The sequence below is a fragment of the Xanthomonas sp. CFBP 8443 genome (assembly GCF_025666195.1).
Lineage (GTDB): Bacteria > Pseudomonadota > Gammaproteobacteria > Xanthomonadales > Xanthomonadaceae > Xanthomonas_A.
This window is the reverse complement of record NZ_CP102592.1, coordinates 1,373,848-1,485,285: the sequence shown is the minus strand read 5'-3', so window position 1 is coordinate 1,485,285 and position 111,438 is coordinate 1,373,848. Positions and strand designations below refer to the sequence as shown.

General features: G+C 69.2%; 106 protein-coding genes, 6 tRNA genes and 1 other RNA gene (2 of these 113 cut by a window edge). 34 read left to right on the top strand and 79 right to left on the bottom strand.

The annotated features are described in order from the left end of the window. On the top strand, positions 1-1,525 hold the 3' portion of the coding sequence (locus tag NUG20_RS06440) for a glycoside hydrolase family 15 protein (protein WP_263398403.1). 290 nt of this gene lie to the left of the window's left edge; 1,525 of the gene's 1,815 nt are visible here — the last part of the coding sequence; its start codon lies beyond the left edge, outside the window; the stop codon is at positions 1,523-1,525. 144 nt (positions 1,526-1,669) lie between these two features. On the opposite strand, the gene NUG20_RS06435 is transcribed toward NUG20_RS06440, so the two are convergent. Beyond that, positions 1,670-2,053, bottom strand: coding sequence for a hypothetical protein (locus tag NUG20_RS06435; protein ID WP_263397556.1), 384 nt, complete (start codon positions 2,051-2,053; stop codon positions 1,670-1,672). 208 nt (positions 2,054-2,261) lie between these two features. Between NUG20_RS06435 and NUG20_RS06430 the strand changes: the two genes are divergently transcribed. The 5 genes from NUG20_RS06430 (at position 2,262) to NUG20_RS06410 (ending at position 6,561) form a co-directional block, all read left to right on the top strand. Continuing rightward, a complete protein-coding gene (locus NUG20_RS06430; protein WP_263397555.1) occupies positions 2,262-3,365 on the top strand; it encodes a sensor histidine kinase in 1,104 nt (367 codons plus the stop codon). Then, positions 3,362-4,129 carry a LytR/AlgR family response regulator transcription factor gene (locus NUG20_RS06425; RefSeq protein WP_263397554.1) on the top strand — a complete coding sequence of 256 codons (768 nt, stop codon included), beginning with the start codon at positions 3,362-3,364 and terminating at the stop codon, positions 4,127-4,129. The genes NUG20_RS06430 and NUG20_RS06425 overlap by 4 nt, the downstream gene beginning before the upstream one ends. A 187-nt stretch (positions 4,130-4,316) precedes the next feature. Continuing rightward, positions 4,317-4,739: a hypothetical protein gene (locus tag NUG20_RS06420; RefSeq protein ID WP_263397553.1), complete on the top strand. Its 423-nt coding sequence runs from the start codon at positions 4,317-4,319 to the stop codon at positions 4,737-4,739. Positions 4,740-4,766: 27 nt separating this feature from the next. After that, positions 4,767-5,765: an XVIPCD domain-containing protein gene (locus NUG20_RS06415; protein WP_263397552.1), complete on the top strand. Its 999-nt coding sequence runs from the start codon at positions 4,767-4,769 to the stop codon at positions 5,763-5,765. Positions 5,766-6,090: 325 nt separating this feature from the next. Further along, complete coding sequence (locus NUG20_RS06410; protein ID WP_263397551.1) at positions 6,091-6,561, top strand: GNAT family N-acetyltransferase; 471 nt, start codon at positions 6,091-6,093, stop codon at positions 6,559-6,561. A gap of 97 nt (positions 6,562-6,658) precedes the next feature. On the opposite strand, the gene NUG20_RS06405 is transcribed toward NUG20_RS06410, so the two are convergent. The 3 genes from NUG20_RS06405 to NUG20_RS06395 form a co-directional block, all read right to left on the bottom strand. Beyond that, positions 6,659-6,865, bottom strand: coding sequence for a hypothetical protein (locus NUG20_RS06405; protein WP_263397550.1), 207 nt, complete (start codon positions 6,863-6,865; stop codon positions 6,659-6,661). 180 nt (positions 6,866-7,045) lie between these two features. After that, positions 7,046-8,254, bottom strand: a complete 1,209-nt coding sequence (locus NUG20_RS06400) for a hypothetical protein (RefSeq protein WP_263397549.1) — start codon at positions 8,252-8,254, stop codon at positions 7,046-7,048. 85 nt (positions 8,255-8,339) lie between these two features. Continuing rightward, positions 8,340-8,636, bottom strand: coding sequence for an XAC0095 family protein (locus NUG20_RS06395; RefSeq protein ID WP_263397548.1), 297 nt, complete (start codon positions 8,634-8,636; stop codon positions 8,340-8,342). Between the two features lie 307 nt (positions 8,637-8,943). Between NUG20_RS06395 and NUG20_RS06390 the strand changes: the two genes are divergently transcribed. Together NUG20_RS06390 and NUG20_RS06385 are read left to right on the top strand one after the other, a co-directional pair. Next, positions 8,944-9,675 (top strand): hypothetical protein, encoded by a 732-nt coding sequence (locus NUG20_RS06390; protein ID WP_263397547.1) that lies wholly within the window; start codon positions 8,944-8,946, stop codon positions 9,673-9,675. Between the two features lie 63 nt (positions 9,676-9,738). Further along, positions 9,739-10,797 carry a DUF2075 domain-containing protein gene (locus tag NUG20_RS06385; protein WP_263397546.1) on the top strand — a complete coding sequence of 353 codons (1,059 nt, stop codon included), beginning with the start codon at positions 9,739-9,741 and terminating at the stop codon, positions 10,795-10,797. 282 nt (positions 10,798-11,079) lie between these two features. Here the strand turns inward: NUG20_RS06385 and NUG20_RS21840 are convergent, their stop codons facing one another. The 11 genes from NUG20_RS21840 to hflK all read right to left on the bottom strand — a co-directional run bounded on the left by NUG20_RS21840 (position 11,080) and on the right by hflK (position 23,357). Beyond that, complete coding sequence (locus NUG20_RS21840) at positions 11,080-11,244, bottom strand: hypothetical protein (protein WP_317852745.1); 165 nt, start codon at positions 11,242-11,244, stop codon at positions 11,080-11,082. Further along, the gene (locus NUG20_RS06380) at positions 11,169-12,752 is read right to left on the bottom strand and encodes an XVIPCD domain-containing protein (protein ID WP_317852734.1); all 1,584 of its coding nucleotides are present in this window, start codon (positions 12,750-12,752) and stop codon (positions 11,169-11,171) included. Before NUG20_RS06380 ends, NUG20_RS21840 begins: the two co-directional genes overlap by 76 nt. 32 nt (positions 12,753-12,784) lie before the next feature. Next, positions 12,785-13,666, bottom strand: a complete 882-nt coding sequence (locus NUG20_RS06375) for a hypothetical protein (RefSeq protein ID WP_263398402.1) — start codon at positions 13,664-13,666, stop codon at positions 12,785-12,787. Between the two features lie 446 nt (positions 13,667-14,112). Further along, the gene (locus NUG20_RS06370; protein WP_263397545.1) at positions 14,113-15,345 is read right to left on the bottom strand and encodes a DUF1444 domain-containing protein; all 1,233 of its coding nucleotides are present in this window, start codon (positions 15,343-15,345) and stop codon (positions 14,113-14,115) included. 251 nt (positions 15,346-15,596) lie between these two features. Continuing rightward, positions 15,597-17,816: a tetratricopeptide repeat-containing diguanylate cyclase gene (locus NUG20_RS06365; RefSeq protein WP_263397544.1), complete on the bottom strand. Its 2,220-nt coding sequence runs from the start codon at positions 17,814-17,816 to the stop codon at positions 15,597-15,599. 660 nt (positions 17,817-18,476) lie between these two features. Beyond that, positions 18,477-18,776 carry a type II toxin-antitoxin system RelE/ParE family toxin gene (locus tag NUG20_RS06360; protein WP_263397543.1) on the bottom strand — a complete coding sequence of 100 codons (300 nt, stop codon included), beginning with the start codon at positions 18,774-18,776 and terminating at the stop codon, positions 18,477-18,479. Between the two features lies 1 nt (position 18,777). Further along, a complete protein-coding gene (locus NUG20_RS06355; RefSeq protein WP_263397542.1) occupies positions 18,778-19,062 on the bottom strand; it encodes a type II toxin -antitoxin system TacA 1-like antitoxin in 285 nt (94 codons plus the stop codon). A 254-nt stretch (positions 19,063-19,316) separates the two neighbouring features. Continuing rightward, entirely contained in the window at positions 19,317-20,609 is a 1,293-nt protein-coding gene (locus NUG20_RS06350) for an adenylosuccinate synthase (RefSeq protein ID WP_263397541.1), read from the bottom strand. Between the two features lie 254 nt (positions 20,610-20,863). Next, entirely contained in the window at positions 20,864-21,049 is a 186-nt protein-coding gene (locus NUG20_RS06345; protein WP_263397540.1) for a DUF2065 domain-containing protein, read from the bottom strand. Positions 21,050-21,348: 299 nt separating this feature from the next. Continuing rightward, entirely contained in the window at positions 21,349-22,212 is an 864-nt protein-coding gene (locus NUG20_RS06340) for a protease modulator HflC (protein ID WP_263397539.1), read from the bottom strand. Then, entirely contained in the window at positions 22,209-23,357 is a 1,149-nt protein-coding gene (gene hflK, locus NUG20_RS06335) for an FtsH protease activity modulator HflK (protein WP_263397538.1), read from the bottom strand. The genes NUG20_RS06340 and hflK overlap by 4 nt, the downstream gene beginning before the upstream one ends. 144 nt (positions 23,358-23,501) lie before the next feature. Between hflK and NUG20_RS06330 the strand changes: the two genes are divergently transcribed. Beyond that, entirely contained in the window at positions 23,502-24,506 is a 1,005-nt protein-coding gene (locus NUG20_RS06330; protein WP_263397537.1) for an acrylyl-CoA reductase family protein, read from the top strand. 81 nt (positions 24,507-24,587) lie between these two features. After that, positions 24,588-24,971 carry a twitching motility response regulator PilH gene (gene pilH, locus NUG20_RS06325; RefSeq protein WP_263397536.1) on the top strand — a complete coding sequence of 128 codons (384 nt, stop codon included), beginning with the start codon at positions 24,588-24,590 and terminating at the stop codon, positions 24,969-24,971. A gap of 210 nt (positions 24,972-25,181) precedes the next feature. On the opposite strand, the gene NUG20_RS06320 is transcribed toward pilH, so the two are convergent. After that, a complete protein-coding gene (locus tag NUG20_RS06320; protein WP_263397535.1) occupies positions 25,182-26,066 on the bottom strand; it encodes a DnaJ C-terminal domain-containing protein in 885 nt (294 codons plus the stop codon). Positions 26,067-26,203: 137 nt separating this feature from the next. Then, positions 26,204-26,671 carry an Hsp20/alpha crystallin family protein gene (locus tag NUG20_RS06315; protein WP_160946351.1) on the bottom strand — a complete coding sequence of 156 codons (468 nt, stop codon included), beginning with the start codon at positions 26,669-26,671 and terminating at the stop codon, positions 26,204-26,206. Between the two features lie 176 nt (positions 26,672-26,847). On the opposite strand from NUG20_RS06315, the gene NUG20_RS06310 reads away from it, so the two are divergent. Next, positions 26,848-27,330 carry a peroxiredoxin gene (locus tag NUG20_RS06310; RefSeq protein ID WP_263397534.1) on the top strand — a complete coding sequence of 161 codons (483 nt, stop codon included), beginning with the start codon at positions 26,848-26,850 and terminating at the stop codon, positions 27,328-27,330. A gap of 35 nt (positions 27,331-27,365) precedes the next feature. Next, entirely contained in the window at positions 27,366-27,941 is a 576-nt protein-coding gene (locus NUG20_RS06305; protein WP_263397533.1) for a ferritin-like domain-containing protein, read from the top strand. A 695-nt stretch (positions 27,942-28,636) separates the two neighbouring features. Here NUG20_RS06305 and pbpC read toward each other — a convergent pair. The 7 genes from pbpC to NUG20_RS06270 all read right to left on the bottom strand — a co-directional run bounded on the left by pbpC (position 28,637) and on the right by NUG20_RS06270 (position 43,533). Continuing rightward, positions 28,637-31,039, bottom strand: coding sequence for a penicillin-binding protein 1C (gene pbpC, locus NUG20_RS06300; RefSeq protein WP_263397532.1), 2,403 nt, complete (start codon positions 31,037-31,039; stop codon positions 28,637-28,639). A gap of 21 nt (positions 31,040-31,060) precedes the next feature. Then, the gene (locus NUG20_RS06295; protein WP_263397531.1) at positions 31,061-31,864 is read right to left on the bottom strand and encodes a DeoR/GlpR family DNA-binding transcription regulator; all 804 of its coding nucleotides are present in this window, start codon (positions 31,862-31,864) and stop codon (positions 31,061-31,063) included. Continuing rightward, entirely contained in the window at positions 31,861-32,517 is a 657-nt protein-coding gene (locus NUG20_RS06290) for an HAD family hydrolase (protein ID WP_263397530.1), read from the bottom strand. The genes NUG20_RS06295 and NUG20_RS06290 overlap by 4 nt, the downstream gene beginning before the upstream one ends. Before the next feature lie 23 nt (positions 32,518-32,540). After that, positions 32,541-33,707, bottom strand: a complete 1,167-nt coding sequence (locus tag NUG20_RS06285; protein WP_263397529.1) for an MFS transporter — start codon at positions 33,705-33,707, stop codon at positions 32,541-32,543. Positions 33,708-34,254: 547 nt separating this feature from the next. Next, positions 34,255-39,192: an alpha-2-macroglobulin family protein gene (locus NUG20_RS06280; protein WP_263397528.1), complete on the bottom strand. Its 4,938-nt coding sequence runs from the start codon at positions 39,190-39,192 to the stop codon at positions 34,255-34,257. Positions 39,193-39,939: 747 nt separating this feature from the next. Then, positions 39,940-40,971: a nucleoside hydrolase gene (locus tag NUG20_RS06275; RefSeq protein ID WP_263397527.1), complete on the bottom strand. Its 1,032-nt coding sequence runs from the start codon at positions 40,969-40,971 to the stop codon at positions 39,940-39,942. Positions 40,972-41,313: 342 nt separating this feature from the next. Continuing rightward, complete coding sequence (locus tag NUG20_RS06270) at positions 41,314-43,533, bottom strand: TonB-dependent receptor (RefSeq protein WP_263397526.1); 2,220 nt, start codon at positions 43,531-43,533, stop codon at positions 41,314-41,316. Between the two features lie 565 nt (positions 43,534-44,098). Between NUG20_RS06270 and NUG20_RS06265 the strand changes: the two genes are divergently transcribed. Next, positions 44,099-45,022 (top strand): IS110 family transposase, encoded by a 924-nt coding sequence (locus tag NUG20_RS06265; RefSeq protein ID WP_263395115.1) that lies wholly within the window; start codon positions 44,099-44,101, stop codon positions 45,020-45,022. Between the two features lie 66 nt (positions 45,023-45,088). Here NUG20_RS06265 and prpF read toward each other — a convergent pair whose 3' ends face one another. The 8 genes from prpF to prpB all read right to left on the bottom strand — a co-directional run bounded on the left by prpF (position 45,089) and on the right by prpB (position 53,410). After that, positions 45,089-46,279 (bottom strand): 2-methylaconitate cis-trans isomerase PrpF, encoded by a 1,191-nt coding sequence (prpF, locus tag NUG20_RS06260; RefSeq protein WP_263397525.1) that lies wholly within the window; start codon positions 46,277-46,279, stop codon positions 45,089-45,091. Positions 46,280-46,322: 43 nt separating this feature from the next. After that, positions 46,323-46,880 carry a 2'-5' RNA ligase family protein gene (locus NUG20_RS06255; RefSeq protein WP_263397524.1) on the bottom strand — a complete coding sequence of 186 codons (558 nt, stop codon included), beginning with the start codon at positions 46,878-46,880 and terminating at the stop codon, positions 46,323-46,325. A 3-nt stretch (positions 46,881-46,883) separates the two neighbouring features. Further along, positions 46,884-47,345 carry an SRPBCC family protein gene (locus NUG20_RS06250; protein ID WP_263397523.1) on the bottom strand — a complete coding sequence of 154 codons (462 nt, stop codon included), beginning with the start codon at positions 47,343-47,345 and terminating at the stop codon, positions 46,884-46,886. A gap of 126 nt (positions 47,346-47,471) precedes the next feature. Next, a complete protein-coding gene (locus NUG20_RS06245) occupies positions 47,472-47,726 on the bottom strand; it encodes a ribbon-helix-helix domain-containing protein (RefSeq protein WP_263397522.1) in 255 nt (84 codons plus the stop codon). Positions 47,727-47,815: 89 nt separating this feature from the next. Then, on the bottom strand, positions 47,816-50,428 hold the full coding sequence (gene acnD / locus NUG20_RS06240) for a Fe/S-dependent 2-methylisocitrate dehydratase AcnD (RefSeq protein WP_263397521.1): 2,613 nt from the start codon (positions 50,426-50,428) through the stop codon (positions 47,816-47,818). Positions 50,429-50,678: 250 nt separating this feature from the next. Further along, positions 50,679-51,845 (bottom strand): bifunctional 2-methylcitrate synthase/citrate synthase, encoded by a 1,167-nt coding sequence (gene prpC, locus NUG20_RS06235; protein WP_263397520.1) that lies wholly within the window; start codon positions 51,843-51,845, stop codon positions 50,679-50,681. A gap of 43 nt (positions 51,846-51,888) precedes the next feature. Next, entirely contained in the window at positions 51,889-52,491 is a 603-nt protein-coding gene (locus tag NUG20_RS06230; protein ID WP_263397519.1) for a DUF1003 domain-containing protein, read from the bottom strand. Positions 52,492-52,522: 31 nt separating this feature from the next. Then, positions 52,523-53,410: a methylisocitrate lyase gene (gene prpB / locus NUG20_RS06225; protein ID WP_263397518.1), complete on the bottom strand. Its 888-nt coding sequence runs from the start codon at positions 53,408-53,410 to the stop codon at positions 52,523-52,525. Positions 53,411-53,528: 118 nt separating this feature from the next. Between prpB and NUG20_RS06220 the strand changes: the two genes are divergently transcribed. The 7 genes from NUG20_RS06220 to NUG20_RS06190 all read left to right on the top strand — a co-directional run bounded on the left by NUG20_RS06220 (position 53,529) and on the right by NUG20_RS06190 (position 61,603). Then, entirely contained in the window at positions 53,529-54,764 is a 1,236-nt protein-coding gene (locus tag NUG20_RS06220) for a citrate synthase family protein (RefSeq protein WP_263397517.1), read from the top strand. A gap of 65 nt (positions 54,765-54,829) precedes the next feature. Further along, positions 54,830-55,171: a type II toxin-antitoxin system RelE/ParE family toxin gene (locus tag NUG20_RS06215; protein ID WP_263397516.1), complete on the top strand. Its 342-nt coding sequence runs from the start codon at positions 54,830-54,832 to the stop codon at positions 55,169-55,171. Then, on the top strand, positions 55,168-55,524 hold the full coding sequence (locus tag NUG20_RS06210) for a type II toxin-antitoxin system RelB family anti-toxin (protein WP_263397515.1): 357 nt from the start codon (positions 55,168-55,170) through the stop codon (positions 55,522-55,524). The genes NUG20_RS06215 and NUG20_RS06210 overlap by 4 nt, the downstream gene beginning before the upstream one ends. 185 nt (positions 55,525-55,709) lie before the next feature. After that, on the top strand, positions 55,710-56,318 hold the full coding sequence (gene lexA, locus NUG20_RS06205) for a transcriptional repressor LexA (RefSeq protein ID WP_263397514.1): 609 nt from the start codon (positions 55,710-55,712) through the stop codon (positions 56,316-56,318). Further along, the gene (gene imuA, locus NUG20_RS06200) at positions 56,318-56,953 is read left to right on the top strand and encodes a translesion DNA synthesis-associated protein ImuA (protein WP_263397513.1); all 636 of its coding nucleotides are present in this window, start codon (positions 56,318-56,320) and stop codon (positions 56,951-56,953) included. Before lexA ends, imuA begins: the two co-directional genes overlap by 1 nt. A gap of 10 nt (positions 56,954-56,963) precedes the next feature. Beyond that, entirely contained in the window at positions 56,964-58,409 is a 1,446-nt protein-coding gene (locus tag NUG20_RS06195; protein WP_263397512.1) for a Y-family DNA polymerase, read from the top strand. Further along, positions 58,406-61,603 carry an error-prone DNA polymerase gene (locus NUG20_RS06190; RefSeq protein WP_263397511.1) on the top strand — a complete coding sequence of 1,066 codons (3,198 nt, stop codon included), beginning with the start codon at positions 58,406-58,408 and terminating at the stop codon, positions 61,601-61,603. The genes NUG20_RS06195 and NUG20_RS06190 overlap by 4 nt, the downstream gene beginning before the upstream one ends. A 51-nt stretch (positions 61,604-61,654) precedes the next feature. Here the strand turns inward: NUG20_RS06190 and NUG20_RS06185 are convergent, their stop codons facing one another. Next, entirely contained in the window at positions 61,655-61,945 is a 291-nt protein-coding gene (locus NUG20_RS06185) for a hypothetical protein (RefSeq protein ID WP_263397510.1), read from the bottom strand. 748 nt (positions 61,946-62,693) lie between these two features. After that, positions 62,694-63,305: an SH3 domain-containing protein gene (locus NUG20_RS06180; RefSeq protein ID WP_263397509.1), complete on the bottom strand. Its 612-nt coding sequence runs from the start codon at positions 63,303-63,305 to the stop codon at positions 62,694-62,696. Between NUG20_RS06180 and NUG20_RS06175 the strand changes: the two genes are divergently transcribed. After that, positions 63,295-63,492 (top strand): hypothetical protein, encoded by a 198-nt coding sequence (locus NUG20_RS06175; RefSeq protein ID WP_263397508.1) that lies wholly within the window; start codon positions 63,295-63,297, stop codon positions 63,490-63,492. The genes NUG20_RS06180 and NUG20_RS06175 overlap by 11 nt on opposite strands. A 44-nt stretch (positions 63,493-63,536) precedes the next feature. On the opposite strand, the gene NUG20_RS06170 is transcribed toward NUG20_RS06175, so the two are convergent. After that, the gene (locus NUG20_RS06170) at positions 63,537-63,980 is read right to left on the bottom strand and encodes a nuclear transport factor 2 family protein (RefSeq protein WP_263397507.1); all 444 of its coding nucleotides are present in this window, start codon (positions 63,978-63,980) and stop codon (positions 63,537-63,539) included. Positions 63,981-64,102: 122 nt separating this feature from the next. Here NUG20_RS06170 and NUG20_RS06165 point away from each other — a divergent pair, with 122 nt between their 5' ends. Next, on the top strand, positions 64,103-64,825 hold the full coding sequence (locus NUG20_RS06165; protein WP_263397506.1) for an ArsR/SmtB family transcription factor: 723 nt from the start codon (positions 64,103-64,105) through the stop codon (positions 64,823-64,825). A gap of 132 nt (positions 64,826-64,957) precedes the next feature. On the opposite strand, the gene NUG20_RS06160 is transcribed toward NUG20_RS06165, so the two are convergent. From NUG20_RS06160 to NUG20_RS06075, 18 genes are all read right to left on the bottom strand, one after another. Further along, complete coding sequence (locus NUG20_RS06160; protein WP_263397505.1) at positions 64,958-65,722, bottom strand: DNA-formamidopyrimidine glycosylase family protein; 765 nt, start codon at positions 65,720-65,722, stop codon at positions 64,958-64,960. A gap of 454 nt (positions 65,723-66,176) precedes the next feature. Continuing rightward, positions 66,177-67,304 (bottom strand): serine hydrolase domain-containing protein, encoded by a 1,128-nt coding sequence (locus NUG20_RS06155; RefSeq protein ID WP_263397504.1) that lies wholly within the window; start codon positions 67,302-67,304, stop codon positions 66,177-66,179. A gap of 188 nt (positions 67,305-67,492) precedes the next feature. Then, positions 67,493-67,672 (bottom strand): hypothetical protein, encoded by a 180-nt coding sequence (locus NUG20_RS06150; RefSeq protein ID WP_263397503.1) that lies wholly within the window; start codon positions 67,670-67,672, stop codon positions 67,493-67,495. After that, positions 67,665-68,075: a type II toxin-antitoxin system RelB family anti-toxin gene (locus tag NUG20_RS06145; protein WP_263397502.1), complete on the bottom strand. Its 411-nt coding sequence runs from the start codon at positions 68,073-68,075 to the stop codon at positions 67,665-67,667. Before NUG20_RS06145 ends, NUG20_RS06150 begins: the two co-directional genes overlap by 8 nt. Positions 68,076-68,314: 239 nt before the next feature. Next, positions 68,315-68,389: transfer RNA gene (locus NUG20_RS06140), tRNA-Val, on the bottom strand. A 76-nt stretch (positions 68,390-68,465) separates the two neighbouring features. Further along, positions 68,466-68,819, bottom strand: coding sequence for a PilZ domain-containing protein (locus NUG20_RS06135; protein ID WP_003468813.1), 354 nt, complete (start codon positions 68,817-68,819; stop codon positions 68,466-68,468). Continuing rightward, positions 68,816-69,778 (bottom strand): DNA polymerase III subunit delta', encoded by a 963-nt coding sequence (locus tag NUG20_RS06130; protein ID WP_263397501.1) that lies wholly within the window; start codon positions 69,776-69,778, stop codon positions 68,816-68,818. The genes NUG20_RS06135 and NUG20_RS06130 overlap by 4 nt, the downstream gene beginning before the upstream one ends. Then, the gene (tmk, locus tag NUG20_RS06125; RefSeq protein WP_263397500.1) at positions 69,775-70,443 is read right to left on the bottom strand and encodes a dTMP kinase; all 669 of its coding nucleotides are present in this window, start codon (positions 70,441-70,443) and stop codon (positions 69,775-69,777) included. The genes NUG20_RS06130 and tmk overlap by 4 nt, the downstream gene beginning before the upstream one ends. Continuing rightward, entirely contained in the window at positions 70,440-71,498 is a 1,059-nt protein-coding gene (gene mltG, locus NUG20_RS06120) for an endolytic transglycosylase MltG (protein ID WP_263397499.1), read from the bottom strand. Before mltG ends, tmk begins: the two co-directional genes overlap by 4 nt. Positions 71,499-71,573: 75 nt before the next feature. After that, on the bottom strand, positions 71,574-72,923 hold the full coding sequence (locus NUG20_RS06115) for an aminodeoxychorismate synthase component I (protein WP_263397498.1): 1,350 nt from the start codon (positions 72,921-72,923) through the stop codon (positions 71,574-71,576). Between the two features lie 226 nt (positions 72,924-73,149). Next, positions 73,150-74,385 carry a beta-ketoacyl-ACP synthase II gene (fabF, locus tag NUG20_RS06110; RefSeq protein ID WP_263397497.1) on the bottom strand — a complete coding sequence of 412 codons (1,236 nt, stop codon included), beginning with the start codon at positions 74,383-74,385 and terminating at the stop codon, positions 73,150-73,152. A 129-nt stretch (positions 74,386-74,514) separates the two neighbouring features. Beyond that, complete coding sequence (gene acpP / locus NUG20_RS06105) at positions 74,515-74,754, bottom strand: acyl carrier protein (RefSeq protein ID WP_046981398.1); 240 nt, start codon at positions 74,752-74,754, stop codon at positions 74,515-74,517. 153 nt (positions 74,755-74,907) lie between these two features. After that, positions 74,908-75,651 carry a 3-oxoacyl-ACP reductase FabG gene (fabG, locus tag NUG20_RS06100; RefSeq protein ID WP_263397496.1) on the bottom strand — a complete coding sequence of 248 codons (744 nt, stop codon included), beginning with the start codon at positions 75,649-75,651 and terminating at the stop codon, positions 74,908-74,910. Between the two features lie 88 nt (positions 75,652-75,739). Next, positions 75,740-76,684 carry an ACP S-malonyltransferase gene (gene fabD / locus NUG20_RS06095; RefSeq protein ID WP_263397495.1) on the bottom strand — a complete coding sequence of 315 codons (945 nt, stop codon included), beginning with the start codon at positions 76,682-76,684 and terminating at the stop codon, positions 75,740-75,742. A 242-nt stretch (positions 76,685-76,926) separates the two neighbouring features. Then, on the bottom strand, positions 76,927-77,586 hold the full coding sequence (locus NUG20_RS06090; RefSeq protein ID WP_317852744.1) for a glutathione S-transferase family protein: 660 nt from the start codon (positions 77,584-77,586) through the stop codon (positions 76,927-76,929). A 388-nt stretch (positions 77,587-77,974) separates the two neighbouring features. Then, positions 77,975-78,958: a beta-ketoacyl-ACP synthase III gene (locus tag NUG20_RS06085; RefSeq protein ID WP_263397493.1), complete on the bottom strand. Its 984-nt coding sequence runs from the start codon at positions 78,956-78,958 to the stop codon at positions 77,975-77,977. Positions 78,959-79,054: 96 nt separating this feature from the next. Then, positions 79,055-79,249: a 50S ribosomal protein L32 gene (rpmF, locus tag NUG20_RS06080; protein WP_003468798.1), complete on the bottom strand. Its 195-nt coding sequence runs from the start codon at positions 79,247-79,249 to the stop codon at positions 79,055-79,057. Positions 79,250-79,351: 102 nt separating this feature from the next. After that, positions 79,352-79,861, bottom strand: coding sequence for a YceD family protein (locus tag NUG20_RS06075; RefSeq protein WP_145701821.1), 510 nt, complete (start codon positions 79,859-79,861; stop codon positions 79,352-79,354). 158 nt (positions 79,862-80,019) lie between these two features. Here NUG20_RS06075 and NUG20_RS06070 point away from each other — a divergent pair, with 158 nt between their 5' ends. Continuing rightward, the gene (locus tag NUG20_RS06070) at positions 80,020-80,592 is read left to right on the top strand and encodes a Maf family nucleotide pyrophosphatase (RefSeq protein ID WP_263397492.1); all 573 of its coding nucleotides are present in this window, start codon (positions 80,020-80,022) and stop codon (positions 80,590-80,592) included. A gap of 15 nt (positions 80,593-80,607) precedes the next feature. Here NUG20_RS06070 and NUG20_RS06065 read toward each other — a convergent pair whose 3' ends face one another. The 3 genes from NUG20_RS06065 to NUG20_RS06055 are packed head-to-tail and all read right to left on the bottom strand — an operon-like array spanning position 80,608 to position 85,358. Then, complete coding sequence (locus NUG20_RS06065; RefSeq protein WP_263397491.1) at positions 80,608-82,470, bottom strand: glycosyltransferase 87 family protein; 1,863 nt, start codon at positions 82,468-82,470, stop codon at positions 80,608-80,610. Next, positions 82,467-83,459 carry a glycosyltransferase family 2 protein gene (locus NUG20_RS06060; RefSeq protein ID WP_263397490.1) on the bottom strand — a complete coding sequence of 331 codons (993 nt, stop codon included), beginning with the start codon at positions 83,457-83,459 and terminating at the stop codon, positions 82,467-82,469. The genes NUG20_RS06065 and NUG20_RS06060 overlap by 4 nt, the downstream gene beginning before the upstream one ends. A 51-nt stretch (positions 83,460-83,510) precedes the next feature. After that, positions 83,511-85,358: a glycosyltransferase family 39 protein gene (locus NUG20_RS06055; protein ID WP_263397489.1), complete on the bottom strand. Its 1,848-nt coding sequence runs from the start codon at positions 85,356-85,358 to the stop codon at positions 83,511-83,513. Between the two features lie 37 nt (positions 85,359-85,395). Between NUG20_RS06055 and NUG20_RS06050 the strand changes: the two genes are divergently transcribed. The 4 genes from NUG20_RS06050 to NUG20_RS06035 are packed head-to-tail and all read left to right on the top strand — an operon-like array spanning position 85,396 to position 89,780. Beyond that, entirely contained in the window at positions 85,396-86,349 is a 954-nt protein-coding gene (locus NUG20_RS06050; protein ID WP_263397488.1) for an AAA family ATPase, read from the top strand. A gap of 5 nt (positions 86,350-86,354) precedes the next feature. After that, positions 86,355-87,311, top strand: a complete 957-nt coding sequence (locus tag NUG20_RS06045) for a DUF58 domain-containing protein (protein WP_263397487.1) — start codon at positions 86,355-86,357, stop codon at positions 87,309-87,311. Then, entirely contained in the window at positions 87,304-89,253 is a 1,950-nt protein-coding gene (locus NUG20_RS06040) for a transglutaminase TgpA family protein (protein ID WP_263397486.1), read from the top strand. Before NUG20_RS06045 ends, NUG20_RS06040 begins: the two co-directional genes overlap by 8 nt. Next, positions 89,250-89,780 (top strand): Slp family lipoprotein, encoded by a 531-nt coding sequence (locus NUG20_RS06035; RefSeq protein ID WP_263397485.1) that lies wholly within the window; start codon positions 89,250-89,252, stop codon positions 89,778-89,780. The genes NUG20_RS06040 and NUG20_RS06035 overlap by 4 nt, the downstream gene beginning before the upstream one ends. Before the next feature lie 120 nt (positions 89,781-89,900). On the opposite strand, the gene NUG20_RS06030 is transcribed toward NUG20_RS06035, so the two are convergent. The 5 genes from NUG20_RS06030 to dnaX all read right to left on the bottom strand — a co-directional run bounded on the left by NUG20_RS06030 (position 89,901) and on the right by dnaX (position 93,401). After that, the gene (locus tag NUG20_RS06030) at positions 89,901-90,248 is read right to left on the bottom strand and encodes a histidine triad nucleotide-binding protein (protein WP_263397484.1); all 348 of its coding nucleotides are present in this window, start codon (positions 90,246-90,248) and stop codon (positions 89,901-89,903) included. Positions 90,249-90,330: 82 nt separating this feature from the next. Beyond that, positions 90,331-90,945, bottom strand: coding sequence for a recombination mediator RecR (gene recR / locus NUG20_RS06025; RefSeq protein WP_263397483.1), 615 nt, complete (start codon positions 90,943-90,945; stop codon positions 90,331-90,333). After that, the gene (locus tag NUG20_RS06020) at positions 90,942-91,217 is read right to left on the bottom strand and encodes a hypothetical protein (protein WP_263397482.1); all 276 of its coding nucleotides are present in this window, start codon (positions 91,215-91,217) and stop codon (positions 90,942-90,944) included. Before NUG20_RS06020 ends, recR begins: the two co-directional genes overlap by 4 nt. Before the next feature lies 1 nt (position 91,218). After that, positions 91,219-91,539 (bottom strand): YbaB/EbfC family nucleoid-associated protein, encoded by a 321-nt coding sequence (locus NUG20_RS06015; protein WP_263110614.1) that lies wholly within the window; start codon positions 91,537-91,539, stop codon positions 91,219-91,221. A 5-nt stretch (positions 91,540-91,544) separates the two neighbouring features. Further along, positions 91,545-93,401 carry a DNA polymerase III subunit gamma/tau gene (gene dnaX, locus NUG20_RS06010; RefSeq protein WP_263397481.1) on the bottom strand — a complete coding sequence of 619 codons (1,857 nt, stop codon included), beginning with the start codon at positions 93,399-93,401 and terminating at the stop codon, positions 91,545-91,547. Between the two features lie 238 nt (positions 93,402-93,639). Here dnaX and NUG20_RS06005 point away from each other — a divergent pair. Beyond that, a tRNA-Ser gene (locus tag NUG20_RS06005) sits at positions 93,640-93,732 on the top strand. A 100-nt stretch (positions 93,733-93,832) separates the two neighbouring features. Further along, positions 93,833-93,929, top strand: an RNA gene (gene ffs / locus NUG20_RS06000) — signal recognition particle sRNA small type. Between the two features lie 789 nt (positions 93,930-94,718). On the opposite strand, the gene NUG20_RS05995 is transcribed toward ffs, so the two are convergent. The 7 genes from NUG20_RS05995 to NUG20_RS05965 are packed head-to-tail and all read right to left on the bottom strand — an operon-like array spanning position 94,719 to position 98,873. Beyond that, positions 94,719-95,147, bottom strand: coding sequence for a molybdenum cofactor biosynthesis protein MoaE (locus NUG20_RS05995; protein ID WP_263397480.1), 429 nt, complete (start codon positions 95,145-95,147; stop codon positions 94,719-94,721). 3 nt (positions 95,148-95,150) lie between these two features. Next, on the bottom strand, positions 95,151-95,396 hold the full coding sequence (locus tag NUG20_RS05990; protein WP_263397479.1) for a MoaD/ThiS family protein: 246 nt from the start codon (positions 95,394-95,396) through the stop codon (positions 95,151-95,153). Beyond that, positions 95,393-95,908 carry a cyclic pyranopterin monophosphate synthase MoaC gene (moaC, locus tag NUG20_RS05985; RefSeq protein ID WP_263397478.1) on the bottom strand — a complete coding sequence of 172 codons (516 nt, stop codon included), beginning with the start codon at positions 95,906-95,908 and terminating at the stop codon, positions 95,393-95,395. Before moaC ends, NUG20_RS05990 begins: the two co-directional genes overlap by 4 nt. Before the next feature lie 31 nt (positions 95,909-95,939). Further along, a complete protein-coding gene (locus NUG20_RS05980) occupies positions 95,940-96,317 on the bottom strand; it encodes a nuclear transport factor 2 family protein (protein ID WP_263397477.1) in 378 nt (125 codons plus the stop codon). 5 nt (positions 96,318-96,322) lie between these two features. Continuing rightward, a complete protein-coding gene (gene moaA / locus NUG20_RS05975) occupies positions 96,323-97,363 on the bottom strand; it encodes a GTP 3',8-cyclase MoaA (RefSeq protein ID WP_263397476.1) in 1,041 nt (346 codons plus the stop codon). Continuing rightward, a complete protein-coding gene (locus tag NUG20_RS05970; RefSeq protein ID WP_263397475.1) occupies positions 97,360-98,124 on the bottom strand; it encodes an MBL fold metallo-hydrolase in 765 nt (254 codons plus the stop codon). The genes moaA and NUG20_RS05970 overlap by 4 nt, the downstream gene beginning before the upstream one ends. After that, the gene (locus NUG20_RS05965; RefSeq protein WP_263397474.1) at positions 98,124-98,873 is read right to left on the bottom strand and encodes a 3-deoxy-D-manno-octulosonic acid kinase; all 750 of its coding nucleotides are present in this window, start codon (positions 98,871-98,873) and stop codon (positions 98,124-98,126) included. The genes NUG20_RS05970 and NUG20_RS05965 overlap by 1 nt, the downstream gene beginning before the upstream one ends. A gap of 20 nt (positions 98,874-98,893) precedes the next feature. Between NUG20_RS05965 and NUG20_RS05960 the strand changes: the two genes are divergently transcribed. Next, positions 98,894-99,943, top strand: a complete 1,050-nt coding sequence (locus tag NUG20_RS05960) for a glycosyltransferase family 9 protein (protein ID WP_263397473.1) — start codon at positions 98,894-98,896, stop codon at positions 99,941-99,943. A 197-nt stretch (positions 99,944-100,140) separates the two neighbouring features. Further along, positions 100,141-100,398 carry a DUF2798 domain-containing protein gene (locus NUG20_RS05955; RefSeq protein ID WP_263397472.1) on the top strand — a complete coding sequence of 86 codons (258 nt, stop codon included), beginning with the start codon at positions 100,141-100,143 and terminating at the stop codon, positions 100,396-100,398. 62 nt (positions 100,399-100,460) lie between these two features. Here NUG20_RS05955 and NUG20_RS05950 read toward each other — a convergent pair whose 3' ends face one another. After that, positions 100,461-100,865, bottom strand: a complete 405-nt coding sequence (locus NUG20_RS05950) for a DUF6165 family protein (protein ID WP_263397471.1) — start codon at positions 100,863-100,865, stop codon at positions 100,461-100,463. A 118-nt stretch (positions 100,866-100,983) separates the two neighbouring features. Next, positions 100,984-101,074, bottom strand: a tRNA-Ser gene (locus NUG20_RS05945). 195 nt (positions 101,075-101,269) lie between these two features. Between NUG20_RS05945 and NUG20_RS05940 the strand changes: the two genes are divergently transcribed. Next, complete coding sequence (locus NUG20_RS05940; protein WP_263397470.1) at positions 101,270-101,974, top strand: PP2C family protein-serine/threonine phosphatase; 705 nt, start codon at positions 101,270-101,272, stop codon at positions 101,972-101,974. Between the two features lie 167 nt (positions 101,975-102,141). On the opposite strand, the gene dnaQ is transcribed toward NUG20_RS05940, so the two are convergent. Genes dnaQ through NUG20_RS05925 form a run of 3 tightly spaced genes read right to left on the bottom strand, consistent with a single transcriptional unit; the run spans position 102,142 to position 104,045 of the window. Then, positions 102,142-102,882 carry a DNA polymerase III subunit epsilon gene (dnaQ, locus tag NUG20_RS05935; protein WP_263397469.1) on the bottom strand — a complete coding sequence of 247 codons (741 nt, stop codon included), beginning with the start codon at positions 102,880-102,882 and terminating at the stop codon, positions 102,142-102,144. 32 nt (positions 102,883-102,914) lie between these two features. Beyond that, positions 102,915-103,373 carry a ribonuclease HI gene (rnhA, locus tag NUG20_RS05930; protein WP_053841401.1) on the bottom strand — a complete coding sequence of 153 codons (459 nt, stop codon included), beginning with the start codon at positions 103,371-103,373 and terminating at the stop codon, positions 102,915-102,917. Positions 103,374-103,385: 12 nt separating this feature from the next. After that, positions 103,386-104,045: a class I SAM-dependent methyltransferase gene (locus tag NUG20_RS05925; RefSeq protein WP_263397468.1), complete on the bottom strand. Its 660-nt coding sequence runs from the start codon at positions 104,043-104,045 to the stop codon at positions 103,386-103,388. A 12-nt stretch (positions 104,046-104,057) separates the two neighbouring features. Between NUG20_RS05925 and gloB the strand changes: the two genes are divergently transcribed. Then, complete coding sequence (gloB, locus tag NUG20_RS05920; RefSeq protein WP_263397467.1) at positions 104,058-104,825, top strand: hydroxyacylglutathione hydrolase; 768 nt, start codon at positions 104,058-104,060, stop codon at positions 104,823-104,825. Continuing rightward, entirely contained in the window at positions 104,822-106,042 is a 1,221-nt protein-coding gene (locus NUG20_RS05915) for a lytic transglycosylase domain-containing protein (protein ID WP_263397466.1), read from the top strand. Before gloB ends, NUG20_RS05915 begins: the two co-directional genes overlap by 4 nt. Before the next feature lie 824 nt (positions 106,043-106,866). Here the strand turns inward: NUG20_RS05915 and NUG20_RS05910 are convergent. From NUG20_RS05910 to lon, 6 genes are all read right to left on the bottom strand, one after another. After that, entirely contained in the window at positions 106,867-108,858 is a 1,992-nt protein-coding gene (locus NUG20_RS05910; RefSeq protein ID WP_263397465.1) for a peptidyl-prolyl cis-trans isomerase, read from the bottom strand. Positions 108,859-109,037: 179 nt separating this feature from the next. Then, positions 109,038-109,114: transfer RNA gene (locus NUG20_RS05905), tRNA-Asp, on the bottom strand. 116 nt (positions 109,115-109,230) lie between these two features. Continuing rightward, positions 109,231-109,307 (bottom strand) — tRNA-Asp (locus NUG20_RS05900). A 27-nt stretch (positions 109,308-109,334) separates the two neighbouring features. Further along, positions 109,335-109,409: transfer RNA gene (locus NUG20_RS05895), tRNA-Val, on the bottom strand. A gap of 11 nt (positions 109,410-109,420) precedes the next feature. Beyond that, positions 109,421-109,693, bottom strand: coding sequence for an HU family DNA-binding protein (locus NUG20_RS05890; protein WP_009607753.1), 273 nt, complete (start codon positions 109,691-109,693; stop codon positions 109,421-109,423). Between the two features lie 228 nt (positions 109,694-109,921). Beyond that, positions 109,922-111,438, bottom strand: the 3' portion of a protein-coding gene (gene lon, locus NUG20_RS05885) for an endopeptidase La (RefSeq protein WP_263397464.1). It continues 955 nt past the right edge of the window; only the last 1,517 of its 2,472 coding nucleotides appear in the window; its start codon lies beyond the right edge, outside the window; it ends in the stop codon at positions 109,922-109,924.

The window sequence follows — 111,438 nt, the reverse complement described above, 5'->3', positions numbered from 1 at the left end:
GCGCCTGACCGAGTCGCTCAACAGCGGCGAGGCCGGCCGCCTGCCGTGGTCGGAGCTGGCACGGCGGCTGGAAGGCCTGGACGGCGAAGTGGAGTTCGAGATCTGCTTCCGGCCCGGCACCCGCGCCGGCACGTCCACACCGTGGATGAGCGACACGCCCAACGGCCGCGTGTTCCACATCGGCCCGGTGATGGCGCTGCTGCGCCATTCGCAGGCGCTCACCGTTTTCGACTACGACGACCGCGGCGTACACGCCCGGCTGCGCCTGCACGCCGGGCAGCGCGAGCTGCTCGCGGTGCTCGCCACGCAGGACGAAGCGCTGCCGGTGCCGCCATTGGAGGACATCGATGAACGCATCGAGCGCAGCGACCGGGAATGGCGCGAGTGGACCGGCAACCTGCACTACGACGGCAACTACCCGCAGGCGGTGCTGCGCTCGGCGCTGGCGTTGAAGTTCCTGTGGTATTCGCCCACCGGCGCCATCGCCGCCGCGGCCACCACCTCGCTGCCCGAGGGCATCGGCGGCAACGGCAACTGGGACTACCGCTACGCCTGGGTACGCGATGCCGCCTACACCACCAAGGCGTTCCTGCGCGTGGGCGCCCTGCCCGACGCCAAGGCCGCGTTCGCCTGGCTGCTCGGCACCATCGCCAAGCACCGGCCCTGGATCCGTCCCTGCTACACCCTGCATGGCGACCTGGTCCCGGACGAGCGGGAGATCGACATCGCCGGCTACCGCCACACGCGCCCGGTGCGCGTGGGCAACACCGCCACCGACCAGCTGCAGCTATGCCTGTACGGCGACGTGTTCGAGATGACCGCGCGCTTCGTCGACCACGGCCACATCCTCGACCCGCACACCGCGCAACAGCTGTTCGAACTCGGCAACGAATGCGCCGAGGCGTGGATGCGCAAGGACGCCGGATTCTGGGAACTGGAGGACGCGCAGCACTACACCATGTCCAAGGTCGAGTGCTGGATGGCGCTGCGCCGCGCCAGCGAACTGGCCGAAGCCGGCCACCTGTCCAAGGCCATGCTGCCGCGCTGGCAGCGCGAACAGGCGCGCATCCTCGACTGGATCGACGCGCACTGCTGGTCCGAGGACAAGCAGGCCTACACCCTGTACGCCGGCAGCGACGCGCTCGACGCCGGGCTGATGCTGGCCTCGCGCTTTGGCCTGGGCGAGGTGCGCCGCGAGCGCATGCTCGCCACCCGCGAGGCGATCCGACGCGAACTCGGCGGCGGCGGCGAAGCGCGCACCCTGCTGCACCGCTACAGCGGCATGCAGGAGCGCGAAGGCGCGTTCATCGCCTGCAGCTTCTGGATGGTGGAAGCCTACGGCCTGCTCGACGAACGCGACGAAGCCAGACGCCTGTTCGAGCATCTGCTCGACACCGTCGGCAACGACGTCGGCCTGCTGCCGGAACTGGTCGACCCGCACAGCGGCGCCGCGCTCGGCAACATGCCGCAGGGCCTGAGCCACCTGGCGCTGATCCACGCCGCCCTCGCGGTGGGCGGCGAATAGCAGCGACATCGCTTCGGCGCCTAGCGCACCGCCCCTGTAGGAGCGACTTCAGTCGCGACAGACACTCACAACAACACGTGCCGCACCCGCCAGCCCGTAACTCACCAACGCAGCTCCCGCAACGCCGCACAACCCCGAAAAGAACTACTTCCCCATCGACACCGCAAACCGCATCGAAGCATCCACCTCCCTGCGCGGCAACGCCCGGATCCGCACCAGCACGTTGCGGCACACGTCCAGGTCGCGATACACCAGCGTGCGCCCGTCGCTGAACCCGAAGCGCACGTCGTAGCGGCAGCCCGCGCCGGCGATGCCGATGGTGGCCGAGTCGCCGCCGCCGCGCAGCGGGTCGGCGTCGATGGCGCGGAACGTCGCGCTGCCGGCATCGGCGACCGCCACCGCGGTCACGCTGTCGTGCGCGCGGTTGACCAGGGTCAGGTAATGCTGGCGGCTTTCGCCCTGCGCATGGGCGGTGGCCGCGGCGGCGAGCAGCACACTGGCGAGGCAGGTGGTACGGAAGGGATGCATGGCGACGTCTCCGGCAGGAAGGGATGCCGCCTCGTGCGCCTGGCGCAGCGGGAGCGGTGCGCCTATCTGGCGCGCCTGCCATGGCCGCCGCCCAGCGATCCGGGACGAATCGTCGTGCCGGCGTGACCAATCGTCGCCATTGGCCGCCGCGCTTCTCAGCGCACGCGGGCGCGCTTAGGATCGGCGCATCCCGTCCGAGCGTCGCCCGATGAACATCCGCCTGGGTTCCACGGAAATCGGCCTGATCCGATACCTGAGCTTGTGGACGGCCGTGGTCGTGGCCTTCGCCGTGCAAGGCTATCTGTACGACGTGTTCAACAGCGGCGACCATCGCTGGGCGATCGGCGACTACCTGCGCTGGTCGATGACCCAGTGGTACACCTGGGCGGCGCTGGCGCCGCTGGTGTTCCGGCTGGGGCAGCGCTTCCCGATCCCCACCCCGTTGCAGCTGCGCGCGCTGGGCCCGCAATGCGCCGCCAGCGTCGGCGTCACCGCGCTGGCGATGATCATCGGCGCCTTCTTCTCGCAAGGGCCGTTCTCCGAGCAGCTCGGGCAGTTCATCAGCAAGCACTTCGCCATCGGCCTGCTGACCTACTGGGGCCTGCTGGCGATCCAGCAGGCGCTGCACTACCGCAGCGAGAGCGACCGCCGCGAACTGGAAGCCGGACGCCTGGCCACGCAACTGGCGCAGTCGCGGCTGCAGGCGCTGAAGACCCAGCTGCAGCCGCACTTCCTGTTCAACACGCTGCACGCCATCGTGACCCTGCTCGAAGAGGACGCCGCCTCGGCCGAGGACATGCTGCTGCGCCTGAGCGAACTGCTGCGCGCGCTGCTGGAGGAATTCGACGGCCAGGAAATCACCCTGCGCCACGAACTCACCCTGCTCGACCTGTACCTGGGCATTCAGCGCAAGCGCTTCGGCGACCGCCTGACCACGCGCCTGTACATCGACCCGGCCACCCTGGACTGCGCGGTGCCGAGCCTGCTGCTGCAGCCGATCGTGGAGAACGCGATCCAGCACGGCATCGGCCGCCACGCCGGCGCCGACCAGGTGGAGATCGAGAGCCGGCACGAGGACGGCCAGCTGCGCATCGAGGTGCGCAACCGCAACAGCACGCTCGGCGACAGCAGCGACGCCGCCGGCCACGGCATCGGCCTGTCGAACACCCGGCTGCGGCTGAAGGAACTGTACGGCGACGCCGCCGAGATCCGCCTGGACATGATCTGGCCGCAAGGCGTGGTGTGCCGCATCCGCATGCCGTTCCGCGAACTGGAGGACGCCGCAGACGCGCCGGAGCACGTGCCCGCATGACCATCACCGCGCTGGTCATCGACGACGAACCCATCGCCCGCCACGCCGTCGTGCGCCTGTTGCGCGAACACGCCGACATCGCCCTGCTCGGCGAATGCGGCGACGGCGCCGCGGCGGTGGCGGCGATCCGCGAACACTCGCCGGACCTGGTGTTCCTCGACATCCAGATGCCGGAAATGACCGGCATGGACGTGGTCACGCAGATCGGCGCCGAGCGCATGCCCGCCACCGTGTTCGTCACCGCCTACGAGCAATACGCGGTGCGCGCCTTCGAAGCCAACGCGCTGGACTACCTGGTCAAGCCGTTCAGCCGCGAGCGCTTCGCCGCCACCCTGCAGCGCGCCAAGGCGCGGCTGGGCGGCACCGGCAGCAATCCCGCGCAGCTCCTGCAGGCGCTGGATGCCCTGCGCCAGCGCGATGCCTACCTGCAACGCATCGCCGTGCGCGTGGACGAACACGTGGTGTTCGTCGCCGTCGACGACATCGTCTGGATCAAGGCCAACCGCAACACCGTGCAACTGCATGTGGCCGGCGCCGTACACGAACTGCGCGAGACCATGGCCGCCCTCGCCGCGCGCCTGGACCCGCGCCATTTCGCCCGCGTGCACCGCTCGGCGATCATCAACGTGCGCCGGGTCAAGGCCATCCACCCCTGGTTCAACGGCCACCACGTGGTGACCATGGACAACGGCCAGCAACTGCGCATGAGCCGCTATCAGCACGAGGTGTTCCTGCGCCTGGTGACCAACGGCGGCGGCGAATAGGCGGGCGCGGCGGCAGCCCGCGCAGATCGCATCCATGTTCCGCGCCAGGCTCTAACGCGGCGCCCGGCACCGGCCCGCTTGCGGCCCAGGCACCGAATCGACAGGCGCAGCCGGCGCAATTACAGTGGGCCTCTCGCCTCGCCGCAGCCGCAGTGCGACCTGCCAGGCCGCATACCAGGAGAAGCACATGAAGCCGTGGCTCGTCGCCGCCCAGATCGCAGGCCTGTTGTTCGCCGCAGGCGCATGCAGCATGTCCGCCGCCGCGAAGAAGACCCCGATGGCCTCCGACGTCCTGGTCGTGCCCGCCGACCTGCCGACCCAGCGCCTGTTCGACTGCGCCGAGACCAGCATTGCCAAGCTGTCCGAGACCAGCAGCTCCTGGCCCAAGGTCACGCGCAAGGACGACGCCAAGGGCGTGCTGGAATCGGGCAACTTCGAAGAAGCCAACCGCAGCGGCTTCCGCATGCGCATCGAGCGCCCGCAAGGCGCCAGCCAGGCCAGGATCGCCCTCAAGGGCGCCGGCGCCTACTTCGTCGACCTGGGCGTGGAGCAGGCGATGAAGGACCTCAAGGCCTCGCTGGACAGCTGCGTGGCCGCGCAACCACACTAGCCCCGATCACCAAGGAAGGAGAACCGCATGCCCGATTATTCGATTGAAGCAAGATCGCTCGGCGTTGCCGGCGTCGCCGGTCACGACTACTGGGTGCTGCGCGACGAGCACGGCACCGCCCTGGCCGAACTGCACGGCCTGGCCACCGACCGCCAGACCGGCGAAGCCATCCCCATCGGCACCGACGAGAGCAAGCACTCGCTGCGCGCCTGGCACTACCCGCACGACGCCGGCTATGCCAACGCCATCGGCGCAAAGCCCGACAGCACCAGCTACATCCAGGAAGGCCAGCCGGCACGCACCGTCGCCACCGGCGACAAGGAGCAGATCCTGGCGCGCTGGAACACCGCGGTCAGCGCCGTGCCCGAACTCAATGCGCAGGACCTGAACTACCCCAACTACGGCTTCAAGGTGTTCGGCGAGACCGTCAACAGCAACTCCGCCTACCGCACCTTCGGCGAACTGATGGACGTACCGGTCAACGACTTCCCCGGCCGCATCGAACCGGGCATCGGTAACCGCATGCTGTCGCAGGAACGCACCGAGGAACTGCGCTATCGCGAGCAACCGGACCAGGACCGGCAACGTGCGCCCGCACCCGCCGACCCGACGCGCCCGGAGCCCCAGGACCAGGCCATGCTGCAGCAGATCCGCGGCAAGGTCGAAGGCCTGAACGGCCCCGGCCAGCTGGACCCGGCCGACAACGACCGCGTCAGCGCCAGCCTGTACGCGCTGGCCAAGCAGCACAATTTCGGCAGCGTCGACCAAATCGCCCTCAGCCAGCAGACCAAGACTGCCGCGGCCGGCGAGAACATCTTCATCGTGCAAGGCGCCGCCGGCGACCCGGCCAAGCTGCGCGCGCACATGCCCACCGCCGAAGCGGCGCAGACCCCGGTCGAGCAATCGTTCGACAAGGCGCAAGCGCAGCAGCCCGACCCGCCAGTGCACGAGCGCGAACACCAGCAGGCACAGAACCAGGTGCAGGCACAGGAAGCACAGCAGCGGCCGATGGTGCAGGCGCTGTAGCCTCGCGCTGGCGACCGCGCTTGCGCCGCCCTGCGCGCGCGAGGCGCGAAGTGCGGTAATGCGGAATGCCGCCAGCATCCGCGCATGGCCGGCGCCACTGCGGCGCCGGCTTGGCCGCCGGCCTGATCGCCCCGCGCCAACGGCCCGTGATACCGTTGGCGCGTCCATCAGGAGAAGGCCTTTGTCCACCGTCATCGCAGCTCGGACCACACCGGTCGCGACGGTGGGGACACGGCGCCGCTAGCGGCCCTCCGCGGCTTCGTCCGCATCCCCGCGTCTCGACCCGCCTGCCCGCCAGGGCACCGACGCAACGTCGAGAAACACCATGATCATCGAAGCAACCCCAAGCGACTTCGCCGCGCTGCTGCGCGCGTGCGCGCCACGCCACTACCACCTCGTCCCCGACAGCCCCATCGCCGAACCCGAAGTCCTGCGCATGCTGAGCGACCTCGCCCACGCCATCGGCCAACGCTTCGCCCCAGCGGCCTGGCTCATCGTCGAACACGACGAAGTGATCGGCCTGTGCTCCGTTACCCGCGTACCCGCGCAGGGCAGCGTGGACATCGGCTACGGCATCGTCGCCGCCCGCCGGGGCAAGGGCGCCGCCACGCGCGCGGTCGCCGCCGTCGCGCAGTGGGCACGCCACGACCCGCGCGTGCACCGGCTCACCGCCGACACCGCCGTGGATAACCACGCCTCGCAGCGCGTACTGGAGCGCAACGGCTTCCGCCGCAGCGGCGAGCGCGTGGACCCGGAAGACGGGCCGCTGCTGTGCTGGGAACTGGACGTGCGCTAGCGCGGCACGTCGCTCGCCGGGAGCGCGCGTGGCGTTCCCTGCGAGCGATCGCTTCAGCGTGGCCTGCCGACCATCGGCGTTCGCTGCTGGCCGCGCATCAGCCGCCCGCCAAGCCACCACCCGCACGGCCCGGCAGCGCACCCTCGTCGTCCACCGCATCGGGGTTTTCCAGGTCGCCCACCTCGCGGTCGATGCCCGCCTGCGGATCCGGCCGCGGCGGCGCCTGCCGCGGATCGGCCGGCGCGGTATCGGAGCCCTTGCCACCGGGCGTGCCATGCGGCGCATTCTCGTCGTGCTTGCTCATGCCGAACCCTCCTCATGGATGGCCCGAGCCTACGACCCGGGCCGTGAAGGGGACTGCTGCGTGGCGTCATAGCGAAGAGGGCGTGCAATGCGGCACGCAAGCGCGATGGCCAGCGCCCCGCTTAGTCGCGCACACCGCCGCTTTCCTACGAGCACCTACGCAGCGCAGCGGCCATGCGCTTCATTTGCCAGGTTGCGCCGCCGCAGCGGCATCCCTCTTCTTCGGGGCTTCCACCCTGCTCCAGCTCAGCACCTGGCTCGCCGGAATCAGGAAGCGCGGCTTGTGTTCATCGCCGAGTCCACCGGGCGGGGCCACATAGAAGTCCGAACCCAACCGCGTCAACACGTCCACCGACCGCAACACATACACGTTCGACGCCGGCTGCGCCCGGTCGCACTGCGCCGCCGGCCACGCCGCCTTGACGATCTGGCAGCCCTGCTCCGTCACCTGCAGCTGCACGCCGGGCAGCATGCCGATGCCGAGCTTGCGCACGGTGACGTCCACTGTACCCAGCAGCGCGCCGCTGTATGCCAAAACCATCAGCACCGCGGCACCTAGAACGCGGAAGCGTTTGGAAAATGGCACTCGATGCGTCGCATACACAAGCCAATGAAAGAACACGACGATGAAGACTACAACTGCAAGATAAAACCAGTCTGACCCTTTAGTCGGAGGTGCCACATAGCCCACGGCAAATGCAGCGAGCGGCCAGAATGCCAAGTACACCAGCAGCATCAACGAGAGAGTGCCGCGAGGCCTACGTAGTACGGGCCAGTACCGCCGCACTCGATCCACGTCCCAGACTACAGTCAGTAGCGCCAGAGCGAGCGCACCAAGGCCAAACCCGGCAATAACTCCATAGGCCGCGAACCGAACGAATCCCCAGTGCTCGCAAAGCAGCAAAAATGCATAGTACATAGCGCTAAGCAGAGCCGCTCCCGCGAACAGCCATAGGCTACCGAACACGCGTTCCCTCCGCCGACCCAATGCAAGCTGCGTGCGGCGGTAGTAAGACTTCAACCCTCTACGCGGGGCATCGTCCTGTCTCGGCCGCAACGGGACAACCAGTAGATGCTGATCGACCAGTAGCCCCATCACCCACGCCGGCAATGCAAGCACCGCCAGGAAGGCAATCAAGGCGATTCCACCGAACAGCGCCACCGCGCTCAGCACCACGCCAAGATCGCCCAGCGACAGCGACGGCACGTAGCCGATGCGCAGGAAGTGCGCCAGCACCATGCCGCCGCCCCAACACGGCACCAGCCATTTCAGGTCCACCCCGAACGTCTGCCGCAACATGCGCCACAGCGGCACGGCCGGCGCGTTGCGCTTCTCCGGCCGCTCGCCGACCTCGCCGCCGCTTACTACGTCCCCCTTACTCTGCTGCATCATGGCTCCTTAGCGTCTGACGCCTCGCTCCCTGGCCGGCGAGCATAATGGCGCCGCTGCACCCGCGATCACGTTGCCGGCGAAGTCACGACGCCTCCATACCGTTGCCATCCCTCTGCGCTCGACTCCAATACTGGCGTCGCGCCGGCCACGACACCTCCCGCAGCACCAAGTCCACCTGTTCCGCGAGCAGTTCCATGCATATCGCCAGCTCGCCCGCACGCACCTTCGGTGCTGCTTCGCGCCCTTCGTCCACAGTGCGTGGCTGCGCCAGTCGCGCTAGGAACCGCATGTGATCGCGCAACTGCTGCAGGCGGTACTGCGCTTCTTCTGGCAGGTAATAGCCAGGATCCAAATCAGGATGACGGGCGGCCTCGGTCATAGCATCTCTCGCCAAACGGCATGAAGATCCACCCGTTCTCGGAGGTGGTAGCCCGCTGTACGAGGAGTTCCTAGGCTCCGTGTAGTAGTCCTGCTATCGCTGGCGCGACGCGTCAAGTCGGATCATCAATTGGGTCTTGCATGCTGCAAGCGATGATTAGCATGCGTCAGTTTTGTATACGAATTACTCCAAAGCACCCTCAGTATTGCGAACCGATGGCACGCGCCAATGTAAAGACTTGTCAGCCACTGCGCATCGGTTCAAAGTTCGAGCGAGCAACGGAAGGCATTCAGGGGGAACGCCGAGCGTGATCGTTTATCAGTCGACCCGTACCGCGTTCCTGCAAGACTCGGAACAGCAGGCAATCGAGGAAATCATCTCCACCGCCTTCCTCAAGAAGACAGGCCGATACGCACCGGAGAGCGAGTTCCGCGCCTGGCGGCATTCGCTTACCCAGATGGCCGACGTCCTCAGCGACGACAGCCTGCCTGCGGACATGGGCGTCGGCATCGAGTTCGGCATCCCGCAGACCGCCAAGCGCATCGACTTCATCCTGAGCGGGCTTGGCGAGGCCGAAGAACCACGGGCGATCATCGTCGAACTCAAACAATGGTCCACGTCCGCCGTCACCGACAAGGACGGCATCGTCAGGGCGCAACGCGGCGGACCGACCGAGACCGAAGGCCCGCACCCGTCCTACCAAGCCTGGTCGTATGCGGCCCTGCTGCAGGGCTTCAACGAGGCGGTGCACGAAGGCGGCGTCCAGCTACAGCCTTGCGCCTACCTGCACAACCACTTCCGCGACGGTACCATCGACGATCCGCGCTACACCGCCTACACCGACAAGGCGCCGCTGTTCCTGCGCGGGATAGAGGAAAAGCGAAAGCTGCGCGATTTCATCCGCCAGCACGTGCGCAAAGGCGACAACGGCGAATTGCTCTACAAGATCGAGAACGGCCGTATCCGCCCTTCCAAGATGCTCGCCGACAGCGTGGTCGGCATGCTCAAGGGCAACCAGGAATTCGTGCTGATCGACTAACAGAAGCTGGTCTACGAAACCTGTCTGGCGCGCGCCGCGCAGGCCAGCGCCGAACGCAAGCAAGTGGTGATCGTCAAAGGCGGCCCGGGCACTGGCAAATCAGTGGTGGCGGTGAACCTGCTGGTCGAGCTGACCAAGCGCGGCACCACCACCAAGTACGTCTCCAAGAACGCGGCGCCGCGTGCCGTATACGCGCAGAAGCTGGCCGGGCACATCCGCAAGGTCGAGATCGGCAACCTGTTCTCCGGCTCGGGCAACTTCCACCAGACCGAGCCGAACGTGTTCGGCACCCTGGTGGTGGACGAGGCCCACCGCCTCAACGAGAAAAGCGGCCTGTACAGCAACCTCGGCCAGAATCAGGTGATGGAGCTGATCCGCAGCGCCCACTGCACCGTCTTCTTCGTCGACGACGACCAGATCGTCACCCTCTCCGACATCGGCCACACCGGAGAGCTACGTCACTGGGTCGCACAGCTCGGTGCCGAAGTGACCGAGCTGGAACTGGCCTCGCAGTTCCGCTGCGCCGGTTCGGATGGCTATATGGCCTGGCTGGACAATTTCCTCGGCATCCGCGAGACCGCCAACACCGATTTCGACCGCGACGCCTTCGACTTCCGCATCATCGACTCGCCGGTGGAACTGCACGACCTGATCCGCGAGAAGAACAAGCTCAACAACAAGTCCCGTGTGGTGGCTGGCTATTGCTGGGACTGGAAGAGCAAGAACAATCCGGATGCCTGGGACATCGAGATTCCGGAACACGACTATCGCGCGCAGTGGAACCTGGGAAGCGACGGCAGCTTGTGGGCCGTCGCCGAGAACTCCGTCGAGCAGGTCGGATGCATCCACACCTGCCAGGGGCTGGAACTGGACTATGTAGGGGTGATCATCGGGCCGGACTTGGCCTGGCGTGAGGGCCAGTTGCTCACTGATCCAAGCCAACGTTCAAAGCAGGATCGCTCTATCCGAGGATACAAATCGCAGTCCAAATACAATCCAGAGGTTCAAGACCGTGTGGATCGGATCATCCGGAATACGTACAAGACCTTGATGAGCCGAGGCATGAGGGGCTGTTATGTCTATATCAGCGACCTGGGATCTAGAGCCGCAATGCAAAAGTGACTGTTGCCTCGACATAGCCGCCCGATCCAGCGGGCCTTGTCGCGGGACGCCAACGCGCGGGCGACGAACGCCTCCTGCTGCTCACGCGGCAACATCTCGCCAAGCACGGACTGCACCGCGAAGCTGGTGGCAGCGTTGTCTTCCTGCGACACGGCCTCGGGCACTTCGCACACCGCGGGACCAGGCATGCGCCGGGGAGGGGAAATAGACATCATGGCGCTCGCCTGCATCGGCAGACAGAGCAGTGCGCCTCGGGCTCACCGAAGCCAACCCTGCGGCACATCAGCCCATCCCTCGCTGCCTGGTCCCCTCCTGCTGCGCCAGCGCTTGTTCCTGCGCCTGGCTCTGGACCTGCGCCATCGACTGTGTTTCTAGCACTTGTAACCGTGCCAGCGATTGCTCCACAGGTGTATTGACCGCAACGTCCGTAGGCATGCCGGCACGCAGGTGCGCCGGGTTGCTCGGCTCGCCCTGCACGACGAACACGGTGGCGCCGCCGCAGCACGCGGCGTTTGGTTGCTCAGCAGCACATGATCGATGCGCTCCAGTCCATGTTCCTTCGCCAACAGCGCGAGGCTGGCACTCATGCTCGCGCTGTGTTCGTCGCTGCTCCTGCCTATGCTGGCGTCCAACTGCCCCACCCGGGTGTTCGCCTGGGCGTACAGAGGGTGCGGCTCTGCCTGCTGCGCGGGCTCGATTTCTGCCCGGCGCTGCCCGCCGTGCGGTGGCTCTGCCGGCCGGCCTTCGGGGCGATGATGTTCCTGCGGCGCTCGCCCGTCCTGCCGGGCTGGTCCTGGCCTGGCGTCTTCCTGCTGCTGTCCTTGGTCCCGCTGCTGCTCTCGCACCGGCCCGGGCGTGGTGCTGGTCAGGACGTATTGCCAACGGGTCTGCGCTGGATTGCCCTGCACCGCGTTGATGAAGCCTTGGTATTCCGTAGGATGAATCGTTTGGCAGCCTGCGGAATCGGTACTGCCACTGGAGCCCCGGTGGATCTTGAAGGTGTCGTTGAGGTCCTGCACTCCGTTGACGTCGGTCTGGTTGAACCAGCCATCCGCGTTGGTATCGCGCTGGACTGCACCGTGGCCGGCGGCAACCGCCGCCTGGCTGGGCCGCAGGGCGTTATCCATGGTGCCTGGTCGAGTCGGATTCGGATGCTGTCCCATCTGCATCTCGATGGTGCCATCGCTCAACCGCCCCAGATCCCGGATGCCGTCCGCGTTGACGTCGTCGCCTTCGATCTTCCTTGGTCTTGCGATGCTTTCGTAGCCAGGGGAAGGAGCGAACGTTCGATTCTCCACGCCACCTTCGGCACGGGGCCGATGCCCGGTATTGCCGGCATGGTGGTCGTACTGCGCCGTCGGCTCCGTATTTGCCTTCTCGGCGCCCTGCACATGGCGCGTGCCATCGGCGTCCTTCCACAATACGACTAGACGATCGTTGTAGACCCCGGTGCCGGCCTGCGCCTCGTTGACATTGGGTGTGGCGGGGTCATCGTCGCGGATCGTTGCGGAATGCTGCCGATCTTCCATTGCGGCAAGCGTCGAATTTTCCTGACGCAGGCCCAGCACGACCCGTTCGTTGGCACGTGACAATGCATCGTGCGCGGCATCGTTGCCCCTCACCTGCACGATGCTGGCGTAGACATCGTAGGTTTGCGCATCGCTCAACGTGGCTATCTGGGTTTGCGCAGGAAAGCGTGGCTGCGCGGTTGCCGCAGTCTGCAGGCGCTGCAGCGCCGCCGTGGCGGCAGGATCGGCGGCCCCGTGCAAGTGGGTCGCAATGCTGGCGCTCGCGCCCACGCCCACGTAGCGGTCCAGCGCGTCCTGCACGGCCTCGGGCTGGTTTTGCCGTCGCTCTTCCAACAGTGCCAAGGCTTCTGCCGAACGGTTGGCATTGAACAATGTGGTGATCCGATCTGCGCTGGGCCGGATATCGAGGTCGTTGGATCTGGCCATTGCGATGCTCCTTGCGGAATGGTGCGTGTTGGTTACTTGGCGACGAAGCGATCCTCAGCGTCATCCGGATAATCCGAGCACTCTGGTTCGCCCGAAAGTACCTGGCGGCATGGCCACTGCGATCTGGTGACGCGATCGACACGTTCGAAGCGCTCGCCAGTCCATCGCACGAAGCCGAAGTGGGCATAGCCCCCCGCCCTGCGGGGATCGTCCGCTGCCAGTGGTTGGTCGGGATCGAACTCCATCAGCCAGCGCATCGTCGCTGCATAAGGCAATTTGTCGTCGAACAGGAACAATTCGCTGCCGCCATGGCTCTGCTGACGTGCGCGATCTTCGGCGCTTAACTGCGGATCGCGCGGCAGCACTTCCACACTGACATCGTGCGCCATGCCGTCGGCACCGAGACGATAGGCCTTGCGCCCCTTGCCCGCGCGGCAGTCCATGCTTGCCCCGCTCGCGTCGCATTTCACTGGCCAAACCAGGTACACCGTCTTTTGCGGATCGGGGCTTTCGAAGGAGCGGACGGTTACGACTCCGGCAACCAGTGTGAAATCTGGACGATGGCCCAGCCCCGGTGCAGCCAGGTAGATCGCACTGCGCAAGTCCGCCAGGCGCGTGTCAGGACTTTCGGCAAGCGCATCGTGAGGAATGGCCAACAACGCGCGTGCCATATGCTCGGGTGCGGGGCCGCGACAATAGGCATCTTGCAGGATCTGCGCGGGCGAAGCGCCATGCGATTGGTCGCGATCCACGCACACCGCTCCCAGTTCTCGCTCCACCTTGAAGGGGACCCAGGGACGCGGCGCGGCCGATTGCACCTTCGGAAAACCGGCGGTGTGGTCCGCATCGCTTGCCGCTGTAGCACTGGGCGGCGTGGCGCGAGGCTCGACCTGTCCCTGAGCGCGCTGCTGCATGCACCCGAGCGTAGCCAGAGACAGCATCCATGCCAGCGTCGTGCGAATTTTGAAACTCTTCACACCGCCCCTCCATTTCAAGTAAAAAATCGGTCGTTCGATCCTAGTGCTCGAGATCCGGCACCGACTGCGATCCAATCTACCACCAGCCGCCGACCGCTCTATTTTGCACTTACAGCCCCCCACCCGCACGCACCTCCCAGCCCGCCGCATACCCACAATGGGCACGTTGCTGCCCAATTTAGGTACTGCAAGGCTGGTGGCGATCAGGTCGCGGGTCTTTCAAGCAGCCCTGATCGCGCGTAGTGCGGAATGGCGCTTGGTGACGGACCCTCACCACCCAACCCCTCTCCCGGGGGGAGAGGGGCTTATGCGTGCCGGGCTTTCCTTCTCGTGCGCCTTCCGTCTGTGGGCTTGGCGGACCGCTTGCGATGCGGCTGCGACGCCTAGGCCGGCGTCAACTGCCGCAGCTGCGCCTCGCTTGGAAAGCTGCGCACACGAAAGCGCGGCGGGTAGAAGCCAGGTTCCGGCTCCATCAGGTCGCCAACCACGGCCACGGCCTTGTCCCAGTCCACGAACACCATGTCCGCGTCCTCGCCTTCCTTCGGCGAAACGAAGGCGATGCGCTCGGCCTGGGGCAGCGAGGTGTCCACGCCCTGGGTCCACGTGGCCAGCGAGAATTGATGCCCGCTGCCGTCGTTCTCTTCGAACACGCGGTAGGAGGCGACGAAGACGTCCTCCTGGTTCGCTTCGTGGATCTTTTCCAGGAATTCCTTCTGCATGGAATAGGTGGAGGCATCCATCAACCGCCGCAGGTCGCCCTGGCGGCGCCGGTGCTCGGGCTGCGGCAATGCGAAGGGGACGATGCGGCGGTCGTCGTCGTAGGCGAATGCCAGCGAGGAGATGCAGCGGCCGTTCGCGGCCGCTTCCAGGCTCAGTTCCAGCATGCCGGCCATCGCCGTTTCGTCGCGGTCGCCCACCACCAACAGGCAATCGCGCGTGGGCAGCATGAACACCGGCCGCCCCTTCACCGGGACGCGTTGCAGCACGTCGGGCAGCAAGGCGCGGCTGGTGTCGTAGGCGTCCTGCCAGGCGCCGCGGAAGACGCCTGCGGCGACCTCCACGAAGCGGTCCGGCGTGGCGTCGCGCAGGTTGTCGCGGGCGATGGCCAGGCCTTCCTCGAAGGTGATCCCCCACGCGTCTTCCGGCCCCTGGGTCAGGGTCGAGGTCGATTCGGGGCGGTCGATCGCCAGCAGTTCGACGCAGTCCTCCGCCACCTCGCGGCAGACGACCGTGAAGGGCGCCTCCCAGCCGTGCTGGCGGACATGGTCCAGGCGCATTTCCTCGAACATGCCGCGGTGGCGAATCACCGGCATCAGCGTCGGCCGCACCTGCTCGAAGGTCTTGGTTTCGTTTTCCTCGTTGTGCCCTTCCACGAACGCCGCGACATAGCTGCGCAGCACTTCCACCCGGCCTTGGCGATCGGCCTTGGTATACGCGTGATAGGCGTTGTGCAGGTTGATGATGCGCCCGCGCTGGTCGGCAAGGCGGAACTCGTCCGGCCTGTAGGTCAGTTCGTCTGGATAGCCCTGCGCGCGCAGCGCATCCCCGAACAGCTTGGCGAACGCATCCGGACTCGGCTTGCGATTGAACAGCTTGTCGAACAGTGCTGCGAACATCAGCGGTCTTCCTTGTCGAGGGGCGTCATGCGGACGCCGCGCGGAACGCTATCACAGCTTTGGAGGTGGCCCGAGGCGGGGCTTGGGTCACGTCGCGCTGGCGGCCTGCGTCGCGGGTACGCGAGGCGTCATCGCCCAGGACCAAGGGTCGCGTGCGCGATAGGCCAGCCGGCCGCCCCTATGGCGCCCTGGCGCATGGACCGATACATGCCGGCACGGCGCGCTCGGCCGCGGCGTCGCGCGCGGCGATGCTAGTCGTCGGTGCGCTCGGTGGCCGCGGCCGGCTGCTCCACCGCCCCGCCGCTCTGCAGCAGCAGGCCCTGCGCCTGCAGCATCTCGAGCGGCAGGTCCGGGCCGGCCTCGGCCAACGCCGGGGCCGCATCGCTCAGGGTGAGCGCCACCCAACGGTCTCGGCCGCCGTGCTTGGCGCGGTACAGGGCGGCATCGGCGATGCGCAGGCTCAGCGACCAGTCGCCACCGGGCTGCGCGGGGAACAGGCTCACGCCCATCGACACGGTGAGCGCGACGGTGCCGGTGGGCCGTACCAGCGGCTCGGCATGCAGGCGTTCGCGCAGGCGCCGGAACAGCACCGGCGCATCGGCCAGGGTGCCGCCCGGGCAGATCCACAGGAACTCCTCGCCGCCCCAGCGGGCGATGACGTCGGAGCCGCGCGCGCACTCGCGCAGGATGTCGCTCAGGTGCATCAGCGCATGGTCGCCACCTTCGTGGCCGTGCAGGTCGTTGACGCGCTTGAAGTGGTCGATGTCCAGCACTGCGACCAGCAGCGGCTCGCGCTCCTGCGCCGGCGCCGGGGTGTCGCGCGCCTGCAGCCAGCCGGTGACGTAGCGGCGGTTGCGCAGGCCGGTCAGTGCGTCCTCTTCGCTCTGGCGGCGGATCACTGCGGTGAGCTGCTCCAGTTCGCGGTGCTGGGCCTGGATCTCGTCGTTCTTGCGCGCCAGTTCGGCGTTGATGCGCCGGCGCGCACGCGCCTCGCGCACCTTCCAGGCGACGAACGCGACCAGCGCCAATACAGCGGCGAGCAGGCCGTAGACCATCGCCCGCTGGCGCTGCTCGCGCGCCTGCAGTTGCGCATAGGCGGCCTGTTCGGCGGCGCGCGCGCGGCCGACCGCGGCCAGCTCGGTGTTCTTGCGCGCCAGGTCCACCGCCGATTCGAGTTCGGCGATGCGGGTCTTGGATTCGACGTTCACCGCCTCGTCGTTGACCGTCTTGTACTCGCGCATCAGCGCCAGCGCCTCGCGGGTGCGGCCGAGCGCGTCGAGGTTGTCGATCATGCGCGGATACAGTTCCAGGCGCCGCGGCACGTTGTCCGATTGCGCGAACAGGGCGCGCGAGCGTTCGAACTCGGTGGCGGCCGCCTCGCGCTGCCCGAGATCGACCAGCGTCAGGCCGATGTTGGAATAGACGATGGCGGCCTCGCCGTAGTCGCCGTGCTCGCCGTTGCTGCCGGCGTCGATCAGTGCGGCGGCCTCGCGCAGCAGCGGCAGCGCCTCGCGCGGGCGGTGCAGGCGGCGCAGCACGTTGGCCAGGTTGTTCAGTGGACCGCTGAGCGAAGCGTCGCCCGCGGTGCGCGCGCTGGCCAGGGCCTGCCGGTAGAGCGCCTCGGCACGCTGCAGCTGGTCGGCGCCTTCGTAGGCCGAACCCAGGTTGTTGAGCACGTCCGCGCGCGCCAGCCCTTTGCGCGGGTTGGCGTCGTAGGCGGCCAGCGCGCGCTGGCCGTAGTCGATCGCCTTGGGCCATTCGTGGGCATACACGAACACGCCTGTGGCGTTGTGCAGCAGCGCCGGATCGGCCGGCTTGCCCAGCGCCTTGCCGACACGTTCGACCTCGAGCAGCGCGGCGATGGCATCGGGCAAACGCCCCTGCTGCGCGGACACGACGAAGACGATCTGGTTGGCGTTGTAGTCGACCAGGTCCGGGTGCTTGCGGACCTTGGACAGCGCCAGCCGCGCCACGCGCAGCGCATCGTCCTGCGCGCCCATCTTGTAGTAGGACGCGGCCAGCTGCCGCCACAGCTCGGCCAGGCTGGGCTCGTCCGGCAGCAGGCGCTCGAAGCGGGTCATCTCGGCTTCGAGCTCGGCGATGCGGGCGGCATCGCGCGTCTGCCACATGGCGCCGTTGAGCCGCTTGAGCAGGCGCAGCCGCTGCTGCGGCGACAGGTCGGTCTGCTGGCGCAGCACCGAGCCGATGGCGACGATGCGCTCGGGACGATTCGCCGCGGAGGCCGCGTCGACCAGTTCCAGGCCCAGCGCGGTGCGGTCGCGCGCGTCGCCGCCGGCGTCCCAGGCGGGCTCGCCCAGTTGCAGCGCCGCGGCCGGATCCTGCTCGCGCAGCTCCGCCACGCATGCGCTCAACGCCTGTGTGCACGGCGCCGCCACCGCCGCTGCCGGCAACCCGAGCACGACCCACCACAGCAGCGCACCGAGCGGCTGCCAACCAAAGCGACTGCGCACTGCCGTTCTCCCCATGATCCTGCGGCGCACGCCCCGGCGCCCATGCCATCGCGCCGTTGGCGCGCGACCTCTTGCGCGTGCCGCCGCCCATCGGGCAGCCACACCGCGTCGTGGCTCGATATCGGCGCGCACGCAGGGTTCTTGAGTCGCCGGCTGGCGGGGCGGGTGGGATGCGGTCGCGCGGTCTCTATCGGCAGGCGGGTCGCCGCTGGCACGCCGTGCGCGCCACGCGCCTAGCGAAGGTGCCTGCCGCAGCGCACACACGCAAGAACATGCATGCCCAGATCATTCCACAGCATCAATCTCCAACGTGCGTGAAGGCCATCAGCATCAGGAAATTCAAGGAGTGCATGGGATGACAAACGCTAACGTACAGTTACAGGCCCACGCTGGCCCGATCTTCCGTCCAACCAGAAGTGGCCGCCGATCAAGAAGCAGAACTGTATCCAACCAGCGCCGCAGGCCAGGATCTTAAGCAACGGTCCCGCCGGGAAGCACCAACTGGCATCTAGTCGGTCGTGGCCTTGGCCTACGATAGCGGCCGAGGACACGGCCAGGCCAGATCAGTTCGCGATGAACCTGAGCGCCCTCCGCCACGCCCCAGCCCGCATCGCGCAGCACGTGGGGCCGATGCGGTTGGCGCGAGTGTCGGCCTTGGTTTCATGCATCACGTGCATAGCCCGCCTCCCGCTGTGCGCGAAGCGCCATCACGATCACCGTGTCGGTCACATCCACATAGCGATACAACGCCACGTACCCGTGCGAACCGCGGCTCATCACCAGTTCGCGGCTGTCTCCATGGACCGGGCAGCCGATCAACGGATTGCCTGCCAGCACGTCGAACGCGCTGACGATCTCCTCGGCTCTCTCTTCTGCTTGCTCGCTCTCGTGGTCGCGCAAATACGCGGCGATCCGCTCCAGGTCCTCGACCACGCCGGGAGCGAAGCGGATGCGCGTCACCTCAGCCTTCCAGCTTGCGCGCCACTGGCCGCTTCGTAGGCTTTCCTGCAACCCGGGCGCGGAAGTAGGTGCGCGCCTCGTCCCACGGGATGGTCTCACCCGTCTCCAGGAACTCGGCCCAGCGCTGATCGGCCTGGGCGTGGAAGTCGGCGCGCCGCTCGGCCAGCTCGGCCTTCTCGGCGATGGCTTCCAGGATGAAATTGTGCGCCGTGGTGCCGGCGGCTTCCGCCGCCTTGGCGATGCGGGCCTTGAGCGCGTCCGGCAGGCGGATGGTGGTGGTGCTCATGCGGGCTCCCGGCGATGGGCTCGAGGCAATGTAGCACATGTGTGGTACAGCTGCAGGCAGCCGGCCGGGTTGGGGCAGCTCAGCTGACCAAAGAAAGCGGCTTTAAGCAGAGATTGACGGATGGCGGCGATGTCGGCGAGCTGTTCTAGGTAAACATCTTCGGCTTGCTTGCAACGAGCCACCAGGCTCCAGGCGCGTCAACGAAAAAGCCCCGCCGGAGCGGGGCTTTTCGTATTCCGAGCAACTGCCTCAACTCACGCGAACGGATCCTGCAGCACCATCGTGTGGTCGCGGTCCGGGCCGGTGGAGACGATGGAGATCGGACAGCCGGCCAGTTCCTCCAGCGCGCGCAGGTAGGCGCGGGCGGCGGGCGGCAGTTCGTCCCACACGGTGATGCCGTGGGTGTTCTCGGTCCAGCCGGGGAACTCCAGGTACACGGGGGTGCACTCTTCCCAGCCCTGCGCGTCCAGCGGGGCGTACTCGGTGCGCTTGCCGCGGTATTCGTAGGCGATGCAGATCTTCAGCTTCTCCATGCCGTCGAGCACGTCGAGCTTGGTGATGCACAGGCCGGAGATGCCGTTGATGGCGACGGCGCGCTTGAGCGCGACGATGTCCATCCAGCCGCAGCGGCGCGGGCGGCCGGTGGAGGCGCCGTACTCGGCGCCGCGGTCGCGGATGCCCTGGCCCACTTCGTCGTCCAGTTCGGTCGGGAACGGACCGCCACCGACGCGGGTGGCGTAGGCCTTGGCGATGCCGAGCACGTAGTCGATGGCATCGGCGCCGACGCCGGTGCCGGCCAGCGCGCCGCCCACCGTGGTGTTGGAGCTGGTGACGTACGGGTAGGTGCCGTGATCGATGTCCAGCAGCGCGCCCTGCGCGCCTTCGAACAGCACGCGCTTGCCCTGCTTGCGCAGGTCGTGAAGGATGCCGGCCACGTCGTACTTCATCGGCTGCACGTATTCGCCGAAGGCCAGGGCTTCGTCGAAGGTCTTCTGGAAATCGACCGCGTCCACGCCCAGGTACTTGGTCAGCACGAAGTTGTGGTAGTCCAGCGCGGTGCGCAGCAGTTCTTCCAGCTGCGGCGGGTAATGCAGGTCGGCGATGCGGATGCCGCGGCGCGCCACCTTGTCTTCGTACGCCGGGCCGATGCCGCGGCCGGTGGTGCCGATGGCCTTGCCGCCGGCGGCCTTCTCGCGGGCCTGGTCCAGGGCGATGTGGTACGGCATGATCAGCGGCGCGGCCGGGGAGATCTTCAGGCGCGAACGCACTTCCACGCCTGCTTCCTCCAGCTCGCTGATTTCCTTGATCAGCGCGGCCGGGGAGATCACCACGCCGTTGCCGATCAGGCACAGCGCGTCTTCGCGCAGGATGCCGGACGGGATCAGGTGCAGGACGGTCTTCTTGCCGTTGATGACGAGGGTGTGGCCGGCGTTGTGGCCGCCCTGGAAGCGCACGACGGCGCCGATTTCCTCGGTGAGCAGATCGACGATCTTGCCTTTGCCTTCATCGCCCCACTGGGCGCCGAGCACGACAACTGACTGACCCATGGCTGGGTAACTCCTGGTTTGCTGCGCGACCGTCGGGGCCGCACGGATGTGGTGGCCATGCAGGGGTCTTGCCGGCGCCGGTACGGCCGCTCCATCGGGGAGCGTCCAGGCGGCGGCAGGCCCATACACGGAAAAAGCCGGTCGAGGCGCTCTTGTGGAGCGAGCCCGGCCGGCTTTTGTGCATTATCCGGGTTTTGGGTGACCGTCACCACCCCCTCGCGCGCCGCGTTCACCGGACGCGGGGACGGCACCGCTCAGCCGCGGACCCACCACAGGGCGAGCAGCCCCACCGCCAGGGCGACGCCGCCGGCGATCCGCAACTGCGCCGCCGGCATGGCCAGCATCTGCTGCACCAGCCGCTTCCACGCGTCCGGCGCGACCAGCAGGATCAGGCCCTCGAAGATGACGATCAGGCACACCGCGGCGATCAGATCGTGCATGGGGTTCTCGTCAAGGGGCGAATGGGTGAGCGCATAAGCGCCGGCGCGCCATGAAACATGTGGGAGCGACTTCAGTCGCGACGGGCTTTACCGGGAAGGCCCGTCGCGACTGAAGTCGCTCCCACAACAGTCCGCAGGCTGGGACTGCCCGAGTCGGCCGGGACCAACTGCACCGACAGTGCTCCAGAGAGTACGACACGCGGCGTGCGCAGCAACGAAACGGCGGCAACCCGGCACACCACCAGCCCAAGGGACCCGCTCTTACGAGTCCCGAGTCCCGAGTCCCCAGTCCCGGCCTCTCAGCGCTCGCTCTTCAGGTACTGCAAGAACGGATCGTTCTTGTCGAGCACGATCACCGCGTTGCCGTCGGCCATGGCGCCGCGATAGGCCTCCAGGCTGCGGTAGAACGCATAGAACGACGGGTCGGCGGAGCCGGCCTTGCCGTAGATGCTGGCGGCCTGCGCGTCGCCTTCGCCGCGCAGCTTCTGCGCGTCGCGCTCGGCCTCGGCGACCAGCACCGTGCTCTCGCGATCGGCCTGCGCGCGGATGGTCAGCGCCTGCTCCTCGCCCTCGGCGCGCAGCTTGCTGGCTTCCTGCTTGCGCTGGGCGCGCATGCGCTCGTACACGTCGGTGATCACCTGGCTGTCGGTCGGCAGGTCGATCTGCTTGATGCGCAGGTCAGTGATCTGCATGCCCAGGGTCTTGCCGGCGGCGTTGATCGCGCTGAGCTGCTGCGCGATCAGTTCGCTGCGGTCGCCGGAGACCAACTGCTGCAGCGTGCGCGCGTTGATCTGGTTGCGCAGCGAATCGATGATGATCGGCGCCAGGCGCGCATTGGCCACCTTCTCGTCGCCGCCGGTGGCGCGGTAGAACGCGCGCACGTCGGAGATGTAGCCGATGGCGAAGAAGTCGACGCTGACGTCCTTCTGCTCGGCGGTGAAGTAGCGCGCCGGCGGCGTGTCCAGCACCTGGAAACGGCGGTCGAACACGCGCGCGGTCTCCACCAGCGGCAGCTTGAAGTGCAGCCCCGGCTTGAGGTCGGCGCGGACCACGCGGCCCAGGTTGAGCACCATCGCGGTCTGGTCCTCGCGCACCACGAACACCGAGCTGAGCAGCGCGAACAGCGCCACCACGGCTACGCCCGCCCACAGGGAAATTCTCATCGCTGCACCTCCTCACGGCCGTTCGGGCGCGGCGTGCGCTCCGGACTGCGGATACTCTCGGCCGAGCTGCTGGACAGCGACGGCATCAGGACGTCCTGCGGCAGCGTCGGCACGCCGCCACTGCTGGACGCCGGCGGCGCGGCGCCGGCGGCGCCCTTGCCATCGGCCGGCATCGGCACGTAGATCAGCTGGCGGCCGTCGCCGCCGATGACCTTGCGGTTCTCCGACAGCACCTTCTGCACCGTCTCCAGCCACAGCCGCTTGCGGGTGACGTCGGGCGCGTTCTGGTACTGCTGCTGCAGCAGGGTGAAGCGCTCGGCGTCGCCTTGCGCGCGGGCGATCGACGCGTCCTTGTAGCCTTCGGCGACGGTGCGGGTGCGCGCGGCCTGGCCGCGGGCTTCCGGCACCACCTTGGCGGCGTAGGCCTGGGCCTCGTTGATCAGCCGTTCCTTGACCTGCTGGGCGCCGTTGACCTCGTCGAAGGCCGGCTTCACTTCTTCCGGCGGACGCGCGTCGGGCAGGGTCAGTCCGGTCACGATCAGGCCGGTGCGGTAGGCGCTGAGCGCGGCCTGCAGCCGCTCGCGGGCGGCGGTGGCCATCGGCCCGCGGTTGTTCAGCACCACGTTGAGGTCGGCGCGGCCGACCTGCTCGCGCACCGCGCTCTGCGCGGCCTGCTCCAGCACCTGGTCGGCGTCGCGCGAGCCGAACACGTACATGCGCGGGTCGTCGATGCGGTACTGCACGTTGAGCGAGACGCTGACGATGTTCTCGTCGCGGGTCAGCACCGGCACCTGGTTGCTGAAGGTTTTGATCTCGGTGGCGTTGACCTTGCGCACCGACTCGATCGGCCACGGCAGCTTGAAGTTCGGGCCGGGCTGCAGGATCCGCGAGAACTGGCCGAAGCGCAGCACCACGCCGCGCTGCTGCTCGCCGATCAGCTGGAAGCTGCTGAACAGCAGCAGCAGCACCGCCGCGCCCAGCACCCAACGGCCGATGTTGCCGCCGTCGCCGCCGAACAGATCCTTCAAGGGACCGGGCATCCCGCCCCACCTGCCGCCGCCATTGCCGCCACGCGGCTTCCAGGGATTGCGCCCGTTATTGTCCGGGCCGTCTGTGCCCTTGCCGCCGGGTGTATTCCAGGCCATGCATGCTCCAAGAAGGAAAGGTGGCGGCGCGTCGGTCCGCGCCGGTCACCGTAAGTGAGTCGCCGATTCTACAAGATGGGGCAGATCCGACGTTTCGAAAGGGCTATCTTGGTGCATTCCGTCGTGCCGACCAAGGTTTTCGCCATGTCCGTCCCCGCCAGCTTCCCCGCCTTCCGCATCCACCAGGACGACGCCGGCTACCGCGCCGCGGTCGAGCCGGTGGCCCTGGACCAGCTCAGCCCGGGCGAAGTGGTGATCCGCGGCGCCTGGTCGTCGGTGAACTTCAAGGACGCGCTGGCCGGCACCGGCCAGGGCAAGATCCTGCGCCGCTTCCCGCTGGTGGGCGGCATCGACGTGGCCGGGCACGTGGTCGCCTCGACCGACCCGGGGTTCAAGGAGGGCGATGCGGTGCTGGTCACCGGCTGCGGCCTGAGCGAGACCCGCGACGGCGGCTACAGCCAATACGCGCGGCTGGAGGCCAAGTGGGTGGTGCCGCTGCCGGCCGGGCTGAGCCTGCGCGAGAGCATGGTGCTGGGCACCGCCGGCTTCACCGCGGCACTGGCGCTGCTGCGCCTGCTCGACAACCGGCAGACCCCGGACCACGGCCCGCTGTGCGTGACCGGCGCCACCGGCGGGGTCGGCTCGCTGGCGATCGACATCTTCAGCCGCGCCGGCTTCGAGGTGCACGCGGTCAGCGGCAAGGCCGACCGCGCCGAGCACCTGAAGGCGCTGGGCGCCAGCCAGGTGCTGGGCCGCGACGCGCTGCAGACTAAACGCCCGCTGGAGTCGGTGCGCTTCGGCGGCGGCCTGGACAACGTCGGCGGCGCGATGCTGACCAGCCTGCTGGCGCAGACGGCGCCGTACGGCAACGTCGCCAGCGCCGGGCTGGCGGCGACCCCGGAGCTGGACATGACGGTGATGCCGTTCATCCTGCGCGGCGTATCGCTGCTGGGGATCGGCTCGGCCGGCACCGCGCGCGACCTGCGCGACCTGATCTGGCAGCACCTGGGCAGCGACTGGAAACCGCGCCACCTGGACGCGATCTGCACCCGCGAGGTGGACCTGTCCGGGCTGCCCGAGGTGTTCGCGACGATGCTGGCCGGGCAGTCGTTCGGGCGCACCGTGGTGCGGCTGGATGCGGCCGCGTAGACGCCGCCGGGGGTTTGTGACGCGCAGCGCTTTCCGGCCGCGCGTCGCTGCCACTACACTCGGCTATCCAAGGGGGGACACATGGCACGCATCCTGATCGTCGACGATTCGCCGTCGCAGCTGCTCGGCATCCAGCGCATCGTCGAAAAGCTGGGCCACGAAACGATCACCGCCACCGACGGCGCCGCCGGCGTGGAAGCGGCCAAGGCGTCGCTGCCGGACCTGGTGCTGATGGACGTGGTGATGCCCAACCTCAACGGCTTCCAGGCCACCCGCACCCTGCGCCGCGAGCCGAGCACGCAGAACATCCCGGTGATCCTGGTCACCACCAAGGACCAGGACACCGACCGCATGTGGGGCATGCGCCAGGGCGCCCGCGCCTACATCACCAAGCCGTTCTCCGAGGACGAACTGTCCGAGGTGATCGAGCGGGTGTTCAGTGGGGAGGATGGGCCGAAGGGGTGAGGAGCCGGGATTGGGAATTCGGGATTGGGGATTGGATGCAGCCGAAGCGAGCATGCGCTTCGACCCAACGCTTTTGTAGGAGGGGCTTCAGCCCCGACGCATTAACAGTGAAGCCCCTCCCATAGGAAGCAGACGCCGCGGCAGGCCTGGGAAACTGCCGAAGCGCTTCACAGCCGGCAGGCCGTTCATCCCCAATGCCGAATCCCGGCCTCACACCGCCTCGCCGAACGCCTTGGCCAGAGTGCGATACGCCTTGCGCTGCGCCTCGGTCTCCGGCGCCGGTGCCAGCACTTCCAGTTCGACGATCTGGTCGCCCGGCGTGGTGCCCGGCAGGCCGCGGCCGCGCAGGCGCAGCTTGCGCCCGGCGTCCGACTCCGGTGGGATCTTCAGCTCCACCGCACCGCCCAGGGTCGGCACGCTGATGCTGGTGCCCAGCGCCGCCTGCCACGGCGTCACCGGCAGGGTGTACAGGATGTTGAGCCCGTCCACCTCGAACTGCGGGTGCGCGGCGTACTCGATCTCCAGCAACAGGTTGCTGCCGCCGTTGCCCTGCCCGCTCAGCCGGATCACCTGGCCGGGGCGCACGCCCTTGGGCACGCGCACGTCCAGCTGCTTGCCGTTGATGGTGATGCGCACGCTGTCGCCACTGTAGACCGCTTCCAACGGCACCGCCAGCTTGGCGCGGGTGTCGCCACGCGGGGCGGCGCCCGGACCGGGACCGGCGCCGCCCTGGCGCGCGCGCTGCTGGCGCGCGAACAGGCTCTCGAAGAAATCGCTGAAGCCGCCGCCGGCGCCGCCGTTGCCGAACACTTCCTCGAAGTCGTAGCCCTGCGCGCCGCCGTAGTTGGGCGGGGCCTGAAACTCTTCGCCGGGCCGGTAGCCCTGCGCGCGCAGCTGGTCGTAGGCGGCGCGCTTAGGCGGATCGCGCAGCGCTTCGTAGGCCTCGTTGATGGCCTTGAACTTGTCCTCGGCGCCGGCCTCCTTGCTGACGTCGGGATGGTATTTGCGCGCCAGCCGCCGGTACGCGGTCTTGATCTCGGCGTCGCCCGCGCTGGGCTCCACGCCCAGGGTGGCGTAGTAATCCTTGAATTCCATCCATCACCTCAAAAAGAGTCGGCCCGCCGCCTTGCGGCAACGGGCCGGTTGCATGCTCTGCACCATCGCCCGGCCCATTCTACTGGCCGGCCGCGAAGGCGCGGCGTCGCCGTGGCGACGCCGGCGCGGGCGGGCGCTTACTGCACGATCGTGGCCCCGGTGTCGACCTGGATCCGGCGCGGCGTGCTCGCCGGGCGCTTGGGGATGCGCACTTCCAGCACGCCATGGTAGCCGGTGGCGGAAATGCCATCGGGGTCGGCGCTGTCGGGCAGCGCGAAGCGGCGGTGGAAGCTGCCGTAGCGGCGCTCGATGCGCGAGAAGCGCTCGCTGTCGGCGGCCGATTCGCTCTTGCGCTCGCCCTTGATCGACAGGATGCCCTTGTCCATCGACACCTCGATCTCGCTCGGGTCGATGCCCGGCAGGTCGGCGTACAGCACGAAGCGCTCCGGCTCCTCCTTGATGTCCACGCGCGGCACCCACTGCGCGGTGACGACGGCCGATTCGTCGGTGCCGCCGTTGGGGTCGAAGAAGCGGTCGAACACCTGCTTGATCTCGTTCTGGAATGCGGCCTGGGCCGGCCACTGGCGATAACGGACGATGCTCATCTCGTAGTCTCCTGCAACGTGAAAACGTGAATGGGATAGACCCTGACGGGTGGTTCGCGGCGCCGGGGCAGCCGGCCGCCATGCCAGCCAGATAGGAATGGGCCTGCGCTTTTCAAGGGCCTTGACGCTGCCTTTCCATGCCGATTTCTAGACTCGATTCATCCAAGGAGCCCGACATGCCCATCCAGCCCGGCGAACGCATTCCCGAAGTGGTCCTGCAACGCATCCGCGAAGGCGTGGAGCAGGTGGACACCCGCACGCTGTTCGACGACCACCGCGTGCTGCTGTTCGCGGTGCCCGGCGCGTTCACCCCGACCTGTTCGGAGAAGCACCTGCCCGGCTACGTCGAGCACTTCGAGGAGTTCCGCAAGCGCGGCATCGAGGTGTACTGCATGGCGGTCAACGACCCGTTCGTGATGCAGGCCTGGGGCAAGAGCCAGCTGGTGCCCGACGGCCTGCAGATGCTGTCCGACGGCAACGGCGAGTTCGCCAAGGCGCTGGGCCTGGAGATGGACGCCAGCAGCTACGGCATGGGCGTGCGGGCGCGGCGCTTCGCGCTGTACGCCGAGCACGGCGTGGTGCGCGCGCTGTTCGTCGAGGCGCCGGGCGAATTCAAGGTCTCCGCCGCCGACTACGTGCTGCAGCATCTCCCCGACTGACTCCCCTTCTCCCACCACACAGGAACCGGCCAGCCATGTCCAACCAGCCAGCCAACGACGCCAAGCCGCTGCAGAACACCAGCGGCCTCACCGATACCGCCACGCTGCGCGCCAACGCCCGCCAGAGCATCGAGGACGGCGCGATCACCAAGAGCTACAGCGCCGACCGCGAGGCGGTGATCAAGCTGCTCAACGACGCGCTGGCCACCGAATACGTGTGCGTGCTGCGCTACTACCGCCACTACTTCATGGCCTCGGGCATGCTCGCCGACTCGGTCAAGGCCGAGTTCCTGGAGCACGCGCAGCAGGAGCAGGAACACGCGCACAAGCTGGCCGAGCGCATCGTGCAGCTGGGCGGCGAACCGGACCTCAACCCCGACACCCTGACCGCGCGTTCGCACGCCGAGTACAAGGAAGGCGAGGACCTGCGCGACATGGTCAAGGAGAACCTGATCGCCGAGCGCATCGCCATCGACAGCTACCGCGAGATGATCAACTTCGTCGGCGACAAGGACACCACCACCAAGCGCATCCTGGAGCAGATCCTGGCCCAGGAAGAAGAGCATGCCGACGAGTTCTCGGACATGCTGGAAGGCTGGATCGGGAAGTAATCCGCCCGGCTGTCTGCACCGAAACCCCAGCGCCCGGCACCTGCCGGGCGCTTTTTTGCGTGCCGGACACCACTTTCCGCCCGCCGCCGCTACTTTTTTGTCTGCCGGCCCTGCCTCGCTGCCCAAGGCCGCTTTTCTGTAGGAGCGGCGCTTTCTGTAGGAGCGGCTTCAGCCGCGACATCATCCCTCCGCAGTACCTGTCGCGGCTGAAGCCGCTCCTACAGGGGAGACGCATCTTCGGACGCCTTCTCCGTTCGCAAGGACGCCGCGACAAACATCGGCGGTCGTTCGCACACCCCCACCTTTCGCAGGCAACCGGAGCACTCCTGTGGGAGCGACTTCAGTCGCGACGCGCGGCAGCCAGATGCCACCCACCGGGCGCGCTTTTGTAGGAGCGGCTTCAGCCGCGACAGGACCCCTCCGCAGTGCCTGTCGCGGCTGAAGCCGCTCCTACAGGGGAGATGCGTCTCGGATGCCGCCTCCCCTCGCAAGCACGCCACGAACACATCGGCAACCTTCGTAACCACACCTTTCGCATACAACGACAGCACCCTTGTAGGAGTGACTTCAGTCGCGACGGAGGGCTACCGGTAAAGCCCGTCGCGACTGAAGTCGCTCCCACAATGAGCCGCCAGCTGTGGATGGCACTGGCGAAGCCGCGCCTCCAGAACTGCGCGCTTCGCGCAGCGACACACTCAATGCAACACCCGGAACCGCACCTGGGTCCAGGCGCCGTTACTGGCCAGCGCGGTCAGGGTGTGCTCGCCGGCATCGGCGAAGTCGCGCTGGAAGTTGCGCGCGCCCTCCGTGCGCGCGATCCAGCGTCCGTCCAGCAGCCAGTCCACTGGCGCGGTGGTGCCCAGTGCGCGCACCTGCAGGCGCACGCTGGGGCTGCCCGGCGCGCGCGCCAGGGTGGCGCGGTCGTTGAGCCCTTCGATGCGCAGCACGTCGTTGCCGCCGCGGCCGTCGTCGCGGCAGTCCGGCGCCAGGGCGGGCAGTTGTCCGGCCTGGCGTTCGCTGGCATGCAGCCATGGCGTCAGCAGCGCCGGCCAGCGCGCGAGTTCGCGCTGCACGGCCTGGTGCGGCCGCGCGCAATCGGGCGACAGGCGCAGGCCGCTGCGCGCATCCACCTGCACCGTGTCGCGGCCGGCACTCCACAGCCGCGCGTCGCGCTCGGCGAAGGTCGGCGGCACCGCGCCGTCCAGCGCGTACGCCGGAAAGCGTCGCTGGCACAGCGCCGGCGGGGTCTGCTCGGCGGCGATGCCCAGCGGCCAGCACACGTCCAGCTGCTGCACGTTGCCCGGCATCGGCCGCGGCGCGTTGTCGCCGCGCGCGCGCGGCAGGCTGTCGATGGTCTCGAACATCAGCGGCAGCGCGGTCACCGCGCCGTACTGGCCGGGCAGCGGTGTGCCGTCCGGACGCCCGACCCAGACCCCGACCGTGTAGCGACGGGTGCTGCCGATCGCCCACGCATCGCGGTAGCCATAGCTGGTGCCGGTCTTCCACGCCACCCGCGGGCGCGTGCCGACGTCGAAGGTGCCGACACCGTAGCCGGGTCGCGGATTGGCCTCGAGGATCTCGCGCACGATCCACGCCGCGCCCGGCGACATCAGCCGCCGATCGATGGTCTTGTCGGTCGGGGTATAACGCACGTGCCCGGCGATGCCGTCGCGGTTCAGCGCGGCGAAGGCGCCGACCAGTTCCTCCAGCTGCGCGCCGGTGCCGCCGAGGATCAGCGCCAGGTTCGGGGTGCTGCCGCGCGGGAACTTCAGGCCGATGCCGGCGTTGTCCAGACGCGCGGCGAAGCGCGCCGGCCCGACCCGCTCGAGCAGGTCCACCGCCGGCACGTTCAACGACAGGCGCAAGGCGCTGGCCGCGCCGACCGGGCCGTTGAACGCCTCGTCGAAGTTGCCGGGGCGGTAATCGCCGAAGCTCTGCGGCGCATCCACCAGCAGGCTTTCGGAATGGATCAGGCCGTCGTCCAGGGCCATGCCGTACAGGAACGGCTTGAGCGTGGAGCCGGGCGAGCGCCAGGCCTGCACCATATCCACGTCGCCGAGCCGCTTGCGGTCGCCGAACACCACCGAACCGATGTAGGCGCGCGCCTGCAGGTCGCGGTTGTCGACCACCAGCAGCGCCGCGGACGTGCGCTCCGGCAGCTGCGAGAAGTACGCGCTGACCCGGTCCTCCAGGGTGCGCTGCAGGTCGGCATCGATGGTGGAGACGATGTGCGCGGCGCGCGGCGACTGCCGGCGCAGGCGTTCGGCCAACAGCGCGGCGTGCATCGGCGACTGCAGCGAACGCGCCACCACCGGCTCGATGCGTGCATCGTCGACCTGCTCGCGCGACCACACGTGCAGGTCGACCATGCGCTCGAGTACCTTGTCGCGCGCCACGCGCGCAGCCTCCGGGTGCCGGTCCGGACGCAGCCGGCTCGGCGCCTGCGGCAACACCGCCAGCAGCGCCGCCTCGGCCTGCGACAGCCGCGCCGCCGGCTTGCCCAGGTAGGCCCAGCTCGCCGCGTCCACGCCTTCGATGGTGCCGCCGTAGGGCGCACGCTCCAGGTACAGCTGCAGGATCTGGCGCTTGCTCAGGTGCACTTCCAGCTGAAGCGCGCGCAGCAGCTGCTGCAGCTTGCCCAGCGGCGTGCGCGTGCTGGCGTTGTCCGGCATCAGGATCCGCGCCACCTGCATGGTCAGGGTGGAACCGCCGGAGACGATGCGGCGCGAGAACAGCCACTGCTTGCCGGCGCGCAGCAGCGCCCACGGGTTGACCCCGGGGTGATGCCAGAACCAGCGGTCTTCGTAGTTCAGCAGCGCCTGCAGGTACAGCGGCGAGACGCTCTGCGGGGTGGCCGGATAGCGCCACACGCCATTGCCGTCGGCGAAGGCGCGCAGCGGCGTGCCGTCGGCGGCCACCACCAGGGTCGAGGTGTCGCGCGATTTCGGCAGCGGCAGCGGGAACGCCAGGTCCAGCAGCAACAGCGTGGCCAGCAACGCCACCGTGCCCCAGCGCAGCCATGGCAGACATGGCAGCAGGCGCGTCCAGCGCCGGGTGCGCCGCGCGGGCGGCGTGGCGGCGGATACGTCCTGTGACATGCGGGCTCCCGGTGGAAGCGGCTATTTTGCCTGCTGCGGCAGCGTCGGCGCATCCGCGCGGTGCAATTGCACCGCCTGCGCCAGGAACGGCGCGCACAGCGCCTGCGCCGCATCGTGCTCCACCACCAGATGATCGATCGCCGCGACCGCGGCCACCAGGTGCGGCGCGAGCGCGCCGAGCTTGTCCATGGTAACCACCACCGCGGTCTCGCCGCTGGCCTCGATCATCGTGCGCTTGAACAACGCCTCCTCCCCATCCACGCCCCACAGCCCGCGCTCGGCATCGATCGCGCAGGCGCCGGGAAAACACAGATCGGCGTGGACCTGGCGCAGCTGCTGCAGCGCCTGCGCGCCCACCGCCGCGCCGATGCGCGGATCGACGCGGCCACCGATCAGCAGGATCTCGAAGCCCTCGCGCGGCATCAGCAATTGGGCGATGTCCGGCGCGTTGGTGACCACGGTCAGGCCTTGACGTAGCGGCAACGCAGCGGCGATGGCGCTGTTGGTGGAGCCGGCGTCGATCAGCAGCACCTGCCCGGGTCGCACCAGCGCCGCGGCCGCCTGCGCCAATGCCTGCTTGCGCTCGGCATGCTCCTCGCGCCGCTGCGGCAACGGCGCGAAGCCGGGCGTGGGCAGCAGCGCGCCACCGTAGACGCGTCGGCACAGCCCCTGCGCGGCGAGCTCGCGCAGGTCGCGGCGGATCGAATCCTCGGAGACGCCGAAGCGCGCCGCCAGTTCCGCCGCCACCACCCGGCCGTGCTCGCGCAGGCGCTGCAGGATCGCCTGCTGGCGCTCCTGCGGCAGCGTGTCCAGTTCGGTGCTCACGGCGCCTGCCCGGCGTCGCGCAGCGGCAGGCCCAGCGCGGCCAGGTCGCGGCGCAAGCCAGGCGCGTCGCAGAACTGCAGCGCGTGCATGCCCATGCCCGCGGCGGCGTGCACGTTGCGCGGCGCGTCGTCGATGAACACCGCGCGCGCCGGTTCGATCGCAAAGCGCTCGCACAGCAGCGCGAAGATCGCCGGGTCCGGCTTCACCAGCCGCTCCTCGCCGGAGACCAGCACGCCATCGAACCATTGCAGGAACGGGTAGCGTTCGCGCGCCACCGGGAAGGTCTCGTGCGACCAGTTGGTCAGCGCGTACAGCCGCAGGTCCTGCCCGCGCAGTTCCTCCAGCACCGCCACCGTCTCCTCCATCGCACCGCCGAGCATCTCCGGCCAGCGCGCGTGGTAGGCCGCGATCAGCGACGCATGCGCCGGATGCAGCGCGCTGAGTTCGGCCACCGCCTCGTGCCACGGTCGTCCGGCGTCCTGGCGCTCGTTCCATTGCGGGCTGCAGACCTCGCTCAGGAACGCTTCCATCGCGGTTTCGTCGTCGAACAGGCGGCGGTACAGGTGGCGCGGATTCCAATCGATCAGCACGCCGCCGAGATCGAACACGACGGTGTCGATGCGGGGCGTGGACGGAGATGCGGGCGCGGACATGACGGGCTCCAGGGACAGGGGATTCAACGACGGACCAGGCGCGCGCCGGCGGCCACCAGCAGCAACAGCCCCGCCACCGCCCACAGCGCCACCGGCAGGCTGCTGGCGTGGGCGAGGAAACCAATCAGCGCCGGCCCGGCGAGCAGGCCGGTATAGCCGAGCGTGGTCAATGTCGCCAGCGCCACCGCCGGCGAGGTGCCCGGCATGCGCCCGGCGGCGCCGAACATCACCGGCACCAGGTTGGAGGCGCCCAGGCCGACCAGCACGCAGCCGAGCAGGCCGCTGCTGGCGGAGCTGCCGACACTGGCCAACAGCAGGCCGGCGGCAGCCAGCGCGGCGCCGATGCCGACGGTGCGCGACGGCCCCAGCCGCGCCACGATGCGGTCGCCGGTCAGCCGGCCCAGCGCCATCGCCACCGAGAACGCGGCGTAGCCCATGCCCGCCGCGCCCGGCGTCATGCCGTGGTGCTCGCGCAGCAGCACCGCGCTCCAGTCGAGCATCGCGCCCTCCGCCAGCAGGCAGATGAAGCACAGCGCGCCCAGCACCAGCACCGGCCCGCGCGGCAGCCGCAGCGGCACCGCCTCGGCCGACGGCGACGCCTGCCGCAGCAGCCCGCCGCGCTGCCACAGCAACAGCCCCAGCAGCAGCGCCGAGACCAGCAGCGTGCAGGCCAGCAGCGGCGCACCGCTGCCGAGCAGCGCGCTCATGCCGGCGGCGCCGAGCAACCCGCCGACGCTGAACACGCCATGGAAACCGGACATTGCAGCGCGGCCGACGCGCTTTTCCGCTTCCACCGCGTGCGCATTCATCGACACGTCGAGCGCGCCCAGCGCGGCGCTGAAGTACAGCAGCGCCACGACCAGCAGCGGCACGCTCGGCGCCAGCGCCACCGCCGGCAGCGCCAGGCACAGCGCCAGCGCGCTGGTCACGATCACCGCGCGGGCGCCGAAGCGATGGCTCAGCACTCCGCCCAGCGGCATCGCTACCACCGAGCCGGCGCCGAACGCCAGCAGCACCAGGCCCAGGCGCGCGTCGTCCAGGGCGAAGCGCGCCTTGACGTACGGCACCATCGGCGCCCACGCGGCCATCGCCATGCCCGACAGCAGGAACATGGCGCGGGTGGCGCCGATCCCGGTCTGCAGCGCGGGGGAACTGGCGGAAGTGGCGGCGGGTGAGGATGGGTCGTGCATGGAAGGCTCCTGAGTGGTGCCGGCGCATGATACCTAGATCATGCATAAACATGCAATAACGAGATAAAACGTGCAAAACATGCACGACATGCAGACCTTCGTCTCGGGCGGCAGCGCCGCTCCAGCCACGCGGCCTGACGACTGCCGCGTTCGCCCGCGGTACGCGGCACGCCACGCCGCGAACAGTGCCGCCCGACCCGCGGCAAACTACCTGCGGATTCTTTCGCGTTTCATGCGCGAGCCGCCGCAGCGTCGGCCAGCCGCGCGATCGGCTCTGTCTGTGCGAATGGTCTCCTGCACCGTGGGGCGCCGCGCCGGTACACCCGCACGCGCACAACCAGCGAAAGACGCAACGGCCGCCAAAGCGTCGCGCAGCGCGTGCCATGACGGCGTCATCGCCGACCGCGCCCGGCGGCAGCCGGCACCTGCAGCCGGCAGCCGGTAGCGCCGCACCCAGAAACGAAGATAGGGCCACCAGGGCCCTATCGCGTCACCGCTGCATCGTGCAGCCGGACGTCCGCTGGCGCGGGCATCCGGCTGCGCCCCGTCAGGGCTGCACGACGTTGACCGTGCCGGGGCTGCTGCGCCCCACCCCGCGCAGGTCGGGACGGTACATGTCCTCGACCAGCGGCGGCGGCACCGTGTAGGTGCCCGGGGTCACCGCGCGCACCAGGTAGAACACCTGCGCCTTGCTGCCCGAGGACAGGCTCAGCGCGGCCACGTAACGGTCGTCGCGGAACTCCTCGTGCTTGACCTCGGCGGCTTCGGAACGGTCGCTGATCTCGATGCCGTCCACCACCACGTCGGCCCATTGCTTGGCGTCGCCCAGGTTGAAGTTCTCGATCTCCAGGCCGGCCGGCAACAGGTCGGTCAGCAGCGCGTCGGGCATGCTCACGTTGGAGGTGACGGTGACGCGCACGATCAGCGCCTCGCCTTCCTTCAGCGGCCGCGGCGTCCACGGCTTGCCGTCGGTGCCGTACCACTCGCGCTCCACCTTCAGCGTGCTCTCGTCCACCTCCGGCGCGGTGCGCGGGACGCCGGCGATTTCCAGGCTGGCGTACAGCGGCGCCTCGCCCTGCGGCACGAAGCTGACCCCGCGCGCCAGCTCGGCCTCGCCGAACTGGCGGCCGAACGCCTTGGCCGCGCCGATCGCTTCGCTGCCGTCGCCGATGGTCAGCTGCCCGGACACCAGCTTGCTCTGGTTGGCCAGCAGCGCCTTGCCCATCCGCGCCAGCGCCACCTGCTCCTGGGTGCTCAGCCACAGCCAGCCGCCGCGGCGGCGCGCGTCGATCTCGCGGCCCAGCGCCACCGCCCGCGCGTCGTACTCGGGCTTGGCCAGGCCGCGCTCGTGCAGCAGCGCGATCATCAGCGCGTCGTCGCGGATCACGCTGCCGTAGTCGCCGAAGTAGCGCGGACGGTCGGCGCTGTCCTTGGCGAAGCCGGCCGCGATCGCCGCCTCGCCGCGCTTCTTGTCGCCCTGCAGCGACAGCGCCACGCCCAGGTGCACCAGCGACAGGCCGGTCAGCGCCTTGCCGCGATCGTTGTCGTACAGCGCGCGCAACGTGCCCAGCGGCGCGCGGTTGACCCGCGCCAGCACGTAGCCGGACCAGGCCTGGTTGGCGAACTTCAGGTTCTCGCGGCGGTCCTGGCCGTAGAAGTTGTTGCCGCCGGACAGCAGGTCCTCGCTGAGCCGGTTCAACGCCTTCTGCAGCACGTTGTCGGGCACCGCGAAACCGGCGTCCTTGGCGTCGAGCAGGAACTCGGCGATGTACGGGGTCAGGCCCGGATTGACGTAGCCGTCGTCGCCCCACATCGAGAAGTGGCCGCTGGAGATCTGCATCGAGGCCAGCCGCCCGAACGCGCCTTCCATGCGCTCGCGGCGCTTGGCCGCATCCAGGCCCTTGGCGCCTAGCAGCCTGGCGGTGGCGTCGTCGAGCAGCAGCGCAGCGTAGCCCTTGCTGGTGGTCTGCTCGGCGCAGCCGTACGGGTACTCCAGCGCGCCCTGCAGCGCGCTGGCGAACGGGATCGGCGGCAACGCGCTGACCAGCATGCGCGCGTTGACCGAGCCGGCCATCAGCCCCTCGGCATCGCCCATGCCCAGCGTCACCGGCGCCAGCGGATCCAGCACGCGGGTCTGCGCGCGCAGCACCGACGGCCACGCCGCGCGCACCGGCAGGTCGTAGCGGCGGTCGACGCTGAAGCCATTGCCGTTCACCCGCACCCGCACCTTGGCCACGGTGTAGCCCTCCTGCGCCACCAGCGGGAAGCTGAGGGTGGCCTTGCCGTCCTTGCCGAGCTTGGCGCTGCGCGCGTTCTCGGCGATCGCCAGCGGGCCTTCGCCATCCACCTGCACCTTGAACTCGCCCGCTTGCCCGGTGAAGTTCTGCACGTCCAGGGTGACCGTGCTGCGGTCGCCCGGCGCCATCACCCGCGGCATGCTGGCCTCGGCCACGATCGGCGCGCGCACCAGCGTCTCCACGTCGCGGTTGCCGTAGCGCTCGTCCGAATACACCAGCGCCGAGACCCGCAGGGTGCCGTTGAAGTCCGGCACCGGCAGCTGCACCCGCGCGTTGCCCTTGGCGTCGAGCTTCACCGAGCCGGAGAACAGGTCCACCGTCTGCACCCGCGCGGTCGGCCGCTTGGCCTGCGGCAACGCCGCCAACGCCATGTCGCCGCCGAAGCGCAGCTTGCCGCTGCCGCCTTCGAAGCTCTCGATCACGCGGCCGTAGATGTCGTACGCATCCACCCCGAGGCGCCGCTGCGCGAAGAACTGCGCGTTGGCATCGGGCACCGGGAAACGGGTGATGTTGAGGATGCCCACGTCGACCGCAGAGATGGTCACGTGCGCCTGCTTGCCGGCCAGTTCCGGCACGCTCACCGTCACCGGCAGCGGCTGCTCCGGACGCATCTGCTTGGGCGCGACCAGGCCCACCGCCACGCGCCGGGTCTTGCGTTCCATCGGCACGAAGGCCACGCCGACCGCACGCGCCGGGGTGATCTTGCTCGGCGCCGAACCGCCGCGGAACACCAGCGCGGTGACGTAGACGTCGTGGCGCTCCCAGTCCTTGGTCACCGGGATCTCGAAGCTGCTGCCCGGCTTCACGTCGATGTCCTGCACGTACAGCATCTTGTCGCTTTCGACCATCAGCACGCCGGGACCGGCGTGCGGCGGGGTCAGGGTGACCTTGAGCGTGTCGCCGGCCTTGTAGCCGGTCTTGTCCAGCGCCAGCTTGACCTTGTCAGGGCGCGCGTCCAGGCCGCGGTTCTCGTCGTTCCAGCTCCAGCCGGCGCGGAACGGATAGCGCGTGGTCAGGCCGGTGGACGGATCGAACACGTCCACGCGGTATTCGCCCCACTCCACCGGGAAGTCGAACTTGGCCGCGCCGTTGCCGGCGTCGACGGCGATGGTCTGCTTGTTCTCGAAGCGGCGGGTGAAGTCGTAGTCCCAGCGGTTGTCGGCGAACGCCCAGTGGTAGTCGCGCAGCTCGCGCACCAAGGTCACCTTCAGCCCCTTGGCTGGCTGCGGCTTGCCCTGCGCGTCGACCCGCATCAGTTCGAAGCGCGCGTTGGCGTTGGCGTCGGCACCGTCGGTGTCGTCGAACAGCGGGCGCACGCCGACCAGCGCCGGCGCCGGCCACAGCACGCGCTTGAGCGTGCGGGTGACGGTGCGGCCGCCGGTCTCGTAGACGCTGGCCGAGACCAGCGCGGCGATGGTGCTGGTCGGCTTGGCCTCGTCCGGTAGCACCAGGTCCTCGGCGATCTTGCCGTCGGCGCCGAACTCGGTATCGATCACGTCCTTGGCTTCGCGCGGCAGCTGCAGCGTCGGGTCGCCGAAGAAATAGCCCGGCAGCGTTTCCACCGGATGCTGCTCGACCGCCACCGCCAGCTTGGCGGTGAAGCGGTTGCCGTCGGCCGGCGCGCCGTACAGATAGGCGGCGGTGGCCTGCAGCTTGAACGGCTCGCCCGGCTTGAGCGTCTTCTGCGCGCTGTCCAGGTCCAGCTTCATGCGCTCTGGCAGGAACTCCTCGATGCGCAGGGTCATGCCCTGCACCGCTTCCTTGCTGGCCGGGTCGGTGCGGAATTCCACCTGCCAGCGCCCGGTCGGCGCATCGGCGGGAATCAGCTGTTCGAAGCTGAAATAGCCCTGCTCGCCCGGCTGCAGGCGGGTCTCGCGGAAGATCTTGCCGTCGGGCTGCTTCAAGCGCAGGAACACCGGCTGCGCGCCCTTGCCGCTGGTGGCCACCGGCTTGCCGTCGTTGTCGCGCAGCAGCGCCGACACGCGCACCGTCTCGCCGGGGCGGTACAGGTCGCGGCCGGACCAGGCGAACACGTCGAACCAGGCGTTCTCGCGCCCGGCCACGGCGAATTCGCTCAGGTCCAGCGCCGGCTGGTTGAACGGCAGCATCGACAGGTCGGTACCGCTGCGCGCCACCAGCACCTGGCCAGCATCGAGCGTGTAGTTCAGCAGCGCGTTGCCGTTGGCGTCGGTCTCGCCTTTCAGGAACAGCTCGCCCTGGGCGTCGAGGATGCGCAGTTCCACTTTCTTCAACGGCTCGCCGCTCTGCAGCGAGGCGGTGTGCACGAACAGCTTGTCCTTGTAGGCGCGCGCGTGCAGGCCGATGTCGCTGACGGTGAAGAACGCGGTGTCGTATTCGTTCTCGAACCGGCCCGGGCGCTTCATCACCGCGAAGTACAGACCGGGTTCCTGCAGTTCCTTGATTTCCTGGATCGGCAGATAGGTCAGCGCGCGCTCGTTCTTGTCGCCGCCGAGCACGAAGCGGTTGACGTAGACCGACTCGGCCAGCTGCGAAATCGGGGTGTGGTCGCCGTACTCGCTGTCCATCTCCCAGCTGCCGCGGCGGCCGCCGCGCTGGTACTGGGCGAAGAACGCCGGCAGCGAGCCTTCCTTGACCCGCATGAACTCCACGTCCACTTCCGGCACGTTGAGCGAGACCACCGGCAGGCCGCGGCTCTCGCGCGCCGGCAGCACGCTGCCCTGCGAGGCGAAGCCGACCGCCGGCTCCAGTTCGCCGGTATAGACCTTCTGCTTGAGCGGCTTGCCCAGGCGGCTGCCGTCGGCGGCGAGCAGGTCGCCGGAGATCAGCACGGTGTAGTCCTTGGCCGCCTCCACGTACGGATAGCGCAGGGTCTTGCCGTCGTCGGACAGCGACCAGGCGCTGTCGTCGGTGCCGACCTTTTCCTCGAAGCGCAGCAGCTTGTCGAAGTCCTGAGTGCCGACCAGCGGCCGCGAGAACTCCAGCGCCAGCGACAGGCCGTCGCTGGTCTGGTCGGGGAAGGCGCGGACCAGGCCGAAGCCCTTCATCGCTTCCTTCTGGCCCTTGACCGGCTCGCCGCTGGCGTCGGGCAACTGCCCGGATTCGTTGCGCTTGCAGCCGCCCAATGCCAACGTCAGGCCCAGCAGCAGCAAGGTGCTCAACAGCCCAGCGCGCAGGAGGCTCCACTGCCGCTTCGAATCCGTATGCATGCGTTCGCTCCGTGAAAGTGGCGCGAGTATAGAACGCCGGCGCGGCGGCCGGAGGGTCGGCGTGGAGATTGCGGACGCGGCGCTGGCCGGCGCCCGGTCGGGGGTGCGGGGACGGCGTGGAAAGCGGCGGCCGTGGCCATGGCGGAGGTGGTTCCGGCGCGCCGGGATCGGGTGCATTGGCGTCGGCGCATCCGCTCGCCTCGCCTTGGTTTACCGGCATCGCGTCAGCACCGGCATCGCCGCGGGAGCAGCGTCGGAAGCACTCAGCGCAGCGACAGGCTCGCTCAACTGGATGCAGTCGGGACTGAAGTCCCTCCCACAAAGTACTCGCCGGCAACGTCGGGAAGCCTCCCTGTGGGAGCGACTTCAGTCGCGACGAGCGAAAGCCTGGACCGCGACCGTTTCAGCGACAGGTCGCGGCTGAAGCCGCTCCTACAGTGCACCCGGTTGGTTGGCCGCAAGTTCCTGTAGGAGCGGCTTCAGCCGCGACGAACGAAGCATGGAGCGCGACCGTTTTCGACGATCGGTCGGGGCTGAACCCCCTTCTACAGTGCACCCCGCTGGACCACGGCAAGCCCCCTGTGGGAGCGACTTCAGTCGCGACGAGCGAAAGCCTGGACCGCGACCGTTTCAGCGACAGGTCGCGGCTGAAGCCGCTCCTACAGTGCACCCAGTTGGTTGGCCGCAAGCCCCTGTAGGAGCGGCTTCAGCCGCGACGAACGGAGTGCGGCGCGCTCGCCAGACGCTTCAGTGCAACAGGCGCTGCATGTACAAGGCGGTCAGCCGCGGCCTGTCCAGCGCCAGGCAGACCTGTGCATTGGCGGCGGCGGGCGGCGCATGACTGCCAGCCGCCGAGTCGCCGCCGGCCGCAGCGCCAGCCGTCCCGCTTGCGCCGGGCGGCACCTCGCGGGTGTAGCCCCGGTCGTCAATGGCGATGCGCAGCGGCACGGTCGGGCACAGGCCTGGATCGAGCAGCCACGCCACCGGCACCACGTCGAACAGGGTCGGGGTCGCGCTGGCCCAGGGCTGGTCGGTGTCGCGCCACTGGTAGTACAGCTGCGCCAGTGCGTCGGTCAGCGGGTCGCCATGGGCGAACAGCGCCACCCGCTCCGGTTCCTCCAGGGTCACCTGGGTCGCGTCCAGCGGCAGCATCACGATCGGCACGCCGGCGGCGAACACGCGCTTCGCGGCCGCGATGTCCGAGACGATGTTGTACTCCGGCGCCGGCGCGCTCGGCGGCCGGTAGCGCGACTTGCCGTACCCCGCGCGCACCGAGCCGCCCATCAGCACCACCTGCCTGAGCTGGGCGAACCCCTGCGGATCGCGCTCGAGCGCGCGCGCCGCGTCGGTCAACGGGCCGAGCACCAGCAGCGTGACCTGCCCGGGATGGCGCCGCGCCTGCGCCAGGATGAAGTCGGCGGCGTCCGGCGCCTTGCGCGGCAGCGTGCCCTGCGCCGCCCAGCGCGCCTGGCTGAAGGGAATCGTGCTGGTCGTGGCATGGCCGATCGCCAGTGGGATCTCGCCGCGTCCGGCCTGCCGCAACAGCCGCTGCAGCAACTGCGTGCGCAGTTGCGTATCGCCCCAGGCGGTGGCGATGCCGAGCACGTCCAGTTGCGGGCTGCGCAGCAGCAGCGCCAGCGCGAACGCATCATCGATGTCGTCGCCGATGTCGGTGGAGACGACCACCGGTTGCGGCGTGGGCGCGGCGGCGAGCGACGGCAGCGGCAACAAGGCCACGGCCAACGAAAGGATGGCGGAACGGAGTCGGCAACGGATCATGGGCAGGAGCATCGGCGAGGGCGGTATCAGCATACCGGCTGCGGGACGCCGCCTACGCGGCGCACGCATGCGCCGCGAGGCGCTGGCATGTCCCCGACCACGGCGTGAGGCGACCGGCACTTCCTGCCGCCCTGACCGGTGCGTGGTGACGCGGCTGACGCGACATGCCTCCTGGGTGCGACGCGCCCCGCCGCGCAGGTGGTCAGCTACGAGATCGCGATGGGCTTCGCCCTGGTCGGGGAGTCAGGCCGAGTGACTCAAAACAAACCGCCGGCACATGGCCGGCGGTTTGCACTACGTAGTATCGGTTTGCGCTCTGCGCTACCGGTTGCGCCGCGCCGATCAGAAATTGGCGCGGAACTGCGCACCGACGATGCGCGGATCGTTGATGAAGCCGGTGAGGTTGTTGAAGTCGATCGCACCGGTGGCGCGGATCTGGTTGGTGCAGTTGCGGCAGAACACCGACACCTCGTACGCGCCGGCGCCCCAGTTGTAGCCGATCTTGGCGCCGCCCTCGAGCAGCGGCTGCCCGACGAACTCGCGCGAGTCGTACAGGAAGAAGTTGATCTCGCTGCGGTAGGACCAGTCGGTGTAGAAGAAGAACTCGGCGTCGTCGCCGACCGGGATGCCGTAGCGCAGCGTGGCGTTGCCCATCCACTTGGCGGCCTGCGGCAGCACGTTGCCGTCGATGATGGCGTTGCCGGCGGCGTTGAGCGGATCGGTCACGGTGCAGGTGCGGCACACGCCGACCGACAGGGTCGGATCCTCAATGCGGGTCCAGTTGTAGGCACCGCCGAGGGTGAAGCGCAGGTTCTGGGTCAGCAACGCTTCGAAGTCGAACTCCGCACCGCGCGCCTTGGAGGTGTTGGCGTTGAGCAGGCGCACGTCGTTGGAGGCGCCGCCGACCGCGGTCAGCTGCTGGTTCTTCACCCGGAAGTCGTAGATGTCGAAGCTGATGCGCGCGCGCTTGTCGAACAGGTCTGACTTGATGCCGATCTCGTAGGAGTCCACGGTCTCCGGCTCGGCCACGGTCAGCGGCGCCGTCGCCGACGGCACGCCGAAGCTGGCGCCGCGGAAGCCGCGCGCGGCACGGGCGTAGACGTTGACGGCGTCGTTGATGGCGAAGGTCGCGCTGAGGTCGCCGGTGACCTTGGAATTGTCGGTGCTGCCGGTGGACGGCTCGAGCAGGGTGACCCGGTCCAGCGCCAGCACGTCGAAGGTCTTCTTGTCGTAGGTGTAGCGGATGCCGGCGCGCAGGTTCAGGCGATCGGTGGCGGCATAGTTCAGCGAGCCGAACGCGGCCCACGAGGTGTTGCGCTGGCGGGTCAGCTGGTAGCTGGCCAGGTCGCCGCCGCCGAAGGTGTCGTAGGTGTAGTTCTCGCCTTCCACCGAATCGTGGAAGTAGTACAGGCCCGCCTGCCAGTTGAGCGGGCCGGCGTACTGCGACTCGGCGCGCAGCTCCTGCGAGTACTGGTCCAGGTTCTTGATGCCGCCGGCGGTTTCCACCGGGAACGCGATCACGCCGGGGCCGGACGGCGGCGCGAACACCGCCCCGTAGCCGCCGTCGATGTCGCCGCGGCTGTAGTACTTGCCGATGCCTTCGTAGCCGGTGATCGAGTGCAGCACGATGTCGCCCAGGTCCCAGGTCAGGTTGGCGCTGCCGCCGTAGGTCTGCAGTTCCTGGGTGTTGGTGCCGTCGATGGAGACCTTGTCCGGATCGAAGCCGGCGACCAGCTGGTTGCTGCCCGGCCGGAAGATGTTGGCGCGGAACAGCCGCGCGGTGCCGTCGAGGTGGCGCGCATGCGCGTTGAACAGCGCGCTGAAATCCTCGCCCGGCTGGAACAGCAGCTGCACCCGCACCGCCGAGTCGGTATAGCCCTCGAACGAACGGTCGTCGATGGTGTTGTCGACCCAGTCGTCGCGGCGCTGGCCCAGCGCCGACACGCGCGCGGCCCACTTGTCGCCCATGGCGATGCTCACCCCGGTTTCCATGGTCATGGTGCCGTAGGTGCCGTAGGACAGGCTGGCGTAGCCGTCGTTGCCGCCGATGGTCGGCTTGACCGAGTTGAACTTGACCACGCCGGCCGGCGTGTTGCGGCCGAACAGCGTGCCCTGCGGGCCGCGCAGCACTTCCAGGCCTTCCAGGTCGAAGATCGGGAAGCCCTTCAGGAACGCGTTCTCGGCCACCACGTCGTCATAGATCAGCGACACCGGCTGCGAGGCGTAGGTGTTGAAGTCGGTATTGCCGTAGCCGCGGATGTAGAAGCGCGGGAACACGCGGCCGTTGGAGGATTCGACATTGAGGCTGGGCGCCTTGCCGGCGAGCACGCGCACGTCCGAGCCGCTGGTGGCGATCGCGTCCAGGTATTCCGGGCGCAGCACGCTGGCCGAGATCGGCACGTCCTTGGAATCCTCCGAACGCCGTTCGGCGGTGACCTTGACCGCGTCCAGGCGGGCGATCCCGTCCGTGGTGTCCGCCTGCTGGGCGGCGGCGGAGAACGAGAGGGCGGAAACGACGGCTACGGCAAGTGCGCTGGTGCGCAGCGACCAACTGGCGGACATGGGAACTCCGGAGTGGAATGGGCAAGAGCGGGTGCGCGTCGCCGACAACCGATGTCGCGCTGCAGCATAATTAACACAAAATACACATGCTTTGCATGGCCCGGTCACTTGAACGCGTTAAGGCTGATCGCGCAGCGGGCTACCACACGTGCCGCTCTTGGGCGCTGCTCATGGAAGCTCGTCGGTTCCCGGCCACTGTCGAAATCGCGTTCCGGACTCCGGCCCTCCGGCGCCACCGCTATCTCGGTCGCGTGGCATCGCACCGCTGCGCCACGCCCGCTCCCCTGCGGGGTGGCTTCAGCCGCGACCGCACTTCGTGTGTGAAGCGGTCGCGGCTGAAGCCGCTTGTGTCTTACGCAGGTCTATCGTTGAGGTGAGAGCGGAGTGCGGCAGGCCGCTAAGTCGCAGTGCCTCACGAGCACGAGTAGGAGTCAGGGCCGCCGCACTCCGTTTCTCCTGCCAGCAAGCCCGAACAGTTGCCTGAGCCGCGAGCTCGAACCTACAAGCATGGGCATCGGCAGGAGATCTCTCGTCCCTGAGTTTACTGCGGAGAACGCCTATGTCTATGCAGCGCTTTGTCGGGATCGATGTCTCCAAGGCCGAGCTGGTCGTTCACGTCTTGCCGGATGGGCTGACCTGGACTCAGGCCAATACGCCCGAGGGGCACGCCGGCCTGGCCGAACGCCTGGCCTTGCTGGGATGCGAGCGGATCGTGCTGGAGGCCAGCGGTGGCTACGAACGGGCGATAGTGCAGGTGCTGACGCAGGCTGGTCTGCCCGCGGTCCGGCTGCCTGCCCAGCGTCCTCGTGCGCTGGCGCACGCGTTGGGACTCAAGGCCAAGACCGATGCTCTGGATGCGCGGTTGCTGGCTGTGGCGGCCCAGTGCATCCACGCTCAGCCCACCGCGGTGCTCCCTGCGCCGCTGCAGGCGCTGCGCGAACTGCTCCACCTGCGCAGCACCCTGGTCGCCCAGCGCGATGCGCAGCGCCGCTGCATGGAGCACGTGACCTGCAAGGCGGTGCGCGACCAATGGCTCGAGGTGATCGCGCTGCTGCAGCAGCGCATCTGTAACGTGTCCCGGCAGATCGCACAGGCGGGGGCTGCCTGCTCCAGCCTGCCCAAATTGCCTGGGCTTGGCCCGATCCTGCGCGCCACCCTGGCAGCCCGGCTCCCCGAGCTGGGCACCGTGCATCCGCGCAAGATCATCGCCTTGGTCGGGCTGGCGCCGTTCAATCGCGATAGCGGCCGCTGGCGCGGCCAACGCCGCATCCAGGGCGGACGCGCCGACGTGCGACGAGTGCTGTACATGGCCACGTGGGCCTCCATCCGCACCGGCTCCCCGCTGTCACACACCTACGCCCGCCTGACCGCCGCAGGCAAACCCGCCAAGGTCGCCATTGTCGCGTGCATGCACAAGTACCTGCGATGGCTCAATGCCATTGCCCGAGACCAGGCGCCTTACGCTCCTCCGGAGATCGCTTCTGCATGACAGTTGACTCCTACAAAGAGCAGGATCGGATTGGCGGCGCCACCGCGCTGCAGGCGGGCCACCGGCTCAGCCGATGTCGCCTGGCACCCGCACCCAACCTTCCATCAGCACCCGCGCACTGCGGCTCATGATCGCCTTGGCGACGGCCCACTGGCCGTCCACCTGCTGCGCCTCGGCGCCGACCCGCAGCGTGCCCGACGGGTGGCCAAAGCGCACCGCCTGGCGTACGCCGCCGCCGGCCGCGCGGTTCACCAGCGTGCCGGGGATCGCCGCGGCGGTGCCGATCGCCACCGCCGCGGTGCCCATCATCGCGTGGTGCAGCTTGCCCATCGACATCGCGCGCACCAGCAGGTCGATGTCGGCGGCGGCGACCGGCTTGCCGCTGGAGGCGATGTAGTCGGCCGGCGGCGCGACGAAGGCGACCTTGGGCGTGTGCTGGCGCGTCACCGCCTGTTCCAGCGACGCGATCAGGCCCATGCGCAGCGCGCCATGCGCGCGGATGGTCTCGAACCTGGCCAGCGCATGCGCATCGCCGTTGATCGCATCCTGCAGTTCGGTCCCGCGATAGCCCAGCGCCTGCGCCTCGAGAAAGATGGTCGGGATACCGGCGTTGATCAGGGTCGCCTGGAAGCGGCCGACGCCCGGCACGTCCAGGGTATCGACCAGGTTGCCGGTCGGAAACATCGCGCCGTCCGCGCCCTCTTCGTCGGCGGCCGGATCCAGGAAGTCGAGCTGGATCTCGGCCGCGGGAAAGGTCACCCCGTCCAGCTCGAAATCGCCGCTTTCCTGCACCGCGCCGCCGGCCATCGGCACCCGCGCGACGATGGTCTTGCCGATGTTGGCCTGCCAGATCCGCACCGTGGCCAGGCCGTCGCGCGGAAGGCGCGCGGCGTCGACCAGGCCGGCGGCGATCGCGAACGGCCCCACCGCCGCCGACAGGTTGCCGCAGTTGCCGCTCCAGTCCACGAACGGGCGATCGATCGCCACCTGGCCGAACAGGTAGTCCACGTCGTGGTCCGCGCGCGTGCTCGGCGCCACGATCACCGTCTTGCTGGTGCTGGACGTCGCCCCGCCCATGCCGTCGATCTGCTTGGCATAGGGATCGGGACTGCCGATCACCCGCAGCAGCAGCGCATCGCGCGCCGCGCCGGGCGCCTGCGCGGCGGCGGGCAGATCCGCGAGCCGGAAGAACACGCCTTTGGACGTGCCGCCGCGCATGTAGGTGGCGGGAATGCGGAGCTGGGGAACATGGGACATCAGGACACCGATCTGTGGAGGCGGGGTGGAAGCGAACAAGACGCTAGAACAGCTCGGCCTGGCGCGGCGGCAACAGCGGCCACTGCATCAGGGTGCGGTAACCATAGGGTTTGCCGCCGGCCGCGACCAGTTCGATCCGGTCGACGGTCCAGGCGATCGGTGCGATCCGGACCATCTTGCGTTCTTGATCGAGCCGACGCCTGGCGAAATAACTCAAGGTGACATGTGCGGTGTGGCCCAGGCGATCAGCGATGCCTTCGGCATTCAGCCGGTGCTTCACGGCGTCGAGCAAATCGGCAAATGCCGGTGGCTTTTCGGCCCGGCCCTTCAATGTCCAGTGGATCGAATTCGCCGGTTCGTCGCCGCTGACTATCCGGTCGAACGCCAGGCTGACGCTGGATGCGACCAGCCCCTCGCAGGCGCGCATCAGGTTCTCGCGGCATGCCATCGGGTGCTTGTCGGACAGCGATTGATGCCAGTTCGCCGGCGCTACCAGCACGTGCGCGTCCTCCGCATCGAGCGCAAGCGCATCCAGTCGCACCCCGATGTCATGGCGCACCTGCGCCGGCGGGCGCGCCATGACGATCAAGCCCTCGCTCATCGTTCAGGCCCCATCGGGAATCTCGGGCTCGACCAGCAGCGCCAGCAGGGTCAGCGACTCCTGCCAGCCGAGATAGCAGAACTCCACCGGGATCTGTGCGGGGATGCCGTCCTGGACGATGTCCAGCTCGGTGCCGCAGGCCACCGTGCGCAGCTTGACCGTCACCATCATCTCGCCGGGCAGGCCCGGGTTGTCGAACGTGTCGGTGTGGCGGATCAGCGCGCCCGGCACCAGCTCCAGATAGGTGCCGCCGAAGGACTGGCCGGTGCCGCTGCCCAGATTGGTGAAGGAGATCCTGAAACTGCCGCCCACGCGCGCATCCAGCGCATGCACGGTGGCGACGAAGCCATGCGGCGGCAGCCATTTGGCCAGCGCCGCCGGCTCCAGGAAGGCGCGATAGATGCGCTCGGCCGGCGCGCGCAGGACGCGATGCAGGCGGACGGTGCCGGGATTGCCGTTGCTCATGGTGGGTTCCTCATCGGTGGGCGGCGCGCGCAGGATGGCACGCGCTCATGACACCGACGAATGGGGCGGGCCGGTTTCGACACTGCCAGGAGATCCTGCTCGAAACGCTGCAGCATGCTGCGGGGTTCATGCAGGCTGGCTGCCGCGAAAGGCCCGATCCCTAGCCCGCTTGCGCATCATGTCGAAGAAATCCGGTTCCAGCGCCGTGGCCGGGCCGGAATCGGCTCCCTCCAGCAGCGCGCCACGGAGTTCTTCCGCGTCGCGCTGCCCGTGGATCGACCCGCGCACGGACTCACCGCTTGAATCGCAAGCGTGTTCGGCCAGCGGCTGGTCGACGAACGGCTTGCGTTCATCGGGCGAGGAGATGTTCTTGGTCGCCATATGCACTCCCAACGGCAAGATTGCCGGATTCTGCATCTCCAGCCCGCAGGCGCAAGCCATGGGCAGTTCCTTTCGAGCATGCCGCCGGATCAGGCGGCGGACGCCTCCAGGAAATCCTGCGCGAAACGCTGCAGCACGCCGCCGGCTTCGTAGATCGCCAGTTCCTCGGCGGTGTCCAGGCGGCAGGTCACCGGCACGTCGAGGCGCGTGCCATCGCGGCGGGCGATGGCCAGGGTCAGCGTGGCGCCCGGCGTGCGCGCGCCGAGCACGTCGAACACCTCGCTGCCGTCGATGCCCAGGGTCGTGCGCGTGGTACCGGGCTGGAACTCCAGCGGCAGCACGCCCATGCCGACCAGGTTGGTGCGGTGGATGCGCTCGAAGCCCTCGGCCACGATCGCCTCGACCCCGGCCAGGCGCACGCCCTTGGCCGCCCAGTCGCGCGAGGAGCCCTGCCCGTAGTCGGCGCCGGCGACGATCAGCAGCGGCTGCTTGCGCGCCATGTAGGTTTCGATCGCCTCCCACATGCGCACCACCTGCCCTTCCGGCTCCAACCGGGTCAGCGAGCCGCGCTGGACCTGGCCATCGACCACGGCCATCTCGTTGAGCAGTTGCGGATTGGCGAAGGTGGCGCGCTGCGCGGTGAGGTGGTCGCCGCGGTGGGTGGCGTAGGAGTTGAAGTCCTCTTCCGGCACGCCCATCCGCGTCAGGTATTCGCCGGCGGCGCTGTCGGCCAGGATCGCGTTGGACGGCGACAGGTGGTCGGTGGTGATGTTGTCGCCGAGCACGGCCAGCGCGCGCATGCCGCGCAGCGTGCGTTCGCCGGCCAGGGCGCCCTCCCAATAAGGCGGACGGCGGATATAGGTGCTTTGCGGGCGCCACGCGTACAGCGGGGCCACGTACGCGGCGGCCAGCCCGCTGCGCGCGAACATCGGCTCGTAGACCTGGCGGAACTGCTCGGGCTTGACGCTGGCGGCGACGATCGCGTCGATCTCCGCGTCGCTGGGCCACAGGTCCTTCAGCGTCACCGGCTGGCCGTCCTTGTCCACGCCGAGCACGTCCTTCTCGATGTCGAAGCGGATGGTGCCGGCGATGGCGTAGGCCACCACCAGCGGCGGCGAGGCCAGGAACGCCTGCTTGGCGTAGGGATGGATGCGCCCATCGAAATTGCGGTTGCCCGACAGCACCGCGGTGGCGTACAGGTCGCGTTCGATCACTTCCTGCTGGATCGCCGGATCCAGCGCGCCGCTCATGCCGTTGCAGGTAGTGCAGGCGAAACCGACGATGCCGAAACCGAGTTGCTCCAGCTCCGGCAGCAATCCGGACGCTTCCAGATACAGCTGCACCGCCTTGGAACCCGGCGCCAGCGAAGTCTTGACCCACGGCTTGCGCACCAACCCGCGAGCGTTGGCGTTGCGCGCCAGCAAACCTGAGGCGATCACGTTGCGCGGATTGCTGGTGTTGGTGCAGCTGGTGATCGCAGCGATGATCACCGCGCCGTCGGGCATCAGCCCCTGCGCCTGTTCGGCCTTGCCGGATGCCAGCTTGGCCTCGTCGGCGATGCCGCGCGCGGCCAGCTCGCTGGTGGCCACGCGCTTGTGCGGATTGGACGGGCCGGCCATGTTGCGGGTCACGCTGGACAGGTCGAACTGCAGCACGCGCTCGTACTGCGCCTGAGCCAGGTCGTCGGCCCACAGCCCCGCGGCCTTGGCGTAGGTCTCCACCAGCGCGACCTGCGCGTCGTCGCGGCCGGTCACTCGCAGGTAGTCGATGGTCTGCCGGTCGATCGCGAACATCGCCGCGGTGGCGCCGAATTCCGGGGTCATGTTGGAGATGGTGGCGCGGTCGCCCAGGGTCAGCGCGGCGGCGCCTTCGCCGTGGAACTCCAGGTAGGCGCCGACCACTTTCTGCGCGCGCAGGAATTCGGTCAGCGCCAGCACCACGTCGGTGGCGGTGATGCCCGGCTGCGGCCGCCCGCCCAGCGCTACGCCGACGATATCCGGCAGCCGCATCCACGACGCGCGCCCGAGCATCACGCTCTCCGCTTCCAGCCCGCCGACGCCGATCGCCAGCACGCCCAGCGCATCCACGTGCGGGGTGTGGCTGTCGGTGCCCACGCAGGTATCGGGGAACGCCACGCCATCGCGCACCTGCACCACCGGCGACATCTTCTCCAGATTGATCTGGTGCATGATCCCGTTGCCCGGCGGGATCACATCGACGTTCTCGAACGCGCGCTTGGTCCAGTCGATGAAGTGGAAGCGGTCGGCGTTGCGGCGGTCTTCCACCGCGCGGTTCTTGGCGAACGCGGCGCGATCGAAGCCGCCGAATTCCACCGCCAGCGAATGGTCGACGATCAGCTGCGTCGGCACCACCGGATTGACCTGCGCCGGGTCCCCGCCGCGCTCGGCGATCGCATCGCGCAGCCCGGCCAGATCCACCAGCGCGGTCTGGCCGAGGATGTCGTGGCACACCACCCGCGCCGGAAACCACGGGAAATCCAGATCGCGGCGGCGTTCGATCAGTTGGGTCAGCGACGCGTCCAGCGTGGCCGGATCGCAGCGCCGCACCAGGTTCTCGGCGAACACGCGCGAGGTGTACGGCAGCGCGGCGAAGGCGCCGGGGCGGAGCGCATCGACCGCGGCGCGCGCGTCGAAGTAATCGAGCGAAGTGCCGGGCAGAGGTTTGCGGTAGTGGCTGTTCATGGCTGGCTACAAAGTTGGGAAAAGCAAAACAAAAACGAAGACGGGACTTCCTTCTCCCATCGGGACCATGGCCCCCTTCTCGGGGGAAGGTGCCCCGAAGGGGCGGATGAGGGTACGGGCGAAGCCTCGTGCAAATGCGATCCCACATGAGGCGGATGAGGGTACGAGCGAAGCCTGGTGCAACCAAACAACACCAGGCTGCGCCCGTACCCTCACCCCCGGCCCCTCTCCCGGTGGGAGAGGGGAGCGATCAGCTGCGCCGATCGATCGGCACGAAGGCCTGATCCTCCGGCCCGGTGTAGTTCGCGCTGGGGCGGATGATCTTGCCGTCGATGCGCTGCTCGATGATGTGCGCGCTCCAGCCGGCGGTGCGCGCGATCACGAACAGCGGGGTGAACATCGCGGTCGGCACGCCCATCATGTGGTAGCTGACCGCGCTGAACCAATCCAGGTTCGGGAACATCTTCTTGATCTCCCACATCACCGCCTCCAGGCGTTCGGCGATGTCGTACATCTTGCGGCTGCCCTGCGCGTCGGACAGCTCGCGCGCCACGTCCTTGATCACCTGGTTGCGCGGGTCGGACACCGTGTACACCGGGTGGCCGAAGCCGATGATCACTTCCTTGCGCTCGACCCGCGCGCGGATGTCCGCTTCCGCCTCGTCGGCCGTGTCGTAGCGCTTCTGCACCTCGAACGCGACCTCGTTGGCGCCGCCGTGCTTGGGCCCGCGCAGCGCGCCGATGCCGCCGGCGATGGCGCTGTACATGTCGCTACCGGTGCCGGCGATGACCCGGCAGGCGAAGGTGGACGCGTTGAACTCGTGCTCGGCGTACAGGATCAGGCTGGTGTGCATCGCCTGCACCCACTCCTCGTGCGGCTTGACGCCGTGCAGCAGGTGCAGGAAATGGCCGCCGATCGAATCGTCGTCGGTCTCCACCTCGATGCGCTTGCCGTTGTGGCTGTAGTGGTACCAGTACAGCAGCATCGAGCCCAGCGAGGCCATCAGCTTGTCGGCGATGTCGCGCGCGCCGGGATGGTTATGGTCGTCTTTCTCCGGCTGCACGCAGCCCAGCACCGACACGCCGGTGCGCATCACGTCCATCGGGTGCGCCGACGGCGGCAGCTGTTCCAGTGCCGCCTTGACCGCGGCCGGCACCCCGCGCAGCGAGCGCAGCTTGGCCTTGTAGCCGCGCAGTTCGCTGTTGCTGGGCAGCTTGCCGTGCACCAGCAGGTAGGCGATCTCCTCGAACTGGCTGCTGCGCGCCAGGTCCAGGATGTCGTAGCCGCGGTAGTGCAGGTCGTTGCCGCTGCGGCCTACCGTGCACAGCGCGGTGTTGCCGGCGGCGGTGCCGGACAGGGCCACCGATTTCTTCGGTTTGAAGGGCGTGGCGGTCTGCGGGGCGGTGCTGTCGTTCATTGCGAATCTCCCGGATGGTCGCGGCCGTGTGGATGCACGGCGGTCAGTGCGCCGAGGCGACCGGCGGCGGGCCGCCGGCGCGCTCGAGCAATTGCTGCAGCATGGCGATCTGGCGGTTCTGCAGTTCGACCAGCGTCGCCCAGTCCTGCTCGCGCAGCTGGTTGAGCTTCTCGTGCACCTGCAGGATCTCCAGCTCGGATTTGATGTTCACTTCGTAGTCGTTCTGCGCGCGAAGGCGGTCCACCGCGGCCTGGCGGTTCTGGCTCATCATGATCACCGGCGCCTGGATCGCGGCCAGGCACGACAGGCACAGGTTGAGCAGGATGTACGGATACGGATCGAAGGCGTGCGCCAGCACCAGGCTGTTGAGCGCGATCCACGCCAGCAGCACCAGGCCGAAGCCGATGATGAAGCTCCAGCTGCCGCCGATCTCGGCGACCCGGTCGGCGATGCGCTCGCCGAGCGTGCGGTCGTGATCGGCCTGCTTGACGATGTCGCGCGCCACATGGCGCTTGGCGATGAAACGCTCCACCACCTCGCGTTCGGCGTCGGGCAGTTTCTCCAGTTCGGTCTGCAGCAGCTGCCGCGCGGTCTGGCGGCGGTCGATGCGGCCGCGGGGCGGCGTGGTGCCGACTTGGGTGTTCATGGACATGCTCGGGCAGGGGAACCGGCGTGGATCATGCGCCCTTGCCGGCGAACAATGCGTCCAGGCGCTGCTCGAAGGCGTGGTAGCCGATGCGTTCGTACAGCTCCTCGCGGGTCTGCATCGTGTCCACCACGTTCTGCTGGTGGCCATCGCGGCGGATCGCGGCGTACACCGCCTCGGCCGCCTTGTTGGCGGCGCGGAACGCCGACAGCGGGAACAGCTGGATCGCCACCCCGGCCGAGGCCAGTTCGTCGCGGGTGAACAGCGGGGTCTTGCCGAATTCGGTGATGTTGGCCAGCACCGGCACCTTCACCGCCTCGACGAAACGGCGGTAGGTGTCCAGGTCGTAGGCGGCCTCGGCGAAGATGCCGTCGGCGCCGGCCTCCACGCAGGCGATGGCGCGCTCGATCGCCGCGTCCACCCCGTCCACCTGGATCGCGTCGGTGCGTGCGATCAGGAAGAAATCGGCATCGGTCTTGGCGTCGGCCGCGGCCTTGACCCGGTCGGCCATCTCGGCCTGGCTCACGATCTCCTTGCCGGGGCGGTGGCCGCAGCGCTTGGCGCCGACCTGGTCCTCGATGTGGCAGGCGGCCGCGCCGGCCTTGATCAGCGACTTGATGGTGCGCTCGATGTTGAACGCGCTCGGGCCGAAGCCGGTGTCGATGTCCACCAGCAACGGCAGATCGCAGACGTCGGTGATGCGGCGCACGTCGATCAGCACGTCGTCCAGGGTGTTGATGCCCAGGTCCGGCAGGCCCAGCGACCCGGCGGCGACGCCGCCGCCGGACAGGTAGACCGCCCGGTAGCCGGCGCGCTGCGCCAGCAGCGCATGGTTGGCGTTGATCGCGCCGATCACCTGCAACGGCGATTCGGCGGCCAGCGCGGCGCGGAAACGGGCACCGGCGGAAACGTGCGACATGGCGAACTCCTGAGCGAGGGCGGCGGCCCGCACGGCCGTTCCGCGATGGTCGCCAATCTGGCACCATCGGACAGGTCGATCAATCTTGATTCAATGAATCAACCTATCGCCGGATCCCATGCCTCCCGCCGCCGACCGCAACCTGATCTCCGCCGCCGAGGCCTGCGCCCTGCTCGGCATCAGCAGCGCCACCCTCTACGCCTACGTGAGCCGCGGCCTGCTCAGTTCCCGCGCCGGCGCCGACCACCGCAGCCGCGCCTACCTGCGCGCGGAGGTGGAGCGGCTGGCCCAGCGCAAGCGCGTCGGCCGCGGTGCCGCACGCGGCGCCGCGCAGAGCCTGGACCGCGGCCTGCCGGTGCTGGAGACGCGCATCTCGCTGATCCGGCCCGACAGCCCCTACTACCGCGGGCGCTCGGCAGTGGCCGCGGTACGCGAGGGCGCCGGCCTGGAAGACATCGCGCGGCTACTGTGGGATTGCCAGGACGAAGACCCGTTCGCCAGCGCCGCTGCCGCGCCCTGGCCGGCGCGCGTGGCGCCCCTGGCCGCCGACACCTCCCTGCCGCCGCTGGAGCGCGCCATGGCCTGCATCCCGCTGCTGGCGCTGGAACTGCGCCAGCCGCTGAACGCTGCGCCGAACGTGCGCCGCGAGATCGCCGCCACCCTGCTGCGGCAGAACGCCGCGCTGCTGGTCGGCACCGCACCGGACACCCGCCCGGTGCACCGCCTGATCGCCGACCGCTGGCGCCCGGGCGATGCCGGCTTCGCCGAACTGGTGCGCGCCACCCTGGTGCTGTGCGCCGACCACGAACTCAACGTCTCCGCCTTCGCCGCGCGCGTGGTCGCCTCCACCGGCGCGCCGCTGCACGCCACCGTCAGCGCCGGCCTGGCCGCCCTGTCCGGCCCGCGCCACGGCGGCGCCACCGCCCGCGCCCACGCCCTGCTGCGCGACGCCCAGGACGCCGCCGACCCGGCCGCCTTCATCGCCGAACGCTGGCAGCGCGGCGACGACCTGCCCGGCTTCCACCACGCCCTCTACCCGGACGGCGACCCGCGCGCGGCCGAAGTGCTGCGCCTGCTGCGCGAGCGCTGCGGCCACCATCCCCAGATGCGGCACGTGGAAACCGTACTGGCCGCGGCGCAGGACTGCAGCGGCCAGGCACCCAACATCGACGGCATGCTCGCGGCGATCTGCCTCATCCACGACCTGCCCGCCGCCCATGCCCTGGTGCTGTTCGCCGCCGCCAGGCTGTCCGGCTGGCTGGCGCACGCGCTGGAGCAGCAGGCACTGGGCAAGCTGATCCGCCCGCGGGCGCGCTATGCCGGGGTGATGCCCGATGGCGTTGCGCCGGGTTGAGCAGAGTGCCTGCGCGGACGTATGCAGCAGCTTGCAGATGTACATAAATAAGTACACCATGGCGCATGGAGACCACACTGGAAGTGCGCTTCTACCGTTCTGCATCGGGTGCTGAGCCAGTGCGGAACTGGCTCAGGGAAGAAGTCTCGGCCGAGGCCAGGAGAACCATCGGCGGCGACATGAAGACGGTGCAACTGGGCTGGCCTCTCGGCATGCCATTGGTGCGCAAGATGGACCATCGCCTGTGGGAAGTGCGCAGCACGATTCCCGAGGGCATTGCGCGGATTTTCTTCACGATCGTGAAATCGGACATGGTGCTGTTGCATGGCATCGTCAAAAAATCGGACAAGACCCCGAAGTCCGATCTTGAAACCGCCAAACGGCGCAGAGACGAGGTGATGCAGTGAGTCCAAATGCCCATATCGGATCCAGTTTCGACGACTTCCTCGCCGAGGAGGGCATCCTCGAAGAAGCTGCTTCCATCGCGGCCAAGCGCGTGATCGCATGGCAGGTCGCCGAAGCCATGAAGGCGGCCAAGCTCACCAAGACCGCATTGGCCCGGCGCATGAACACCAGTCGTTCGCAGCTGGATCGCGTACTGGACGAAACGGATACCGGCCTGACCCTGGATACGCTGAGCCGTGCCGCCACGGCCCTGGGGTATCAGATACAAATCGGACTGGTCGTCGCCCAGGCAAAAAAACCCGGCAGGAAATCGGCGACGGCAAAGCGCAAAGCACTGGCCGATGCACGAACCTGACCGCGCCGGGAATCCGTAGCGTCCACAGGCGGCCGGCCGCTTGCCCAGCGCTCGACCGGATTCCGTCGGATGGCGCAGCGCAGCGGATGCGTCCATAGCAAAGCAATGACGGCTACCAGCTGGTAGCTGCCCATTCAATGGGGCCGCATCGCCAAATTGTCTGCGACGGTGTACAAATGTACACCATGAGCACCCTTTCCCCCCAGCGCGCCGCCATCCTCGCCTACGTCCACGACTGCGCCGAGCAGGCCGGGCGGCCCCCGTCCCTGGCCGAGATTGCCGAGCGCTTCGGCTTCGCCTCGCGCAACGCCGCGCGCAAGCACGTGCAGGCGCTGGTCGAGGCCGGGCTGCTCGAGCATGTGCCGCAGCAGGCGCGCAGCCTGCGACCGGCGCAGCCGCAGCCGCGCGGCCGGCTGATGCAGTTGCCGGTGCTGGGCCGGGTCGCCGCCGGTGCACCGATCGGCGCCGACATCGGCCTGGACCAGCAGTTGCGGCTGGAGCGCACGCTGTTCGCGCTGCGCCCGGACTACCTGCTGCGCGTGCAGGGCGATTCGATGATCGACGACGGCATTCTCGACGGCGACCTGGTCGGGGTGCGCCGCAGCGCCGAGGCGCGCAACGGCCAGATTGTGGTGGCGCGGCTGGACGGCGAACTCACCATCAAGCGCTACCGGCACGACGGCGAACGCATCCAGCTGTTGCCGCGCAACCCGGCCTATGCGCCGATCGTGGTCCAGCCGGGGCAGGACTTCGCCATCGAAGGGCAGTACTGCGGCCTGATCCGGCAAGGCTGATGGCCGCTGTCGTCGCCCTCGACCGCCTGCTCGCCGAACGCCGGGTCTGGCGCGGCCAGCCGACCGCGCTGCCGCCCAGCGCGCAGCCCACCGGCCATGCCGCGCTGGATGCGGTGCTGCCGGCGCGCGGCTGGCCGGAGATGGCGCTGACCGAACTGCTGCACGCCGCCGACGGCATCGGCGAACTGCAGGTGCTGTGGCCGACGCTGGCGCGGCTGTCGCAGGGCGGCGGCCGCATCGTGCTGGTCGATCCGCCCTACCTGCCCTACCCCGGCGCCTGGGAGCAAGCCGGTGTGGCGCTGCCGCAGCTGCAGATCGTGCGCGCCGGCGCGGATGCGGCCTGGGCCGCCGAGCAATGCCTGCGCTCGGGCAGTTGCGCGGCGGTGCTGTGCTGGCCGGCGCTGGCCAGCGACAAGACCCTGCGCCGGCTGCAGGTGGCGGCCGAGACCGGGCGCGCGCTGGGCTTCGCCTATCGGCCGCTGAAAGCCGCGGCCAATCCGTCGCCGGCCGCGCTGCGCATCGCCATCGATGCCGCACCGGCGCAGCTGCGCGTGCTCAAGTGCCGCGGCGGCATGCCGCCGGCGCGCGCCATCGCGCTGTCCGCGCTGGCCGCGCCCACCGCGGCATCGGCTTGAGGGCGCGCGCATGCGCTGGGCCTGCATCCTGCTGCCGCAACTGGCGCTCGACACGGTGCTGCGGCGTTGGCCGATGCCGGACGAACCGCTGGCCTTGCTCGCCGGGCCGCCGCAGCGGCGCACGCTGAAGGCGGTCAACGCCGCCGCGCGCGCGCGCGGCCTGCAGCCCGGGCAATCGCTGGCCACCGCGCAGGCGCTGTGCGACCGCTTCGCCACCGCGCTGCACGACCCCGAGGAAAGCCGCCGCAGCCAGCAGTTCCTGGCCGCGTGGGCGTACCGCTTCAGTTCGCTGGTGAGCACCGACTATCCGGGTGCGCTGCTGCTGGAGATCGAGGCCAGCCTGGGCCTGTTCGGGCCATGGCCGCGCTTCGAGGCGCGCCTGCGCGAGGAGCTGACCGCGCTGGGCTTCCGCCATCGCATCGTGGTCGCGCCGCATCCGCTGGCCGCGCGCGCGCTGGCCAATGCGCACGACGGCATCGCCCTGCTCGACAACGCCGCGCTGCAGTGCGCGCTGGGGCAGCTGCCGATCGCCCGCGCCGGGCTGCAACCTGGCTTGGCCGAGGCCTTCGCGCGGATGGGCCTGCGCAAGCTGCAGCAGCTGTTCGCGCTGCCGCGCACGGCGCTGGCGCGGCGCTACCCGCCCGCGCTGCTGCAGCACTTGGACGCCTTGCGCGGGCAGGCGCCGTTGCCGTTGCAGTACTACCTGCCGCCGGACCGTTTCGATGCGCGGCTGGAACTGGGGTACGCGGTGGAATCCAGCCAGGCGCTGCTGTTCCCGCTGCGCCGGCTGACCGCCGACCTGGCCGCGTTCCTGGCCGGGCGCGACGGCGGCGTGCAGCGCTTCCAGCTGCATCTGGAGCACGAAGGCCTGGCCGACAGCGTGGTGCCGGTCGGCCTGCTCGCCGCCGAGCGCGAGGCGGCGATGCTGTTCGAACTGGCGCGCGGGCGCCTGCAGCAGGCCAGCGTGCCGGCGCCGGTGCAGGCCATGCGCCTGTGCGCCGACGAACTGCCGCCGTTCGTGCCCGCCGCGCGCGAACTGTTCGACGAACGCGCGCAGCAGGCGCTGCCCTGGGAACAGCTGCGCGAACGCCTGCGCGCGCGCCTGGGCGACGAAGCGGTGCACGGCCTGCGCGCGCATGCCGACCATCGCCCGGAGCAGGCGTGGCGCGCCGAGTCGGGCAAGCCCGCGCCGGCCGGCAATGCGGGCAAGGCCAGCGCAGCGATCGCCAGCGCTGCGCTGCCGCGTCCCGGCTGGCTGCTGACCCGGCCGATCCCGCTGCGCGAGCGCGACCCCGAACGCCTGGCCGGCCCGGAACGCATCGAAAGCGGCTGGTGGGACGACACCGACGTGCGCCGCGACTACTACATCGTGCGCACCCGCCAGGGCCAGCGCGCCTGGGTGTTCGCACCGGCCGAGGCGCCGGACGCGCTGATGCTGCACGGCTGGTTCGCATGAGCCACGCCCCGCCACGCCCGCGGCTGCGCGCCGTGCCTTCGCCGGCACAGGTGCCGGCTGCGCCATCCGTATCGGCGCACGACGCCACGTCCACGCGCAGCGCATTGCCCGACTACGTGGAACTGCATTGCCTGTCGAACTTCAGTTTCCAGCGCGGCGCCTCGCATGCGTGGGAACTGTTCCAGCGCGCCGCCCGCCACGGCTATCGCGCGCTTGCGATCACCGACGAATGCACCCTGGCAGGCGTCGTACGCGCCTGGCAGGCGGCCAAGGACACCGGCCTGACGCTGATCGTCGGCAGCGAACTGCAGATCGAACACGGTCCCAAGCTGGTGCTGCTGGCCGAGACCCTGCACGGCTACCAGCAGTTGTGCCGGCTGATCACCCTGGCCCGCCGCCGCGCCGACAAGGGCACGTACCGCGCGCTGCGCGAGGATTTCGACGGCGACCTGCACGGCCTGCTGTGCCTGTGGCTGCCGCGCGACCATTGCGAAGACGCACCCGACGGCGCCTGGCTGCAGGCACGCTTCGCGCAGCGCCTGTGGCTGGCGGTGGAACTGCTGCGCGGTCCCGACGACGACGCCCTGCTGCACGCGCGCCTGCAGCTGGCGCAGCGCCTGCAGTTGCCCGCCGTGGCCTGCGGCGACGTGCACATGCACGCACGTGGCCGCCGCGCGCTGCAGGATACGCTGACCGCGATCCGCCAGCGCCTGCCGCTGAGCGAGGCTGGCGCGCACCTGTTCGCCAACGGCGAGCGCCACCTGCGCCCACGCGCCACCCTGGCCACGCTATATCCGCACGCCTTGCTGGCCGAGTCGGTGCGCATCGCGCAGCGCTGCACGTTCGACCTCGGCCAACTGCGCTACCAGTACCCGCACGAACTGGTGCCGCCCGGGCAGACCCCGACGCAATGGCTGCGCACGCTCACCGAACGCGGCGTCATCGAGCGCTGGGGCGAAGCCGGCGCGCCGGAGAAGGCGCGGCGCCTGATCGAGCACGAACTGGGCGTGATCCAGCGCCTGGGCTACGAGTCGTATTTCCTCACCGTCTACGACCTGGTGCGCTTCGCCAGGTCGCGCCACATCCTGTGCCAGGGCCGCGGCTCGGCGGCGAACTCGGCCGTGTGCTACGCATTGGGCATCACCGCGATCGACCCGGACCGCATCGGCATGCTGTTCGAGCGTTTCATCTCCGAAGAGCGCAAGGAGCGGCCCGACATCGACATCGATTTCGAGCACGACCGCCGCGAGGAAGTGATCCAGTACATCTTCAGCCACTACGGACGCGGGCGCGCGGCGTTGGCGGCGGTGGCGATCACCTATCACGCGCGCAGCGCGGTGCGCGACGTGGCGCGCGCGCTGGGCCTGCCCAGCGACACCGTCGATGCGCTGTCCGCCGCCCTCGGCCAGCGCGACCCCGTCGAATCGCCGCAGGAGCTGCTGCGCGAGCGTGGCTTCGATCCGGACACGCCGCTGATGCGCCGGCTGCTGGTGCTGACCGGCGAGTTGATCGGGTTTCCGCGCCACCTGTCGCAGCACCCGGGCGGCTTTGTGATCTCTGAGCATCCGCTGCATACGCTGGTACCGGTGGAGAACGCGACAATGGCCGAGCGCACCGTGATCCAGTGGGACAAGGACGACCTGGAACTGGTCGGGCTGATGAAGGTCGACGTGCTCGCGCTGGGCATGCTCAGCGCGTTGCGGCGCACGCTGGATTTGTTGCGTGCGCACCGCGGCCGCGATCTGGACCTTGCCAGCATTCCCGCCGAAGACGAGCAGACCTACCAGATGATCCAGCGCGCCGACACCATCGGCGTGTTCCAGATCGAATCGCGCGCGCAGATGGCGATGCTGCCGCGGCTCAAACCGCGCGAGTTCTACGACTTGGTGATCCAGGTGGCGATCGTGCGCCCCGGCCCGATCCAGGGCGGCATGGTGCATCCGTACCTGCGTCGCCGCAGCGGCGAGGAAATACCCGACGAATTGCCCGAGGAACTGCGCGATGTGTTCAAACGCACCCTAGGCGTCCCCTTGTTCCAGGAACAAGTCATGCAACTGGCCGTCAACGCTGCTGGTTACACCCCTGGCGAAGCCGATCAGTTGCGCCGCTCGATGGCCGCCTGGAAGCGTCACGGCGGGCTGGAGCCGCATCGCGAAAAACTGATGAAGGGCATGCTGGAGAGAAACTACAGCGCCGAGTTCGCCACACGCATCTTCGAACAGATCAAGGGCTTCGGCAGCTACGGCTTCCCCGAGAGCCATGCCGCCAGCTTCGCCCTGCTCACCTACGCCAGCTGCTGGCTCAAGCGCCACGAACCGGCCGCGTTCACCTGCGCGCTGATCAACAGCTGGCCGATGGGTTTCTACAGCCCCGACCAGTTGCTGCAGGACGCGCGCCGCCACGACCTGCAGGTGCGCCCGGTCGACGTGCGCTACAGCGACTGGGATTGCGGACTGGAAACCTACAGCGCCGATCCGACGGTACAGCCTGCGATTCGCCTGGGCCTGCGCATGGTCCGCGGCCTGGCCGAAGATGCCGCGTTGCGCCTGCAGCAGGCACGCGCGCAGGCGCCGTTCCGCGACCTGGCCGACCTGTGCCATCGCGCCGCGCTCGACGACAAGGCACGCGACAGCCTGGCCGATGCCGGCGCACTGAAGCCACTGGCAGGGCACCGCCATCGCGCACGCTGGGCGGTGGCCGGGATCGAAGCGCAACGGCCCTTGTTCGAAACGCTCGAGGCCACGCCGGAACAGCAGGTAGCGCTGCCGCTGCCCAGCCTCGGCGAGGACATCCGCGCCGACTACGCCACGATCGGCACCACCCTGGGCAAGCACCCGATGTCGCTGCTGCGCCGGCAACTGGCCGCGCGCCGCTATCGCCATTCCGGCGAACTGCGCGCCCTGCCCCATGCCAGCGCGGTCGCCGTCGCCGGCCTGGTGACCATGCGCCAGCGCCCGCAGACCGCCAGCGGCGTCACCTTCCTCACCCTCGAGGACGAACACGGCCTGGTCAACGTGGTGGTGTGGCGACGCCTGGCCGATCGCCAGCGCCAGGCGCTGATCGAATCCAAGCTACTGGCGGTGCGCGGCCGCCTGGAAACCGCCGATGGCGTGCGCCACCTGATCGCCGGCCACCTCGAAGACCTGACCCCCTTGCTGCAGGGGCTGGATGCGCGCAGCCGCGATTTCCACTGACACACCAAGCGACAGCGGCACGCTTGCCGCTGCAGCACAGCCGGTCCGTCGCTATCGCAACGGCGCATCCACCGCACCGCCGCACGCCTGCATCGCCCGTTGCACCGCATCGGCTTCGCCCAGGCGCTCGCGGTAGATGGTGGCGGCCAGCGTGCGCCTGGCCTTGCTCGACCCGATCGCACCATGGCTGGCGATGTCCGACAGCGGTCCGCCCAACTGGCGATACCTGGCCACGAGCCTGGCCGTCGCGGCCATGCTCGCGCACTCTACCGGCGCCGCTGGCGCCGGCGCGCACACCATCAGCAAAAAAGAAAACCCCAGCGCCGCAAATGCCTTGTTCATAGCTGCTCCCAAGCGGAGACGAAGACCGCCATCCCCATGCGGCCGCGCAGGGCCGAAGCGTCGCGGCACACGCCTGCACAACGCCGCGGCAACCGCGCGGCATCGCCGCACGCGCCGAGAGAACACCGGCAAACAGGCCGCAGCGACGTCGGGCTGCGCGTATCGCCATCCGCTCATGGCGGACAGCGCCGATGGAAGATAGGCAACGCGAACGCCAGCGGCAGCCGTGTCGCGACGAACCCCCGCGGCGGCGGAACGAACAACCGAATCGGCGGAGCCAAGCGCGGCAGCCATGCCGGCGCACGTCGCCTATTGCGCAAGCACGGATGGTGACCATGTCAGAGAGTGCGGCCGAGGTCCGGACTGAGGTCCGACCCTTGGCAAGCGCGCTTCGATGGCGGAAGAGCCGCCGGAGATCACCGAAGGCATGCGCCATCGTCCAGTTGGAAGACTCGGCCCGTCACTGCAAACGAATGTACGCAACTCGGGTTTCGAGTGAGCGAACCTGCCCTCGGCGTCGCCATCGACCAAGGCGGGCGACGCATCGACCAGACGACCTCGGTCCATTTCACCGAACACGACGCACATATCGGCGTCATGGCCCATGGTCAAACGATATGGACGGGTCGAATGAATCCGACTCCTCTATCCGTCACAACTGTGCGGATCCACTGGCGGAAACCGATGGTGCTGGCGGAGCAGGAAAATCGCATCGGCACGTCCCACATTGCGACGTGCCGCACTGCGATCAGCGCTTGGGAGCGACCAGGCGCGCGTACTGGTCGTGGCCGATCCAACCCGTGAACGAAGCGTCCTTGGCATTGATGAATTCGACCTGGGCCCAGCCATCCTTGAACGCCAGCACGCCCACCACATCGTTCTTGACGACGTAGGCGCCCTTGGGCGTCTTGGTGCCCGGCGTTTTCTGCAGATACGCCTTGTCGGCGGACACCTTCACCAGCCCGATCCATTTCTTGTCGGCGGTCCGGGTCAGGTCCAGGCCAGTGGCGATTTCCGGCATCAGCACATTGAGGCAACCAGGATGCTCGCGGCCCTGCTTCACGGTCAGCGTCACGCCATCGGCCGACGCCGCCACCGTGCCGGGATAGGCGCCATCCGCCCACGTGGTGACCGCGACCGGGGCTGCACCCTGCGCCTTGCCCTGCAGGTAGAACGCACAACCGCGGGTCACGCCCTCGCCCATCTCTTCCGAGTAAAAGCCTTCGACGCCATGCTCGGGCGTCACGGCGAGCATCAGCCCTTCGTACTTGCCCGAATGCAGCGCAGCCGCGCCGGCGAGCGCAGGCGCTACGGAGCAAAGCGAGAACAAACCAACAGCCAGGAACCGGGTGATCGCCATCTTTTTCCTTCAAGTGTTATGCAGATTTTTTGAAGCGTTCGTCATCGCCATCATAGCCGTCGCAGGCGCGCAGCATGGCTGCACCATCCTTGCCATTGATGACATCGACCAACGCCGGACGCCGAGAACGCCTTTGGATCGATTATCGTCAATGACTGCCCCGCCTGCCCTGAAATCGAGCAGTTGATGGATGTTGCCAATCCGGGTTGCGCCGCCCGGTATCGACTACGACTACCTGCCCAGCGCCGACAGCAGCGTCTGCACGCCTTTCCAGCCCCAGTACACCCGATGGCACGCGATCAGGCCGCGCGCATCGAGATCAATGACCTCCACCAGGTCGACCTGATCGCCGTCCGGCGTTTCTCGCGGATATTCCCAGACCACCTGGCGGCCGGAAGCATGGCAGCGGCCGCTGCGATACCAGCGGCCAAGGCCGTTTTCGGGCTGTGCGAACGATGCTGCGAAGAACGCCTTGATCGCCTCGCGTCCGTGCAACCTTCCATCTCGCCGCTCCGCGGACGCCACATACGCCAATGGCGTTTCCAGCATCGCGTCTTGCGCATACAGCGCCATCAGCGCCTCCAGGTCCCGCTCGACCACGCTGCGATGCCACTGCTCGAAGACGAAGCGGGCATCGCCCTCCACCCCGTTCGACCGCGCTTCGATTTCGCTCATGCAGGCACTCCGATGTCGTGCACCGCAGTCTAGGAACATGGGCGCGCTGTCGATTCGATGCGTGCCGAAGCGTTCCGGCAAGGTGCGGCCTATGATGGCCGCGTCCCTCAGGAGTCGACACGATGCCGGTCGAACAGCCCAAGCTTGCCGCGACCGCGTTCCTCATCGCCGATCCCGCCCGCGCCGCCATGTTGATGGCGCTGATCGATGGACGCGCACTGCCGGCCGGCGAACTCGCGTTTGCGGGCGGCGTCACGCCACAGACGGCGAGTTCGCACCTGTCGAAACTGCTGGACGGCGGATTGCTGGCGGTCGAGGCGCAGGGCCGCCACCGCTACTACCGGCTGGCCGGTTCCCACGTCGCGTTCGCCCTGGAAAACCTGGCGACCCTCGCCGCGCCCGCCGCACCGCGATGCCGGAAAGCCGGACGCAACCAGCAATCGCTGGCCTTCGCCAGATGCTGCTACGACCACCTGGCGGGGCGACTGGGTGTGGCGGTGACCGAAGCGCTGCAGCGGCGCGCGCTGCTCGTCGCACAAGACGGCAAGCGTTATGTGGTCTCCGCCGAAGGCGCCGTCTGGTTCTCGCGGATGGGCCTGGAGCTTTCGCGCATCGCTCCGACCAAGCGTGGCATTGCACGGCAGTGCCTGGACTGGACCGAACGCAAGCACCACCTCGCAGGGCCTTTGGGCACCGAATTGCTAGCCCTGCTCTGCGCCAGGCACTGGCTGCGCCGCGTCGACGGCGCGCGCACGATCCACATCACCGACAGCGGCTGGGCCGGCCTGCAGACCGAACTGGGAATCCGCCGGCTTGGCGGGGACGAATTGGCGCTGGATCCCTGAGGGGTGCTAGCGTCCCGGCAGTTTGCAATGCCCTGCACTCGAGCGTCTTGGCATCGGATCGCGCGACAGCGAAGCGTACCGCCGCGCCCGCACTCGCGTTCAATCGCACCGGCCGAAAACGCCCTCTGCGTTCTAAGACGCCCCGGCATCGGAAGCATCCAGCGCATAGCGGCGCTGGCAGTGCTCGCAGAAGAACGCACGCCGCTGCGCCTTGCCGAGTTGCTTGCGATAGGTCAGCAGATGGCCGTCGCGCGGACAGGTGGTCTTGGTATGCACCTGGTAGTGCTTCTTCAGCACGAAGGCCTTCTTCCAGTTGTAGAAATCGAAGCTGTACTCGCGCGCCTGCGTCACCAACTCCGCCAGCTTGCGCGGCGGCAACGCCCCGACCTCGCTCTCCGGATGCACGCGGATGCGGAACAGCACTTCGTTCTTGATGATGTTGCCGACCCCGGCGAACACGTCCTGGTCCAGCAACGCATCGGCGGCCAGCGTGCGCGGCCGCAGGCGCAACTTGCGCCGCGCCTGCGCCGCGTCCCAATCCGGGTTCATCACGTCCCCACGCCAATCGTAGGCCTCGTCCAGCGCGCCCTCGATGAACTTGACCGAGCACGCGTAGAAGTTCAGCTCCTCGCCCTTGGCGAAACCCAGGCTCAGCCGCGCCGGCGCCTCCTTGCGCGCATTGATCCGGTAGCTGCCGAACAGCAGGAAATGGATGCGCACGCTGAACCCATCGAACTCGATCAGGAAGTGCTTGCCCCAGCTGCGCAGCGACAGGATCTTGCGGCCGAGCATCCGCGCCAGCTCCTGCTTGCTGTTGCCGGACACCCGCAGCACCTTGCGGCCCGCGAACGCGGCCGCCTCTTCTTTCAGGATGACGATCGAAGGACCTTCAGGCATGGCCGGAGTATCTATAGCGGCCGTGAGCGATTCGTGAGCCGAAGGGGAGCCAGGGCTGGTCAGTCCGCGCTGGGTACAGGTTGGAATCGGATGATCAATGCCAACGGGCCGAGGCCGCTCGCTCTAGTTCAGTCGCGTACTCGGTCTGCAGCGACCGGGACCGAACATGCTGATGACAGCCACGCCGCGGCCACTTTACGCGCTCGAACTCGCGCTAACACACTCGGCTCAATCATCACTGATGGCAGATTGGCAGTGCCGTGCGGTCCGCGTGATGTGAGCAGACCCAGCATTTCACGTGCGCTTGAAACGCGCGATAGCCGTCAATCGAAAGCGCATCAATCTCCGTATGCATGGGAATCAAAAAATCTTTCCAAGAAATTTCGACCGCATCATCTTCGCAGATATCACGAACAGGGGACGGCTCGGGCCGCGCGAGCAGTCATCGCACGCACTACTTTGAACCGACCGCGACCTTGCCTATCCGCGAAACGAATTCGTCCAGGTCGGTGTTGGCGGTATTGGCGAGAATGACGATGGTCAGGTCGCGGTCGAGGAAACGATACAGCTGCGCCTGCGCGCCCATGATCCGGCCGGGACGTTTGGCGACGCGGTGCTTGGCGGCGCCTATCCGCGTCTCGTAGACCCACAGGCCATAACCGTAGTCGTCGAGCCCGGGGGTGGTCAGCCGGGCGATGCTTTCCTTGCGCAACAGGCCGGACCCGAACAGCGCGTCCGAGAACCTGAGCACATCTTCGGCCGTAGAGTACATCGCGCCGGCGGAGTACCAGTTCTCCGGATAGACCGGGAAGTCGTTGGACAGGGACTTGAGGTCTTCGCGATACGAGTAGGTGGAGGCCAGGCCTTCGACGATGCTTTCATGGCGCAGCATGCCGGTATGGGTCAGTCCCAGCGGCTTCAGAATCCGGTCCTGCAACACCTGCTCGTAGGCTTTGCCGGTGACGCGTTCGATGACCTTGCCCAGGATCAGGTAATCGCCGTTGTTGTAGTCGAACGTCGTGCCCGGGGCATGCAGTAGCGGTCCGCTGCAGAATTTTCTTATCAACCGATCGCTGGTATAGGGCGACTGGTAGGTCGGCAAGCCCCCGGTCAACGCCTGCTCCAAGCTTTTCACCTGGTCGAAGTTCTGCAGTCCGGAAGTGTGGTTGAGAAGCTGATGCAAAGTGATACGGTCGGCACCGGCGATGGCGTAATCGGGCAGGTAGCTGGCCACGTTCGCCTGCAGGTCCAGTTTTCCTTCTTCATGCAGTTGCAGCACCAGGGTGGCGGTGAACAGTTTGGTGATGGAAGCGATCCAGTACCGGGTCTGGTCGCCGTTGGCGACGCCGTACTGGACACTGGACAGGCCGAAACTGCGCTGGTATCGCCGCTTGCCGTCCTGCTGGACCAGGACAGTACCGCTGAAGCCGTGTTGCGCGGCATAGGTAGCGATGAAGTCTTCGAGTGGCGTCGCCTGCGACTGCGCCCGCAGCGGCATCGCCGCGCAGAGGAAGACAAGCACACCGACAAGCAAGCGATAAGTAACGGAACGGAAAAGGTTTCGCACGATGTACCCCGGCATGATGGAACGGCCGCGAGTATGGAACCGGCCCAATACCTGGGCGGGTGCCTTCGGACAAAACGAGGATAAGGCCGACGAAATGGCCGACGCGCGCTGCGAACACGTGCGCTGGCCCGGTAGGGCGAACCCGCCTGGCGATCGCGCCCGTGCTGGCCGTTGCTTCTACCTTGTTCCGGCCACGCTTACGGCTATGTCAAATACCGCTCGCCATCGAACTCGAAGCCCGTCAGGCGTCCCTGCGCATCGCGCAGAAAACGCAAAAACTCCGCTGGGTCCAGTCGCAGCGCGTTCGCACCGAACGGATCCGGCGATGCGGGTTCCAACTGCCGCTGCAGGGCGCCTACTTGCAAGCGCAATCCGTTAGTCATCGCAGTCAGCTCCGCGGTCCGGCATGCGTTCGCTGCGGTAGTGACCGCTTCTACGGCGACTCCCGCCAGCATTGGATTCGCGCATCTGGACCGGGTGGTCACTCAGTTCACTTAGCAGGTGAATCGTGTTGAGCATGCTTTCGGCGGCAATTTTCTTGGTGTGGCGTTTTGCCAAGCGGAAGCACATTTGACCTTCGTCTTCATAAGGGGTTGAGTCAAATGTTCCACCATCCAGGTGGATAGACAGCTCCACGCGCGCACTGAGCGCCTGGGCGTATTTGCACAGGGTGGACAACAGAAAGTCGCCGCGACCCTCGAACTTGGACACAGCAGCCTGTGAACCGTTTAACGCTTCAGCAATCTGCGCCTGGGTCTTTTTCGCGGCAGCTCTTAGGGCCGCCAACGGCAGCGTGTTCCGAATTTCGGCGAGGCCTGCTCAAGGCCCGCGGGACGAGCGGCCTGTGGCCCGCGTCCGGCATGGCGAGGATCGCCAACAGTTCGGCGCGGCGGTATCAGGATTCCGACACGGCTGCATCATTCAACACGCACGTCGATACCGCCGTTCTGCACTCGTCGTCGCGGTTACCGTGCAGATACGAAAAAGCCGGCACTAGGCCGGCTTCTCGTAAAATCTTGATTTCGTGGTGGGCGGTGCAGGGTTCGAACCTGCGACCCTTGCCGTGTGAAGGCAATGCTCTACCGCTGAGCTAACCGCCCGTGTCGCGAGCCGCACATTATAGGGGCGTTGCGGCTGGCGTCAACGGTCCCCGCGGACGCCATGCCGGCGCGGCCGCTACATGGTCTGGGTGGGCTTGTCGGCGTTGAGGGTGCCGGCCAGCTGGGTCTCGATCTTGTTGCGGATGGTCTCGCCTTCGCTGTTGTCCGGCAGCTGCACGCCGATACCGGCGGTGCGGTTGCCCTGCGCGCCCATCGGGGTCACCCAGATCACCTTGCCGGCCACCGGCAGGCGCTCGCTGGAATCGGGCAGGGTCAGCAGCAGGAACACTTCGTCGCCCAGGAAATAGCGCTTGGGCGTGGGCACGAAGATGCCGCCGTTCTTCACGAACGGCATGTACGCGTTGTATAGCGCCGCCTTGTCTTTCACCGCCAGCGACAGGATGCCCTGACGTCCGCTCATCGCACTCATCGTTGTCCCCCTCTCCGGACCGGGCGATCGCCATCGCGCCAGGCCAACAACAGTTCCGCGATGGCCAGGTCGCCACGGACGGTGGTGCGCAGCAGGTCGCGGGTGCGGTTGGCTGCGTCGAACCAGGTCGCCAGCTTGTGCAATCGCGCCGGGTCGGTCAAGCCAGCCTGCGAGGCCTGCGCCAGCGCCAGGTCGGCGGCGTGGCCCAGGCGCTGCTCGGCGAGGCCGTCGCCGCTCCAGCGCTGCGCCGCCTCGACCGTGCCCAGCTTGCCGGCGGCGACCTGCTCCAGGTCGGTGGCCACCTGCCGGCGCAGCTTCAGGCCGTCCTCGCGCAGCCACTGCGCGGCCAGGCCGGGGTGGCCGCGCGCGGCGGCCAGCGCCTCGCGCGCGGTCTTTTCCGGGAACTCCTGGGCCAGCAGCCAGGCGATCGCCTCGTCGGCCGGCGGCAGCTTGAACTCCAGGCGCTGGCAGCGGCTGCGGATGGTCGCCGGCAGCCGTGCCGGCTGCGCGCTGATCAGCCACAGGTAGCGGCCGGGCTGCGGCTCTTCCAGGGTCTTGAGCAGGGCGTTGCAGGCGGCGCGGTTGATCGCGTCGGCCGGATCCACCACCACCACCTGGGCGATGCCGTACTGCGGGGTCAGCGACAGCTTCTGCGAGATCTCGCGCACCTGTTCGATGACGATCTCGGTGCGCAGCTTGTCGCCGGTACGGTTGGGAATGAACGAGATCAGCTGCAGGTCGGGATGGGTACCGGCGGCGATCAGCTGCGCGCTGCGCAGGTTCGCGGCCGGTTCGCCCTGGCCGAGCACGTGCGCGGCCAGCTTCAGCGCCACCGCGCGCTTGCCCAGGCCGTCCGGGCCGCAGATCAGCAGGCCATGGCCGAGCCGGCCGGCGTCGAGCGCGGCCACGGTCTGTTCGTAGGCGCGCTGCTGCCAGGGCGCGAAGGACAGCTCGCTCATGGCGCGCGCTCCTGCTGCACCCAGGCCGCCAGCGCGGCGGCCACATCGTGCGCCACCGCCTGCGGCGGCTGGCTGGCGTCGATGGTGCGGAAGCGCTGCGGGTCCTGCGCGGCGCGCTGGCGGAAGCCGGCGCGCACGCGCTGGAAGAAATCGTCCTGCTCGCTCTCGATCCGGTCCGGCCACAGGTCGCGGCCGCTGGTGCGGGCGCGGCCGATCTGCACGTCCAGGTCCAGCAGCAGGGTCAGCCCCGGCTGCAGGCCGACCGCGCGCCGTTCCAGGTCGGCGATCCAGGCGCGGTCCAGGCCGCGGCCCTCGCCCTGGTAGGCGTAGCTGGAATCGGTGAAGCGGTCGCTGACCACGTAGGCGCCGCGCTGCAGCGCCGGGCGGATCACCTCGCGCACGTGCTGGGCGCGCGCGGCGAACACCAGCAGCAGTTCGGCCTCGGCGGCCAGCGGCTCGGCCGGCTGCAACGCCGGCGCGTTGTTGAGCAGCAGCTCGCGGATGCGCTCGGCCAGCGGCGTGCCGCCGGGTTCGCGGGTCAGTACGACCTCGTGGCCCTGCGCCTGCAGCCAGTCGCGGATCGCGTTGATCGCGGTGGTCTTGCCGGCGCCCTCGCCGCCTTCCAGGCTGACGAAGCGATGGTGGCGCAGCACGGCCTCGCTCATGGCGTCACCGCCGCGCCGCTGCGCGCGCGCAGGCGCTGCAGGTAGCGCGCCACCGCCGCGGTGTGCTCGGCATAGCTGGCGGAAAACACGTGCGTGCCGCTGCCGTCGCCGACCGCGACGAAGTACAGGCTGTCGCCGGGCGCCGGGTTGGTCGCCGCGCGCAGCGCGTCGCGGCCGGGCATGGCGATCGGGGTCGGGGTCAGGCCGGCGCGGGTGTAGGTGTTGTACGGCGTGTCGGTCTCCAGGTCGCGCTTGCGGATGTTGCCGTCGTAGGCGCTGCCGATGCCGTAGATCACGGTCGGATCGGTCTGCAGCTTCATGCCCAGCCGCAGGCGGCGCACGAACACGCCGGCGATCTGCGGCCGCTCGGCGGCCAGGCCGGTTTCCTTCTCCACGATCGAGGCCAGGGCCAGCGCCTGTTCCGGCGATTGCAGCGGCAGGTCGGCGGCGCGCGCGGCCCAGGCTTCGGCCAGCGCCTTGTCCATCGCCGCGTGGGCGCGCCGCAGCACGTCCAGGTCGCTGTCCTCGCGCTGGTACAAGTAGGTCTCTGGCAGGAAGCGGCCTTCCGGATGCTGTGCGGGCTGGCCGAGCCTGGTCATCAGTTCGCTGTCGCTGAGCTCGGTGGTGACGTGGCGCAGCGGCGTGGCCGCGTTCAGCGCCGCGCGCAGCTGGCGGATGTTCCAGCCCTCGACGATGGTGAAGCGGTAGTGGATCACCTGGCCCTTGCGCATGCGCAGCAGCAGCTCGCGCGGGGTCAGCGCCGGCTGCAGCGCGTATTCGCCGACCTTGAGCTTGCCGGCGGCATCGAGCTGGCGCGCCAGCAGCTGCCATTGCAGGTCGCTGCCCTGCTCGACCCCGGCCGCGCGCAGCTTGCGCAGCATGCCGTTGAACGAATCGCCGCGGGCCACTTCCACGCTGGGCTGCGCCGCGTGCAGCGGCCGCTCGGAGAAGGCGCGATAGCCCTGCCACCACCATGCGCCGGCCGCGGCGGCCAGCAGCGCAAGCACCAGCAACGTCGCCAGCAGGGTCAGACACCCGCGTTTAGCCCAAGCCACGACCACCTCGAAGCGAATTCAACGGGGTGCAGGATACCGCGCGACCGGCACCGGCCGGTATCGCGCGCGCGCCGCTCACGGTTCCAGCGCGCGCAGCAGGCCGCGCGCCTTGGCCCGGGTCTCGTCGAGCTCGCGTTCGGGCTGCGAGTCGACCACGATGCCGGCACCGGTGCGGAAATGCGCCTGCGCGCCGTCCACTTCGGCGGTGCGGATCAGGATGTTCAGGTCCATGTCGCCGTCGCGGTTGAGCCAGCCGAACGCGCCGGTGTAGGCGCCGCGCGGGGTCCGTTCCAGCTCGGCGATGATCTGCATGCAGCGCACCTTGGGGCAGCCGGTGATGGTGCCGCCGGGGAAGGTGGCGCGGATCACCTCGCCGGGGCTGACGCCGTCGCGCAGCCGGCCGCGCACGTTGCTGACGATGTGGTGCACGTGCGCGTAGCTCTCCACCGTCATCAGCTCGTCGACCTCGACGCTGCCCGGCGCGCAGACCCGGCCCAGGTCGTTGCGCTCCAGGTCGATCAGCATCACGTGCTCGGCGCGTTCCTTGGGATGCCCGACCAGCTCGCGGATGCGCGCGGCCTCGTCGTCGCCGGGCGCGCGCGGGCGGGTGCCGGCGATCGGCCGGGTCTCGACCACCTCGCCGCGCACCGACACCAGCCGTTCCGGCGAGGAACTGACCACCGCGCGACCATGACCGACGAACAGGCCGGCGAACGGCGCCGGATTGGCGCGACGCAGCTGCGCGTACAGCGTGGCCGGGTCCACAGCGGCGGCGAAGCGCGCCGACCAGCGCCGCGACAGGTTGACCTGGAATACGTCGCCGGCGCGCAGGTAATCGAGGATGCGGCGCACGCCGTCGACGAAGCGCTGCGGCGGGTCTTCGTCGATCGCCAGCGGCGGGGTCCAGCTCGGCAGCGGCGCGGCAGCGGGCAAGGCCTGCAGATCGGCGAGCAGCTGGTCCAGCAGTTCCGCATGCGCGGTCTCCGCCAGCGCCACGCACTCGCCGCTGGCATGGTCGCGCAGCAGCGCGGCCGGGCAGCGCAGGGCCAAGGCGACCGGCGCCGGCGCCTGTCCCTGCGGCAACTGCAGCACCGGCTCGACCTGCGCCGCCAGTTCGTAGTCCAGCAGCAGCGCCCAGCCGCCGCGGAACGGCCAGCGCGGTTCGTCGCGCGCGCAGCGTTCGGCGTGCCATTGCGCGTCCAGCGCCGCCAGGAAATCGCCCGCGAGCGGCGCGCCGTGCAGGTCGCGGGTCACACCGTCGCGGTCCAGGCGCAGGCCCTCGTCGCTGGCGATCAGCAGCAGGTCCCAGCGGCCCTGCGCGGTCCCCGACGCGGCCGATTCCAGCAGCAGCGGATAGCGCTGCGGCGCCAGGCGGTGCAGCGCCAGCAGATCTGTGTCGGCCGGCAGGGGAACGGTACGCAGCATCAGAAATCCGGCGGGAGGATGGGAGGTGATGCGACGCCGCCATAGGGGACACAGGCGCAACCACGGACGCGCCCGTTCCCGCGGTACGGGCGCCTTCTCCGCATCAGAAAAAGGCGCGCCAAAAACCAGCTCGCGATTCAAACCAGCAAGTAGGCTCTACGAGTCCCGAGTCCCGAGTCCCGAGTCCCGAGTCCCGACCGGTGCCCGAGTCCCGACTCCCGCAACCTCAAAGCCGCCTGAACACCAATGTCCCGTTGGTCCCGCCGAAGCCGAACCCATTGGACATGGCCACATCGATCTTCTTCTCGCGCGCCACGTTCGGCACGTAGTCCAGGTCGCAGCCTTCGCCCGGCTCTTCCAGGTTGATCGTCGGCGGGATGATGCCGGCGTGGATCGCCATCACCGAGAAGATCGCCTCGGCGCCGCCGGCCGCGCCGAGCAGGTGCCCGGTCATCGACTTGGTCGAGCTGACCATGGTCTTGTAGGCGTGGTCGCCGAGCGCGCGCTTCATCGCCAGGGTCTCGGCCAGGTCGCCCAGCGGCGTGGAGGTGCCGTGCGCGTTGAGGTAATCGATCTGCTCAGGATTGAGCTTGGCGTCCTTCATCGCCGCGACCATGCTGCGCGCGGCGCCTTCGCCATCCTCGCTCGGGGCGGTCATGTGGAATGCATCGGAACTGGCGCCGAAGCCGACCAGCTCGGCGTAGATCCGCGCGCCGCGCGCCTTGGCGTGTTCGTACTCTTCCAGCACCAGCACGCCGGCGCCGTCGCCGAGCACAAAGCCGTCGCGGCCCTTGTCCCACGGCCGCGAGGCGGCGGTGGGATCGTCGTTGCGGGTGGACATCGCCTTCATCGAGCAGAAGCCGCCGACCGAGGTCGGCGAGGAGCCGCGCTCGGCGCCGCCGGCCAGCATCACGTCGGCGTCGCCGTGCTGGATCATGCGCATCGCCGTGCCGATCGAATGATTGGAGGTGGCGCAGGCCGAGACCGCCGAGAAGGTCGGGCCCTTCAGGCCCTTGAGCAGGCTCACCTGTCCCGGCAGCATGTTGATGATGGTGCTGGGCACGTAGAACGGCGAGATCTTGCGCGCGCCGCCCTCGTGGAATTTGATGGTCTGCTCCTCGATGCCGAGCAGGCCGCCGATGCCCGAGCCGAGGATCGCGCCGATGCGTTCGGCGTTGCTGTCGTCGATCACCAGGCCCGAATCGTCCAGCGCCATCAGCGAGGCGCCGACGCCGTAGTGGATGAACGAATCCATCTTCTTGGCGTCCTTGGAGGACATGTACTTGGTCGGATCGAAATCCTTGATCTCGCCGGCGATCTTGGTGGTGAACTGCGACGCATCGATCTGGGTGATCGGGCCGATGCCGGAACGCCCGTTGACGATTCCTTCCCAACTGCTGGCCAGGTCATTGCCCAACGGCGATACCAGGCCCATGCCGGTTATGACGACGCGACGGCTCATTGCGAAATCTCCTCGCCGCGATGCGCGCGGCGTTGACGCTGTAAAAACACAGGGCCGCATGCGCGGCCCCATGGGATTGTCACGCGGACCGGACCCACGCAGGCGCCGATCGCGATCGAGAACGGAGCATCAGCTCTTGACGTGCGCCTTGACGTAGTCGATGGCCTGCTGCACCGAGGTGATCTTCTCGGCTTCTTCGTCCGGAATCTCGCACTCGAACTCTTCTTCCAGCGCCATCACCAGCTCGACGGTGTCCAGCGAGTCGGCACCGAGGTCATCGACGAACGATGCGCTGTTGGTGACTTCTTCTTCCTTGACGCCGAGTTGTTCGACGACGATTTTCTTGACGCGTTCTTCGATGGTGCTCATTGGGATATCGCTCCAGATGGAGTAGTGGTGGTTCGAAACGCCATCGGGCTGCGATGGCCGCGTTGGATAGTGTAGTGGAAACCGCCCGGCCCTTGCATCGCTGCACAAATGCCGGTCGATCAGCCACTTAGGCGCGTTCCCTGCGCCGCAGGCTTACGGCATGTACATTCCGCCGTTCACATGCAGAGTCTCTCCGGTGATGTAGCCGGCCCCGGGACCGACCAGGAACGCCACCGCGTTGGCGATGTCGGCCGGCTGGCCGAGCTGGCCGAGCGCGATCTGGTCCAGCAGCGCGGTGCGTTGCGCCTCGGGCAGGGCCTTGGTCATGTCGGTGTCGATGAAGCCCGGCGCGACCACGTTGACGGTGATGCCGCGCGAGCCGATTTCCTTGGCCATCGACTTGGAGAAGGCGATGATCCCGGCCTTGGCCGCGGCGTAGTTGGCCTGGCCCGGATTGCCGGTCACCCCGACCACCGAGGCGATGTTGACGATGCGGCCCTTGCGCGCCTTCATCATGCCGCGCAGCACCGCCTTGGAGGTGCGGAACACGCTGGTCAGGTTGGTGTCGATGATCGCCTGCCAGTCCTCTTCCTTCATCCGCATCAGCAGGTTGTCGCGGGTGATGCCGGCGTTGTTGACCAGGATCGAGACCGCGCCGAATTCCTTGCCGATCGCCTCGATCAGCGCCTCGACCGCGGCCGGATCGGTGACGTCCAGCGCGCGGCCGTGGCCGCCGTTGGCGGCCATCCGCTCGCCGATCGCCTGCGCGCCGGAGGCGGAGGTCGCGGTACCGACGACGGTGGCGCCCTGCGCGGCCAGCGTGTCGGCGATGGCCGCGCCGATGCCGCGGCTGGCGCCGGTGACGAGGGCGATCTCGCCCTGCAATGGCTTGCTCATCTGCTGTTCCTTGGGGGACGGACGGCGCGCCAGGCGCCGGGGGAAAGAAGGCCGCCGCGGGCATGCCCGCACGCGTGCGGCAGCGGCATCAGGCGGCCCAGGTCTCGAGCGCGGTGGCGAAGTCGGCCGGGGTGGCCAGGGCGCGCCCGTCCAGCGACTTGTCGATGCGCTTGACCAGCCCGGTCAGCACCTTGCCGGGGCCGCATTCGGCCACGCGGGTGGCGCCGCGCGCGGCCAGCGCCTGCACGCAGCCGGTCCAGCGCACCGGCAGGTACAGCTGCTCGACCAGCGCCTGGCGGATCGCATCGACGCCGTCGTGCACCTGGGCGTCGACGTTCTGCACCACCGGCAGCTGCGGCGCGTGCCAGGCCTGGCCGCGCATCGCCTCGGCCAGACGGTTGGCCGCCTCGCGCATCAGCGGCGTATGCGAAGGCACGCTGACCGCCAGCTTCACCGTCTTGCGCACGCCGCGCTCGGCCAGCAGCGCCAGCGCGCGCTCGACCGCCGCGGCGTCGCCGCCGATCACCACCTGGCCGGGGGAGTTGTAGTTGGCCGGGACCACCACCTGGCTGCCGGCGGCCTGCGCGCAGACCTCCTCGACCAGCGCGTCCTCGGCGCCGATCACCGCGGCCATCGCGCCGACCCCGGCCGGGGCCGCGTCCTGCATCAGCTGGCCGCGCAGGCGCACCAGGTGCGCGCCGTCGTGCAGCGACAGCGCACCGGCCGCGACCAGCGCGCTGTACTCGCCCAGGCTGTGTCCGGCCAGCATCGCCGGACGCGCGCCGCCCTGGGCCAGCCACAGCCGCCACAGCGCCACGCTCGCCGCCAGCAGCGCCGGCTGGGTGTATTCGGTGCGGTTGAGCATTTCCTCGGGGCCGCCCTGGGTCAGCGCCCACAGGTCCACGCCGGCGCCGTCGGAGGCCTCGACGAAGCTGTCGCGCAGTTGCGGGTGCAGCTCGGACAGTTCGGCCAGCATGCCCAGCGATTGCGAACCCTGGCCGGGGAAAACGAAGGCTAGTGTGGAATCGGTCACGCGGATCCGCCCTGCAAAAATCGAGCGGCGATGATACGGGCGAAACCGGCCGTACGTCTGTACCCGGGCGTATGTGCGCCCACCGGTCTGTCGCCATGGCCGCGTGCGCGGCAGATCCCGGTCAAGAGGCTGAACAGGGCGAGCGGCGATGCCATGGCGGCGCTGCGGCGTGTCCGGCCAGCGTGCCGCCGTAGCGGCGTCCCCGGTCAGGATCGACGCGCAGGCCCGCTGCCGGGACCCAGTCAATCGCGGTCGGGCGCGCCGAGCGGAAAGAGCGCCCGGTACGGCCGCGCTTCGTCCACTGCGCGGGCGAACGAGGGCCGTGCCAGCAGGCGCTTGCGGTAGGCGAGGACGTTTGCGAACGCGGGGTCGATCGGATGCGTCCAGTCCGCATAGAACAGGAACGGCGCCGCGGCGCAATCGGCCAGGCTGAACCCGTCGCCCGCCGCCCAGGTGCGGCCAGCCATCGCCGTCTCCAGCCAGGCATAGGCCTTTTCGAGCGTGGCGCGGGCATCGGCGACCCCGCGCGGATCGCGCTCGCCTTCGGCCCGCAGGCGATCGAACACGACTCTCTGCTGCGGCGTGGAGATGTAGTTGTCGAAGAAGCGGTCCATGAAACGGACCTCCAGCGCCGCGCGCGGATCGGACGGCAGCAGGCGCACGGGTCCGGGATGGTGCAAGGCCAGATGCTCGACGATGATCGTGGCCTCGGCCACCGTCCGCTCGCCGTCCACCAGCAGCGGGAAGCGGCCGAAGGGCCAGCGTGCGGTCAGTTCGGCCATCGGCTGCGGATCGTCGGCCGACAGCGACCGGTACTCGAACGGCGTGCCGTTCTCGTACAGCGCGACCAGGACCTTCTGGCAGTAGGACGAGAACGGATGGGCGTAGAGCTGCAGTGGCATCGTCGTCACCTCGGACAGGACAGGAGCGCAGGCGCGTTGGCCTGCTCTGTCTACGACGACCGTCGGCAGCGGAAATCGACATCCGCAGAAGCGCTTCGTGCATCGAGAATCGCCGATGCCCTTCCCGGTGACACGCCGCGACATGTTGTCGGCGGCACCCGATTCGCGATGCAGTGACCGGTGCGGACGCTGGCGCCGCCGCGGCAGGCGCAGCTCGCCAGCCACTGACGCGGATGCGCCGCCCTGCCCACTCAGTCGTGTTCACCGCCGACGTGAATGAGGGGCGCTATCGCCGCTGCATTGCGGATCTGGAGCGAGCGGCCGCGCCGCGTGTGCCTGCAGCGCACGGCACGCGGCCCGCAGGCCAGGTGCCGCCGCAACCCGGGGCTCAGTAGCGCAGCAGCGCCGAGCCCCAGGTGAAGCCGCCGCCGAAGGCTTCCAGCAGCAGCAGCTGGCCGCGCTGCACGCGGCCGGAGCGCACCGCCACGTCCAGCGCCATCGGCACCGAGGCGGACGAGGTGTTGCCATGGATGTCCACCGTCACCACCACCTGCTCCATCGACAGCTCCAGCCGCTTGGCGGTGGCTTCGATGATGCGCAGGTTGGCCTGGTGCGGGATCAGCCAGTCCAGGTCGCCCTTGTTCAGGCCGTTGGCGTCGAGGGTCTCGTCGACCACCGCGTCCAGCGCCTTGACCGCGTACTTGAACACCTCGCTGCCCTTCATCTGGATGCCGCCGGCCGACGCATCGCCGGTCCCGTCGCCGAGTCCGGTGGAGATGCCGACCGGATTCCACAGCAGTTCCTTCTTGCTGCCGTCGGCATGCAGATGGGTGCTGAGGATGCCGGTGTCCTCGTCGGCGCGCAGGACCACCGCGCCGGCGCCGTCGCCGAACAGCACGCAGGTGGTGCGCTCGGTCCAGTCGACGATGCGGCTGAGGGTCTCGGTGCCGATCACCAGCACGGTCTTGGCGTCACCGCAGCGGATGAACTTGTCGGCCACGCTGAGCGCGTAGACGAAGCCCGAGCAGGCGGCGTTGACGTCCAGCGCGGCGCAACCGACCGCGCCCAGCCGCGCCTGGATCAGGCAGGCGGTGGACGGGAAGATCAGGTCCGGGGTGGTGGTGCCGACGACGATCATGTCCAGCGCGGCGACATCGATGCCGGCCGCTTCGATCGCCTTCAGCGCGGCTTCGTAGCCCAGGTCGCCGGCCGTCTGGCCCGGCGCGGCGATATGCCGCTCGCGGATGCCGGTACGGGTACGGATCCATTCGTCGCTGGTGTCGACCATGTGCGACAGATCGTCGTTGGTCAACACCTTTTCAGGCAAATAGCTGCCGGTGCCCGCGATCCTGGAATAGATCCGCTTGCTCATGCTGGTTCCTGTTGCCTGTTACGCAGGCCGCCCACGGTGGCGCGGCCTGTGAAGATGGGTGACTCCGTCCGCCGCGGTGCGATGGACGGGCACGGATCAATCTTCTTCGACCTGCGAGGTCTTGGTCACGATCACCTTCTTGCCGCGGTAGTAGCCGTCGGCGGTGATGTGATGGCGCAGGTGGATCTCGCCGCTGGTCGGATCGGTCGACAGCTGCTTGGCGCTGAGGGCGTCGTGCGAACGGCGCTGGCCGCGGCGGGACGGGGTGACACGGGATTTCTGCACAGCCATGGGATTGCTCCAAACTCGGTTCGTTTACATCTGTCGTCATTACGTCGCGCAGGACGCGCGCGTCCGGCAACAACCTCAGGCAGCGGGCCGGCGGGCCGACCGCTACTGTTTCTTCAGCGCCGCCAACGCCGCGAACGGGTTGGCCTTGCTCACCTCTTCCTCGGTCGCCGGCCAGTCCTGTTCGACCGCCTCGCTTCCGGGCGCCACCGGCACCAACGGGACCGCCAGCACCAACTCGTCCTCGACCAGATCGGCGGGCCGCAGCATGCCGTCGTCCGGCACCAGCAAGGCCTCGTAATCCGGCGGCAGCGCGGCCTCCTCGGCCTCGCTGCGGATCAGTCCCAGCCGCTGCACGCTCGACACCGGCAGCAGGAAGCGCTGCAGGCTGCGCTGACAGATCAGCGGCAGCGCGGTTTCGAGCGTCAGTTCGACGTAGGACACTTGCAGTACAGCGTCGCGGCCGAATTCCAGCGTGTAGCGGCATTCGCCTTCGGTATCGGCCAGGCTGCCTTGCAGACGGGTCATCGCCGAGAGCGGCAGGCGGTCTTCGAAGACCCTGCGCGCTGCGACCATCCGCCAGGCATCCAACAGTTCGGGCACGTTCGCGGACATAAGCCGCAGAATGTTAAGGACTGGCGGGGGCGCTGTCAAACCTGTCGCTGCTGGCCTGCCACGCTCGTCATTCTGACCGCCCGGCGGCCCGCTTGCCCGGCTGGGCATGCCGCCGCAGACTGCCGGCCCCGGCACCCCGCCGCCCTGCCCGACCGCCGATGCCGCGCCTGATCCTGGCCTCCACCTCCGTCTATCGCCGCGAGCTGCTGCAGCGCCTGCGCCTGCCCTTCGACAGCGTCCGCCCGCAGGTCGAGGAAACCCCGCTGCCCGGCGAAGCGCCGCTGGCGCTGGCGCAGCGCCTGGCCCTGGCCAAGGCCGCGGCGGTCGCGGCCGGCGCGCCGGAGGCCTGGGTAATCGGCTCGGATCAGGTCGCCGAACTCGACGGCCAGCCGCTGGGCAAGCCCGGCCATGCCGCCGCCGCGCACGCGCAGTTGGCGGCGATGTCCGGGCGCAGCGTGCGCTTCCACACCGCGGTGTGCCTGCTGCGCGGCGAGCGCGCACTGCGCGCCTGCGACCTGACCGAGGTGTGCTTCCGCGACCTGCAGGCCGAGGAGATCGCCCGCTACGTCGCCGCCGAGCAGCCGCTGGACTGCGCCGGCAGCTTCAAGTGCGAAGGCCTGGGCATCAGCCTGTTCAGCGCGATCCACAGCCAGGACCCGACCGCGCTGGTCGGGCTGCCGCTGATCGCGCTGGCCGGGCTGCTGCGCGAAGCCGGCTACGTGCTGCCCTGAGCCGGTCAGCGCCGGTCAGCGCCGGCCGACCCGGCACCACTGGTACGGGAAGCGCGCCTGCCCGACCCACGACGCGTACACCGCGCAGGTCCCCGGCTGCAGCGCCAGGCCGTAGCGCGCCAACTGCTGGTCGGCCAGCGCCAGCGCCTGGCGGTCGCCGGCGGCGATGTCGATGGCCCGTTCCGGCAGCATGGCCCACCGGCAGCGACCAGCGCGCTCGACCAGCGCCGCGCGTACCGGCTTGCGCGCCAGCCGCCGCATCAGCCGGCAGTCCGGCCCCTGGTCCAGGCCCAGGCGCGCGGCCAGCGCATTGAGCCGCAGCAAGCGTTCGGCATTGCGGTCCACCGTCGCCGGCAGCAGCGCATAGGCCTGGCCGCGTTCGGCCAGCAATGCCTGCACGCGCTCGGCATAGGCCGGCGACTCGGGGAAATTGGACGCCACCGACGCATACGCCGCCTGCGCCGGCAGGAACGGGATGCGCCATGACTGCGGTGCGTCGCCGACCAGCAGCACCAGGCTGCGCGCCGGCTGCGGCAGGGGCGGCGCCTGCACCCGGAACGCGGCGCGCGCCCAGCGCTCGTGGCCCCAGTCGCCGCAGCCCTGCAGCGCGACCAGCGCGCAGGCGATCAGCGTCCAGCGCGCCGCCGGCGCCGCGATGCGTGACGGCAGCACCCGCCGCAGCCCGACCCACAGCACCAGCGGCGCCAGCAACTCCGGCACCACCAGGTAGCGCTGGATGCTGAACACCGACTGCCAGGCCAGGAACGCGACCACGACGAACACCAGCAGCGCGCGCCACGCCGGCGCGACCACGTCGCTGGCGGCCGCGCCATCGACCACGGCCCGACGCGGCCGGCGCAGCGCGAACAGCAGCAGCGCGGCCAGGCCGAGCAGGTACAGCAGCGGCCACACGATCTGCCGCAGGGCGACTTCGCTGACCCGGTTCGGCTCGGCCGAGAACAGCAGCGGCCAGCTCAGCCACTGCAGCCAGCCCTTCGGCAGCCAGCGTGTATCGCTGAGCGCGACCGGCTGCGCCAGCGGCGCCAGGAAATGGCTGTTGAATTGCGGGAACAGCGGATTGCCGAAGGTCTTCCACACGCTCAGCAGCCATGGCCCGGCCAGCACCGCGAAGCTGGCCATGGCGACCACGGTCAGCACCGCGGCCCCGCCCAGGCGCTGCCGCGCGCGACCGCCAGCGACCAGCGCTGCAATCCCCAACGCCAGCGCGAACAGCGCATTGGTCAGCTTGCAGGCCAGCGCCAGGCCCAGCAGCGCACCGGCCAGCGCCCACCACGCGATCGCCACGCCCTGTCCGGCCGCCTGCTGCCGGCGCTGCGCGTGCAGTGCCGCCAGCAGTGCGCCCAGCACCGGCAGCGCACTGGTGTTGTCGGCCATGGTGCCAGCGAATTCGGACAGGAAGGCGGCGCTGCACATGCCGGCCAGGGCCAGCCACGGCGCCAGCCGCGCGCGGTCCAGGCGCGGATCCAGCACCTGCCAGACGATGCCGGCCAGCAGCAGGAACGCCAGCGCGTGCAGCGCGCCCATCGCGAACCCGGCCAGCGGTGCGGGCAGGCCGGTCAGCAACGCGTAGTGCAGCACGTCCAGCAGCGGATTGAAGTAGCTCTGCAGCTGCGCCGGCGCCAGGTCCACGCCGAGGCGGCCGTGCAGCGCGGCATAGCCGTTGTACAGATGGTAGTTGCGCAGGTCCCAGTTGGCGTCCTGGCCCAGCAGCAGCGACAGCAGGCCGCCGAGCAGCGCGACCGCGATGCCGGCGGCGATCACGTTGCCACGGCGGTGGAAGGCGAAGCGGCGATCCAGCGCGCGCAGCAGGCGCTGGCGGCGGTTCGGGCGCCGCGGCGTGGCGATGGCCGCGCTCATGCGTTGTCGGCAAGCGGCGCCGCGGCGTGCGCCGACGGCAACGGCAACGCCGGGATCGCCAGATAGGCCAGGCGCTTAGCCTCGACCCGGCCGCGCGTGACCGTGTCCAGGATCAGCCCGCAGGCCAGCAGCAGGACGCCGAGCAGCACCAGCGCCGAGCACAGGATCGCGGTCGGGAAGCGCGGCACCAGGCCGGTGTGCAGGTAGGTGAGCACCAGCGGCACCGCAAGGCCCAGCGCCAGCAGCACGCAGGCGCCGAAGCCCAGCGAGAAGAACAGCAACGGCCGTTCGGCCTTGAACAGGCGCAGGATGGTCAGCAGGATGCGGGTGCCGTCGTGCCAGGTGCGCAACTTGCTTTGCGAACCCTGCGGCCGCGCGCCGTAGGCGGTGTCCACCTCCGCCACCGGCATGCGCAACTGCAGCGCATGCACCGCCAGTTCGGTCTCGGTCTCGAAGCCGGCCGCATGCGCGGGAAACGACTTCACGTAGCGGCGCGAGAACACCCGGTAGCCGGACAGCATGTCGTCGAAGCTGCGCCCGAACAGGAAGCCCACGCAGCGGGTCAACAGCACGTTGCCGAAGCGGTGTCCGGCGCGATAGGCGGCGGCCTCGTCGCTGCGCCGCGCGCCGACCACCATGTCCAGCCCGTCGCGCAGCAGGCGCGCGATCAGCGCCGGCGCCATCGCCGCGTCGTAGGTCGCATCGCCGTCGACCAGCACGTACACGTCGGCCTCGACGTCGGCGAACAGGCGCCGCACCACATTGCCCTTGCCCTGCAGCGCGACCTGCCGCACCTGCGCCCCGGCCGCGCGGGCGCGCTCGATGGTGGCGTCGCTGGAGTTGTTGTCGAACACGTGGATGCTCGCCGCCGGCAACTGGGCGGCGAAGTCGGCGACCACCCGGCCGATCGTGGCCGCTTCGTTGTGGCAGGGAACCAGCACCGCGATCCGCGGCGGGGCCGCGTCGTGGGCGGAGGAAGAACTGGGCATGGGCGGCGTGCGGTCCTGCGCGGCGGGCATGGAAAGGCGCGCCATGCTATCTCAGCGGCGGCGCAGTTCGATCGGCTGCTCCCACCAATCCTCGACGCTGCCATCGCGGCCGTGCAGGCGCAGGCCGAGCCAATGCGTGCCCGGCGCCAGGCCGCTGGCATCGAGTTCGGCGCGGAAGCCGACCTGCGGATGGCCCGGATCGGTGGAGATCTTCCAGAACGCGGTGACGTCGTAGGCCTCGCCATACCGCGCCTGCGCGGCGACCTTGCCGTCGAGCAGCACCTCGACGCGGGCGATGCCCACGCCGTCCTTGAACGCCCAGCCGGAGACTTCGAAGTGGCGCGCCACCTTGTCGCCCACGACTGGCGCGTTGAACCAGGCCATCGCCGGCGTGGTGCACGGCCCCGGCAGGCGCTGCGCCGGCAGCGCGAACAGCAGGAAGCGCTGGCTGCCGTGATCGCTGGACACCACCTTCGGCGGCGGCAGCGGGCCGACCAGCGCGCAGACCGCGTGATAGCGCTGCAGCAGCAGCCGGTATTTCATGTCGCTGGGCGACAGCACCAGCAGCCGCGGCCCATCGCGCCGGCCGTCGCTGAGCAGCCCCCACTGGCGCAGCTGCGCGCTGCGCCCGTGCTTGTCGTTCAACGGATGCGGCAGTACCTGGATGTCGGCATCGCCCAGTTCGAAACCGAGTTCGGCGCCGACCTTGAAATTGTCGGCCAGCACCTGCGTGCCGGGCGGCATCGCCGCCAGTTCGCGGCGCACCGCCGAGGCCAGCGGTTGCCAGCCGGCGAAGTTGCGCGGGTAGTACTTGTCGCCGGCGGCATGTTCGCGCACCGACGGCACCGACACGGCGAGGTAGTAGCCGAACGCGCCGACCAGGCCGATCCCGGTCAGCAGCCAGGTCGCGCGGCGCAACCGCTTCGGCCAACCGCTGAGGATCACCGGCGCGGCGATCAGCAGCGCCAGGTAGCCCGGCAGCGGCCAATGGAAACTGATGCGCTCGGCGTCGGTGAAGAAACCGAACAGGAAGATGCCCAGCGTGGACACCCCGCCGAGTAGGCCGAAGTAGCGCCACTGCACGCGCGCCCCGCCACTGCCGCCGCCGCGCGTGGCCACCAGCGCCACCTTCCACATCGCCACCGCCAGCAGCGGCGTGACCAGCAGCCCCTGGATCAGCACGAAGGCGATGCCGACGGGCTGGAAGCTCCACGGATGCCGATCGATCAGCTGGAACTTGACCCCGGCTTCGCCGTTGTCGGCATTCCAGGCCAGCAACGGCAGCCAGGCAACGATGCCCATCGCCAGCGCCACCCACACCTGCGGATCGCGCAGCATGCGCCGGCCCTGCGGGATCATCAGCAGCGCGATCGCGCCCACCCCGATCACCCCGGCGAAGCGGTAGTGGCTCAGCGCGCCCAGGGTCAGGCCCAGCGCCAGTTCCACCGCGCTCATCGCATCGATCTGGCGCAGCAGCCGTGCGCTGGCGTCCATGCACAGGATCGTCGCCAGCGCCATCGGCACGTCCGGCAGGGCGAGGATGCCGAGCGTGCCCGACAGCGGCATCAGCAAGGTCAGGCTGCCGGCGCGCCAACCGGCCACCGCGCCGAACCAGCGCGTGGCGATCCGCGCGATCAGCCACGGCATCAACGCCGACAACAGCAGGAACGGCGCGCGCAGCGCCAGCAGGTGGTCGCCACCGAGCGCGACGCCCAGCCGCGCCAGCCAGGCGGTCAGCCCGGGCAGGTCCGAATAGGCGGCGGCCAGGTGCTGGCCTTCCTGCCAATAGAACGCCTCGTCGACGAACAACGGCAGGCGCGCGGCCGCCAGCAGCTTGGCCGCGGTGACCAGCGTCCACAGCACCATGAAGGTGCTGCGTGCACGTTGTTCGCCTTGCATTGCCTTTAGACTCCCCTAAACCCGTTGCGAGAATGCGATGCCTACTCCGCCCCGCTTGCCGGAAATGCTAACCGATACGCTGCGCGAGGCGCTCGCGCAGGCCCAGCAGCAGGTCAACGCGCTGGTCCTGGGCAAGCCGCAACAGGTGCGCATGGCCTTTGTCGCGCTGCTGTCCGGGGGACATCTGCTGATCGAGGACCTGCCCGGGCTGGGCAAGACCACGCTGGCGCACGCGCTGGCCGCGAGCCTGGGCCTGAGCTTCCAACGCGTGCAGTTCACTTCCGACCTGCTGCCGGCCGACGTGCTCGGCGTGTCGGTGTACGACGCGCAGTCGCGCCAGTTCCAGTTCCATCCCGGCCCGGTGTTCGCCCACGTGCTGCTGGCCGACGAGATCAACCGCGCGCCACCGCGCACGCAGAGCGCGCTGCTGGAAGCGATGGCCGAACAGCAGGTGACGCTGGACGGCACCACCCACCCGCTGCCGGCGCCGTTCTTCGTCATCGCCACGCAGAACCCGGTGGACCTGTCGGGCACCTTCCCGCTGCCCGATTCGCAGCTGGACCGGTTCCTGCTGCGGCTGGCGCTGGGCTATCCCAGCGCCGAATCCGAACGCGCGCTGCTCAGCGGCAGCGACCGCCGCGACCTGATCGCCCAGGCGCAGCCGCAACTCAGCGACGCCGACATGGCCACGCTGCGGCACAGCGTGGAGCAGATCCACGCCAGCGACGCGCTGGTCGGCTACGTGCAGGCGCTGCTGGCGCGCAGCCGCCAGCACCCAGGCGTACGCGTGGGCCTGTCGCCGCGCGCCGGCATCGCGCTGCTGCGCGCGGCCAAGGCGCACGCGCTGCTGCTGGGCCGCGCGCATGCGCTGCCCGAGGACGTGCAGGCGCTGTTCGTGGCGGTGGCCGAGCACCGGCTGGTGGCCGAACAGGAATCGGCCTCCGGACAAGCGCTGGCCAAGGCGATCCTGCACAGCGTGGCGGTGGACTGAGGCCGATGCGGGCACGGCTGCGCGAGTGGCGGCAGGCGCTGGCACGGCTGGCGCGGCCGCGCGATCCCGAGACGCTGCCGGTGCGCCTGGACCGGCGCCGGATCTACATCCTGCCCACCCCATTCGGCGGCTTCCTGGCGCTGTTGCTCGGCGCGATGCTGCTCGGCGCGCTGAACTACAACAACAACCCCGCCCTGCTGCTGGCGATGCTGCTGGGCGCGGCCGCCATCGCCAGCGCGATCATGGCCCACCTGCAGTTGTCGGGGCTGCGCCTGGACGCGCTGTCGGCCGAGCCGGTGGCGGCCGGCACGCCGCTGCGGTTGCGCCTGGCGCTGGCCGCCGACGACGCTCGCCAGCGGCGCGGCCTGCGCGTGGCGCATGCCGGCCGCCACACCTACCTGGACCTGCACGGCGACGGCGGCAGCGAAGCCGACCTGGACCTGCCCACCGAACGCCGCGGCTGGCTCGACCTGCAGCGCATCCGCATTTCCACCACCCAGCCGCTGGGCCTGCTGCGCGCCTGGGCCTGGTTCTGGCCGGACACGCCGCTGCTGGTCTACCCGCAACCGGAAAGCGACGGGCCGCCGCTGCCCTGCGGCGACGGCACCCCGACCCAGACCCGCTTGCACGCGCTGGGCGAGGAACTGCACCAGTTGCGCCCGTACCGCGCCGGCGATGCGCCGCGCGCGATTTCCTGGAAGCACTCGGCGCGCCGCGACACCCTGCTGGTCCGCGAATACGAACGCCCGATCGGCGTGGACGTGGTGCTGGACTGGCGCACGCTGCCGGCGCTGCCCTACGAACGCCGCATCGCGCGACTGGCGCGTTGGGTCAACGAGGCCGAGCGCGACGGCCGCCGCTATCGCCTGCTGCTGCCGGGGCAGCCGCCGCTGGGCCCGGGCCGCGGGCCGCAGCACCGGCACCTGTGCCTGCGCGAACTGGCGTTGCTGCCGCATGGCTGAATCGCGCTCGCCCGCGCTGAGCGACAGCAGCCGGCACTGGGCGCTCGCGGCCGGCCTGCTGTCGCTGCTGCCGCTGCTGCTGCAGTTGCCCGACGCGCTGGCGCTGCTGTTCGCCGTGGCCGCGCTGCTGATCGGCGCCAGCTCGGCGTGGCGGCCGCTGCCGGCGGCGCTGCGCCTGCTGCTGGTGGCGGCGATGCTGGCGGCGATCTACTGGCAGGTCGGCATGCGCTTCGGCCGCGATACCGGCTGCGCGATGCTCGCGGCGATGCTGGCGATCAAGCCGTCGGAGCTGAAGACGCTGCGCGACGCGCGCAGCCTGCTCGGCTTCGCCCTGTTCGCGCCGTTCGCCGCGTTCCTGCTGGACCAGGGCCCGGCGACGATGCTGCTGGCGCTGGCCGCGGTGATCGCCGCGCTGCTGTGCATGCAGCGCCTGGCCGACCAGGAGGGCCACAGCGGCAGCCATCCGCTGCGCGGCCAGCTGCGCGGCGTCGGCCGCTTGCTGGCGCTCGGCCTGCCGCTGGCGCTGGCCGCGTTCTGGCTGTTCCCGCGGCTGGGCTCGCCGCTGTGGGGCGTGCCGGAACGCGCGCTGGCGCGGCCCGGCCTGTCGGACACGATGAGCCCGGGGCAGTGGCTGGACCTGATGGCCGACGACACCCCGGCGCTGCGCGTGCAGTTCTTCGGCCGCGTGCCGCCGCCGGCGCAGCGCTACTGGCGTGGGCCGGTGCTGTGGGATTTCGATGGCGGCACCTGGCGCGCGGCGCGCGGCAACGCGTTCCTGCCGGCGCCGGCGGTGCAGCCCGGCACCGCCGTCTGGGACTACGAGATCGAGGTCGAGCCGACCGACCGCCGCCAGCTGGTCGCACTGGACCTGCCGTTGCAGGCGCCGCAAGGCACCGCCGCCTCCGCCGATTACGTGCTCATCAGCGAGCGCCCGCTCAGCGCGCTGAGCCGCTGGCGCCTGCGCTCGGCGCCGCCGCTGCGCTTCGAGGCCGCACTGGCGCCGGCCCAGCGCCAGCGCGCGCTGGCGCTGCCGCCGGGCTACAACCCGCGCACCCTGGCCCTGGCCCGGCAATGGCGGCAACAGGCCGGCGCCGACGACGCGGCGATCGTGGCGCGCGGGCTGCAGTGGATCCGCCGCGACTTCGCCTATACCCTGGAGACGCCGCTGTCCGGCCGCGACGGCGTGGACGAATTCCTGTTCCAGCAGAAGGCCGGCTTCTGCCAGCACTTCAGCTCCGCCTTCGTGGTGCTGATGCGCGGCGCCGGCATCCCCGCACGGGTGGTCACCGGCTATGCCGGCGGCACCCGCAATCCGTTCGGCGACTACTGGGTGGTGCGGCGCATGGACGCCCACGCCTGGGCCGAGGTATGGCTGCCGCAGCGCGGCTGGGTGCGCGTGGACCCGACCGCCGCTGTCGCCCCGGAGCGCATCTACGACACCCTGGAGGACCGCCTCGGCAGCGGCGCCGGCGCGCAGGGCGGCGGCGCCGACTGGCAGCTGCGCGACGTCGGCGACTGGCTGCGCCGCGGCTGGAACGACCTGGTGCTGTCCTTCGACGCCAACCGCCAGCAGCGGCTGCTGAGCAACTTCGGCATCGCCAAGCTGGAGCCGGCGCAGCTGGTCGCGCTGTTCGCCGGCTTCGCCGCGCTGCTGCTGGGCTGGATGGCCTGGTTGCTGGCCCGCGGCGAACGCGAGCGCGACCCGCTGCTGCGCGCCTGGCGGCGGCTGGGCCGGCGCTACGCGCGGCTCGGCCTGGGCCGCGAGACGCACGAACCGGCGCTGCTGTGGGCGGCGCGTGTACACCAAGTGATGGAGGCAAACGCGTTGCTTTCGCTCAGCCAACGTTTCGCTGATTCGCGCTACGCTGGCGCTGATTCGGACAGGGCTTCATTGTTGCGCGACCTGCGCAGGCACCGTCCGCATACCGGAGCATCTCGATGAAGATCCGACTGCTGTTCCCCGTCATGGCCGTTCTCGCCCTGGGCGCCTGCGCGACCGCGCCCAAGCCGCTGCAAGGCCAGTTCGCCACCGTCACCCCGCGCGATTCGGTCACCGGCCAGCAGGTCGGCGCCGCGGTGCGCTGGGGCGGCAAGATCATCCAGACCAAGCCCGGCCAGGGCGCCACCTGCTTCCAGATGCTGGGACGGCCGTTGAGTGCCAGCGGCCGCCCGGACAGCGACTCGGCCGACGCCAGCGACGGCCGCTTCGTCGCCTGCCGCTCCGGCTTCTACGACCCGGCGGTGTTCGAGCCCGGCCGCGAGGTGACCTTCATCGGTCACGTCTCCGGCTACGAGAGCACCCGCATCGGCGAGTACGACTACCGCCTGCCGAAGATCGACGCCGACGTGGTCTACCTGTGGCCGGTGGTGCGCCAGGTCGAGGTGGTGCCCGCCTACCCGTACGGCCCGTGGGGTCCGTGGGATCCGTGGGGCCCGCGCTGGGGCTGGGGCGGCCGCGGCTGGTGGTAAGCCCGCTGCCGGCACGCGTTGTGCCATGATGGAGAAGAAAACGCCGCTGAAAAGCGGCGTTTTTCGTTTGGCCGGTGGCGCCGCGGCGAATCGCCCGCGACGGCGACTTAGGCACCGCGATCAGGGCGTGCCGAAACGGCCCAGCGGCGCCCCGGCCAGCAGGTGCAGGTGCAGGTGGAACACGGTCTGCCCGGCATGCTCGCGGCAGTTCATCACCACCCGGTAGCCGTCCTGCGCCAGGCCCTGTTCGCGCGCATAGGCGGCCGCGGCCAGCACCAGCCTGCCGACCAGCATGGCCTGCTCCGGCGCCAGGTCGTCGAGGGTGGGAATCTCCACCTGCTTGGGAATGAACAGCACGTGCACCGGCGCCTGCGGCGCGATGTCCTTGAAGCCGAGCACGGCATCGTCCTCGTAGACGATGCTGGCGGGAATTTCGCGACGGATGATCTTGCCGAAGATGGTATCCATGGGCCGATGCGGATAATGGAAAGGGGCAGCCGTTATAGCCGAATTCGGCAGCGCGCAGGCGCTGCCCGCGCAGCGCAGGCCGTCATTCGCCTGCGCCGCCCTGCGGCACCTCGTTGCGGCTGCCGAACGCATGCGACAGCGTGCCGCGGTCCACGTACTCCAGCTCCCCGCCCAGCGGCAGGCCCTGCGCCAGCCGGCTCGGGCGCACCCCGTGTCGGCGCGCCAGCTGCGCCAGGTAGTGCGCGGTGGCCTCGCCCTCGACGGTGGAATTGGTGGCGATGATCAGTTCGGCGATCTCGCCCTGCGCCAGGCGCGCGCCGAGACTGTCCAGGCCGAGCTCGCGCGGGCCGACGCCGTCCAGCGGCGACAGCCGGCCCTGCAGGATGAAGTACAGCCCGCGGTAGCCGGTGGCGTGCTCGATCGCCAGGCGGTCGGCCGGCGACTCCACCGCGCACAGCTGCTGGCGATCGCGGCTGGGGCTGGCGCAGATCGCACAGATCTCGGCCTCGGTGAAATCGCGGCAATGCGCGCAATGGCCGACCTTCTCCACCGCTTCGGCCAGCACGTGCGCCAACCGCTGCCCGCCCTCGCGCTCGCGTTCGAGCACGTGGTAGGCCATGCGCTGCGCCGACTTCTGGCCCACGCCCGGCAGGATCCTGAAAGCCTCGATCAGTTGGTCGAGCAGCGGCGAACTCATGCGTCCTGCGCGGTCTCGGGTTGCGCGCCGTCCAGGCCGTCGCGCAGCGTGCGCAACCGGTGCAGCGCCTGCGCGACCGCAGCGTCCATCTCTTCGCGCGACACCATCCCGAACCCGGGCATATAGCTCACGATGTGCTCCACTTCCTCGTGGTGCGCGCCCGGACGCTCCAGCAATGCCAGCGCCAGCGCGTCGAACGCCTCGCCGTAGCCGGTGCCGCGCCCGTAGCGCAGGTCGCTGAGCGGATGATCGCCTGGCTTGCCGTTGGGCATGTCAGAACGGCAGCTTCATGCCCGGCGGCAACTGCATGCCGGCGGTGGCCGACCCCATGCGCTGCTTGGACTCGGCATCGATCTTGTTGGAGGCGTCGTTGAAGGCGGCGGCGATCAGATCCTCGGCCATCTCCTGGTCGGAGAGGATGCTCGGATCGATCCGCACCTTGCGGCATTCCTTGGCGCCGGTCAGGGTCACGCTGACCATGCCGCCGCCGGCCGTGCCGGTGACTTCCAGCTGGGCCAGTTCTTCCTGCGCGCGCTGCAGGTTTTCCTGCATCTTCTGCGCCTGTTGCATCAATTGGGCGATGTTGCCACGCATGCGTTCTACTCTTCGTATGGGCGGATGGAATCGGGAACGACCCGCGCGCCTTGCTGCTGGATCAGCGCTTGCACCGCCGGGTCGCGCATGAACGCGGTCTCGGCCGCATTCTGGCGCTCGCCGCGTTGCCGGTGCGAGCGCTCGTGCAGGGTCTCGGCATCGACTTCGATGCCGCTTTCGATCACGATCTTCGGCCTGCTGCCCAGCGCATCGGCCAGCGCCGTGGCCAGTTCGCCGAGCGACCGTTCGGACTGCAGGTATTCGAAGCCCGCCGACAGCGACAGCCGCAGCACGCCCTCGGCATGGCTGACGAAGGCCGCGTTGGCCGCCAGCTGCCGCGACGGCCCGGTCAGGCCGCAATCGGCGACCAGCTCCAGCCAGTCCTCGGCCGCGTGCAGCACGCGCGGCGTCGCGCTTGCAGACGGCGGCGAGCGTGTGGCCGAGGCCAGCGGCGGCACCATCGCCATTTCCGGCTCGGCCACAGGCACAGGCGTCGGCGGCGCGGTGTTGGTCGCTGCCGGCGCGGCCGGCGCAGGTGCCGGTGCCGCGGTATCCCACGGCGGGTCCAGCACTGCGGCCGTCGCGAGCGGCGCAGGCGCAGGCGTCGGCCTGGCAGCGGCGGGTGTCGGCGCGGGCGCCATCATCGGTGCAGCGGGCGCCGCGACGGCCGGCGCAGCGACGCTTGCCGAAGCGGCGGCCGGTGCCGCGGCCACCGGCGCCGCAGGCGTACGGCCTTCCGTCGCCGTACCCGACCCGGATGCGGCCGGCAACGGCGCCGCGCCGGCCGGGCGGAACGCCAGCATGCGCAGCACCGCCATTTCGAATCCGGCGCGCGGGCTCGGCGCCAGGTACAGGTCGCGGCGCCCGTTCAGCGCCATCTGGTACCACAGCTGCACGATTTCCGGACGCAGCCGCTCGGCGAACGGCGCCGGATCGAGACCGTCCAGACCCGCCACCGCCGCGGCCGGCACCAGCTGCCGCACCTGGATCCGGTGCAGCGCCTCGGCCAGCGCCTCCAGCACCCCGCCCCAGTCCGGCGAGAATTCGGCCAGCGCAGCGACCACCTGCAGCAGCCCCTGCCCGTCGCCATCGGCCAGTGCCTCGAGCATCGCCCCGACCTGAGTGCGGTCGACCGTGCCCAGCATCGCCCGTACCACGTCGTCGCGCAGCGCGCCGCCGGCGTAGGCGATGGCCTGGTCGAGCAGCGACAGGCCGTCGCGCAGGCTGCCGTCGGCGGCCTTGGCCAGCTGCACGATCGCCGAGGCATCGACCTCGATCTGCTCGGCGGCCAGGATCCTGGTCATCTGCCCCTGGATCTGCTCCTCGTCCAGGCGCTTGAGGTTGAACTGCAGGCAGCGCGACAGCACCGTCACCGGCAGCTTCTGCGGGTCGGTGGTGGCGAGCAGGAACTTGACGTGCTCCGGCGGCTCCTCCAGCGTCTTCAGCAGCGCGTTGAACGCCGCCTTGGACAGCATGTGCACCTCGTCGATCAGGTACACCTTGAACTTGCCGCGCGAGGGCATGTACTGCGCGTTCTCGATCACCTCGCGCACGTCGTCCACGCCGGTATTGGACGCGGCGTCGATCTCCAGCAGGTCGATATAGCGGCCGGCATCGATGTCCAGGCACGCCGGGCACTGCCCGCACGGATCGGCGCTGGTGCCCTGCTCGCAGTTCAGCGACTTGGCGAAGATCCGCGCGATGGTGGTCTTGCCGACGCCGCGGGTGCCGGTGAACAGGAACGCGTGGTGCACGCGCCCGCTGTCCAGCGCATTGGTGAGCGCGCGGACCACGTGCTCCTGCCCCACCAGCTCGGCAAAACGCTTGGGGCGCCACTTGCGGGCGAGAACGAGATAGGACATCAGGCAACCGTCTTCATCTGAACCGCCATTGTGCCACGCCGCGCCAGTTCGATCGTTCAGCGGCGGCGCCCGGACCGGACCGTCGCCGCGAAGTCCGGACGACGACCGGCCGGCAGTCTCCCGCAATCGGGCCTGCGCCGCAGCACGCCCCCGCCTCCGCAAAGCGCCGTCCTTGTGAACGGCGCCCGCGACGGCTAGAATCCCGCCCCTGCCGTCGGCTAGTCGCGCCGGCAGGCCCGGAGAGGTGTCCGAGTGGTTGAAGGAGCACGCCTGGAAAGTGTGTAAGCGTCTAAACCGCGCTTCGGGGGTTCGAATCCCCCTCTCTCCGCCAGATTCGAATTGCGCTTCCCTCGCAGAATTGCTTCGCCGCTGGCGAAAGCGTTCAAAGGGAAAGACCGCGCCATTGGCGCGGTTTCGTCTCTATGGTGGCCCCGTCGGCCCCTCGCGACGCTAGGTCGAAAACTCCGCCAGGGCCGGAAGGCAGCAACGGTATCGATCGACGCGGGCGCCGAGGTCAGCCGGCGGGGTCGCCACCCTTTCCTGAAAACACATCCGCCAGGTAAATGCGGTCACTTCGACCGGATGGGTTCTGGCAAGCTGCGGCTGTGTCCCGCGCAGTGCCGCAAGCGTCGATCCTGGCCAGTCATTGGCACCGGCCGTGGCGACGGCGCAACCATCACCGCAACGGCAACATTCCCACAGCGCGTATCGATCGACGCGGGCGCCGAGGTCAGCCGGCGGGGTCGCCACCCTTTTCTGAAAACACATCCGCCAGGTAAAATGCGGTCACTTCGACCGGATGGTGCTGGCAAGCTGCGGCTGTGTCCCGCGCCATGCCGCAAGCGTCGATCCTGGCCAGTCATTGGCACCGGCCGTGGCGACGGCGCAACCATCACCGCAACGGCAACATTCCCACGGCGCGTATCGATCGACGCGGGCGCCGAGGTCAGCCGGCGGGGTCGCCACCTTTTCCTGAAAACACATCCGCCAGGTAAATGCGGTCACTTCGACCGGATGGGTTCTGGCAAGCTGCGGCTGTGTCCCGCGCAGTGCCGCAAGCGTCGATCCTGGCCAGTCGTTGGCACCGGCCGTGGCGACGGCGCAACCATCCCCGCAACGGCAGCATCCCACGGCGCGTATCGATCGACGCGGGCGCCGAGGTCAGCTGGCGGGGTCGCCACCCTAATCTTCGCAAAGCGCCGCATCGGCCGAGCCATGCACCCATGGCGCGGACGAGTCTTGGCCGGTCGTCACGTCACGTCATTGACGACACAAATCGTGCGCCCCTGTAGACGGCCCCTGTATCCGGGGCCGGCCCTACGCCTCCGGATGCAACCAGCCGGCGTCGCCCTCGCGGTAGCGCTCGTGCTTCCAGATCGGCACCCTCGCCTTGACCTCGTCGATGACGTAGCGGCACGCGTCGAACGCCGCGCCGCGGTGCGCGGCGACCACGCCGACCCACACCGCCAGGTCGCCGATCGCCAGATCGCCGACGCGGTGCACGCAGCGCAGGTCGAGGATGTCGAAGCGGGCCAGCGCTTCGTCGGTGATGCGCCAGCCTTCGGCCTCGGCCAGCGCCGCGTAGGCTTCGTAGCGCAGGCCGTCGACCGCGCGGCCGTCGTTGTGGTCGCGCACCCAGCCCTCGAAACTGGCATAGGCGCCGGCCTGCGCGTGCGCCAGCGGCGCGCGCAACGCGGCGATGTCCAGGGCGCTGTCGGCAAGATGGAACCGCTGCGGCGTGGACATCGTTCAGCCTCCCGAGACCGGCGGAATGAACACCACTTCGCTGCCGTCGCGCGGCGCCTCGTCCCAACTCACGAAGGCGCCGTCCACGGCCACGCGCAGGCGTTGCGGCGGCCAGCGCAGGCCGTGCCGCGCGTCGAGTTCGGCGTACAGCGCGCGCAGGTCGGCGGCCGCGGTGCGCACCTGCTCGCGTTCGCTGCCGGCCGCCTCGCGCAGGCTGGCGAAATACAGCACGGTCACCTGCACGCTCATGCCGCGCTCCCGACGTCGCGCTTGCCGCCGCGTTTGCCGAGCAGCCGCACCGGGCCGATGGTCATCGCGTGGGTCAGCGCCTTGCACATGTCGTAGACGGTCAGCGCGGCGATGCTGGCGCCGGTCAGCGCCTCCATCTCCACGCCGGTGCGGTGCACGGTGCGCACCGTGCATTCGATGCGCAGCACCTGCGGCGAGGCCCAGTCGATCGCGAAGCGGCAGCCGTCGATCGGCAACGGGTGGCAAAACGGGATCAGTTCGTGGGTGCGCTTGACCGCCATGGTGCCGGCGATCACCGCGGTGTCGACGATGCCGCCCTTGGCGCTGCGCAGCGCGTCGGCGCGCAATTGCGCGGCCACCGCGGCGGGAAAGCGCACCCGCGACTCGGCCACCGCGACGCGCGCGGTGACTGCCTTGGCCGAGACGTCGACCATCGTTGGCAGACCTTGCGGGTCCAGATGGGTCAGCGTCCTGCTCGCCGCGACGGCGTATTTGGCCTGTTCTTCGCTCATAGGCTGCGCTGCCGCTCCCACGGCACCATGCTCAGACATTGCCGGACATCGGCGTGCCCTGGTGGAACAGCATGCGCCATTCGCCGTCGCGGCAGCGCCACAGCGAACTGCGCAGCGCATGCCGTACCGGCACGCCGTCGCCTTCGTGGCGCTCGCTGCGGTAGCGCACTTGCGCCAGGTCCGGCGCCAGCCAGCATGCCTGCAAGTCGAACGCGCGATAGCGGACCGCGCCGGCCTCGGCCGGCAATGCCTGCAGCAGCGCCGGCTTGTCGATGCAGCACCCGGACGCGCCGAACTCGACGAACGCCTCGTCGAGCAGCGCCGATACCCGCGCGACCGAAGCGCGCGTCGCCGGCTCCAGCAATTCCAGCTCCAGCGCGAACAAGCGGTCGTTCAGCGATTCGTCCATGCCGCTCATCCGCCGATCAGGAACATCTCGACGTGCTTGCCGCGCGCCGCGCGCGCGTCGCCGCGCAGTTCGCTGTAGCGGTCGCCGCGCTGGCCCCACAACGCCCGCATGCGCGTGGCCAGCGCGTCCTCGCCGCCGCCCAGCGCCGGCTTCAGGTCGGTGCCGGCGGCGGCGAACAGGCAGGTGTAGAGCTGGCCGTCGGCCGACACGCGCGCGCGATGGCAATCGCCGCAGAATGGCGCGCTGACCGAGCTGACGAAACCGATCTCGCCGCCGCCGTCGACGAAGGCATGGCGCGCGGCGACTTCGCCGGCATAGTGCGGATCCAGCGCGCGCAGCGGCCAGCGCGCGGCGATGCGCTCGCGCAGTTCGGCCGACGGCACCACGCGTTCGCGGCGCCACGCGTTGCAGGTGCCCACGTCCATGTACTCGATGAAGCGCAGCACGTGGCCGCTGCCGCGGAAGTGCGCCAGCAGCGGCAGCACCTGGTCGTCGTTGATGCCGCGCTGGACCACGCAATTGATCTTGACCGGCCCCAGGCCGGCCGCCACCGCCGCCTCGATGCCGGCCAGCACCTGCGCCACCTCGCCGCGGCCGCCGGACATATGCCGGAAGGTCGCCGCGTCGATCGCGTCCAGGCTCACCGTGACCCTGCGCAATCCGGCCTCGCGCAAGGCCTGCGCGTGCCGTGCCAGCAGCGAGCCGTTGGTGGTCATGGCCAAGTCGTCCAGGCCCGGGATGCGCGCCAGCCGCCGCACCAGCTCGGGCAGGTCGCGGCGCAGCAGCGGCTCGCCGCCGGTCAGGCGCAGCTTGCTGACGCCGTTGCGCACGAACGCGCGCACCAGGGTCTCGAGCTGCTCGAAGGACAGCCGCGAGGCCGCGTCGAAGCCGTAGTCGTCGGGCACCTTGTCGGCCGGCATGCAGTAGCCGCAGCGGAAGTTGCAGGCCTCGATCACCGACAGGCGCAGGTCGCGCAGCGGCCGTCCCAGCCGATCCAGCGGCGTGGCCGGCAGCGGCGGCAGCGGCGGGCGCAGCAGCGCGTTCATGGCGCCGGCACCTGCGGCACCTGCGGCGCGCGCGGCGCGTCCAGGGCCACGCACTCGCCCGGCCGCGCGACGCGGTGGCCGCGCGCGCGCAAGGCCTCGGCATCCTCGGCGCTGGCGTAGTGGTACAGCATCATGCGTTGCCGCAGCTCGGCGGGATATTCCCGTTCCAGGTCGTCCACGCCAGTATGCGACGGATTGCCGTGAAGGCCGCAGTCGTGCGCGACCAGTTCGCCGTCGTTGGCGTAACGGCTCAGCATTTCCGGGATCGGCCGGGTATCGCCGCTCCACACCAGCGCGCCCGGCAGGCGCAGCCCGTAGGCGGTTTCCGGCCAGTGGTGGCGCACCGGGAACACTTCCAGCCGCACCCCCTCGTGCCAGAATGCCTCGCCCACCGGAACCAGCTGGAACGCGTCCCAGAAGTTGGCGCCGCCCTCGGCCAGCGCGTTCGGGTAGTCGCCGACCCGCTTGTGCAGCAGCGGCACCACCGGCGCCGGCACGTACAGCCGCACCTTGCCGCGCCGTGCCGAGAAATACGCGTCCACGAACAGCCGCTCGAACCCGGCCACGTGGTCCAGGTGCACATGGGTCACGAACAGCGCCTGCGGCATCGCCCGGTAGTGCGCCTGGTAGGCGCTCAGGCCCTCGCCGCCGCAGTCGATGCTCAGCCACGGCGCACCGTCGTGCTCGATCGTGGCCATCGGCGAGCCCAGTTCCACCGCCGACGCGTTGCCGACGCCCTGGAAGCGCAGCGCCCAGGCCATCAGTAGCCCCGGTCCCAGGCCAGGTCGTAGGCGCGGCGCAGGCGCGCGTAGTCCTTGTCGACCTCGTCGACGCTGCGCTCGCCGCGCAGCTTCAGCAGCGAGCGGTGCAGGCGCTTGAGGTTGCGCTCGCGCCAGCGCGTGGCCGGAATGCGCAGCACGCCGCGGTCGAAATCGATCATCCAGCCGCGGCCGTTGCCGTCGAACAGGATGTTGTGCGCGTTGAGGTCGGCGTGATCCAGCCCGGCGCGGTGGAAGCGCGCGATCAGCCGCCCCGCCTCCTCCCACGGCGCGCCGCGGCCGGCGACGTGGGCGCGATCGGCCAGCGAGCGCACGCCCTCCAGCCGCTCCATCAGGATCGCCGCGCGGTAGCGCAGCCCCTGGCGCAGGTAGCAGGCCGCCAGCGGCACCGGCACCGGCAGCTTGCGTGCGATCAGCGCGCGCATCAGCCGGAACTCGGCGAAGCTGCGGGTGCGGTCGGCGCCGGACCAGAAGTAGCGATCGCGGCTGAGCTTGGCGACCAGGCCGCCGCGCCGGTACTGGCGCAGCACGCTGGCGCCGAACGGGGCATCGACGAACCAGGCGCCGCCGCGGCCGCCCTCGTCCACCGGCCGCGCGCGCTCGGCCCAGTGCGCGGCGGAGAACAGCGCCGGCTCGGCTTGCCGCAGTCGCTGGCGGTCGAACAGAATGGCGCCATAGCCGCGTCCCTCGCGGTACGGCGTCAGCGCTTCGGTGGCGTCGAATGCAACCATTCAGCGAGTCTAACAACACCATGGCAGCAACGCTCCCTTCGCTGTGCCTGTTGCGCCTGTCGGCGCTGGGGGACGTGACCCACGTGGTGCCGCTGGTGCGCACCCTGCAGCGCGCCTGGCCCGCCGCGCCGCCGCTGCACTGGATCATCGACAAGGCCGGGCACAAGCTGCTCGATGGCCTGCCCGGGGTGGTGTTCCATCCCTACGACAAGCGCAGCGGCGTGGCCGGCATGCGCGCGCTGCGCCGCGAACTGCCGCCGCAGCGCTTCGATGCGCTGCTGCAGATGCAGGTGGCGCTGCGCGCCAACGTGCTGTCCGCGTTCGTCCGCGCACGCCGCCGCATCGGCTACGACCGCAGCCGCTCCAAGGACCTGCACGGCCTGTTCGTCAACGAACGCATCCCCGACCGCCCCGGCATCCACGTGCTCGACGCGATCGGCAGCTTCTGCGAACCGCTGGGCCTGCGCCAGACCGAGGTGCGCTGGGACCTGCCGATCCCGGACGACGCGCACGCCTGGGCGCAGGCGCAATGGCCCGACGACGGCCGCCCGGCGCTGCTGATCTCGCCCTGCTCCAGCCACGTGCGCCGCAACTGGTACGCCGACCGCTACGCCGCGGTCGCCGACCACGCCGCCGCGCAGGGCTGGCGGGTGGTGCTGTGCGGCGGGCGCAGCGAGCTGGAACGCAGCACCGCCGACGCCATCGCCGCCGCCGCCCGCGCACCGCTGCTGGACCTGGTCGGCCGCGACACGCTCAAGCAGCTGCCGGCGCTGCTGCAGCGCGCCGCACTGGTGATGACCCCCGACTCGGGCCCGATGCACATCGCCAACGCCGTGGGCAGCAAGGTGCTGGGCCTGCACGCGGCCAGCAATCCGCGCCGCAGCGGCCCGTACTCGGACATCCGCTACTGCGTGGACAAGTACGACGCGGCGGCGCGCAAGTTCCTCGGCAAGCCGGCCGAGCAACTGAAATGGGGCAGCAAGATCGAGTTCGACGAAGTGATGGCGCTGATCGGCGTGGACGACGCGATCGCCGCGTTCGAGCGCTATCGCACCGACCAGGGCATGTAGGCTGGCTTGTGCGCTGGCCGAGCGCGGCCTTACCATGCTGGCGCGCGTTCGCCACCACTTCGGTCTGCGGACGCCGCCGTAAGCGTTTACGTCAAGCAACGCGCCAACCGCGCCGGATTCGTCCGGGGCCGTTTCCCGCCAGCGCCTCGGGCCTGCGGGTGGCGCCTTTGCTTCGACCGGCTTACGGAGTTCTCACCATGTCCCGTTCCCCTCGGCTTTTCCCACGCAAACTGCATTCCCGCCATGCCGGCTGGGTGATGCCGCTGTTGTTGTCGATCCTGATGACCTGCGTGGTCTCGATGATCAGTACGTTGCGCACGGTCGGCTTGGCGCCGGGCGTGTACACGCTATGGCTGGGCGCCTGGGCGTTGTCGTGGCTGATCGCCTTTCCCACCCTGCTGCTGGCATTGCCGCTGGTGCGCCGGCTGACCGGACTGCTGGTCGCCCGCACCTGAGCCGTCCACACCCGGCCCGTACCGACCATCCGGGAGGCGACGACGCCTCCCGGATGTTTTGCTCAGGTCGCCGCGCCGCGATAGTCCTGGTAGGACTTCTCTTCGACGTAGCTGGAGCCCAGCGCCAGGTTGATCTCCTTCTTGAGCCGCGCGCGCTCGTCGTTCTCGTAGTACACGCTGCGCGCGAGCTTGATGAACTCCTCGTCGAAGGCCTGCGCCTTCTCCTTGATCCGGATCTCGTCCTCGATCACCCACAGGCGCTCGTTGACCGCCTTCAGCTCCAGCCGCAGCCGGGCCACGTCGCCGCTGGCGGCCGGATGCGCCATCCAGGTCTTTTCCAGCGCCGACAGCTCCGCGCGCACGTTGGCCAACTTGGCCGCATCGCCGATGCGCTCGGACTTGATCTGCAGGATGGCGATCTTGTCGAGCAGTTCGCCAAAGGACACGGGGGCCAGAATTTCGGACATGGGAACACCCAAGCGATAGTTGAGAGGAAGTGTAACGGGCAGGCCTTAACGCCATGTCGGCGCCGCATGGCGAGCGCCGTCAAAAGACAAAAGGCCCCTGACGGGGCCTTCTGAAAACTGGCGGGAAGGGGGGGATTCGAACCCCCGAGGCGCTATAAACGCCTGCCTGATTTCGAGTCAGGTACATTCAACCGCTCTGCCACCTTCCCGGGTGGTCCCCGGCGGACCGGGGGCGTGCATCATACGGTCCCTGCCGCGCGCGGACAAGCGCCGCGTCGCCCGGTAGCGCCCGTACCCCCATGAACCCCGCCTGCCCTGCGGCACGGCCAACGATTGCCTGATGTCCGCTTGGCCGCGATGATGCCGTTTGAATGACAGGACGCCGGGCCGGCCGCGGGCACGCAATGATCGAATTCGGACACCTCACCCACGTCGGCCTGCGCCGCGAGCTCAACGAGGACACCTATTACGGCGACAACGAGCTCGGCCTGTGGCTGGTCGCCGACGGCATGGGCGGCCATGCCTGCGGCGAGGTCGCCAGCGCGCTGGCGCGCGAGGCCATCGTCCGCGAGGTGCGCGGCGGCACGCCGCTGGCGCAGGCGATCCGCATCGCCGACGAGGAGATCATCCGCGCCTCGCGGCGGCGCAACGACAGCTTGCCGATGGGCACCACGGTGGTCGCCGCGCGGGTGCAGGGCAACCGCTTCGAGGTGGCCTGGGTCGGCGACAGCCGCGCCTATCTGTGGCGCGACGGCAAGCTGGCCCAGCTCAGCCAGGACCACAGCTACGTGCAGGAACTGATCGCACAGGGCGCGCTGACCGCCGAGCAGGCGCGCGCGCATCCGCACCGCAACGTGGTCACCCAGGCGCTGGGGGTCACCGATCCGCTGCACCTCAACGTGGCCACGATGACCGGCGAACTGCGCCCGGGCATGCAGCTGCTGCTGTGCAGCGACGGGCTGACCGAGGAAGTGGACGATGCCGGCATCGCCGCCACCCTCGGCCACGACGACTGCAGCGCGCAGGAATGCGTGGACACGCTGGTGGCCGCCGCGCTGGACGGCGGCGGCTCTGACAACATCACCGCGATCCTGGTGCGCTGCCACTGAGCCGATGCGCCGATGCCCGCGCTTGTCGGCGCAGGCCGGGCCACGGCAGGCACGCGCGATTCGCGGCTGCGCTCAGCGCGCGCTGCGGCCCACGGCCGCCGCGATGGCGGCGCCGGTAGCTGCGGAGGCAAGCCCTAAGAACGATCGTCTGCGAGAAGTCGCCCCGCTCAACCGGCCACGGCCTCGGCCAGCATCGGCTCGGCCTCGTCCCACAGCGCACGCCCAGCCTTCTTGCGCAGCTTTTCCAGCCGCGCCTGGTGCGCTTCCAGCTCCGACGCGGTCGGCAGCACCCGCGGCCGCGGCAGCAGCATCGCCATGTCGAACGCCGCGCGCTGGCCGTCGGCGTGGTCGCCGGCGCGGTCGTCGGCCAGGGCGAAGCCGATCTCCTCCTGGCCCGAGGTCAGCGCGATGTAGACCTCGCTGAGGATCTGCGCATCGAGCAGCGCGCCATGCAGTTGCCGGTGCGAGTTGTCCACGCCCAGCCGCTTGCACAGCGCGTCCAGCGAATTGCGCTGGCCCGGGAAGCGCTCGCGCGCCAGCAGCAGCGTATCGATGACTGTGGCGCGGTCGAGAATGCGTCCGTAGGACGCGCCCAGCCGCGACAGTTCGTAGTCGAGGAAGCCCAGGTCGAACGAGGCGTTGTGGATGATCAGTTCGGCGCCGTCGATGAACGCCAGGAATTCGTCCACCACCTCGTGGAATTCCGGCTTGTCGGCCAGGAACTCCAGGGTCAGGCCGGTGACTTCCTGCGCGCCGGGTTCGAAGTCGCAGTCCGGGCGCAGGTAGCGGTGGAAGTTGCGCCCGCTGGGACGGCGCTCGAGCAGCTCCACCGCGCCGATTTCGACGACGCGGTTGCCCTTCTTCCATTCCAGGCCGGTGGTTTCGGTATCGAGGATGATCTGGCGCATGTCGCTCGTTGCAGGATGAATCGTGGAAAGGATCAGGACGCGACCGCGGCGCCGCCGGCGCGCACCCGCAGCGCTTGGTTGCGGGCCAGCACGTCCACCCGCTCGTTGTCCGGATCGCCGCTGTGGCCCTTGACCCAGCGCCAGTCGATCGTGTGCCGCTGCGCTGCGGCGTGCAGCCGTTCCCACAGGTCGCGGTTCTTGACCGGATCGCCGCCGGCGGTCTTCCACTGCCGCCGCACCCAGCCCGGCATCCACTCGGTGATGCCCTGGCGCACGTACTGCGAATCGGTATGCAGCACGATCTGGCACGGTTCGCTGAGCGTCTCCAGCGCCATGATCGCGGCCATCAGCTCCATGCGGTTGTTGGTGGTGTGCGCCTCGGCGCCGGCCACTTCGCGCTCCAGGCCCTTGTAGCGCAGCAGCGCGGCCCAGCCGCCGGGGCCGGGATTGCCGAGGCAGGCGCCGTCGGTATGGATATCAACAGTCTTCATGTACGTCCAGGATCAGATGGAAGCAGCCGAACCGCGCCAGCGTACCGGCGCGCGCAGCGGAATGGGGCCGATGCCGGCGGCGGTGCGTTTTTCTGCCTGCAGCATGCACACCGCGCGCAACGGCGCGCCGGACGTCGCCGCCGCGATGCCACCACGGGTCGGCCACACCGGCCCGAGGTAGCGCAGCCGCTCGACGCACGGCAGCCCGGCCTGCGCCAGCAAACCGCGCCAGCTGCCCGGCGGCCGCGCCACCAGGCCCTGCCGGCGCCAGCGCAGCCGGTACGGGCTCATCGCGTTCAGCGCGAACAGCCAGATGCGCCCGCCCGGCAGCAGCACCCGCTCGCATTCCTCCAGCAACGCGGTGGCGTCGGCGCCCAGCACATGCTGCAGCACGATCGCGTTGACGCTCTCCGACGGCAGCGGCAACGGCAGCGTGCATACCAGGTCGCCGGCATAGCCGTGCGCGGTGCGGTGCAGGCGCACGCCGCGCCCGGGCAGCTCGCGCGCCAGCGGCGCGAACGGCACCGGCGCCAGCCACAACCAGGGCTGTGCGGGGCGAGCGAGCAAGGCGTCCAGGATCAACGGCTGCTCGGCCTGCAGCAGCTGTTGCGCCACCGCCGTATCAAACCAGGATGAGACGGCGGCTTGACGGGGGAACGGGGCGGCAGGCATGGTGCCAATTCTATGCGACTGATCGCCCTGCCCGCATTCCAGGATAATTACATCTGGGCGATCGCCGCCGCGGATGGCCGCGCCGTGCTGGTCGACCCCGGCCAGGCCGAGCCGGTATTCGAGGCAGCCGCCCAGGGATTGCAGCCATCCGCGGTGCTGCTGACCCATCATCACGACGACCACATCGGCGGCGTGGCGGTTCTGCGCGAGCGCTGGCCGGACCTGCCGGTGTTCGCCCCGGCGGACGAGCCGCGGATCCCGCTCGCCAGCCAGCACGTCGGCGACGGCGATGCGGTGCAGGTGCTGGAATGGGAGTTCCGGACCCTTGCCGTGCCTGGGCACACCCGCTCGCATGTGGCCTATGTCGGCCATGGCCACCTGTTCAGCGGGGACACGCTGTTCAGCCTAGGCTGTGGGCGCATGTTCGAAGGTACGCCCTCCCAGATGTTGGGTTCGCTGCAACGGCTGGCCGCCCTCCCGGGCGCCACGCTGGTGTGCTGCGGACACGAATACACCCTGGCCAATGCGGCATTCGCCGTCACGGTCGATCCCACCAACGCTGCCTTGCGGCAGCGCCATCAGGAAGTCCAGGCCATGCGTCACGCTGCCCGTCCCACTGTTCCCGTCACCCTCGCCAGCGAAATGGCGACCAACCCGTTCCTGCGCACCGCCTCGGCGGCGATCCAGCAGGCGGTCGCCGCCCGGCTCGGCCGCGGCGCGCGCGACGAAGTGGAGGTATTCGCCGAATTGAGGCGCTGGAAAGACGATTTCCGCGCATGAGGTCGCTGCTGTTGAGCGCGGCGCTGACGCTGACCATCGCGTCGGCGACTCCTTCCGCGGCCGCGGCGGCGCCGGTCGGCGCCGCACTGGAGCAGACCCTCGCCGGGCTGAATGCGCTGCCGACGGACGCCGCGGCGTTGCCGCCGGCGACCACGCGTAACGGTCACACCATCCTGGCCAACTTCCGCGACGGCCTGGCCGACGCGCAATGCGACAGCAGCGCCACCGACGCACGCTGGAAACAGCAGTTCGCGCGCGCGCCGGCGCGCCTGGCCAACGAGGACGAGGACGTGCTTCCGCTGTTCGGCTACGTGGTGGACGAATTGCGTGCCGCCGACCTGCCGACCGAATTCGCGCTGATCCCGTTCGTCGAGAGCGGCTATCGTCCCGCCGCACGCAACAGCGGCGGTCCGGCCGGACTGTGGCAGTTCATCGCCGGTACCGCCCGCAACCACGACGTCCCGGTCGAAGGCAGCTACGACGGGCGCCTGTCCGCGGTGGATTCCACCCGCGCCGCGGTGCGCTATCTGAAGACCCTGCACGGCATGTTCGGCGGCGATTGGCGCCTGGCGATCATGGCCTACAACGCCGGCGAATACCGCGTGCTGCAGTCGATGCGCCGTGCCGGCATGAACGCGCAGAACGCGCAACCGGCCAAGCTGCCCGGGTTGTCGCCGATCACCTACGCCTACGTCGAGAAGCTGCACGCGCTGGCCTGCGTGCTGGAGCAGGCGCAGAGCCGCGACGAGTGGATGGCCTCGCTGGACCGCGAGGTGCCGATCCTGCAGGCGCGCACCCTGCCCGCCGGCATGGCGCTGGACGATTGGGCGCGCCAGCAGGCGCTGCAGGGCGACCGGATCGCGCGCCTGAACCCGGCGCTGGGCAGCGGGCGCAACAGCAAGCGCGCGCTGCCGGTGCTGGCGCCGGTCGGCAGCGGCGGCAGCGCGGCCACGGCCGCCGCCGACGCGCTGGCGGCGACGCAGGCGCAGGTCGAGGCGCCGGCCGTGCGGACCGTCGCCAGCGTCGGCGAAGCCGCAACGCCGCGCATCCGCTCACGCACGGCTGCGGCGCGCCGCACCCACACCGTCCGCGACGGCGACACCGCCTGGACCATCGCCAAGCGCTACGGCATCACCGTGCAGACCCTGCTGGCGAAGAACGGCCTGTCCGCGCGCAGCGTGCTGCGCCCGGGCATGGTGCTGAGCTACGAGGAATAGGCCGCCCTCCCGCTGCGGCGGGATCGATGCGCTGCGGCGGGACCGACGAGACCGCGACAGCGGCGACCGCCAGCGCTGCCACCGTTAGCCAACGCAAGAAACCACTTGTGGGAGCGACTTCAGTCGCGACGGGCTTTACCGATAAAGCCTGTCGCGACTGAAGTCGCTCCCACAGCACGGCGAACAGCTGAGAGATGAAACGAGAGGTCTCAGCTTCCACATTGGCCAGTGCCGCAACCCAAGGCAGGCGTGGCCGCCATTGCATCGCCGCTGACGTCGCCCCCACCGCATGGCGCACAGCCGAGAGAAACGCTTAGGTCGCAAGCGCTCCGCAATAGCGCGCAGCGAACGCCCGAAGCCGGCCTTGCCCGACACATCGCTGCGGCGATGGACGCCATCATGGCCAGCGGTCATCGCCATCGGCACCGATGCTGCCGCCTAGCGCAGGCGCGACAGCCCTGGGCCTGCGTCATACGCGCACCGGTAACCCGCACGCACTCGTCAGCGGGCCACACCGCGCGCGCCCGGCGCTCCCTTCTCCCCTAGGGAGAAGGTGCCCCGAAGGGGCGGATGAGGGTACCCCGTACCGGCGCATGCACGAAGTACATGCACACTTCCTTGCCGCCCTTCCGACCCTGCCGCAGCGACCGCGTCACGACGCATGATCGCGCGACACATCACCGCACATCCCAATGTCCCAAGCGCTCCCTTGTACTCCCTGTGCCCGGAGTGCCGAGTGCCTCAAGCGCCCGCAGTGCAGGACCCACAAACGAACAAGCCCGGCAATGCCGGGCTTGTTCGCATCATGCATCGGCAAGCGGCAGTTACAGCTGCGCTTCCTGCACGGTGACCTTGTAGCGCTTGCGCATCGCGTCGACGTAGGCCTTCGCCGCGGTGGCGCCCTCGATCTGGCCCAACTGCTGCTTGAGCGTGGCCTGCTGCTCTGCCGGCACCTTGCTCAGGTCGCCCGGATTCACCTTGTTGACCACGAACAGCGCGTAGCGCTTGGCGCCGCCCGGGATGCCGTTCGCCGACAGCTCCACCTTGCCCACCGACGGCTTGTCCGCGGCCGGCGGCGGCGCGCTGAAGATCGCGCGATTGGCTTCCGGACTCGGCATCGGCACGGTGCGCGGCAGCCCCGGCATCGGGTTGAGCTGCAGATTCTCAGGGCCGGCCAGCGCCTGCAGCGTCTCGCCCTTGCGCAGCTTCTCCAGCAGCGCATCGGCCTTGGCCGCCGCCGCCTTGGCGGTGCGATCGGCATGCACCGCAGCGACCACCTGCTCGCGGACCTTGGCCAACGGCTGGGTCTGCTCGGGCAGGTGCTGGGTGACGCGGATCATCACGTTGTGGTTCGGCCCCAGCGTGATCGGATCGCTGACCGTGCCGTCCTGCACCAGCGTGTCGGAGAACGCCGCACGCAGCACCGCCGGTTGCGCAGCGACGCCGCTGGCGTCGGCGCGCGAGAACGGCCCCAGGGTCTGCACCGGCAGGCCTACTTCCTTGGCCGCCGGCGCCAGCGCGGTCGGGTTCTTGTAGACCAGGTCCACCAGCCGCCCGCTCAGTTCGCTGAAGGCCTTCTCGTTGTCGGCCTGAAGCTGCTCGCCGGCGAGCTGGTCGCGCACCTGCTCGAAGCTCTTGCCCTGGCCGCCCTTGATCTCGCGCAGCTGGATCACGTGGTAGCCGAACTCGCTCTTCACCGGGCCGATGATGTCCCCGGCCTTCATCGCGAACAGCGCGTCGTCGAACGGCTTGACCATCGTGCCCTTTTCGACCCAGCCCAGGTCGCCGCCGGCGTTCTTGGAGCCCGAATCCTCGGAATTGGCGCGGGCCAGCGCGGCGAAGTCGGCGCCCGGCTGCTTGGCCTCGGCGACCAGCTTGGCGGCCTTGGCCTCGGCCGCCTTCTGCGCTGCGGCGTCCTTGCCGGCGCTGATCAGGATGTGCGAGGTCAGGCGCTGGTCGGGTTCGACGAAGCGCGCCTTCTCCTCCTCGTAGCGCTTGCGCAGCGCCGCCTCGTCGGCCGGCTTGGCCGGCGGCAGCTTGGACGCATCCAGTTCGACGTACTCGATCGACACCCGCTCCGGCTGCTTGAAGTCGGCCTGGTGCGCGTCGTACCACTGCTGCACCTGCGCGTCGCTGACCGGCGTGGTGTCGGCCGGCTGCTCCGGCAGCAGCGCCAGGTCCACGTCGCGGGTCTCGCTCAGCATCTTCAGCAGGCGCTCGGTTTCCTGCTGGGTCGCGAACGCCGATTCCATCAGCGCGGACGGGATCAGCGACTGCTGCAGGCCATCGCGCACCATCTGGTCGAACATCGCCGGCGTCCGCGGCGGCGTGCCCGAAGCCAAGGCCAGGCGGTAACGCTCGGGATCGAACTTGCCGTCGTTCTGGAACGCCGGAATGGTGCTGATGTAGTCGCGGATCGCCGCATCGCCGATGACCACGCCGGCCTGCTCGGACGCCAGCTTCACCACTTGCTCGTCGATCAACTGGTCGAGCACCTTGCGCTTGTTGTCGGCGCTTTCGAACTCGCGTGGGTCGAAGTTCTCGCCCTGCTGCTGCCGCTCCTGCTGGCGCGCTTCCTCGAAGCGCGCGCGGAACTGCTCCGTGCTCACTTCCTGGTGGCGCCACAGCAACGAGGCCGGCCACCACGACGGAGCCGACGCCCACCACGACGGCGGCGCCTGCACCTTGGCGACGTTGTTGGCACCGACGCCACCGAGGTAGCTGCCGTCGATGACGAACAGGAACGGAATCATCAACAGGCCGATGATCGCGGTGGCGATCCAGCCCGAGGTCTTTTCGCGGAGTTTCTGCAGCATTGGTTGGGAACCGAGGCCAGGTGGCGAGCCGCGCAGTTTAACCCGCTTCACGCCCTGCCGCGGAATGGCGTACCGCAGGGGCCGCGCCCATGAACATCCGCGGTCCGCATGGCTGTCGCCGGCAACGCCTTCCGGAAAAAAAGAAACCCCCGATCGCTCGGGGGTTTCGCGTACAAAACTGGCGGAGTGGACGGGACTCGAACCCGCGACCTCCGGCGTGACAGGCCAGCATTCTAACCGACTGAACTACCACTCCGCTTTTTGAACGGAGGCAGGCGCAAGGCCCGCAATCTCTGGGTATCGGCGCAGCGCGGAACGCGGCGGATGCTTCGAGAAACGAAACCCCCGATTTCTCAGGGGCTTCGGTGCAACTGGCGGAGTGGACGGGACTCGAACCCGCGACCTCCGGCGTGACAGGCCAGCATTCTAACCGACTGAACTACCACTCCGCTTTTGAAACTTGTCGCTCGGTGCTCTGGTGGGTGCTGAGGGTTTCGAACCCCCGACCCTCTCCGTGTAAAGGAGACGCTCTACCGCTGAGCTAAGCACCCTAGCGAGTCGATTAGTTTACGGCATCCTTCAGCGCTTTGCCAGCCTTGAAGGTCGGATTCTTCGACGCGGCGATCTTGATCGAGTCGCCGGTCTTCGGGTTGCGGCCGGTGCGCTCGGCACGGTCGCGCACCTGGAAGGTGCCGAAGCCCACGAGGGTCACGCTGTCGCCCTTCTTGAGCGCCTTGGTGACTTCGGATACGAAGGCGTCGACGGCGCGACCGGCTTCGGCCTTGGAGATATCGGCAGCGGCGGCGATAGCGTCGTTCAGTTCGGCTTTATTCATTTCTTGATGACTCCATGTGCGGCAGAAAACCGCGGAATTGAGGATCGGGTGTCGGCTTGGCCTGCCTCGTCCGGGACGAGGCCCCCGATTGATTTTTCACTACCAAGCACGCCCGTTCGCAGTGCTCGCAAGTCGTGCATTTATACCAGCGGCCTCGTACCCGCGCAAGCCGAAAAGCCAGCAACGGCGCGGGTTTGAGCCACTTGGGCGGGTGCGGTTCAGCGCTTTTCAGTGCTTGACGCGCGCGTTCGGGGATGCTTTCGGCTTGGGCTTGCGCCGCACCGGCGCCTGCTCGCCATCGGCGGCGACCTTGGGCTTGAGCGGCGTCTCCAGCGCCAGATCCAGCACTTCGTCGATCCACTTCACCGGCACGATCTTCAGGTCGCGGGTCACGTTGTCCGGGATGTCGGCCAGATCCTTGCGGTTCTCTTCGGGGATGATCACCGTGCGGATGCCGCCGCGCAGCGCCGCCAGCAATTTCTCCTTGAGCCCGCCGATCGCCGAGACGCGGCCGCGCAGCGTGATCTCGCCGGTCATCGCCACGTCGGCCTTGACCGGCACCTTGGTCAGCATCGACACCAGCGAGGTCACCATCGCGATGCCGGCACTGGGGCCGTCCTTCGGCGTGGCGCCATCGGGCACGTGCAGATGCACGTCGTGCTTCTGCAGGAAGTCGACCTCGATGCCGAGCCGCTCGGCGCGCGAACGCACTACCGACAGCGCCGCCGACGCCGATTCCTTCATCACGTCGCCGAGCTGGCCGGTCAGGATCACCGCGCCCTTGCCCGGGACCAGGGTCGACTCGATCTGCAGCAGATCGCCGCCGACCTCGGTCCAGGCCAGGCCGGTGACCAGGCCGACCTCGTTCTGCTCCTCGGCGCGACCGAAATCGAAGCGGCGCACGCCCAGGTACTTGTCCAGGTTCTTGGAACCGACGCTGACCCGCGCCTTGTCCTTGCGCGCCGCGCCCTTCTTCGCTACCGCCTTCTTGGCGACCTGTGCCTGCGGCCCGGCCAGCGCGATCTCCTTGACCACCTTGCGGCAGATCTTGGCGACCTCGCGCTCGAGGTTACGCACGCCGGATTCGCGCGTGTAGTAGCGCACGATGTCGCGGATCGCGTCGGCGGCGATCTCCAGCTCGTCGCCCTTCAGGCCGTTGGCCTTCAGCTGCTTGGGCACCAGATAACGCATGGCGATGGCGAGCTTCTCGTCCTCGGTGTAGCCGGGGATGCGAATCACCTCCATGCGGTCGAGCAGCGGGCCGGGGATGTTGAGCGAGTTGGAGGTCGCCACGAACATCACTTCCGACAGGTCCAGATCCACTTCCAGGTAGTGGTCGTTGAACGCGTTGTTCTGCTCGGGGTCGAGCACTTCCAGCAGCGCCGAAGACGGATCGCCGCGGAAGTCCATCGACATCTTGTCGATCTCGTCGAGCACGAACAGCGGGTTCTTGCTGCCGACCTTGTTGAGGTTCTGCACGATGCGGCCCGGCATCGAGCCGACGTAGGTGCGCCGATGCCCGCGGATCTCCGCCTCGTCGCGCACGCCGCCGAGCGACATGCGCACGAACTTGCGGTTGGTCGCCTTGGCGATCGACTGGCCGAGCGAGGTCTTGCCGACGCCCGGCGGACCGACCAGGCACAGGATCGGGCCCTTCATCTGCTTCACCCGCGACTGCACCGCGAGGTATTCGAGGATGCGGTCCTTGACCTTCTCCAGGCCGTAGTGATCGGCGTCCAGCGTTT

Bases quoted from the DNA above. Each gene is read 5' to 3' on its own strand.
- NUG20_RS06435 (WP_263397556.1), bottom strand. From the start codon at position 2,053: ATGCATCCCTTCCGTACCACCTGCCTCGCCAGTGTGCTGCTCGCCGCC.
- NUG20_RS06430 (WP_263397555.1), top strand. From the start codon at position 2,262: ATGAACATCCGCCTGGGTTCCACGGAAATCGGCCTGATCCGATACCTG.
- NUG20_RS06425 (WP_263397554.1), top strand. From the start codon at position 3,362: ATGACCATCACCGCGCTGGTCATCGACGACGAACCCATCGCCCGCCAC.
- NUG20_RS06420 (WP_263397553.1), top strand. From the start codon at position 4,317: ATGAAGCCGTGGCTCGTCGCCGCCCAGATCGCAGGCCTGTTGTTCGCC.
- NUG20_RS06415 (WP_263397552.1), top strand. From the start codon at position 4,767: ATGCCCGATTATTCGATTGAAGCAAGATCGCTCGGCGTTGCCGGCGTC.
- NUG20_RS06410 (WP_263397551.1), top strand. From the start codon at position 6,091: ATGATCATCGAAGCAACCCCAAGCGACTTCGCCGCGCTGCTGCGCGCG.
- NUG20_RS06405 (WP_263397550.1), bottom strand. From the start codon at position 6,865: ATGAGCAAGCACGACGAGAATGCGCCGCATGGCACGCCCGGTGGCAAG.
- NUG20_RS06400 (WP_263397549.1), bottom strand. From the start codon at position 8,254: ATGCAGCAGAGTAAGGGGGACGTAGTAAGCGGCGGCGAGGTCGGCGAG.
- NUG20_RS06395 (WP_263397548.1), bottom strand. From the start codon at position 8,636: ATGACCGAGGCCGCCCGTCATCCTGATTTGGATCCTGGCTATTACCTG.
- NUG20_RS06380 (WP_317852734.1), bottom strand. From the start codon at position 12,752: ATGGCCAGATCCAACGACCTCGATATCCGGCCCAGCGCAGATCGGATC.
- NUG20_RS06375 (WP_263398402.1), bottom strand. From the start codon at position 13,666: ATGCAGCAGCGCGCTCAGGGACAGGTCGAGCCTCGCGCCACGCCGCCC.
- NUG20_RS06370 (WP_263397545.1), bottom strand. From the start codon at position 15,345: ATGTTCGCAGCACTGTTCGACAAGCTGTTCAATCGCAAGCCGAGTCCG.
- NUG20_RS06355 (WP_263397542.1), bottom strand. From the start codon at position 19,062: ATGAGCACCACCACCATCCGCCTGCCGGACGCGCTCAAGGCCCGCATC.
- NUG20_RS06350 (WP_263397541.1), bottom strand. From the start codon at position 20,609: ATGGGTCAGTCAGTTGTCGTGCTCGGCGCCCAGTGGGGCGATGAAGGC.
- NUG20_RS06345 (WP_263397540.1), bottom strand. From the start codon at position 21,049: ATGCACGATCTGATCGCCGCGGTGTGCCTGATCGTCATCTTCGAGGGC.
- NUG20_RS06340 (WP_263397539.1), bottom strand. From the start codon at position 22,212: ATGAGAATTTCCCTGTGGGCGGGCGTAGCCGTGGTGGCGCTGTTCGCG.
- hflK (WP_263397538.1), bottom strand. From the start codon at position 23,357: ATGGCCTGGAATACACCCGGCGGCAAGGGCACAGACGGCCCGGACAAT.
- NUG20_RS06330 (WP_263397537.1), top strand. From the start codon at position 23,502: ATGTCCGTCCCCGCCAGCTTCCCCGCCTTCCGCATCCACCAGGACGAC.
- pilH (WP_263397536.1), top strand. From the start codon at position 24,588: ATGGCACGCATCCTGATCGTCGACGATTCGCCGTCGCAGCTGCTCGGC.
- NUG20_RS06320 (WP_263397535.1), bottom strand. From the start codon at position 26,066: ATGGAATTCAAGGATTACTACGCCACCCTGGGCGTGGAGCCCAGCGCG.
- NUG20_RS06315 (WP_160946351.1), bottom strand. From the start codon at position 26,671: ATGAGCATCGTCCGTTATCGCCAGTGGCCGGCCCAGGCCGCATTCCAG.
- NUG20_RS06310 (WP_263397534.1), top strand. From the start codon at position 26,848: ATGCCCATCCAGCCCGGCGAACGCATTCCCGAAGTGGTCCTGCAACGC.
- NUG20_RS06305 (WP_263397533.1), top strand. From the start codon at position 27,366: ATGTCCAACCAGCCAGCCAACGACGCCAAGCCGCTGCAGAACACCAGC.
- pbpC (WP_263397532.1), bottom strand. From the start codon at position 31,039: ATGTCACAGGACGTATCCGCCGCCACGCCGCCCGCGCGGCGCACCCGG.
- NUG20_RS06290 (WP_263397530.1), bottom strand. From the start codon at position 32,517: ATGTCCGCGCCCGCATCTCCGTCCACGCCCCGCATCGACACCGTCGTG.
- NUG20_RS06285 (WP_263397529.1), bottom strand. From the start codon at position 33,707: ATGCACGACCCATCCTCACCCGCCGCCACTTCCGCCAGTTCCCCCGCG.
- NUG20_RS06280 (WP_263397528.1), bottom strand. From the start codon at position 39,192: ATGCATACGGATTCGAAGCGGCAGTGGAGCCTCCTGCGCGCTGGGCTG.
- NUG20_RS06275 (WP_263397527.1), bottom strand. From the start codon at position 40,971: ATGATCCGTTGCCGACTCCGTTCCGCCATCCTTTCGTTGGCCGTGGCC.
- NUG20_RS06270 (WP_263397526.1), bottom strand. From the start codon at position 43,533: ATGTCCGCCAGTTGGTCGCTGCGCACCAGCGCACTTGCCGTAGCCGTC.
- NUG20_RS06265 (WP_263395115.1), top strand. From the start codon at position 44,099: ATGCAGCGCTTTGTCGGGATCGATGTCTCCAAGGCCGAGCTGGTCGTT.
- prpF (WP_263397525.1), bottom strand. From the start codon at position 46,279: ATGTCCCATGTTCCCCAGCTCCGCATTCCCGCCACCTACATGCGCGGC.
- NUG20_RS06255 (WP_263397524.1), bottom strand. From the start codon at position 46,880: ATGAGCGAGGGCTTGATCGTCATGGCGCGCCCGCCGGCGCAGGTGCGC.
- NUG20_RS06250 (WP_263397523.1), bottom strand. From the start codon at position 47,345: ATGAGCAACGGCAATCCCGGCACCGTCCGCCTGCATCGCGTCCTGCGC.
- NUG20_RS06245 (WP_263397522.1), bottom strand. From the start codon at position 47,726: ATGGCGACCAAGAACATCTCCTCGCCCGATGAACGCAAGCCGTTCGTC.
- acnD (WP_263397521.1), bottom strand. From the start codon at position 50,428: ATGAACAGCCACTACCGCAAACCTCTGCCCGGCACTTCGCTCGATTAC.
- prpC (WP_263397520.1), bottom strand. From the start codon at position 51,845: ATGAACGACAGCACCGCCCCGCAGACCGCCACGCCCTTCAAACCGAAG.
- NUG20_RS06230 (WP_263397519.1), bottom strand. From the start codon at position 52,491: ATGAACACCCAAGTCGGCACCACGCCGCCCCGCGGCCGCATCGACCGC.
- prpB (WP_263397518.1), bottom strand. From the start codon at position 53,410: ATGTCGCACGTTTCCGCCGGTGCCCGTTTCCGCGCCGCGCTGGCCGCC.
- NUG20_RS06220 (WP_263397517.1), top strand. From the start codon at position 53,529: ATGCCTCCCGCCGCCGACCGCAACCTGATCTCCGCCGCCGAGGCCTGC.
- NUG20_RS06215 (WP_263397516.1), top strand. From the start codon at position 54,830: ATGGAGACCACACTGGAAGTGCGCTTCTACCGTTCTGCATCGGGTGCT.
- lexA (WP_263397514.1), top strand. From the start codon at position 55,710: ATGAGCACCCTTTCCCCCCAGCGCGCCGCCATCCTCGCCTACGTCCAC.
- imuA (WP_263397513.1), top strand. From the start codon at position 56,318: ATGGCCGCTGTCGTCGCCCTCGACCGCCTGCTCGCCGAACGCCGGGTC.
- NUG20_RS06195 (WP_263397512.1), top strand. From the start codon at position 56,964: ATGCGCTGGGCCTGCATCCTGCTGCCGCAACTGGCGCTCGACACGGTG.
- NUG20_RS06190 (WP_263397511.1), top strand. From the start codon at position 58,406: ATGAGCCACGCCCCGCCACGCCCGCGGCTGCGCGCCGTGCCTTCGCCG.
- NUG20_RS06185 (WP_263397510.1), bottom strand. From the start codon at position 61,945: ATGAACAAGGCATTTGCGGCGCTGGGGTTTTCTTTTTTGCTGATGGTG.
- NUG20_RS06180 (WP_263397509.1), bottom strand. From the start codon at position 63,305: ATGGCGATCACCCGGTTCCTGGCTGTTGGTTTGTTCTCGCTTTGCTCC.
- NUG20_RS06170 (WP_263397507.1), bottom strand. From the start codon at position 63,980: ATGAGCGAAATCGAAGCGCGGTCGAACGGGGTGGAGGGCGATGCCCGC.
- NUG20_RS06165 (WP_263397506.1), top strand. From the start codon at position 64,103: ATGCCGGTCGAACAGCCCAAGCTTGCCGCGACCGCGTTCCTCATCGCC.
- NUG20_RS06160 (WP_263397505.1), bottom strand. From the start codon at position 65,722: ATGCCTGAAGGTCCTTCGATCGTCATCCTGAAAGAAGAGGCGGCCGCG.
- NUG20_RS06155 (WP_263397504.1), bottom strand. From the start codon at position 67,304: ATGCCGGGGTACATCGTGCGAAACCTTTTCCGTTCCGTTACTTATCGC.
- NUG20_RS06150 (WP_263397503.1), bottom strand. From the start codon at position 67,672: ATGACTAACGGATTGCGCTTGCAAGTAGGCGCCCTGCAGCGGCAGTTG.
- NUG20_RS06135 (WP_003468813.1), bottom strand. From the start codon at position 68,819: ATGAGTGCGATGAGCGGACGTCAGGGCATCCTGTCGCTGGCGGTGAAA.
- NUG20_RS06130 (WP_263397501.1), bottom strand. From the start codon at position 69,778: ATGAGCGAGCTGTCCTTCGCGCCCTGGCAGCAGCGCGCCTACGAACAG.
- tmk (WP_263397500.1), bottom strand. From the start codon at position 70,443: ATGAGCGAGGCCGTGCTGCGCCACCATCGCTTCGTCAGCCTGGAAGGC.
- NUG20_RS06115 (WP_263397498.1), bottom strand. From the start codon at position 72,923: ATGCTGCGTACCGTTCCCCTGCCGGCCGACACAGATCTGCTGGCGCTG.
- fabF (WP_263397497.1), bottom strand. From the start codon at position 74,385: ATGAGCCGTCGCGTCGTCATAACCGGCATGGGCCTGGTATCGCCGTTG.
- acpP (WP_046981398.1), bottom strand. From the start codon at position 74,754: ATGAGCACCATCGAAGAACGCGTCAAGAAAATCGTCGTCGAACAACTC.
- fabG (WP_263397496.1), bottom strand. From the start codon at position 75,651: ATGAGCAAGCCATTGCAGGGCGAGATCGCCCTCGTCACCGGCGCCAGC.
- NUG20_RS06090 (WP_317852744.1), bottom strand. From the start codon at position 77,586: ATGCCACTGCAGCTCTACGCCCATCCGTTCTCGTCCTACTGCCAGAAG.
- NUG20_RS06085 (WP_263397493.1), bottom strand. From the start codon at position 78,958: ATGAGCAAGCGGATCTATTCCAGGATCGCGGGCACCGGCAGCTATTTG.
- rpmF (WP_003468798.1), bottom strand. From the start codon at position 79,249: ATGGCTGTGCAGAAATCCCGTGTCACCCCGTCCCGCCGCGGCCAGCGC.
- NUG20_RS06075 (WP_145701821.1), bottom strand. From the start codon at position 79,861: ATGTCCGCGAACGTGCCCGAACTGTTGGATGCCTGGCGGATGGTCGCA.
- NUG20_RS06070 (WP_263397492.1), top strand. From the start codon at position 80,020: ATGCCGCGCCTGATCCTGGCCTCCACCTCCGTCTATCGCCGCGAGCTG.
- NUG20_RS06065 (WP_263397491.1), bottom strand. From the start codon at position 82,470: ATGAGCGCGGCCATCGCCACGCCGCGGCGCCCGAACCGCCGCCAGCGC.
- NUG20_RS06060 (WP_263397490.1), bottom strand. From the start codon at position 83,459: ATGCCCAGTTCTTCCTCCGCCCACGACGCGGCCCCGCCGCGGATCGCG.
- NUG20_RS06055 (WP_263397489.1), bottom strand. From the start codon at position 85,358: ATGCAAGGCGAACAACGTGCACGCAGCACCTTCATGGTGCTGTGGACG.
- NUG20_RS06050 (WP_263397488.1), top strand. From the start codon at position 85,396: ATGCCTACTCCGCCCCGCTTGCCGGAAATGCTAACCGATACGCTGCGC.
- NUG20_RS06045 (WP_263397487.1), top strand. From the start codon at position 86,355: ATGCGGGCACGGCTGCGCGAGTGGCGGCAGGCGCTGGCACGGCTGGCG.
- NUG20_RS06040 (WP_263397486.1), top strand. From the start codon at position 87,304: ATGGCTGAATCGCGCTCGCCCGCGCTGAGCGACAGCAGCCGGCACTGG.
- NUG20_RS06035 (WP_263397485.1), top strand. From the start codon at position 89,250: ATGAAGATCCGACTGCTGTTCCCCGTCATGGCCGTTCTCGCCCTGGGC.
- NUG20_RS06030 (WP_263397484.1), bottom strand. From the start codon at position 90,248: ATGGATACCATCTTCGGCAAGATCATCCGTCGCGAAATTCCCGCCAGC.
- recR (WP_263397483.1), bottom strand. From the start codon at position 90,945: ATGAGTTCGCCGCTGCTCGACCAACTGATCGAGGCTTTCAGGATCCTG.
- NUG20_RS06020 (WP_263397482.1), bottom strand. From the start codon at position 91,217: ATGCCCAACGGCAAGCCAGGCGATCATCCGCTCAGCGACCTGCGCTAC.
- NUG20_RS06015 (WP_263110614.1), bottom strand. From the start codon at position 91,539: ATGCGTGGCAACATCGCCCAATTGATGCAACAGGCGCAGAAGATGCAG.
- dnaX (WP_263397481.1), bottom strand. From the start codon at position 93,401: ATGTCCTATCTCGTTCTCGCCCGCAAGTGGCGCCCCAAGCGTTTTGCC.
- NUG20_RS05995 (WP_263397480.1), bottom strand. From the start codon at position 95,147: ATGTCCACGCCGCAGCGGTTCCATCTTGCCGACAGCGCCCTGGACATC.
- NUG20_RS05990 (WP_263397479.1), bottom strand. From the start codon at position 95,396: ATGAGCGTGCAGGTGACCGTGCTGTATTTCGCCAGCCTGCGCGAGGCG.
- moaC (WP_263397478.1), bottom strand. From the start codon at position 95,908: ATGAGCGAAGAACAGGCCAAATACGCCGTCGCGGCGAGCAGGACGCTG.
- NUG20_RS05980 (WP_263397477.1), bottom strand. From the start codon at position 96,317: ATGGACGAATCGCTGAACGACCGCTTGTTCGCGCTGGAGCTGGAATTG.
- moaA (WP_263397476.1), bottom strand. From the start codon at position 97,363: ATGAACGCGCTGCTGCGCCCGCCGCTGCCGCCGCTGCCGGCCACGCCG.
- NUG20_RS05970 (WP_263397475.1), bottom strand. From the start codon at position 98,124: ATGGCCTGGGCGCTGCGCTTCCAGGGCGTCGGCAACGCGTCGGCGGTG.
- NUG20_RS05965 (WP_263397474.1), bottom strand. From the start codon at position 98,873: ATGGTTGCATTCGACGCCACCGAAGCGCTGACGCCGTACCGCGAGGGA.
- NUG20_RS05960 (WP_263397473.1), top strand. From the start codon at position 98,894: ATGGCAGCAACGCTCCCTTCGCTGTGCCTGTTGCGCCTGTCGGCGCTG.
- NUG20_RS05955 (WP_263397472.1), top strand. From the start codon at position 100,141: ATGTCCCGTTCCCCTCGGCTTTTCCCACGCAAACTGCATTCCCGCCAT.
- NUG20_RS05950 (WP_263397471.1), bottom strand. From the start codon at position 100,865: ATGTCCGAAATTCTGGCCCCCGTGTCCTTTGGCGAACTGCTCGACAAG.
- NUG20_RS05940 (WP_263397470.1), top strand. From the start codon at position 101,270: ATGATCGAATTCGGACACCTCACCCACGTCGGCCTGCGCCGCGAGCTC.
- dnaQ (WP_263397469.1), bottom strand. From the start codon at position 102,882: ATGCGCCAGATCATCCTCGATACCGAAACCACCGGCCTGGAATGGAAG.
- rnhA (WP_053841401.1), bottom strand. From the start codon at position 103,373: ATGAAGACTGTTGATATCCATACCGACGGCGCCTGCCTCGGCAATCCC.
- NUG20_RS05925 (WP_263397468.1), bottom strand. From the start codon at position 104,045: ATGCCTGCCGCCCCGTTCCCCCGTCAAGCCGCCGTCTCATCCTGGTTT.
- gloB (WP_263397467.1), top strand. From the start codon at position 104,058: ATGCGACTGATCGCCCTGCCCGCATTCCAGGATAATTACATCTGGGCG.
- NUG20_RS05915 (WP_263397466.1), top strand. From the start codon at position 104,822: ATGAGGTCGCTGCTGTTGAGCGCGGCGCTGACGCTGACCATCGCGTCG.
- NUG20_RS05910 (WP_263397465.1), bottom strand. From the start codon at position 108,858: ATGCTGCAGAAACTCCGCGAAAAGACCTCGGGCTGGATCGCCACCGCG.
- NUG20_RS05890 (WP_009607753.1), bottom strand. From the start codon at position 109,693: ATGAATAAAGCCGAACTGAACGACGCTATCGCCGCCGCTGCCGATATC.